The following is a 115,343-nucleotide window of genomic DNA, read 5'->3' as shown; positions in this document are numbered from 1 at the left end:
GCTGCGCTGACTTCTTGGGCAAACTGCGCCCATTTTTCTTGCCGATATTGTGCTTCCTCTTGAAAAGAACGATCAAAAATATCTTCTCCTCGTGAAGCACTAGCCAATTTTTGAAAACGAATTCGAATTTCTTTGTCCAATTCTATCAAAACAACTTGTGGTATACGTTTTATCTCTGCTTGTTGATTGGAAAGTCTTGCGATAGATCCAGGATTAATTATATATTTATTATTTTTATGCTGCATACGAAAACCAGCATGATAGTGTCCTGTCAATAAAATATCTGCATCGCTTTCCATTTCGAGAAGAGAGGAAACCATTGTATGGGGCACTCCTTCTGGCAAAGCTTTTTCCACCAACATACCATGTACCATATGTATACAATAATCTGCTTTTGTCTGATTGGTAACGGCATAATCATCTGCGATATTTCGTTTGTCTAAATCATAATGGAATGGTTGACCAGTTAATTGAACTCGATACGTACCATCTGTTAACACCGTACAGTCATTCCGCTTTATCAGTGTTAATATCCCAAAAGCCTCTAATAGACCTAACATCGTTCGATCTACGGTAGCAGGGTTGTGCCCATAAATATCATGATTACCAGCAATAGCAAAGACCGGAACGGAAAATTCACGAAAAAGCTGGGCAAATTCACGAACAACAGATGGTGATAGATTGGGTCTATCAAAAACATCTCCACCATGTAAGACATAGTGAACTTTATTTTCTTCAGCAATCTGTATGATTTCTGTTAATTTTTGTTTCATAGAGTCAAAGAAATCATCTATCCGACCTCGTGGAGATGTTCCACGAATATGCGTATCGGTAAAATAAAGCAAACGCATCATGATTCCTCCTGATTTCGTTTGTTTCTAATATGTTGCAATGCTTGTCTCACCAAATGGGAAGGAAAACCTCTACGTAATAGATAGGAACCTAAGCGCCGCTCTATCGTTTGCCAATCTTCTTTGCAAATACGAGAATAGCGCCTCTCGGCGACCTCTGTCACCAACTGGCGCTCTTCTTCGATGTTTTCTTCTTCAATAGCTTCATCGATATATTCAGATGGTACTCCCTTACGTTTTAACTCTTGTTTTAAACGATTTATACCAAGTTTTTTTCCAGTTTGTCGTTCTCTAATCCAGTTTCTTGCATATTGACGATCATCAAGGTAACCTTGTTGGTTCATAGATTTCAAAACCGATTGTATCAGTGTACTATCAAACCCTTTTTGAGACAGATGTTGTTCTGATTCTCTCACTGTCCTAGGGCGGTAACTAACATAACGAAAAAAGGCTTGGATTACATAATGACGCTCCTGAGCCTCTATAATTTCCGTTAAGTCTGTTGGTTCTACTTCCATTCCTTTATGTAGGCCATACTTTACTAGAACATCCTCATGGACAGAGAGTATAGACTCTCCATCCACTTGGATTTCGTAACGCTTATGTTTTTGCCCAACAATAGCTGAAATTATCACTTGAGATCAAATAGCGGGGTTGCATCGTCCTCCGCTTTCTCCTTTGCTTTGCGTCCTTTTTTTGATTTTTCTGTATCTGTTTCTGAAGTTGCTGCCACTTCTGCTTGGTCCACTTTTGAAATTGGCAATTCATAGTGTGTACGAATTTGCTTATCAATTTTCGCAAAGGTTTCCAAGTTTTCCTTAAGGAATTGTTTCGCATTTTCACGACCTTGTCCCATTCGATCACCATCATAAGAATACCAAGCACCGCTTTTGTTCACAATTTCCAACTCTGTAGCGATGTCGAGGGCACTACCCTCTCTGGAGATACCTTCCCCAAACATGATATCTACTTCTGCTACTTTAAAAGGAGGAGCTACTTTGTTTTTAACCACTTTGATTTTGGTTCGATTTCCTACTACATCTGTACCTTGTTTGATGGCTTCAGCACGACGAACTTCTAAACGTACACTGGAGTAGAATTTTAGTGCACGACCACCTGGTGTGACTTCCGGGTTACCGAACATAACACCTACTTTTTCGCGAATCTGATTGATAAAGATCGCAATCGTTTTTGATTTGTTGATAGCACCAGATAGTTTTCGAAGCGCTTGAGACATCAATCGTGCTTGGAGACCTACATGAGAATCTCCCATCTCCCCTTCAATCTCTGCTTTTGGTACCAATGCCGCTACAGAGTCAATCACGATAATATCAATTGCTCCACTACGTACCAATGCTTCAGAAATTTCTAATGCTTGCTCACCTGTATCTGGTTGAGATAACAACAAATCAGAAATATCTACTCCCAATTTTTGCGCATAGACAGGATCGAGCGCATGCTCTGCATCGATAAATGCAGCTTGTCCACCATTCCTTTGAATTTCAGCAATAGCATGTAAAGCAACCGTTGTTTTACCAGATGACTCTGGTCCGTATACTTCAATAATTCGCCCACGAGGATATCCACCAACTCCAAGTGCGATATCAAGAGCGAGAGCCCCGCTGGAAATCGTCTCCACTTGATGAGAAGTTTCTTCTCCCATCTTCATGATAGAACCTTTACCAAATTGCTTTTCGATTTGTCTTAGAGCCATTTCCAAGGCTTGCTTGCGATCTGACATATGTATAAACTCTCCCTCTTAGTACAAAGTTAGAATGATTGCACTATTCTTACTTATTTTTTGGTTGTCTCCGTAACAGTTAGACAGTAAGAACTTCTTTATCGCTTTCTTCTCTTCTATCATATCGTGTTTTTCAGATGATAACAAGCCTTTTCACGAACATTTATTCTATAAAATAAATCACAGATAGAACTTGCTCCTATGTGGTACCCTAAGCTTATAGGAGGTTATGTAAAATGGATAAAGAACAAATGAAAAGTAAAATAATGGAACAACTCGAAGAAGTGAACGATCCAGAACTAAATATTGATATCGTCAATTTGGGTCTGGTTTATGATATCGATATAAATGAGGAAAACAACGTCAAAATCACGATGACTTTAACAGCAATGGGCTGTCCTTTAGCAGGAATGATCAATGGATTGGTGGAAGACGCTGTCCGTAGAGTAGATGGGGTCAATGAGATTGAAGTAGACATCGTGTGGAATCCTCCATGGGACAAAAATCGAATGTCCCGCTATGCGAAAATTGCGCTTGGAGTTCCAGATTGATTCTCGATCTGAACAATTATTACTATTGTGATAGAAAAAACGAAAGGAATCCATGTCCTACGTATTCCATTGGATTCCTTTTATCTATGCGCTCCGTTTTTAGACATCAGTATACATCCCTCTTATTTTTCTAATTCAGCATCATTTCATAGGCGTAAATTAGTTATATAATTAGTTAATTTCTCCTTGTACACTTCAATTATTAAAGCAAACCACCCTAACAAAATTAGTTAGGGTGATTTACTATATAGATTATCCTCTTGCATTTACCTCTGGTCTGCGACTTCTATTCCCAGAATCCGAACGAGATTCTCTTAGAGTAGGCCTTGGTGAATTGGTTCTTGGTCTTGCAGGCTCCATATTTACACGCATTCCATTAATACGAGATTGTTGTAAAGCTTCGTAAACAAATGGTGCAATCTCTTCCTGTACTTCCACAAACGAGAAGCGATCATAAATATTGATTCGCCCAACTTGACGCAAACCAATACCTGCATGATCTGCAATTGCTTTTGCAAGTTCTTGTGGACGAAGGTTGCTATTGCGACCAACATTGATGAAAAAGCGAACCATTCCAGGAGAAGCTCCCGTCTCGCCAAAGTTATAGGTTGCATCACTTGCTTTATTAAATCTTTCAAAGAAAGTAAGGTAAAGAGAAGCAGCTGCCACTTTTTCTGGAGAAAATTTATCCGATAACTGTTCAATCATATCTTCAAACAAAGAAAGATCTGCTTCTGATCGTATAGCATCTTCGATTTGTGATACCCAACTTTGCTGTTGCTTAGCTGCAACTTCTTCCAAAGTAGGTAGCTCGCGAGATACAAGTTTTGCACCTGTTTCTTGTTCAATTAAGCGAAGTTGTTTCATCTCACGTGGTGTAATAAGTGTAAGTGCAATCCCCGTACGTCCAGCACGACCAGTACGACCTATACGATGAACATAACTCTCTACATCTTGAGGGATATCATAGTTGATTACATGTGTCACACTGCCAACATCAATCCCTCTTGCAGCTACGTCTGTCGCAACAAGCAATTCAATCTCACCTTGACGGAATTGCCCCATCACACGGTCACGTTGCTGCTGTTGGAGATCACCATGTAGACCACCTGCTAGATAACCTCTCACTTGAAGAGCTTCTGTTAAATCATCTACTCCTTTTTTGGTACGACAGAAAACAATGGCTAACTCAATTTCTTCACTATCTAAGATTCTACAAAGAGCTTCCACTTTCATGTTTTCCAAAACGCGGAAATAAACCTGTTGAATCATAGGTACAGTGACTTCACCTCGGTTAATGGTGATATATTTCGGTTTTCTCATATATTTATGGGACAACTGACGAATAGCAGGAGGCATTGTGGCAGAAAAAAGCAACAATTGACGTTGACCTGGTAAAAATCGCAACACAGTCTCAATATCATCAATAAAGCCCATATCTAACATTTCATCTGCTTCATCTAGAACAATAACCTCTACACCATCGGTTTTTAATGTACCCCGGCGCAAATGATCCAACAATCTACCTGGGGTACCAATTACAACATGTACTCCTTGTTGTAATGCTTTAATTTGTCTCACAATGGATTGACCACCATAAATAGGCAAGGTCTTTACTTTTTTCGGACGGCCAAGACGTTGTAACTCTTCGGAAACTTGGATGGCGAGTTCTCTTGTAGGAGTTAAAATAATACTTTGAACACGGTTATCTGTTGGATCAATTCTCTCTAGTACAGGTATACCAAATGCTGCAGTTTTACCTGTACCTGTTTGCGCTTGACCAATCACATCTTCTCCACGAATAACAGCTGGGATACATTCAGCTTGAATAGGAGATGGCTCTTCATAACCAATATCTTGTATCCCCTTCATAATGTCTTCACTTAGATCAAAATCTTCAAAACGTTTCATATCGTAGTTTCACCTTTCTTTAGTCGTTCAAGTAGAAAGAACAATGCATGTTTTGCTGCAGATTGTTGGATACGTTCTCTATCACCTGATAACGCTAACTCATAAACGTCTGTAGACATACCTTCTTGGGCAATACCAATATAAACAAGTCCTACAGGTTTCCCTTCTGATGAAGTAGGACCTGCAACCCCAGTAACACTTATGGAAAAATCAGATCGGAATTTCTGTAATGTTTGTTCTGCTAATTGTTGAGCCGTTTCTTTACTCACTGCACCGTATTCGTCTAGTGTTTTAAGTGATACACCAACAATATTTTCTTTCATCTCATTTGTATATGGGATAAATCCACCTTTTACATATTCACTAGCTCCAGACACAGTCGTTAATAAATGTACGACTAGCCCACCAGTACAACTTTCCGCAGTAGAAATACTCTTTTTGTTAAGACCTAAATAGCGAATAACAACTTTTTCTAACGAATCGCCTTTCTCGCTATAACAATATTTACCAACCCGAGAAAGAATTTCACGTCGAACTGGTTCTATCAATTCCCGTGCCAGTTCATTTGACGGCGCCTTAACTGTAATACGAAGGGTAACGCCAATATCCATCGCATAAGTTGCCAAAATAAGTTTATCATTAGAAGTGATTAAATCCTTTATTTGTTCTTCAAGTGCAGACTCACCAATTCCAAAAAAGGACATGGGATGCGAATAAATAACATCTTTTGATTGAATTACATGGTTTAAAAACGGAAGAACTTGCGTTTCAAACATTGGTTTTAATTCACTGGGAGGACCAGGTAAAAGAATGTACGTCACACCATCTTTCGTGACAGATAAACCTGGAGCAGTACCTTTTTCATTGGGGAAAACAATTCCAGAGGAAAATACCAATGCCTGCTTGTAATTATTAGTGGGAATAGAAGTTTTTCGTTTGGAAAAATGAGCTTCCAAGCGTAATCTCCATTTTTTGTCTTCTATTAATGTCTCTCCTAATACTTCTGCCAATGTCTCTTTCGTTAAATCATCTAGAGTAGGTCCGAGGCCTCCACATAAAAAAACAAATTGTGATCTACTATGTGCGGTCCGAATTACTTCAGCTAGACGATCTGGATGATCTCCTACCGAAGTATGGTAAGTAACTTCTACTCCAAAAGGAACACATGCACGTGAAATAAGTTGAGAATGAGTATTGAGTGTAAAACCTAGCATGAGTTCAGATCCAACTGTGATCACTTCCGCTTGCATGAAGCAACTCCTCATCCATTTTTAGTAAAGGATACGATTTTCCTATTCTTATAAAAATAGTCAAGTCCTGATAAGATGGTGATTATAACAGCCAACCATGTAACAATAATGGAAAAGGGGAAAGCAAAGTTTGAAAACGGAAAATTATTCAACATAAGTGATACAATTGCCACAATCTGTACAATGGTTTTAATTTTACCAAGTGTACTTGCTGCAATGACATGACCTTCTGCAACTGCGATTAATCTAAGACCTGTAACTGCAAATTCTCGACTTATAATTACAATTGCAATCCACGCCGGGAGCCGCTGCATGTCTACCAGTGAGATTAGCGCAGCGGTTATTAATAACTTGTCAGCAAGTGGGTCTAAGAACTTGCCCAAATTTGTAATCGTTTTGCTTCTTCTTGCTATGTAGCCATCTAGTCCATCTGTAACCGCAGCGATAATAAAAACAAAAGTAGCAATCAGCTCACTAACCCGAAGTGTCACCATACCAAGTCGCACAGATCCAAACTCAAAGCGAATCAGCAAAAAAATCATCACTACAGGCACAAGAAAAATACGTACTAATGTTATTTTATTGGCCAAGTTCACCAACAACTACCTCCCTGGTCTACTTCTCTTGGCTGGGAAGGGAGATGAAGATAAGCCGATATCCCGATGCCATTGGTTTAATTGTACGGATATATCGCGCACATGTTTTATTTATCGAACATTCTCAGTCTTCACCACTATTATCCACTATTTCCGATTAAAATTGAATATCTAAAAAAGAAGAAAGCAAATCCTTTCGTAAGTATAAACTACAGCAGAGAGTGATGTCAAAAAACAGACATGACAGATTTTTAATAGGATACTACCTTAAATTCATATGTAGTTTCTTTTTTTTGACTCATTGTATCAATCACAACACCGTTTACTTTCAAATTCGTTTTGCTTGGATCATCTAAATGAATAAAAAGCCACTTCTTGCCATTCAAATCAAAAGATTGGCTCTTTACTAATTCTTTATTAGCAACAGTTTTTCCTTTGAGATTATCTTCGGAGATCCGCACATTCACATTTCCTAAGGATTCAATCTCTAAACGAATTTCATTTGCCTGTGAAATATACCATGTTTCTCCTACTGCTGAATCTTCTGTAGTTTTTTGCAGAGAAAAAACAGGCCTTTCTTTATTCTGAGATACAGTTGCCGTCGTATTTTGAATCGGGATATTTGGTGAATTTGATTCTACTGATGATGAACTCGAAATAACAAACCATGCAATAAATATTAAAATAAAACAAACGATAGATGCTAATAAGTAATAGCGATATGTAAGAAAAAAAGATTTCCAATCCATTCTTTTATGTGCGGATGTATTTTTTCTCCGTCTAGGCGAAAGCATGGGATCTGAAATTTGAGATTGACGATAGGCAAGTATAATTGGATACGCATCCACTTCTAAAAATTCAGAATAAGAAATAATATAGCTTTCTATTATTTCTTTTTCCTGCGGTAAATGAGCAAAATTTCCTTCTTCTATGGCATTTAAATATAAAATTGGAATGGAAAGGTGATCCGAAATTTCATTCAGATCGAGAAAAGACGTTTCACGTATTTCTTTTAGCTGATTCAATAAGTCTCTCCCCTATCTACATATAAAAAAGAATAGCCCAGAAGTGGGCCATTATTCTTATTTTTTCACAATGTGTATAACTTTTGTAGATGCAACAGGTATACCATTCACAGTAACTTTCACATTATCTGGAGAACCTAAAACAATGTAGAGATCTGGAACATCTTTAAAGGTATGATCATATTCCAAAGATGCATCTTTACTTGTTAAGGTTACATCTTTAATATATTTTGTTGGATCTGCTGTGTAAGCTCGACCTGTTTTAATTTGCACCCAAGATGTTCCTGATGGATCAAGAACTACTTTGGCTTTATTTGTTCCAGTTAAATGATATAAACCTGGAGATTGCTTGTCCAAACTCCCTTGACTGGTAGTCTCTGATGTTTTGGAAGATGGTCCAGCAGGTTGCTGTTTTTGTTCTGATTTTGTCTCAGAAGTTATGTTATTTTTATTTTGAACAGTTGGTGTTCCTTCTTCACTATCGGACAACAAATACCAACCAATTCCTCCAAGAAGTAAAACAGCTACAATACTTGCTATGATTACCCTACTACTAAAAAATTCATTTACTTTTGGAGTTGGTCTGCTACGAATAGAACTTCTTCTCAAAGTAGGTACTTCTGTAGCTTCTTGAGAAACACTTTCCTTAAACACGCCTGTAGTTCTAGAAGCTACACGTGATTCTCTAGAACCAAAGTTATTGTTCAAATCGCCTGTTTCTTCATTCTCCACAGAAACTTTCTCATCGGAGCCTGTTTTCAACTTTGCAAACTTGTCAGTGATGGTAGGCAGAGTGGTTGAATTACGAAAGCGCGATGAGCGAGATAATGGATTATTTTCTTGAACTTGATTTGTTTTCTGTTCTTCTACTGGTAGTTTCGTATATTGACTCACAACCTGTTCCGGCTGTGTTGGTCTTTTTTGAGCTTGTGTTCGAGATAAAGTAGAGGATTCTGGATTCTTACTTAATCTCGATGGCACAAACTGAGCAGAATTGCTTAAAGTAGATTGTGGTGATGTAACTTGTTTTTGCAGCCTTGAAGTCTGCTTTTGCTGAGGTGATGTGTTTTGTTCAGTAGAAGTACTCCCATCTTTGTTGCTAGACTGGACAGTAGAATTCTCATCTGTCGAGAAACGACTTTCCTTCACTGTAGGATTCCCACCGCGTGTAGTCAAAGCCTGTGAAGGCAACAAAGATGGAAATTTTTGCTCTTTTTTAGTCTTATTAGAAGATAGAACTTGAGGTTTCAAGGTCTTCTCTATCTCTTCTCTTCTTTGCATCATTGGAAGTTTACCTGTATTAGAAACTGGCTTCGCAATGGTTAGAGCAGTCTTCGCACTTGTCCGATTGACGGCAGTTGAAGGTTTTGTATTAGGTGATACTTTCGGTATTGCGCCCGTTAACCCAAATTTATGCATACCTGTTTGACCCAGTTTATTTAGCTGCTCTGTTAATTGAGAAGCATCAAATTGGCCAGTTTGGTAGCGTTCTGCTTGTTCCTTTTTTCGATATTCCCGCAAAATATAGTGTGGTTCCACTTTAACACAATTTGCATAGGATCGAAGATAGGTTCTCACATAAAATGGGCTTGGTAATTTATCGAAATCTCCCTTTTCAATTGCTTCTAAAAACGATTTTTGTATTCTCGTTTTTTCTTGTACTTCGTCGAGGGACAGTCCTACCGACTCTCGGGCTTGTCGAAGAAAATTACCGATTTCGACAGACACCCCAGCCACCTCCTGATTGGTTGTACGACCATATTGATTCCAATTCTAGTACAACCGTCATGAAATTGTCATAAATTTTATCCAAGCATAACATTGGATGCAAAAGCTGTCAAAGGAATAACCTTGTCAGATATTTCTGCAACCTCTGTGGTAGATAGACGGAGATAAAGAACGATCCCCGTTCCAACCAATAATAGCAGAAAACCGGCAATAAGCAATCCATTATAAAACTTGGCAAATCCTGAAACTTTTTTCTTGTTCTTTTTTGTTTTCGTTTTTTTCGTTTTGGTTTGATTTTTGGCGGCTGCACGTGACATGGTTACCATCTTTTCCGAAGACCGTCCAAATTCCTGCTTTTTACTTCTGGAAAGAGATGTATTTTCATCTGAACGCTGTAATTCCATCTCTCTTTGAACCCTTGTAGTGCGAGATAATTGCTCTCCACTTGCCTCTTTTTTCATTTGATACATTTTTATCATTTTTCTTGGGTCCAAATTCACATAGATGGAATAGGTACGCAGATAAGACCGAATATATACTGGGCCTGGTAAAGAATCAAAATCTCCTTGTTCCATTGCCTTTAAATATTCTAAATCTATCCTTGTGGCGTTTGACAGTTCCTCAATGGAAATACCTAACTGTTCACGTGATGACCGCAAATGGTATCCCAACTGTTCCAAATTTAATCCTCCCTCTATTGGAAAAGCATGTAAACCATACCCAGAATGAGGATAATAGCTACAATCAACCAGAGAGAAGAAACTTTCTTTTTTTGCGATGGTGACCGCTTAGGTAATTCAATTGCTTCTGTCTGTGGTTTTATTGGCGCGGGTGACTGTTTAATATTCTGTGCCGACTCATATAATTGAATAACAGAGTTTACATTGAGATTTAAATACTTTGCATAAGTTTTTAGAAACACACGCGCGTAAAAAGGGCTAGGAAGTAAATCATACTCTTCTGTTTCCAACGCCTGCAAATATTTGGTCTCTATATTTGTGAGTTCAGTCATATCTTCAAGCGTATAACTTTTTTTCTCACGCGCTTGTTTCAAATACTTACCCACGCCAGCCAAGTGCATTATCCCCCTTAAAAATCCTGTTCCAAATCATCTAGAGTGATCGTTTCTGTTGCATCTTGTTTCAATTCAATTATGTAATCAAAATCATCCATTGAGTATTCGGTTTGTTGTACAAAAACATCTGGATGCTCAATTACTTTCGTTGCATTTAAACTCATTATTTCCCTTAATAACATCTGGTGTTCTTCGTCACCTCTTCGAGTGGACATTACACCATCAATGATGAAAACCCTTTCCTCAGAGAATTCATCTCTAGTGAGTTGATTTCGTAGTGTTTGTTTTAACAAGGTAGAGGAAAGAAAAATCCATCTTTTGTTGGCACAAACACTGGATGCAACAATCGATTCTGTTTTTCCAATTCGAGGCATGCCCCGAATCCCGATTAACTGATGACCTTTACGTTGAAATAGCTCTGCCATAAAATCAACCAAAATACCTAACTCTTCTCGCGTAAAAAAATAAGTACGCATATCTTCAGACGAACGCTCCAAGTATCGGCCATGTCGAATGGCAATTCGATCAACCAACTTAGGCGGACGAAGTGCAGTTAGTGTAATGTCTTCTACTTGCAACAATATATGACGAAGCGATTCAATCTTATCATGGTTACTCGTTTCTAATAGCAATCCACGTCTTCGATTTTCTACACCATTAATCGTAATGATATTGATAGCAAGCATCCCTAAAATAGAGGCAACATCACCTAATAAACCTGGTCTATTTTTATGTATTTGGTACTCCATGTACCATTCTTGACTTGCCATGATACCACCTCTCAAAGGAATGACAGGCCTCATGAGCTATACGGATTAGTATAGCACATGTTCTCATCTCTCGGAAGAGAATCGATCTATAAAACTCTAGTCTAAATAAAGAAAACCAAATGTCAGCCTAGGCAAATCCCCTGCTATTTCACAAGTCTAACCGATTTATGATAATATTGTGTAGGCTTTTTTTACCCAATAGGAATGGAAAACGTCTGGAACTCTTCAGCAGAGAACCAGACGTTTTTGCTTACTTACGATCGACTAATTTTACCATCAAATCAGCCATGACACGCTGTTGGTTTTCATCTGCAACATCCCACAGTTCTTTCAACAGACGTTCTTGTTCATTTTTAGGATCTACGTCTTTTGCTAGGTAATCTCCAATTTCATATGCGAGATCATGTATGGACTCATTATCCATTCCAAGATTAGAAGCTTGTTCTACCCGACCTTGAAGAAACTTTTTCCATTCATCAAAGTTTTGTAATACAGACATCAGTTTCCCTCCTAATGTGAGTAACATTCTAAAGATAATATCACCACACATCGAAGAAATTATTCGTCGATATTTATATGTGAAATTAGATATTGCAGCGAAGTACGGCGATCGACTGAAGTACATCGGGACCACAGGCAACATGTTCAATCTGTTCCCATGAATGGACATAAAACAGGCAGGTACTCTCTGCCACGCCTCCTGCTCGATATCTCTGATCTTCTCCTAGATGTCCTCGCACTCTCTTGATGCCACATCTTGAATAGGCTGTTATGTTCCTGCTTCAACAGATCGGTGATTACCGAGATACTGCTTTCCAAAGAGAAACAGAACATGGTTGCAGTTTCATTGGTCATATTACAAGAGTAGTATATTGCAGTCAACACCATGTTATTGGAGACATAGTTCAGCGTCTTCACAGAAAACATGATAACTCATCTGATGGCTGGTACTTAAATGAAGTATACTGAAAACTCTCCTCAATACCAACCACCATTTACATGTAACACTTGTCCAGTCACATAGGACGACGTTTCCCCACATAGATGCGTTACCATTGAAGCAATCTCTCCTGCTGTTCCCAGTCTACCCACAGGTATCTCTTCACTAAGGATCTGACTTTCTTCCTGTGATAGCTGTTTTCTCAAAAGTTCTGTATCAATAGCACCAGGAGCAACAACATTCACCGTAATACCAGATGGCGCCACTTCCTTAGCAAGTGATTTTGCCATCCCATGTAGTGCAGATTTTGCTGTCGAATAGAGCACTTCCGTTGCCCCTCCAACAGATCCCCAAATAGAGGAAAGGAGGATAATCCTTCCCCATTGTTCTTGTAACATGTAAGGTAAAATTGTCTTAGAGAGGAGAAATGCTCCTTTTACATGAACATCCATCAAACGATTGTATTGGTCTATAGTGGCATCTTGAAATAATCCCACTTCCGTGTGCCCTGCGGCATGTATCAAAATAGTTGGCTTTCCTAGAGAAAAGGAAATTGCTTGATAAACCTGACTGACTTCTTCCTCTTTGCTCACATCGAGTGCAAAAGAAATAGCTTTTCCACCAGCCTCACGACATTGAGATACTACTTCATCCGCCTTTTGTTTGTTATGGTAATAACAAACCGCCACATGTACTCCTACTAAAGCCAACTCGATAGCAATAGCTGAACCAATACCACCACTAGCACCAGTAACCCACGCCACTCGATCTTGTATTAACATCTTATTTGGGCATTACCAAAGAAACAGCAAATTGTTCGGGTTGGAAATGAGTTTTCAGTCTTTGGTTTACATCTTCTAATGTCAGCTTTTCTAGGGTAGGGATAATGTCGAACAAATCAGCCTCTTGAAAACGATAACTGGTGAATTGATTGGCAATCCACTCTAAGGAATTCAAAGAACGCAAACTTGCACCAATTCGTTTCTTTTGAATGCGGTCAAACTCTGCTTGAGTTACACCAGTGGACAACCGACGAGGTACTTCTTCTTGGATTCGTTTGATCAATTCTTCAGGATGATGGGTATCGCCTCCAAACAGGGTAAATCCATATCCTGGTTCCAAAGAATACTCAAAACCAAAAGTTTCATCGATAATCCCATCATCATATAGAGATTGATAAAAATCAGAGGAAGGACTAAACATAACATCCAAGCAAATTTGTGTAGCTAACTCTTGTTTCAAACGATCTGTACCTGTTCGATTTACTTCTGTGTTTTTCTCTTTGTAACCCATTAAACATTTTGGAGTTTGTACACTCAATTTCATAATTTTTTTCGCTTCTGAAACAGCATTGGACTCTTCTGGATAAAATCTGTCGATTTTTGCAGGCGGTTCAAACTTTTTACCGGCTTGGTTATCTCGAATCAATGTCATTATTTGATCTGCATCGATTCCACCCACCACAAATAACAACATATTACTAGGATGATAAAAAGTGTGATAACAATTATATAATGTTTCTTTTGTGATTTTGCTTATGGAATCCACGGTTCCAGCTATATCAATCTTCACTGGATGATTTTGATAAAACGCTTCAATTAAACCAAAGTAAGATCGCCAATCTGGATTATCATCATACATTTTGATTTCCTGTCCAATAATACCCTTTTCTTTTTCGACATTTTGGTCAGTAAAATAAGGTTCTTGGACAAAATTCAATAGAGTTAGAAGGTTTTCCGTAGTATTGTTCGTACAAGAAAATAAATATGCGGTGCGAGTAAAACTGGTAAATGCGTTTGCTGCAGCTCCCTGTCTAGCAAATTGTTGGAATACATCTTCTCCCGACTCCTGTTCAAACATTTTATGTTCGAGAAAATGCGCAATTCCATCAGGGACTTGATGTTTTTCTTGTCCTACTCGCTGGAATGTATTGTCAATAGAACCGTATTTGGTGGTGAATGTAGCATATGTCTTTTGAAATCCCGGCTTAGGCAATAGATACACTTGTAACCCATTTGGTAACTGCTCATAATACAACGTTTCTTTTAATTGAGGATGATCTAGTTTTTCCATTATTTTTCCCCCTCCTGACCACGCAAACAATAGATTGTATCCAATTCGACCTTCTCGGCAACCTTTTGAATATCTTCTTTGGTTACTGCATTTACTTTTTCCAATAGATCTTCGAGTGTTCTGGCTTTTCCACTAAGAACGGATTGGAAATGAAAACCAATTAATTCAAATGCTCGATCTTGCCCTTCCCGGAATTGATTGGATAAAGTAGCTTTTGTTTGTTCTAACTCTTGATCGGTAATCTCGCCTCTTTGCATTGCAACTAACTGTTCTTTAATAATGTCAATGGCACGTTCTAGGTTTTGCTCTTCGATACCGCTTTGGATAAATAAAAGTCCTTTGTGACTTTCAACAGCAGAAGAACAGTAATATGCTAAGCTCTCTTTTTCTCTTACGTTCATAAATAATTTGGAATGGGCAAACCCGCCAAGTATCCCATTATACATAAGCAGTGCAGGGTAATCTTCATCGCGAATAGAGATTTGAGTACGACATCCCATATTTAATTTGCCTTGATTAACATCCAAACGATCTACTGCCATTTTGACTTTATCTACATGATGAGCTACAGTCGCGAATGGAACATCCTCTCTTGTTGCTTGTTGCATCTTATCATCGAAGTATTTTGCAAATAACGTTTTTATTTCTTCTACCTTTACATCTCCTACACAATACAAATCAATTGGGGCCTTCTCTAGTACTTGTTGGTAGTAATCAAACAAAGATTTCGCATCAATTGCTCCTATATCTTCTGCATTTCCATATGTATAGAGTGAGTAGGCTTCTCCTTCGCACATGGTCTGCACACAACGTTCTGCAGCATATCGAATTTTATCATCTTGTAAGCTATCTATTCTCTGTTTTAAATTTTTCTTCTCTGCTTCGACAAAAGAAGGACTAAACTGATTATTTTCCGCAAATGGATCTAAAATCATTTCGCAAAATAAACGAATACCATCTTCTATTAAAGAAGGAGCCTCTTGAAGATATGTTTCATTTGCTAAATCCATACCAAACTGCAATACTTGTCGTTCGCCTCGTTTAAACACATCTCCAAATGATCCAGCACCATATAGTTCATTTAGCTTTTGTCGTAGGGCTACAGTTGTTGGATAACTTTTTGTACCTCTTCCTAGTACATTGGGTAACAATGCATTTTTTGTTGAAGTTTCAACTTGCAATGGATTGGTTATAAATGCAGATAGTGTCGTTGTTTTGAATTTATCACTCGGACAAATATGGAGTCGAATATTTCCTAATGAAATTGTTTTAAATGTTGCAAAAGACATGCATACACCTCTTTCTGCTGATTCACCTAATTAAATTTTACCATCTTTTAAAACCTTAGTGGTTTTTAGCCACTAAGGTTTTGTGGATTATAAAGAAGAAGGTACCTTTATCTTACCGCTAATAATCTGTTGTTTGTAGTCCTCTAATTGCTTAATTACATTCTCATCGACAAAATTCTTCGTAGATTCTGGATATCCAACACCATTTTCTTTTAATCCGAACTCCACTTGTTTCCCCATAGGAGCCTTATTTTCCTTTGTTTGTTTGGAAATATCATAAACCGCTTTATCTACTCGCTTGATCATGGAACTAAGTGTATGTTTCGGCGCTAAGAAAGATTGATCCATATCGACGCCAATCGCCCAGTACTTCCCTGCTTCACGGGTTTTCACTTCATCAAAAAGCCCTTTCCCTGTTCCTCCTGAGGCCTGAAAAATAATATCTGCCCCACTGTTAAACATATTTTTGGATAAGGAACGCCCTTTTGTCGCATCACCAAAACTTTCAGCATAAGCAGTGATTACTTCCGCATTTGGATTTGCAGCTTTCACTCCTGCTTTATAGCCTGCTTCAAATTTTTGGATCAATGGGGATGTAACTCCACCAAGAAAGCCCACTTTATTCGTTTTCGTTTTCAATCCAGCTAATGCTCCCATGATAAAAGAACCTTCATGCTCCTTGAATGTAACAGCTACGACATTTTTAGGTATTTTCCCACCCAAATTGCTATCGACAATCCCGAATTTTTGATTGGCAAACGAATTGGAAACATCCGTTAAGGCTTTATCTAATTTGAAACCAATAGCCCAAGTAATACTACGACCTTCTCTCGCAAAACGAGTCAGATTCGGAATATAGTCCTCGTCTCTTTTGGATTCCAATGCCTTAATATCTGCTTTTTGTTCGTTTTTAACCTTCGTAATTCCAGCCCAGGCAGATTGGTTAAACGATTGGTCATTGAGTCCCCCAACATCTGTAACCATACCAATCGTAAATTTTCCTGTCGTTGTTTGGCCACCGCCTCCACAACCTGTTGTACCAACGACTAAACATAAAAAAAGAAATACAGATAAAACACGACGCATCCTTTTTTCCTCCTTCAAATGAATTAGATGGAGATAGTATGCGTCGAAATACAGCTTCCTATTATTAACGACTACCTTTTTCATAAGGTTTACCAAGTGATGCAGGTGACTCGGCACGACCTACAAATCCAGCGAGGGCAAGTATGGTAAATACATATGGAATCATGCTTAATACTTCACTTGGTACATAATTGGTTAATTTGATAATCTGGCCAATGAGTGATAGTCCAACGGAAAAGCCAAAAAAGGTAGCTGCAAGTAACAAACCTCCAGGTCTCCATTTGCCAAAAATAAGGGCTGCTAAAGCAATAAAACCTTGACCAGCAACTGTTGTCTGGTTAAATTCACTGCCTACAGCAATCGACAATCCAGCTCCACCCAATGCTGCGAGGGCTCCACTGATCATCACTGCAATATACCGAACTCTGTATATACTAACACCTGCTGTTTCTAGAGCAGCGGGATGGATACCAGCTGCACGAACATGAATTCCAAAAGGGGTTTTATATAAAATGACAGCACCAATGATTACAATCGCGATAGCAAGATAAGTCGTTGGATAAGCTTCAAACAAGGATGGGCCTAAAACTGGAATCCTATTGAGTATGGGAATAGAGATTTGCTCCAGCTTAACGGGCACAACAGGAGTTTGAGCGGATCCATTGTACATACGTTTTACTAGATATACAGCAATCCCTAAGGCAAGAAAATTAATGGCCACCCCACTTACCACCTGATCTGCTCTCCAATTGATGGAAGCTATAGCATGTGGCAAAGAGAATAAGATTCCTACTACAACAGCAGAAAGTAAACCTATCCATGCACTTCCAGTGAAAATCGTAAATATAGCGGCAGAAAATGCACCTATGGTCATAAAGCCTTCTAATGCAATGTTAACTACACCAGCGCGTTCTGAAAATAATCCTCCCATTGCCGCCAAGATTAGAGGAGTTGCATAAAGTACAGTAACATCTACAAGATTAGTCAACAAATTAAGCATAAGCTTTTCCTTTCTTTCGATTGCCCCATCGGAAAGAAATCTTAGCAGCAACGAAAAATATAATAGCAGCGAATACAACTCGTATGATTTCAAAAGGTACACCAGCTACAAACTGCATGTTTCCACCACCATATGTAAGAACACCAAATAATAGGGCAGACAACACAACTCCGACAGGGGCATTTGCACCTAACAATGCTACTGCAATCCCATCGAAACCAATACCGATAAATGCATCTTGTATGGCAATATATTCGGATGTACCAAGTAATTCTGTCGCTCCTGCTAAGCCTGCTAAAAATCCACTGAGGAGAAAAGAAAGGACGATATTTCGACGGACACTAATACCGGCATATTCTGCAGCATGACGATTATAACCAACAGCACGTAACTGGTATCCAAGTTTTGTTTTCCATAATAAATAGTAAAAAACAAATACAGCCAACAAAGCGAGAATGATCCCCATATGAATTCTGGCTCCAGCAAATAATTGTGAGAGGCTCCCTATTCTTAAGGAAGCAGTAGGCGGAATCTTATCGGTTGAATCTTTTCCTACCGCTAGCCATGTTCGAACTAAAACATTGGAAAAATAAAGTGCAATAAAATTCATCATGATACTTATAATCACTTCGTGAACACCGCGAAATGCCTTTAACAACCCAGGTAGTGCTGCCCAGGCTGCCCCTGCCAAACCACCCGCAACTACTGCAACTAACGCATGAATTCCTGTTGGCAGTGAAACTTTAGCTGCGACCAAATATGCGGTTAAAGAGCCTACGATATACTGACCTTCTACTCCAATATTAAATAGACCTGTTCGAAAAGCTAATGCTACTGCTAGACCAATAAAAATAAGTGGTGATGTGGTACGTATGGTTTCACCTAAATCAAATGGCTGTAAAATTGCACTTCCCAACAAAGCTTGATAAGCAACCAATGGATTGTATCCTGCTAGTAGCATTAAAATCGCACCAACAATGATCCCTAATAAAATAGAAAGGATAGAAGTCAACAGAGCTGAATTACGATTTTGTTTCAATGTTGTATTTTTCATATGGCATCGCCTCCTGCTTGCTTACTTCCGGTCATCAATAACCCTAGTTCTTCTTCAGAGACGATTTTCGGATCAACCCAACCTTGAATTTTCCCTTCATAAATAATCGCTACTCTGTCACTTAGTTTTAAAATCTCATTGAGTTCAAGAGATACTAGAAGTACTGCTTTTCCTTTATCTCTTTGCTCCATGATTCGGCGATGAATGAATTCAATAGCTCCAACATCCAATCCACGAGTAGGTTGAGCGGCAATTAATAAATCAGGATCTCGATCTACTTCTCTGGCAATAATTGCTTTTTGTTGATTTCCACCAGATAGTGCTCGAATGGGAGTATCTATACTTGGTGTTCTTACATCAAATTCTGAAATGAGTCGATCGGTATATTTCTCCACTTCGGTATAATTGATCCCCCAAGTAGTTGCAAATGGGGTTTTATAGTAAGTAGAAAGAATCATGTTTTCACTAACGGTAAAATCAAGAATCAAACCTCTTTTGTGACGATCTTCTGGTATATGCCCAACACCCGTTTCAATAATTTTTCTTGTTTTAAACTTTGTTATATCTACCTCATTTAAAAAAATACTACCTTGTTCTATCTTTTTTAATCCTGTAATCGCTTCAATTAGTTCTGATTGACCATTTCCATCTACACCCGCCAGTCCTACTATTTCTCCTTTGTGAATATCCAAACTTAAATGGTCCACTGCCATCTTCCCGTGAAATCCTTTCACCAAAAGGTCTTTTACTTCCAAAGCAATGGAGCCTTTCTTTTGTTCCTTTTTTTCCATTTCAAACGAAACTTCACGTCCTACCATTAAGGCAGCCAATTTCTTTTCATCCGTTTCGCTAACTTCGACCGTTTTGGCAATTTTCCCACGACGTATGACTGTAACTCGGTTACAAGCAGCCATAATTTCTTTTAATTTATGGGAAATAAAAATAATTGTTTTGCCTTCTCGAATTAGGTTTCGCATGATTACAATTAGTTCATCTATTTCTTGAGGAGTCAGTACAGCAGTCGGTTCATCAAAGATGAGAATTTCTGCACCACGATAAAGCGTTTTTAATATCTCCACCCTCTGTTGCATTCCTACAGAAATATCTTCTATTACTGCATCTGCATCTATTTTCAGCCCATATTGTTCAGATAGTTTTTGTACTTTATTTCGGGCCTTTTCATATTGAACAAAACCACTAGATTTCTCTTCCACACCAAGAATGATGTTTTCTGTTACGGTGAACGGTTGTACCAGCATAAAATGTTGATGAACCATACCTATCCCTAATTCGTTGGCCATCGTAGGCCCTGAAATTTGCACCTTCTTTTCATGAATATAAATCTCACCCTCATCTGGCTGATAAAGACCAAATAAGATATTCATCAAAGTAGATTTTCCCGCACCATTCTCGCCTAGCAATGCATGTATTTCTCCTTTTTTTACTACGAGATGAATATCTTCATTGGCGGTAAATGATCCAAATCGTTTAGTAATCCCTCTCATTTCTACAACATTCATAACACTCTCTCCTACACAAGACATATATCGTGTAGTTTGTGTAGAACATTTTTTTTAATCCATTTTTTTCACATTTGTAAATAATTAAAAAAGCCACAATCGCAATAGATTGTGGCTTTCGATCATATTTCGTTTACATGCTTCGAATTACTTCCTTCGCTTGATTGTTGTTGCTTCCATTCTTCCAGCGATAAGCGTACTTCTCTTGGTTTACTTCCTTCATAAGGTCCGACAATTCCGTTTTGCTCCATACTATCAATCAGCCTAGCAGCTCTAGAATAACCTACTCTCAGTCTTCTTTGTAACAAGGAGACTGATGCTGTTTTCGCCTCTACTACCAATTGGATCGCATCTATATAGAGTTCATCCTGTGGATCGTCTATGTTTTTTCCTTCTGCACTTGTCGGAATCATTTCCTGTACATATTTGGCTTCTTGCTGCTCCTTTACAAAAGACACGACCTGTTCGACTTCTTCATCCGACAAATATGTTCCCTGTAAACGCACAGGCTTGGAAGCACCTACTGGTAAATAAAGCATATCTCCTCTGCCGAGTAATTTTTCAGCTCCACCCATATCAAGAATGGTTCGTGAGTCGGTTTGTGCCGATACTGCAAATGCGATCCTGGATGGAATATTCGCTTTGATAACACCCGTAATCACATCGACAGAAGGCCGTTGTGTGGCAATGATTAAATGAATACCTGCCGCTCTTGCCATCTGAGCCAAACGACAAATCGCATCCTCCACGTCTCCTGGTGCAACCATCATCAAATCTGCTAGCTCGTCTACAATTACAACAATATAAGGAAGTTTTGCTTGTCCTGTATCTCCTTGGGACACCAAAGTATTGTATCGTTCAATGTCACGTGCTCCCATATTTGCGAACAACTCATATCTTTTTTCCATCTCTTTTACTACTTTCTTCAGAGCGATAGCCGCACGACGTGGATCTGTAACAACAGGTGCTAGTAAATGAGGAATGCCATTGTATACATTTAATTCAACCATTTTCGGGTCAATCATCATCAGTTTTACTTCATCTGGTTTTGCTTTGTATAACAAACTCACAATAATCCCATTGATACACACACTTTTTCCTGAACCTGTGGCACCTGCTACAAGTAAGTGTGGCATTTTAGATAAAACAGCTACATTTGGATCTCCTGAAATATCTCTACCCAAAGAAATCGTTAGTTTTGAATCTGAATTTTGATAGTCATCACTTTCGATGATATCTCTCAGCCCTACCATGGCTACTTCCGAATTCGGTACTTCAATTCCAATTGCAGATTTCCCTGGGATTGGAGCTTCAATACGTATATCTTTTGCTGCAAGTACAAGGGCTAAATCATCTGCGAGATTTACGATTCTACTTACTTTCACTCCCACCTGAGGTTGAATCTCATAACGTGTAACAGCAGGACCTCGATGGATATGTATGACTCTTGCTGAAACTCCAAAACTTTCTAAGGTTTGAACCAACTTCTCAGCATTATTATTTAAATCTTGTTTATCTGCAACTGGTGATTTCTTTTGCTCTTCTAAGATAGAAATCGGAGGCAATAAATAATTTTCATTGGCTACTTCCATGTTGAAAGGAACAACAGGTTCTTCTTCTTTAACAACTTGCTCCACACGAGAAATTTCTTTCTTTTTCTCCATTTTTAACGAAAGTTGTTCTGGTGGTTCTGTATTTTTTTTCTTCAAAGGTACTTCCTCAAAATCAAATATCGTCGGAGGTGCTATTTCTTCCTCTTCGATAATCGGATTTTTCGACACACTGCCAATCGTGGTAACTTTTCGGCGTTTTTTATTTGGTACATTTTTACCATTCTTATTATAAGAAGCCAATATAGTGGATAATTTTTCTTTCCATATTATTTTTTTGTTATCCCAAAACTCACTAAAATGGTGGAAAAATTTCACATAAGAAAAACCTGTCACCAGTAAAAAACCACACAAAAACAATGCACAAAGGGCAACGATCGTCCCAATACTTTCAAATAGGAAGTAAAAAAGAGCAAATATAAGTCCCCCAACCATTCCACCGCCCACATCCAACGGCAGACGGGATTCTCGTTCTTCTAAGAGAATACTCCAAGTCTTATCCAGAATGGATCCTTGAAAACCTTGAGTCATCAGTATTTGAAACGTAAAATAATGTGCAAAAGCCAAAAGCGAAAGCAGGACAATTACGATTCCAGTCATACGAGGGGACCAATCGTTTGGCCATCTTCTCTTCAGCATTACAAAAAAACCCAACCCAACACCGATCAATGGGATGAGAAAATCATACGACCCTACAAAAAAACGAGCCAAATATGTTAAATTTCGACCAATCGCACCTAAACTGGCCATTGCAATTATAGAGAGTGCTAAAATGGTTATCCCATATATTTCAAATAATAATTCTCTCTTAAATTTATCCGTACGAGGTGTACTGATTGGTTTGGTTGCTTTTTTCGCCATTTCATCCCACTCCCTGTAACACTTTCACCAGCATTATAACATGGATCAACATGTCAAGTGAGGTTTTTTGGGAATTTATTGGTTAGATTTGGAAAATAACCACGGGTTGTTCTTGTTTCATCTCAAAACAGCGGAAAACGATATTGACAACGCTTTCATCGGCTGCTTTCTAACCGTGTAGTGAACATTATCATCCAAGATTATTAACCCTTGGATTTTATTGAACATCAGTTTATTCCATTTGATTTTCCCGCTTTCCGATTTGTCTTAGATACGCTGTCTCATGATGGACCAGGTGATCCTATACGAGCTTTAAAATAATAATAAGACACCAAACCAAAAACTCCTTGAATATAGATAAGGAGTTTTTATCTGCTATATAAAATTAGAAGTTTTCATTATTACTTTGACGACATAATAACATTTCCTGGTTGAAAACGTGGATCAAGGAAATGAGCTGGATCAGTGCTGAGCAAACGAACCACCCGAAACGCATCTCCATCTTGTTGAACCAATAAAGAAACACCATCCACTATTGTTTCATGAATAGCTGGCAAAGAATCGTCCTGTTGACTAAAAATCAGTTCTTCAGGTAGTGGCGTCCAGTGTATCAACCTCATTCGCCTCCTTTTGTTCACGAATCAAGCGATACAGTTCTTTTAACGCATCCGCTATTCCACCAACACGATCAATAAGACCAATCTCCACAGCATCTTTCCCAACCACGTTTGTACCGATATCCCGAGCTAAATCGCCTGTCCGAAACATCAACTCACGCAGTTTTTCATCTGTTACATTGGAGTGGCTGGATATAAAACGAATTACTCGATCTTGCATTTTTTCCAAGTACTCAAATGTTTGCGGTACACCTATGACTAATCCTGTAAGACGGATTGGATGGATGATCATGGTTGCAGTTTCTGCAATAAAAGAATATAACGCATATTTTATACAGCAAAAAACATTATAGAATTCTCTTAAATTAATCCCAAATATTTGTTTGGTTTCCTTGTAAACCTTTCATGTCTTCATCTACTGCTTTCATATTCAGTTCATTAAACATAATATATTGTAAATGATGAGAGAAAAGTCGAAAGTCATTGAGGTAATTAGTTGAAGTAACTATTTCTGTTCTAGATTTAAAAACTTTACCCATAAATCTATATAATATAAGTTTATCCTTGTCATGTTCATCCTTTGTGTCCAAATCTAAATTTTCTTTTACCCATTCATGAGTTAACAATCTAAATATTTCATTAAACTCAAAAAAATCGAATCTCATTTCGTTTATTATTTCATCGTTTAACTTAGGGAATTCGGTTTTTACTTTATTAATATGATCTTTATCCGCTAAAAGATTATCTATTTTCTCATAAACTTCTTTGAATCTCAAAATATCTTTCTCTTCATTTGTTTTATTTTTCAAACCTCTACTAATCAAAAAGTAACTAATAAGAAAATTTACCTTCTGACTTAAGTAAAAACTATTATAAACATAAAAGTTATCTATCCATTGTATGTATTGCTGATAAGATTGTCTGTATTCATCTGTTGTTCTATCTAAAAACATTTCCAAATCAGTTACAGCATTCATGGTGTTTCTAAATAATTCTTGATATTTCTCTAATCGATATTCTAACAACTTATCTCGCGCTGTCGTTCTTTGTTGCTGAATAGAAAGCTCAATCGTTTTTTGATTATACTTCATTGTTGTATCTAACATCTTTTGATTAAAGTAGTATGTGACACCGACAGTTCCCACTAGTGTTAGGAAAGTAATAGGTACTGTTACAAAAGCTGTAATGATAGCAGCATCTACTTCAGGACTATAGTTTGAAGAATTCCATTTCCAAAGCACAAAAAAAAGTACAACCAATAACATCGTAATCACAAAAGCAATTGATGTAAGTAGAACTCTTTTATTCTTCATTAAAACACTCCCACTATTCTTCATTGCAATTATTATAAATTATCCGACTATAATATGCAGAATAAATAGTTTTGTTGTATATATTTTTCATCCACTTTTCCACTCGTTAAGCACCCCCATCCCCCTGTTAGGGGTTACTTAACTTTTTATATGACCAGCAGTATAAATCCTCTTTAAATCAAACAATAATTTTAGGTTACAAAACCCTCCTTTTGTTACCCTGCTTTATAAAACCCTTTAAATACAATATCCCTTTAATTAAACAAACCTTAAGTAAAAGAATGCTTTAAATTAAAAAACTAGGGTTTTGTATTAGTCCCTAGCTTTTTCCTAACTGCTCTTTTAATTGTTTAATTTCCTCTTTAATCGCCTGCTCACTACGATCATCTGTCAATTCTACTTTATTCTCCTGTATATCCTTCAATTTACTACGATTCTTTAACGTTAATTCAATCGCTTTTAACCTTGCGTTATCAGGCATACTACCTCTAACTAATTCCCGTAATTCATTATAAGTCTCTGTAAGAAAATCCTGCATCACTAGCTCACTTATTTCATTCTGATATTCGATAAAAGCAGATTCCTGTTTCCATCAGTAGATAGTTCTTTCACTCACCTTACATTCTTCCGCTATTTCAGCCATTGTCTTTTGGTGGATATCATTGGTAGCGAGAATTTCAGCAGTTTGTCTCTGAGAGGCACTTAGCGCATTTTTAACTGACATGATATGACATTTACCTCCTATAAATCCCCAGTTTCTTCCTATTAAAATGTTATCTCTAATTCTCATGTCATATGAGAGCTAATGAAAAAGCAATTCTAGAGGTAAGAATCAAGAAATGTAATCCTAATTCATTGATGATATTGGTGTTACCCTGACGATCTATGTTTAACATAGATCGTTCATCTTCATATTACTGAATGACCACCTGACTTATATCTTGGATCTACTGGTTTGAGATTCTTTAACACCTCTGTTTTGATTAACTTTCTCTCCCGTTCCAAATTGAAACTCAAATAGAGCATGATAATGCTATTGATATAAGTCTTGGAACAAATATAAAGCTAGATTAATCATTAAAGAGCCTGTTGCATTATCCGCATCAAAAGCGCAAGTGTAAGTGATTGGAGCGTCCTTTGTTCTTTTCAACAACAGACACGGAAAACATACATCAAGCGACTTTACTTAGGATTTATTTATGCAACAACCTCATTAAAGAAAAGTTAATCTAGAATTTAAACTCCCATCTTTAACATTTGTTAAATCTTCATCTTTAAGCTGAGTTAAGTTTCTATCTTTAACCTTGCTTAAACTTCTATCTTTAAAGGAGGCTATTTTGCTATATTTCTCCCATTCACCATGGGAATATGAATGAATAAAGTAAAAGGATGTATCCCTTGTTTCCTGATGATTTTTCGCTAATTAAAATAGGTTGATCCTTACCTTTAAGTTCAACAATCGATTGATATACTCTTATTCGCTATGACCATCGAGATACCTAACTCGTGGTATTCTTTCTCTGCTAAAGGAAATTGTTTTTTTAAATGAATTTTAAAATACACTAACTCAAATTCAGTCACTTCTTATTGGTATTCTTTGTGGTTGGACTCTTCTAAAATCCATTTGACCTTGTAGTCTTCTAGCTGCTAACCTTGCATTCATATATCCTGATCCATTCATTTGTGTAGTAACAACTTGCGATTCTAGAACCAGGTGGATGATATTTCGTCTCTAGTTCTCATATATATTGTTTTGCAGTTGTTACTGTTACTTCACCTAATTGTGTATATTTTCGAGACAGTCATTTTAGTGAAAATACCATTTGCAAATAAGAAAAGCCATTTACATTGGCTTTTTTAAAAAGTACACCATATACTATAAATGTCTTAGAAGAAGGTTTAAGGTGTCAATGCCTCACTTGGGATGATTGTTTACTTCTTCTAGAATCAAAACCAACATAGGTCTTAAAAGTACAAATATGAAGAGAGGCATGTTGTAGATGGCAATTTTTTTGTTTTTACTCGCTGGGTTAACTGAAATTGGCGGAGGTTATTTAGTTTGAATTTGTGATAAGAGAAGGTAAACCTTGGTATTTCGGAGCAATCGGCGGGTTATCTTTATTTCTTTATGGGATCATCGCTGCTTTTCAAATCTTCCTTCTTTCGGTCGAGTATACGCAGCATATGGGAGTATATTTATAGTCCTATCTATACTCTGGGGTTGGAGGGATTGATAAAAAAACTCCAGATTATACGACTGGGTTGGTGCTGGAATTTGCCTCATTGGAGTAGTTGTTATATTAATGCCAAGAAATTAAAAGAAGCTTCCTCTGAATACACAGTTAATAGTATAAACCTAGAACACAAGTTAACCCCTCTCCCCCACTCTCGGATGTACCGAAATACCGAAACATTTCGGTATTTCGGTTTTTCGGTAAAAGGTGGGATTAGGTGTTATATTAAAACTAGATAGATTGGAAACCTCTCAATATACATGATTTGATTTCATCACTCAATTGTAGGTGTTCCAATTGATCTAGTCCAATCCATTTGAAATCTTTGTGATCTTCACTAAGTTTTATATAAGGTTCAGTGGTTGTATCTGCTAGACTGACCTTATACAAGATTTCCACTGTGTGACGGTTTCCATTTTCAGAAATATAAGAGAAAGTGTGATATGGATTACCCACTTCTACATCTAAATTAACTTCTTCTTTGAATTCTCTAGCTAATGCCTCAGCTGGATCTTCACCAAAATCCACCTTTCCTCCAGGTAACTCAAAGTATCCTGGTAAAAATTTTTCTCTTTGACTACGCTGAATGACTAAAACCTTATCGTCTCTCATAAGTAGACCTGTACTAACAACTTTTTGAATCAATACAATCCCCTCCTATGTACATTCTAGTAAAGAAAAGAACGCTAAATTGCGTTCTTTTCTTTTTTCTCATAGTCCAGAAGTTCATATCTGTAATGATAAACTTTTTGAAAGGCTTCTGCATACTGAACAATGATATCATTATCGTCTGGTTCAGTGAAAGTTGGAAGACTCAATGTTTTTTGATAATAGGACTCAGCATTTGGTAAATCCCCTTTTCTATATGGACGTGTTTCGGATCTTACTGGATTTCTTCTTGGCCATCCATTTTTGTACATTCCATCATCCAATGTCTGAAACAGTGGTAGCAAATGTAAAGGCTTAGATCCAGGCTTTTTCACCTCCACTCCTTCTGCTTGCAATGCTTTAACATAAGTCAGAACACTTAAACCATCAAATACTTCTTTATTGTAAAAAGGTTTGTAACCATAAAATGCACCTCTTGTCACATAATCTTTGGTGATTGGTGGAGTGATACCTAGTATCCTGTCTAGCAATTGGCTCAGATAATTAAGATTTTTAAGTCTAGTACTGATATTGTTATCCAACTTATACAAGCTTACTTGTGCCAGTGCAGCAGCCAGGACATGCATACGATATTTTAATCCATACCCCGTTTTCACAAATTGCCTATAAAATGGAGTTTCGACACATTGCTCTGATCGATCTCTATAATGACCTAATAGTGTTGCTCGTTCGTATATCTCCTTTGAATTAGATAATAGGATGCCTCCCTCACCTGCGGAAACAATTTTATTTGCTTGAAGGCTAAAACAAGATACATCTCCAAATGTACCAACTAATTGCCCTTTGTAAGTTGCACCATGAGCATGACTACAGTCTTCAATTAGATATAATCCATGTTCTTTAGCAAATGCTACTATTTCGTCCATTTCACAGGGGTGTCCCCACATATGAGTTACAACAATTGCTTTCGTTCGATTGGTTAATTTCCTTTCCATATCTTCTATATCTATATTACCCGTTTCAGGATCTGCATCCACAAGAACAGGTATGGCATTCACATGAAGAATTGGAGTAACTGTTGCTAGGAAGGTATAAGTTGGGGATAACACTTCATCTCCAAGTCCTAACTTACAAGCAAAAAAAGCAGAATGAAGAGCAGTAGTACCAGCGTTAGTAGCAATTGCGTATTTCATTTTATGATAACCTGAAAATTGATCCTCAAATTCTTTCACAATTCCTGATCTACCATAAACAGAAAGCTCCCCTGATTCTAGTTGTTTGAATACAGCTTGGAAATCTTGGTTCGTAACAGGTGGCCAAACAAAATGAGGATGCTCTTTAGTTATAACTGGTTTCCCACCGAATAGAGCTAATTTTGACATTTATATCACCTTCAAATTATTTTTATTTGAAATCACGGGTTCAGACATTCCGGTTTTTTGGGATCTATAAATAGACTCTAATAAAATCAAATGATCCATTTGATCTGAGCTATCAACAAATCCACCTGCCATAACTGTAATAATAAACTCGTCTAATTGATTAATAATTGAGTTAGACCAATCTTTATCAAATTTTTGGGAATTAACTACTTCCCCATTCAAGGCAATAACCTTTACACTTTGACGATCTACAATTAATGTGCCTTTTGTTCCATGAATGTAGATTTTTTCTTCTTTCGGATGAGACGCACGAGTTAATACTATACTTCCCATTGATTTAGGTAATCGAAAAGTAATAAGAGCCGAATCTTCAGTCTCATAACTTACATCTGGGCGAGCAAAGTTAGTTAACTGTGCATAAACAAAATTGGGTAAACCTAAATACCATATCACCAGATCTAGAATGTGATAACCCATGTCAATAACTGTCCCACCACCAGAAATGCGATTAATTCCTCTCCAGCCATAATCATACGGATCGCCATTGAAAGTATAGAAACCTCTAAATAAGAAAACTTTTCCGACTTGGTCTAATACATTCTTACCCTCTTGGTAGGATGAATGCCCCCTTCTTTGCATCATCGTTAAAATAGATCGTTTCATTCTTTTCGAAGTCGAAACCAGCTCCATACCATCTTTAACACTAAGAGCAAATGGCTTTTCTTTTATGACATGTAAGTTGTTTTGCAATGCATACATACTCAAAGAGAAATGGTCATTATGTGGAACGCAAATAAAAACTCCATCAAGATGCTCTTGACTAATCATCTCTTTATAATCCTGATAATAGGGAATTTTGTAGCTAGCTGCTAAACTTTTGGCTGCTTTTAAGTCAACATCACAAACTGCTGATACTTCACCAAAATTAGACTGTACTACTAAGGCCATCTCTTCTATTGCTTGTCTTCCTGCTCCAATAAAACCAATACGAAAAGACTGAGACATAAATAAATCCTCCCTTATCTTTAGATTAGGTGAGCTAAGACACTCTGAACTCAACTAATATGTTTCAAAATGAGTACCTCTAATGGTTGTTTTTCCGGTTGAATATTCGACACTACTAAGTTCAGTAAAACGTATGGAAATATCCTCATTATTTGAAGTGTGGAAATTTACAAGCGTTTTCATTTTTCTAGATTTAAATTTTACACAGTAAGCAAAAGTAGTTTCTCTCTTTCCTTCTTTAGGTGTTAATTTAATACAACTGATACAATCTAAACGCTTAAATAGTTGATCAAGGTTTTCGATATTACTTTTAGTTTGTAGTCCATTCATTTGATATAGCCTCACCTTCAATAGAATCTACCAAATAAACCACCAATCACTGATTTATTGGCCTCAGAAAAAATTAAATATTCTGCTAATTATCCTCCCATGTTCATTTGCTTCATTTACTAAATAACCAATGTTAAAATATTTGTAATTAGGAAATAGCAGATCATTTAGAATTTATTCTCAATATAATGATAATCCAATTTTTGTATCTTCACCCGTCAGAAACCCATCACTTATCCTTCAGTTGTGATGGTATTTTTAATGTTTTTGCAAAAGGAAAGGAGTACGATGGTGAAAAATACCTTGTTACGAACAGCTAGACGCCAAAAAGGTTGGAACCAGCAACAACTGGCAGACTTCGCTCAGTTATCTCTCTCGACCATTGAACGAGCAGAAAATGGAAAGCAGATCAGGATGGACAGTGTTCAGCAATTGTGTGAATGCTTGGGGCGTACACCAGAAGAACTCGGCTTAATAATGGATGAAAGTAAAGAACAAGAAAATGACATTCAGCCTCCTATTAACGACATCACTTCGGTACTCAATATCGGCACAATGAATACAATGGAACTGTGGCATCATGATCTACTTTCGCAAGGAATAGCTGCTTGCCAAGATTTATATTTCAATGGTCAACCTCATCAGGTTGAAGCTATTTTGCCTCTTTATTGTCGTCAAACGGCATCACTTTCTCGTCAATCGTCATCGATTCAGCAGGAAGCTGCCAAACTTGCCTCACTAGCACATCTATTAGCCTGTGAATTATTTGCTGATCGAGAAAATTTTGGGGCAGCAGAACAAGCTGGGAAAGAAGCTTTTATGTATGGACAAATCGCTGGAGATGTAAACTTACAGGTTGCAGCTCTCATTGGTTTAGGGACTATAGCTTTTCATCGGAAATGGAGCAGTACTGCATTACATGTATTTCAAAAAGCGATATCATTGATGAATCATGCGACATCACTGTTGAAAGGAAGAACATATGCTGGTATTGCGGAAGTATATGCTATGCGTGGACAAATTCAAGAAACTATGCAAGCATTGGGACTGGCCTATAAATATTTCCCGATGGAACCTGAGAAAGATCCTGCATATCCATACTTGCGTGCATCGCGTTATTCTCTTTACGTCTTTGGAGATGCTCAATCTCGTCTCTTTCTTAATCAACCAAAAGAAGCTAATGATGCATTGATAACCATGCAAAAAGAAACAAACGATCCAGAAATAGAGCCTATCACGAAATTAGATTTACTCTACTATCAAGCTGAAATTCAAATTCAAAAAGGGGAAATAGATCAGAGTATCTTCATTTTGACCGAGGCAGCATCACTTGCAAAAAATCTTGGGTCACGCTTGTATTTTGATAAACTTGTTCATAGCTATAACGAATTAAATGTGAAGTGGCCAAAAGAAAAACAGATAACCCAAGTAGAAGAATTGTTTCTGCCGTGGGATATCGAATTGTAAAAGTCGGAAAATCAAATCTCCGACTTTTTTTATTATATACTCTCCAGAAAGTATTTCATTCAATGTCTTCCGTAACACTTCCTGATCGGCTCCACGCTTCGAAATGATAATAAAGTTTGCCTCTGCCTCCATCTGGTTTCTGTTGTAGTTGTTAATTAACCAGATTACTTCTATTAATAACAGAATCGTTAAAACTTTAATACCTTGAGTATCTGTCATTACTATGAAGAAGACATTGACAATGCATTGAAATATGTAAATAAAGGTTTGAAATATTTTAATGAAAGCACATCAAACAAAGAAATTTATTAATCGTAAATAAAATCCTTTATCTGATTGCTCTTGGTCAACGTGAACTTGCCCTAGAATTAATCAATAGTATTTGGGATCATATTCATGAGATGGAGCCAATTAAAGTACGACTTAATCTTTATAAATTCAAATCTCAGCTATTAAAAACTGCTAAAAAATACAAGGAAGCAATCGAATGTGCGAAAGAAGGCATTTCTATAGCTAGAAAAGATAAAGATAGAAATCGAATTTTTGGGCTACTCATTGTATTAGGTACAATTTATTTCGAAATAGGCAATGATAACACATGCTTTAATACAGTTGCTCTATTTGAGGATTTTAAATATCCACGTCGTTTTGTGGATGCTCATGTTTACTTAGGGGCATTAAAAACGAAACAAGAGGAATGGAAAAAAGCAGAATATCATTTATCTATAGCAAAAAATATCGCAGAGAAACACAATGTTGATATACGACGATTGATAAAACTAATGGTTGTATATGGAGTAATCACGAAAAAACAACATAAATTCCTTGAGTCCATTGAATATCTTGAAAAAGCTAACGAATTAGCTAAAGATAGAGACCTTCCTGTATTGCAACATGACGCATTATATCAATTACTTTTATGCTATAGCCAAATTGAAGATAAAGAGAAATTTACCAAGATGAATATCGAATTTTTTGAGGTACACCAAAAAATAGAGAAAAGTAATGAGTTACAGATCTACGAAGTTGCAGGTCCATCTTTCACTGCCTATTAAAACATTCTACAAACCAAATCATAAAAAATGACCTTAACCATTATTTATGATCAGATCATATTGTGAGTCAATGTTACAAAGGGGAGATCTCCTCTCCTTCAAAAAATATTTTCGTTTTATCTTCTTCAAAACAAACCTGATGCAGACTTGCCCAATGAATATCTGGTCCATCCCATAAATACTTTAAATCTCCTCCTCGAAGATAATTAATCAGTACCTTAATCGTAATGGAATGAGATACAAGTAAAATGTTCTGTCCCGCATGTTGCTTTAAAACTTTATTAATAAAAGATGCTAATCTTCCCTGCATATCATGAAAAGTTTCTCCTTTTGTTTCCTTTGCTTCAAAGTTTTCGGGGTGCTCATTCATGAGAAGTAATTCTTCAGGGAATAAATCTTGAATTTCACTACATTTTCTCCCTTCCCATGTTGCAAAATCCATCTCCATGAGACTATCGGATTTAACCACATCAACCTCCCGGTCTCCTTTCAAAAAGAGAGCAGTAGAAAATGCACGATTACTTGAACGAATCAAAGGAGATGTTTTGTAGTCTTTGCGCTAATTGCTGAGCCTGCTCCTCACCAGCATCTGTCAATGGAAAGTCTAGTCTTCCTTGTAAACGTCCTTCTAAATTCCATTTTGTTTGTCCATGTCTTACTATATAAATAGTGGTATTCAACAAAATCAAACCTTTCGTGAATGGACAATCCATTTTTAGGGATATTGAAATTGATAGTTATAAGTACCCATTATATCAGCAAAAGGAAAATCTTCAGCTGATCCGATACCCATTTTAAAAATTTACAACACATGCTCTCTTTTCTAAGACAATAAGAATTATTTCCGCAAACCATACACCACTTGTTGAATCGGAAACATGTTTGATAGATACGCACTTTTTGCATGACCCCGCGGAACACTCCAACAAATACGTTTAGTAGGTTCTACATTTGAAACAAGATGAAGATATTTGCACAATACCGTATGAAAATCTGGAGCATCATCTAACTCTATTCCTACTGGGATCAAATTTCCTCGGTATCTGGATTACGATCCTCCAGAAAAGTATTCATACATAAAAAAGAGTTGATCACTTAAGCCTCTGCTAATTCGCTTATGTTTGACCAACTCTTTTTAAATCATTTATATATGAATATATGATTCTTGTTGTTCATTATTTAAGTTACGTTTATTTTCTAGTTGTTCATACAGGAAGATACGTTCTTCTAACAGGCGAATCCGAACATTAAGGTTGGTTAAATCAATCAAAGTTACATCACACCTAGCCCTTATATATGTGTTTTCTCATATATGTACGGCTGTGACAGGACTTTACAAGTAATAGCTAAAAAAGTCAGCACCTAAAACAGTACTAACCCAGAGTTCCCATTATAAATGTCTGCGGATCAACTCGCAGGGGTTAGCTCTCTGTTGATCCGCTAGGACACTACTCCGACACATCAATCCACTGAGAAATCTCTCTCAGTGAAAAGGCATTGAAAAGAAAGAACAGAGGTCCGTTATCACCTCGGTCAAAAACACCGTAGGCTTCGCGCTGTCCTCCCGTTCCCTTGATGTAGAACAGGGAACCGGATTGTCCATGATAGGCAGGACCATTCATCCTCAGGAATCCGTGGTAGTTCCCATTCACAGTCAGCGGGTATTCCCACATTTCGAGATGATACTTGCTAGGGGCAGCAGCATCAAATACCTCCCCCTGATATTGTCCTGGGAATCCTGCGGTATATACCTTATCCCCCTTCTTCCCCGGAAAAGTAGCAACCTTAAAGGGCTCCCTCTCAACAGGGCTATTGAGGAAAACGGCTGCGTAGTCGTACATACCAGAGTCTGGATTGTACCGGGAGCTTTTAGCGAATCGAGAAACGCTCAACTCCTGATATCCTCCTTTCTCCTTCGGCATGAGAACCCACGTCTTTACGGCATCATTGTCAAAACAATGGGCTGCCGTGAGAACGACCCGCTTGTCGACCAGAAACCCGGAACATCCCTCTCCAGACCCATCGGAGTGGAGCACCTCTACGAAGACAATAGACCCGTAGATCCCATCCCCGTTGGTGACACGACTCCCTGAATCTGTTGGCTGACAAGCAACCAAGAGAGTTGTTACGATTCCGATGATGAACATCGACAACTTAGAACGAAAAGTAAGCACCTCTTATCCAATCTACCAAGAATAGTATCCCTTTTCTTAATTTATATATTAAGATTACTAACAACAAAAAAACAGATCCATTTCAGAATTATTTTTTCCATTGTCACAAACACACTTACTCCTTGATATAAAACATTAGACGAATATCATTACTTCGTTTTACAAACTCTAATGTTAACAGAGGGGGTTATTTAAATTGAAGGATAGTGTTATAGCTGTAATTGAAAAAAATGATTGTATTTATGAATTAGTGCAAGGTCATACCCATAAAAAATATGAATTTGAATTATATGATGCTCTAGCCAATGCAGTGTATAAAAACTTAAACCTCTCACCATCAACAGATGAAACAATTAGTCGCTAAATAGCGGCTTTTATTATGCTATCGCACCTTTCTATCGCTGTTTAATTAATATATAATACATATGATACAGCAATATAAAAAAAGAAACAGCAATAAATTAAAGGTGCGATGAATGTATGAGAAGTAAGCCAAAAACATCAAAAGAAGAATACAAAATAACAAACATTATTAACTATGTTCGTAAATCTCGACGAGATGAAGAAAGAGAAAAGAGAACTGGCGAAGATACATTAGAAGAACAAAAAATGCTCATGTGTCGTGTTCTAGATGATCTTGGAATTCCGTATGATCAATTTTTAGAAATTGGTTCTGGTGACAGCATTGCCAATCGACCAGTCTTTCAACAAGTACTCCAACTCCTTAAAGAAGGACGTTACGATACGATAGCAGTAAAAGAAATTAGTCGTCTTGGTCGTGGGAGCTACGAAGACACAGGTCTTATTATGGATTTGCTACAAGAAAAAAGGATTTATATTATTACTCCCTATCGGACTTATGACCCTAATAATTCAAGCGATGCGAGACAGATTCGTTTTGAGCTTTTTATGGCAAGAGAAGAATATGAACAAATTAAAGAACGGATGGTAGGAGCTCGTTATAGCTACGCTATGCAAGGCAAATGGATGACTGGTTCTGTCCCATTCGGTTATTATTTAAATAGCAGAACACAACGATTAGAGATAGATGAAGACCAAGCCAAAGTGGTTCGTTTAATTTTTGATCTATATGTCAATGGGATTGAAGGTAGAAAAGTTGGTTTCAAAGCGATATCCAACTATTTGAGCAAATTAGGCATTAAAACCCCCAAAGGATATGATAATTGGGATACACATCAGTTAAAAAGGATGGTTACAAATCCGGTATACATCGGGCATGTTCGTTTTAGTCAAACGGAACGTAGAAAAGGAAGGATTATTGTCCGTCCAAAGGATGAGCATATCTATGTAGAAGAAGCTCATGAACCTATCATTGACATAGAAGTGTTTTATGAAGCACAGGAAAGAGTAAATAATCCTCATACTACACCATCACATAACGGAAAAGGTTTTGCAGTCTCTGAACTCACCGCTCTTATGGTATGTAATGTTTGCGAAAAGAAACTAGTGATTAATCGATCAAAACGTCGTCATAAGAAAAAAGATGGAGAAGTATCGGTTTACTTTGATTATTATCTAAGATGCCGCAACGGCTGCCTTACTACAAGATATGAGCCAATTGAAGAAAAAGTTGTTGGTTTGCTTGAGTATTTTCATGAAATAGATAATAATACCTTAGAAAAATCACTGCATGGTATAATCGAAAAAAAATCAAAAGAAAATTTCACACATGCTCAAAGAAAAGAAGATATACTAAATCAAATCAAGTCTAAAATTAAGGAACTCGAAAAAAGAAGAGATTTTATTTTTACAAAATATGAAAATGGTGTCTACGATGATCAAACTTTTGTAGAAAGAAGATCAGCTATTGAAGCGGAACTACAAGAATTAAAAACGATGGAAGAAAGTTGGTATAGTAACGTGGAAGAGACTGCTATTACCAGTGAATCCCCATTAGACGTAGAGGTTGTAAAAGATAATTTCACCAAGATATTAACCATCTACAAAAACACTAAAAGTCCTCAGATTAAAAATGAAATTCTCCATTCCTTATTCCATGATATTACATTAACGATATTGGAGAAAGGAACTGTGAGTAAGCATGCTAAAGTAAAACTATCTCCTCGTTTTAAACATGTGATCACGGAAAAATTAAATATAAAGAACACGCTAGAAAAAGCCTGATTTTAGAGGCTTTTTCTTTGATGTTTACATTAGGCAATAAAAGAAACATCTGCTGAAACGGCAATTGGGGCTCCTATGCTATGTCCACCTCCTAATACAATAGAAACTGTAGGTTTACTCATCGTTGCGATCATTTCGGAAATTGCTAAACCAGCTTCTACGTCTCCTCCGACAGTATTTAAGATCAAAACAACTCCCTCAATCTTTGGATTTTGCTCAGCGGCTACGATTTGAGGAATAACATGTTCATATTTGGTTGTTTTATTTTGTGGAGGCATTACCAAGTGTCCTTCAATTTGACCAATAATGGGCAAACAAATAATATTTGATTCTAACTGCGGTACATTGGTCTGACCCAGTTGTTGAATAGCCTGCATGACATTTTTCTTTTTTGTTTCTTCTTGTACTTCTGGCTCTTCGTTCATCTTGCATCCACCTTTCTTTCCATTTCTTTAGTATGATCCAAAGTAAAAAAAAAACATCCTTGACGGATGGTCTTTTCTCCTTACATTTTTTCTAAAAAGCAAAAAAATCAAGTCTATAGAAAATAATTATCTAGTTTCACAAAATGAAAAATGTCATATTCTAGAATGTTCTTTACAATTTGCAAATCACGATTTTCAAACGGATTGAAGAACAAAAACAGGAGAATACATTAGTGTGATTCTTCCCTATTGCTTTCACTGCTACTTTATGTTTGGACCAAGAAGTATCGTATGAGACCAGAGATTGCAAAACAAAGGAGTACGAATCCAGCTCCAGCTCCCGTAAGTGCACTGTTGGAGATAGAAGTACGTTTGGAGAAGTAAATAGAAAGCAAAGATATTCCAATCATCAAGATAGCAAGGAGATAAAGGCTGGCATCAAGAAACACTGCTTTTAGCCAGATAAAATGCACACCAACAACAAAACAGATCCAAGGAGCAATAAAAGATTGTTTCTTATATCGAGTTAGAAGAATTCCTCCTATTGCTGCAAGAATGACTTCTATTATGACAAAGGTGAGATAAGAGGAATATGCTCCATCACGTGATAGGGCACTACTCTCATCCCAGTTTTGAATACTTAAATAGATACCAATTAGTCCAATAATGAAGGATATTCCCGAACCAATCCCAAGTGGAATACGCCATTTCTTAGGTGGATTCTCTTGTGCCCAGCCAAACCAACTAAATCCAAAAACTCCAAAAACAGATGCATACATCACATAATCCCTTATATACTCCACAAACCTCACCTGACTTCAAATTTTTATAATCTAATAAATTGTGTTTCCTCTGTGTTTACATTCTACATTAAATTAAAAATATAGGGAATATAAATAAACGAGGTACTATTGGACTCTCTTTGTTGGTTAATAATCCTTGGCCTTGCCTTCTAGGAAACAAATGTTTAACACAAAAGCGTTTTCCTAAATGTTAACCACACCTGCACCTTCATCAGATTTATAAATTCAAATGCTTTTTCATAACAAAAAAACGATTCCAGATATCAGAATCGTTTTTCGGAATACAACCTGAGTTTACTCAGTTTGGGATTCTTTTTTTGCTAACAAATATGCGATGCTAAAACATACAATGACCAAACTTGCTACTGCATGATTTAAATCATCTCCAGCAGTATCTGGTAAAGTTCCAGACTTCGTCTTAGGTTCAGATGTTTCAGTAACAGCTACATGGTCTGAAGGAATACTTTTCGAGTTTGTTTGAGTACTCGTATCACTTTCATTTGCTATGGAACCTGGCACTGACTTGGATGTAACTGTTTGTTTCTCATCTGACTTCTGCACAACTGGATCTGTAGATTTTTGATTCCCATCCGATGAGCTAGATTTTGGGATATCTTTTTCTTTTGTTGCTTTAGGGGATGAAGAAGTTGGTTCTTTTGATGTAGATGATTTTTTCTCTGATGCTTGGTCTTTTGATGCCTTTCCATCCGATTTACCTTGGGTTTCAGAGGAAGAATGGTTGTTCGTTTGATTGTTTACTGATTTTTCTTCCTTCGGTTTGTCTTGTTTATTTGTTTCTTTTGATGTGGTTTCTTTATTTTGAATGGCGGAAGAATAATCGTCTGGTTTTTCTCCTTCTATAATCGGCTCATCAATTGGTAATTTCTTTGCTGTTGGTTCATCGATTGGAGGTTTTAAAGGTGAAAGTTCAGCCGTTCGTTTGTCGGATTTTGTTTCTTCTGAAGGTTCGTTCTGTTCGATATGTGATTTGGCTGTTGGTTCATCTAGTGGTAATGAACTTGGCTGCATCTCCTTAACTCCAAAAGCAAACGCACTTCCAATTCCAGTAGTTAAACCAATCAGGCTGGCACATAAAATTATTAAGATAGCATTACCCTTTTTGTGAGTTTGTTTTGATTTTTTTGGTAAAGAAAGGTTTCGTTGTTTTTCTTTTGGTTTCAAAGCATCGACACGAAATCCCTCTAGCGCTTTTTTGGGATCCATTATCATCCCTCCTTTCGGAGCTATTCTAATATTATGACAAATAATTTGAAATAGCAACATGTTTCACGATATTTAGGAATATATTGCCTTATTGAAATTGTCTTTCTTTCCACTTCAAAGGAACGTTCCTAAAACAAAAAAGTCACGCCCTCTCAACTCTTTAAGAGATATTCATTCCCTTCGTTATCATAAAATTGCGCAAAAGTTCCCCACTGCATTTTTTGTGGTTTACTTGAAAAAACAACACCATTAGCGAGAAGTTGTTGATAACTTTGTTCCACATCTTCGCATAAAAATACAAGAGAAGGCTGATGATCTGAAGCATTTTTCATCATCGATTTAGGGTAAATAACAAGATTCGTTTGTGCATTTGCAGGTGCAACTTCAATCCAATAAGCATCTGACCCCATTTGCTTTTTTTCCTTTTGAACAAACCCTAATTTATGCATCCAAAATTTCTCTGCCGCGACTTGATCGTCTACATAGACCGCAATAGTAGCAATAGTAGTAATCATTTTAGAACCTCTTTCACTATATTTCCCTCCAGTTTCCCTCCCCTTTTAAAGGATTATTCAAAAAAAAGACCCCTTTTATGGAGGGGACTTCCATTAAGAAGCTTTTTTCTCTTCTGGCGATTCCTTATCTTCGGTAGAAAGTTTGATATTTTTCACAAAAGGAGTAAAAGCCAATCCTGCAATGATAAAGGCTAATCCAACAAGAAAAACGATCTGAAGCGTATCAACCAATGTACCCTTTAAAATAGGAACAAGCATGTTTTGCATTGTAGCAGGAATCTTACTCATGGATTCTGGACTCAACAACATAGAGTAGAGACCCTGAGGATTATTCGCAACTAAGTCTTCCATTTTGACAACCATCTCATGTGCTTGAGGCGGTAATTTTTCCAGAGTTGGAACCAATTGTTCTGTGAGTAAAGTAGATGATTTTTGATTCATTACCGTACCTAAAATCGTCATTCCAAAGGTACCACCAATTTGACGAAAAAATTGACTGGAAGAAGTAACTACACCCAGTTCAGATTTTGGAAATGATTCTTGTAACGCGAGTGTAAGCAGTGGCATAACTAAGCCCATACCCAACCCTAAAATCACCATATCTGTACTTGCTTGCAACTTTGTTGTTTCTATTGTCATCGTTGATAGCAAGTAAAATCCAAAAGATGCAATAGCCATACCAACAATCATTTGTATACGAATCCCGATTTTACGAACAAGCTGACCTGATAAGATACTTGTGAGAATCATCGCAAACATCATCGGCGTCATGACCATTCCAGAATCGGTTGCACTGATTCCGACAATACCTTGCATAAACAAAGGAACAAACATAATTGCCCCAAACATGCCGAGTGACAAGAAAAAACCAATTCCATTTAATAAAGTAAAGGTTCGATTCTTAAATAAATGCATTGGTAAGATAGGTTCTTCTGCTCTGTTTTCGACAAATATAAACGCAACTAATCCAATGATTGCCAAGACAAATAAAGATATAATTTGCCAAGATCCCCAAGCATACTCTGTCCCACCAAATGTGAGAGCCAATAATAGACTCACCACACCAACTAACATGGTAAACATACCAAGAACATCAAATTTAATGGGGCCAGTAACTTTATGACTTTTCAAGCCCAGTGCAATAAAAACAAATGCTAAAGCACCAACTGGCATATTTATATAAAAGACCCAACTCCAGTTTAATGAATCAACAATCCATCCTCCAACTTGCGGACCTACTACAGATGCAAATGCAAAAATACCACCGAATACTCCTTGCCACTTAGCACGTTGAGCACCAGTAAAAATATCCCCAATAATAATCATTGCCATCGGCATCATAATTCCGCCACCAAGACCTTGAAGAGCACGGAAATAGATGAGTTGATCCATTGTTGTGGCTATCCCACATAATGCAGATCCTACGATAAATATAATAATCCCTGATAAGTAAACCATTCTTCGACCTAATAAATCGGCGAGTTTCCCTGCAATCGGTACAATGGCAGTAGATGTAAGCATATAGGCTGTTGTCAACCATGTCATCATTTCTAATCCGCCAAGAGCACCTACTATTTTTGGCATCGCTGTACCAACAATTGTATTTTCCAATGCAGCAAATAGCATGGCTACAATCAAACCTGTAATTAGTAAGCCATTTCCAGATTTATTCTTTTCCATCTCTGTAAGTGGCAAACTTGCTGTATCCTGATTCAATTCGTTCACTCCTTGATGTCTAAACGTGAAAGTTTTTCATATATGGATATAAGCGACTCTATTTCTTCTCGTTCGAGATGAGATAAATACTTCACCAATATACTTTTCCTTTTTTGCAATGTTTCTTCCAAAACCTTTTTACCTTCTTCAGCTATTTGGATAAACACTACTCTTCTATCTTGTTCATCACGTTCTCTGGACACATATTCTTGTTTTAATAGTCTATCGATCATTGCTGTGATTGCACTTGGTTTTACAGACATGTCTTCGGCTAAACTCGAAACGGTACTACGACCCTCATTCCGCAAAAGCTGTAATATATAAAATTGGGGCCCGGTCAATTTGGGCTCGCAATCTGTTGTCTGTTTGCTGATTCGTCGCATAGTAAGCAAAAAGATTTGCTGTAATCGCTCTGTATATTCCTCCAATTCTGCTTCCTTCATCATATTCCCCACCTTCCCTCATATGTATCGTGATACAAACAATTGACCTCTTGAATATTTCACCTGTTTAACTATACGATAAGTATATTATCTAGTCAACTAAATAAATGAAATAATTTTTATAATAAATAATTAACAGAAAATTAATATTAATATCATGTAGTTGATTTATAATTAATAAAATAATATCTTTACTATTGAACAATATAAACAATAGACATGGAAATATTGCCATCCATAAAGCGATTTACAAAGGTCTTGATAAAGATTATAGTGATAATATGAAATTAAAACGCTTTCATTTGGCGTGTTACTGGTGATGCAGGCATAAGCCAAAAAAGATCTTATTCCATAAAGGTCTTTTTTGGCTTTTTATATGTATTTTTAGATGTAATCCCCTTCTAATCATTTATGAAAAGTAAGGTGTTGATGATGAACAAAGATCACACATATATTGTAAATCATGTATTCAATAACAATGTTGTACTGGTTAAGGACACATCATCTACGAAAGAAACTATCTTACTCGGCAAAGGGTTAGGATTCCAACAAAAAAAAGGAGCAGTTATCCCTCATTCTGACTCTCGTGTAGAAAAGAAGTTCTATTTAGAAGACGAAAAATATCTGGAACAATACCGAGATTTACTCACTCAAGTGGATAAAAATGTTTTTGGGATATCAGAAGAAATAATTGGTCTTATCTCTAAAGAATTTACAGACGACATAAACGAGTATGTCCACCTTGCATTACCTGATCATATACAATTCGCCTTGTACCGGATTCGAAATGGACTCAAAATCGTTAATCCTTTTTTATTTGAAATCAAAACCTTATACAGCAAAGAGTTTTCATTAGCTGTTCAAGCCGCTGATCTGATTTCCGATAGATTTGAAATCGAGATTCCAGAAGGCGAAATTGGTTTTTTGGCTCTACACATTCATTCTGCACTTAACTATATACCGGTTCATAGAACCGTTTCATTCGCTAGTCTTTTAGCAGATTTTGTCGAGATGATAGAAAAAGATAGAAATCAATCAATTGATCGAGACAGTCCAGAGTATCTACAATTTGTTACTAATTTTCGGTTTGCAATCGAACGTTCCAAATTAACTACAAATACACACACTTCATTAGTCGAAACCATAGAAGCAACCTTCCCTGTTTCCTATGAATACTCAAAGAGACTATTTTGGTTAATAGAAACACGATTGGAGATAATTCCAAATAAAGAAGAAATCGCATTGCTTTCCATTGATATTGATCGTCTGATACAAAAAGGAGAAGATAGCTGATGTTTTCAAAATGGTTTTCATCCAATAAACTCTCACTTGCCTCTCCTATGACAGGAACGCTTGTGACTTTGGACCAAGTTCCCGATCCTGTATTTTCACAAAAAATGACAGGAGACGGGCTTGCTATCGAACCAAAGATCGGAAGAGTAGTAGCACCGTTTGACGGAAAGATCATCCATCTATTTGAAACAAAACATGCCATCATTTTAGAAAATCAGAATCAAATACAAGTCCTTATTCACATAGGATTAGACACCGTAAAATTAAATGGTGAAGGATTTACATCTCATGTGAAAATCGGAGATGAAGTGAAAACAAACGATATGTTAATCGAATTTGATATGGAAAAAATTCAACACGCAGGCTATTCCACTATTTCTCCTGTTGTTATTACCAATGGAGAAATAGTGAAAGAACAAAAGATTTTAGAAACAGGATTAGTGGAAGCTGGCAAAACTCAAATTTTATCGATTGTATTAAAGTAGGGATAAATCGTCAATGACTCACCATTGAAATGATGAGCTTGTAACTATCCAGTCATGCGAACGCCTTTCGACTCTGACCTTGAATTGATGTTACATCAGGGAAGATTGACAGCTACCCGTTCTGTATCAGGCATGCTGATACAGACACTGTATTAGGTACTAAATTTCCCAAGGTAACAGAACCATTTCGATAGCTTGTATCTTTTACGTTAGTAGAGCACTTCCTACTACAACCCCATAGATACAGTTGTCAAAGAACAAGGAGTGCCTAAGTCTATAGACGAACAGTTTTCTCCCGTTATATGCATTCCACACATATCATTGGAATCCTTCTGAAAGGTGGTGAAAAGACAGGAGAAAAAGAGTGTTGTTCTAAAACATCTCGCAAGGAGAACAACGCCAACATTTCTCTATGCCAATGAATTGGCAAGTCTCCTGTCGGCAATTCTCATGAAAAAAACAGCTTTATTGGGAAAAGTTATTACCAAACACCACTGCATTGATGATGGAATAGTCGTTGTGGAAGACAACAAAATCATATTTGTAGGCAATCAGACAGATTACGATACAAATGAAAATTCTTTGCTTACCCAACTAAACTATCCGGATGGATGGATTATCCCAGGTTTAATCGATATTCATGTCCATGGCAATGCTAACCTCGATGTAATGGATGCAGAAATTTCATCCCTTCGAGGGATCGCGAAAAGTCTATGTAGCTATGGAGTAACTAGTTTTTTGGCAACTACCATGACAATGCCAATGGATCAAATTTTAAAAGCGTTGTATGTAGTTTTGGAATATCAAAAGGACCCTGGACCATACGCACAACTCATAGGTGTTCATTTAGAAGGACCATTTATTAGTCCTAAACAAAAAGGCGCTCAAAAAGAAGAAGACATTTTATTACCTACTAAAGCAAATATAGAAAAGATACAACATGCATTAAAGGATCAGCTTCGAGTAGTTACACTAGCACCTGAGATACCCCATGCAGAAGAAGCCATCCACCAGCTTTCCAAAGAAGGCACCATCTGTTCAATCGGACACACAGACGCAACCATGGAAGATGTAAATACAGCACTAGAAGCAGGAGCCACTCACTTTACTCATCTTTACAATGCAATGAAAGGACTTCATCATAGAGAACCTGGTGTAGTAGGGTGTGCACTTCTGAATCATGACGCTTCTTGCGATATTATCGCAGATATGGTTCATGTACATTCAGGAGCTGTCCGTCTGGCATATGAACAAAAAACACGAGAAAGACTACTGCTTATCAGTGACGGAATGCGTGCAGTAGGCATGGGAGACGGTACTTTTGATCTTGGAGGTCAAAAAGTAAATGTTCACCACTGTATTGCTCGACTTGACGATGGAACCCTAGCTGGAAGTACACTCACTCTTAACCGTGCAATAAAAAACATGGTACAAACAGTAGGTACATCCATTGTAGATGCTATTTATATGGGATCTACTGCTCCTGCAAAAAAATTAGGAATGGATCATATTAAAGGAAGTTTAGAAATTGGAAAAGATGCTGATGTAGTAGTTTTATCTGATGAATTTGAAGTTCAACTGACCATGATTCAAGGTAAGGTCGTCTATCAGGAGGATCGTTTACATTGATACAATTAGCCATATTCGAAGATTATCAAACATTAAGCAGACAAGCCGCCATTTATATTGCTGATCGAATCAAACAGAAACCGAATACGATATTAGGACTTGCTACAGGCAGTACACCTCTCGGACTGTATGAAGAATTAGTGAGCTTGCACAAAGCAAAAAAAGTTAATTTTTCAGAGGTTGTCACATTCAATCTCGACGAATATGCCAGTCTACCAAAGGAGCACCCTCAAAGTTACTATTACTTTATGCAACAACATTTGTTTTCCAAAGTGAACATCCAACTCCATAATATACATTTCCCAGAAGGCATGTTTCACGATGCCAACCATGCTTGCCAGTTATATGAACAACAACTGCTTGAAAATGGCCCTATTGATCTACAAATTCTCGGCATAGGTTCCAATGGACATATCGGTTTTAATGAGCCTGCTGATCGCATGACATTGCAAACACACATAACGGATTTGGCTGATCGAACCATCGTGGACAATGCTCGTTTTTTTAATGATGAGACAGAAGTTCCACGCAAAGCAATCACGATGGGAATTGGCAGTATTATGAAAGCAAAGACTATTCTGCTGCTTGCTAACAATGAAACAAAGACAGCGGCACTCAATGCGCTGTTCTCAGGTGTAATCGATCCAAATATACCAGCGTCTATACTTCAATTGCATGAAAATGTATTGGTATTTGTTAATAGCGATGTAGCCAAACACTTAAAGTATCGTCCTACAGCATTAATGAACAAATAAAAGATGAGGGGTAAATGAACATGCTAAAAGGAATCCCTGTTTCATCGGGTGTTGCCATAAGTGAAGCTTTACTACTAGAAAACAATACCGTCTCAGCTGAAAAGAAAAATATCACACAGGAAGATATAGCTACGGAGCAACACAAATTAGAAGTCGGAATGACGAAAACAGAAGAACAACTGGTGGAACTCCATCAACAATTACTTGATTCAGTTGGAGAAGAGCAAGCTTCTATTATGTCCGCTCATCTCGTCTTACTCAAAGATCCTGCATTTATTGATGAAATCAACAATCTCATTAAAAATGAATTAATTGATGTTTCCTCTGCTGTTCAAGTGGCAGCAAATCAATTCGTTCAAATCTTTGAATCCATGGACGATGAATATATGCGTGAAAGAGCAACGGACATCAAAGACATCGCTAACAGACTGATTGCTAATATTTTAGGAAAAAACAATCAAACTTCGATCGATATAGAAGGTTCTTTTATTTTGGTGTCTGATGATCTAACTCCTTCAGAGACAGTAACCCTACCAAGAGAACGCGTGAAAGCAATCGTAGTTGCAAAAGGCGGAAAAACTTCTCATGCTGCTATTTTGGCACGTTCTCTCGGCATCCCAGCTATCATGGGAGTTGGAGAGCCACTCACCAATGCAATACAAACAGGAGACAGTCTTATAATCGATGGATCTACTGGTGAAATATTTATAAATCCACATCCCGAACAAATCTCCAAATACCAGAAAAAAATACAAAGCGAACAAGAGGAAAAAGCACAATTAGCAAAATTAAAAGATACTAAGGCAGTTACTCGAGATGGAAAAGAAGTAGAACTTGTAGCGAATGTAAAAGGCCCTCAAGATGCAGAAGAAGTATTGGAACAAGGCGGCGAAGGAATTGGTTTATTTCGCAGTGAATTTCTCTTTATGGATCGAAATGCACTCCCTACTGAAGAAGAACAATATGAAGCTTATTCTCAAGTAGTGAAAAAATTAAGTAACAAACCCGTGATTATTCGCACTTTGGATATTGGAGGGGACAAACATCTTCCTTATTTGGATCTTCCAGAAGAGATGAATCCTTTTTTAGGGTGGCGAGCTATTCGTATCTCACTGAGCAGACCAGAGTTATTTCAAACACAGCTACGTGCGTTACTACGTGCAAGTGCTCATGGAAAAGTTAGAATTATGTTTCCTATGATCTCGCATTTAGAACAGATTCAAGAAGTGAAAAAAATACTAGAAGCAACGAAAGAACAACTGAAAGCAGAAAATATCGACTTTGATCCAAACATCGAAATTGGTGTCATGATCGAAATACCAAGCGCCTGTCTCCTTGCAGATGAATTGGCTGAAGAGGTAGATTTCTTCAGTATTGGAACAAATGATTTGGTACAATACACCCTTGCAGTCGACCGAATGAATGAACATATCAGTGATCTCTACGATCATTTTCATCCTGCGGTTCTTCGCTTGATCAAGATGGTTATCGATGCATCTCATCGTCACAACATCTGGACAGGCATGTGCGGGGAGATGGCTGGAGATTTACATGCTACTGAGATTTTACTTGGTTTAGGCCTTGATGAATTCAGTGTCTCCCCTACCCTGCTCCCAAGGGTTAAACATCAACTACTACAACTCTCTACAGAAAAAGCAAAACAAGTAGCAGACAAAGCATTGAGCTTGGGTACTCCAAAAGAAGTTTTGGATCATGCAATCGCTTCTAACCCTGTCAGTTAAAGTACAAATCCATCTCTTGATGGATTTGTACTTTCTGAAAATAAATCACTCGAATAGACTGAGGAGGTATTACCTGTGTTAGCATTTTTACAAAAAATCGGTAAATCATTGATGCTTCCTGTGGCAAGTTTACCAGCAGCAGCTATTTTGCTTCGCTTTGGTGCTATTGACTACATCAAAGATTTTCATTTTGGACCCGCTGTTGGTGGATTTATCAATCAATACATTGCCCCATTTCTTCTAGCTGGTGGATCCGCTATTTTTGACAATCTTGCACTTATTTTTGCTGTTGGGATTGCACTTGGGTTAGCTGGAGATGGAGTAGCTGCATTAGCTGCTGTAATGGCTTATCAAATTTTGGTCAATGTACTTTCTAAAGTACCTGCAGCTTTTGGGTTTATCGCAAATGATGTCAAACTGGATATGGGTGTCCTTGGCGGTATTTTAGCTGGGGGTCTAGCGGCTTATTTCTATAATAAATATCATGACATCAAACTTCCTGACTGGCTTGGATTTTTTGGTGGAAAGAGATTTGTCCCTATTATAACGTCCTTAACCATGGTTATCGTTGCACTTCTTTTTGGTTTAATTTGGGGTCCAGTTCAAAATGCACTAGATATATTTGGTAACTGGGTCGTTAGTCTGGGAGCAATTGGTGCAGGAATATATCAATTCTTTAATCGCTTACTTATTCCATCTGGGCTACATCATGTTATTAATTCCATTGCATGGTTCCAAATTGGTAGTTTTACCAACCCTGTCACAAACAAAGTCATTCATGGAGACTTGCATCGTTACTTTGCAGGCGATCCTACAGCAGGTATGTTTATGTCAGGTTTCTATCCAATCTTAATGTTCGCTTTGCCCGCAGCAGCATTTGCCATTATCCATACTGCTAAACCAGAGAATAGAAAATTCATTTCCTCGATCTTTATCGGCTCTGCATTAGCTGCATTTTTGACTGGTATTACCGAACCAATTGAATTCGCTTTCATGTTTGCAGCACCTTTACTGTACATCGTACATGCTATTTTATCTGGTATTGCAGGATTTATCGTTACTTCAATGGGAATCAAAGTTGGATTTGGTTTTTCGGCAGGGCTTATTGATTACTTTCTCGCTTTTGGAAAAGCGACCAAACCTTTGCTGCTGATTCCAATCGGACTAGTCTTTGCTCTCATTTATTACCTTCTCTTCCGCTTCTTGATCATCAAGTTTAATTTAAAAACACCTGGTAGGGAGGACGAAGTTATGGAAACTGGGGATCAAATTGCAAGCGCTTCCACAACAGATGGGAAAGCCGCTCAGGTTTTATCCTATGTAGGTGGAAAAGAAAATATTGTGGATGTTGATGCATGTATTACACGACTTCGGTTAGTTGTAAAAGATGATACATTAACAAATGATGCTGGACTAAAAAGCTTGGGAGCTGCAGGCATCATGAAATTAGGAAAAGGTGCAGTTCAAATTGTTTTCGGAACCCAATCTGAAAAAATTAAAGATGAAATGAAAAAAATGTTATAACAAACAACGTAAAAAGCCCTTTTTCCGGGCTTTTTACGTTCATTTCAGCATATTGCGTCTCTCTTAATCGGTCTTTCTATAAGCTTTAAATGCAATGTTACTCATTCATTTCATCTTGATTCCAATAACTGTAACTATCGACCTAGGAATGCTCCAAAAAAAGAAGCCCTTGTAACTTGGACTACTCCTATCATTAGTAGTTATTTTGTTTCTGGAAAATCTATTTTTAGTACTATACTAGGCCCAGAACCAGCATCCGAACGACGAACCCAGATTTGACCAATAAATGAAAAATAGACCGATATTTATTTCAAATCGGTCTATTTTTCACACAGGAAAGGAAGCGATCACAAGGTTATATTCTTCTTGAGCTTCGGTAATAGCAAATTTCGAATACACTTCAAGCGATTGTCTTTGTCTACTTGCATGTCCGGAATAAGGCTGAATGAGGGCATCGTCAATTCCCTGTTTTTTCAACCAAGTGAGCCTTAGTTTATGGGGAGAGATAGATGGTAGTCCAGCCTGATCCGAATACTTTTTGAGTATCTTCCGTATCCCTCGATCCGTGTATTTCTTTTTCCAGCTTGATTCAATAGATAGGTAGCATTCTTTTTCCTCATGCTTTCCGTGTGCATGGCTAATGTTTCTTTAAAGGAAAAGAGAAGAAGAAAAAAACAGATTGTTAACTGAATATAGGGACGATTAGTACCGAATCAGATGACTAGCCCTTGGTATCACCGGAATGCAGCAAATCATCAGTCACGCCGTAGTCACAACAGTGTAAGGAATATATCGCCTTTTCAAAGTACTATTTTGAGACTTTTTTATTCCTTTGTTTTGATCACTATTCTTCTCACAGCAACTCTCTTTCGCCATGCCACCAATTTAATTAATGATTTGTAGTCATTTCGTTTGAGATGCTAAAGCAAGAATTGTATCTGTTGCTGCTATCCGGATTTCGATTTTATACTTCACCCCAAATCCTGACTATTCGCGGGATTCAAGCATAGAAGAAAACAAGATTTCACCTTAGAAGAAATCAAATCTTTCAAAGAGAATATCACTACCTAGTCTGGAGTTATGGTAAACAGAGTAAAGCGGAATAGTAGGGGTTTTTCAAAGGATACTCAGTCCGTTATAATCCAATCATTTGACTGATCCTAAGTTCTCGCACTTTATTATTCACGAAAAAAGCCAAGTGTACCATGCGTTAAAGCACTTTTTGTAGTGTAAGTAAAATCGCCTTCTCAAAATTTGAGGAGTCGTTTTTTATAGCATCATGAGTCACTATTAGCACAGTTTATAGACCTTCTATGTGTTCATGACACTTGCACTTGCACTTTCATCGATTTGGTTATATGTATATTCGTGAGGTTTGGGCTGAATCTTAACCTTCGCTTAACTGAGCTTGTCTTATCATGGGACTAACGGAATGAGGGGAGAGATGATATTGAAAATATTAGTAGTCGAGGATGATTTGTCAATACAGCGATCAATCAGCATGGGCTTACGAAAATTCGGCTATGCGGTTGATGCAGCATCAGATGGCGAGGAAGCGTTACAAATGGTCGAAATCTATGAATATGATGCGGTCGTACTGGACTTGAATCTGCCTAAAATTGATGGAATCGATGTCTTACGAGAAATTCGGAATGATAAACCTGACATCAAGGTTCTGATTTTATCGGCACGTTTCGAGATTGAGGATAAAATTTTTGGTCTTGACACTGGAGCGAATGATTATATGGTGAAACCCTTTCACTTTCGGGAATTGGAGGCCAGACTTCGCGCTCTGCTCCGTCGGAGATTCATCCAGACAGATACGAGGCTGTCATATGGAGAGATTCTAATTGATACGGCGTTAAAGGCTGTTTACATTAAGGACAATCCAATGGAATTAACGAAAAAAGAATACGGCATTTTGGAGTATTTGATGTTCAACAAAGATAAAGTCGTCAGCACAGAAGAGATCGTGGAGCATTTATGGGATAACAGCTTCGATGGGTTCTCGAACTCTCTCAAGGTTCATATCAATTCGCTTAAAAAGAAGTTGGCCGTTTTTCTAGGAGATCAAGAGGTGATCAAGAACAAAAGAGGATTTGGATACTACATTGCAGAGGTACCGCAAGATGCAAATTAATTCACTTCCACTCCGTCTTCGTCTGACCTTATTAATGGCGATAATACTTTCAATCGGATGTATCTCGCTTATGGTAGCTTTCATTTATGCCGCTCGTGTTATTTATGTTCAACCGCAGCTTGTTCCTAAAGTCGATGCTTTTGATGGAATGAAGGAAGAGTCATTGACCGTGCCATCTGAGCTGCCCGTGCCACCTGAACCGCCCGTGCCACCTGAACCGCCCGTGCCACCTGAACCGCCCGTGCCACCTGAACGGCCTGTGCCATCTGAACGGCCTGTGCCATCTGAGTCACCTAAATCACCTGAACTATCTGTCTCCTCTGCGCCTGTTTTGGTCGAGCAGCAGATTGACTTCGCCTCCGCCGGTTTCCTGTGCGTCATCTTGATCATCGCAAGTGGGACTGGCATCACCTACATGGTAACTGGGAGAACATTGAAACCTGTCACAGACTTAAGCAAGGAGATCGAAGAGATCGACGAGAATAATCTGTATAGACAGGTTCAAGTCCCTCCGTCCAAGGATGAGGTTGCGAGCCTGTCTGTATCCTTTAATCGGATGATCCATAAATTACAAAAATCATTCTTGGCCTATAAACATTTTTCAGCCAATGCCGCCCACGAACTCAAAACACCGCTCGCCGCGATGCTTGCCAGGATTGAAGTGGTACAACTAAGTGACCCTCCTATACTTGAAGAATGTACGGAAGCGCTGGAAGATATACGGAGCAATGTGAAGCGCCTTAATTCCATCGTTCACGATCTGCTCCAAATGAATGCGGATATGAATGAGTTTAGACGTGAAACATTCAGATCCGAGGAACTATTCCAGGCGATCATAAGTGAGCTTTGCTTGGAGATCCAGCGTAAACATATTCAGATCAAGGTTCACCTTGAGGATGTGTTGCTATATGGTGAAAGGAATCTGTTGCACCAGGCCTTCTTTAACATTCTTCACAATGCTATCAAATATAACAAGGCGAATGGAAGCGTCAAAATCACTGCCATTCACCATTCAGATACAACACGTATTACCATTACTGATACAGGTATCGGGATACCAGAAGATCAAATAGACAAGATCTTCGATCCATTTTACTGTGTGGACAAGTCGCGTTCGAGAGAGCTAGGGGGTAACGGACTAGGACTATCCATTGTAAAGGCAGTCATCGATAAGCATGACGGCTCGATACAAGTCCAGAGCGAAACAGGCATTGCTACCACATTCGTGATTCAACTGCCTAACACTCAAAGTGTTCTTTGAACGTGGTTTACTGTCTTTCTATGAGCTGTCTTCTTAACCGAGAATTAACCTTTTCTCCTTTATAGTATTGGAATAGCCATGCTAAGGGAGGACGAATATGTCGAGAATTATTTCAATTATTCTATTAATCATTGTGCTTGTGACAGGAATTGGACTGGGGGCTCATCTGTTTCAGCCACCGATGCCGCCGTCCAAATCCGATGCCAATTATCCAGCATATAAGCAGATGATGAGTAATTTAAAGGCGATGACCTTCGCAGCACATCCATCCGGCTCGAAAGAGCTAGAATCGGTACGGGCTCACTTACTGGAACAAATTCATACAATGGGTTTGAAAGCGAAGGTTGAGAAAGTAACCTACACTGTTGATGACGTGAAGGCTGACCTATTTGAGCGCAAGGGAAAGCCGGATTTCAAGAATATGCCATCAACAATTAATGGAGTTTCTCCAGAGGAGGATATCAGGAATAGTATTCGGGAAAAGAACCATTTTGACAAGAACGATAAAGTGGCCTTGCAAAATATATTGGTGAAGCTAGATGCTCCCGGAACGGATCGCGGTATTCTGATATCGGCCCATTATGATTCCGAACCGGAAACTCCAGGCGCAGCCGACGATATGCTCTCTGTAGTTGCCATGCTGGAAGCCATGCGTAAGCATACAGGGGACATGAATTTGAAATCTGACCTTTATTTTCTGTTTACCGATGGTGAGGAAGTAGGAATGCTGGGAGCGAAGTCATTCGTGCGCTCCCAGCCAGAGTTGCGACATAAAATCGATCTAGTATTCAACTTTGAAGCCCGAGGGAATCGAGGGTCACTGCTGATGTTTGAAACTTCCGATGATAACCTGGATGCTGTGAACTACCTCCGAGCTGCAAGCTCGCGTCTGTTGTCCTTCTCGTTTCTGACTGCATTGTTCCACCAGATGCCAAATGACACCGACTTAACCCGTTTTTTGAAGGCAGGCTACTCAGGTCTAAATTTTGCAGCAGCGGAGGGAGCTGAAAATTACGGCAGAGAGACGGATACGTTTGCAAATTTAGATCGTGGAACAGCATACCATTATCTATTAACAACTTTGGAAATAGCAGATCATGCTGCACAAGTACCATTTGAAGAAGGGGGAAAACAGGATAGCCTTTTCTTCCCTTTGTCGCCTAGTTATTTGCTGATCATGAGCAGTTTTACGTCTTATATTCTGTCGGCAGTAGCTGTTGTATTGGCCATATGGTGGATGATCTTGCAGATTCGAAAAGGCAACTTTCAACTTCGTGCAATCATGACAGGAACAGGCTGGCTGCTAGGAGTGATGATTGGGGCGGCATTATTGAGCTGGGGAATCATAGCTGGAGTAACACAAGTGATGCATTTAGGTGAGTCTACGAACAATGACAAGGTATTTTTTAGTATCTTTTTCCTTATGAGCATATGCACTTTAATCGCTGGAATTATCCAAACTCGTAAGTTGTCACTACGGGAAGCGCTTGCTGTTTTCATACCTCTTCACTTGCTGTTGATTGTAGGCGGTGCCGTTCTGTTCCAAGAAATAAGTTATTTGTTCTCTCTTACCACGCTGGGGATTCTGATTGTCGCCCTACTGGATAAGTACCGTGTCGGGAGATGGATAGCATCAATCGTGGTCGGCGCAGGAATAGTGTTTCTATATACGCCTGTATGTTGGTTAATCTATGTATTATTTATGTTGCCGTTCACCCCGGTGGCAGTCGCGATAAGCGTTATTCCGATCTCGATAGTTTCTGCTCTGTTCGTAACGAAAGACACATTGGTTTTAAAGTCTTGTGAGTAGGTATTGAGAAAGATTATTTTTTGAAGAAATTAGCTATAACAGAAGCTCAAGAAGAATATAACCGTGTGATTTCTTCCTTTCCTGTGTAAAAAATAGACCGATTTGAAATAAATATCGGTCTATTTTCCATTTGTTGGTCAAATTAGGGTTCGTCATTCGGATGCTGGTTCTGCATTATAAATGATTCTATTTCATCGCTGTTCTCATCTGTCTACATTTATCAGAGTAACGTAAAAACGGTTGAAAACAAATAGAAAACAAAAGACCTGAGCTATCCCATCAAGCTCAGGTCTTTCTTATCATTAAACTGTTTTCGTTGCCAAATAATATGCACCTTTTGTAGCTGGTACTTCATTTTGTACCAATGTTATTGGCACCTGAATTTTTTCGGATAGATACTGTTTGTAACTATCCATCACTTGAGGAATATGTTCAAATATACTTCCACTTAAGCCAATCACTACTTCATCATTCAGCCCTAATTTTTTACAACAATTCCATGTCATACGACCCAATTGCTGACCTGCATCATATAATATACGACTTGCGATTTCATCACCTGCATCAGCCAAACGCGTTACTACTCTACTCAATTTTGCTATTTCCGCCTTGGGTCTACTATATGCATATAGTTTAATATCTTGAGGGTCTGTATAGCCCATCTCATATAATATCGCATCACTTAGTTTGCATAATGGAAGAGATTCATCTGTTTCAACGATTATTTGGCGGAAAGCTTCCATCACGATCCAGTAACCACTACCTTCATCGCCCAACAAATGCCCCCATCCTCCAGAGAAAACACACTTATCACCTTTGATTCCTACTGCAATCGCACCTGTACCAGATATAGCTAAAATCCCGTCTTTACCCTTCAAAGTAGCAGCATGTGCAATGATAGAATCATTTACTACACTAATCTCTGATTGAAATTCATCTGCTAAAATTTGTATGAGTTCGTCTTTGTTTTCTATTCCTTCACTACCTGCAATACCTAAATAAATATATTTACAATCCTCATTTTCTAGGTGTTGTTGTGCCTGCTTGATAGCAGCTAATATATGTTTGGTTGCCTCATGAAAATCAACCATCACATTGCTAAATCCACTTCTTCCTTCTCCTAATACATTCCCCTCTAAATCATAAGCGACTGCTACTGTTTTCGTACCGCCGCCATCCACACCAATTACATACTGCACTTCTAACACCCTTCCTTTTCTTGAAAGCATATTTCTCCCAAGGTTTCGCATTTAATAGGAATGTTTCATTTCTGAATTTTTTACCTACTACAATTGTTTACCATGGTTCTCCATATCCCGCAATGAAATTTGTAAATCTTCTTTATAGTTCCGCGAGTGAGAAAACCCACGATTAGAATCGTGGGATGATAGCGAGTGTCACTACAATGGGAGCACAAGTTTCGCTAAGCCATTAAAGTGGCAAGTCTCATTTTGCAGACGAGGGAAGTTTCTACCTCTCATAAGTTCTGATAAATTTTTCCAAAACCACTTTACAAACATATATTCTGTTGTTAAATTATCCACAGTTGCTCTCTTATATAAAAATTACAAAAGGATATCACTAGATTTAGCATATCGAATCCGGTACCAAAATACAAAATATATTTTTTTCTGTTAATTATTTATAAATCTTCCCATAACTTGATAGAAATGAATCAAATGAATGTGATATACTTTTATTTGCAATAAATTGCAAAAGAATTTAGCGAACTCAAATCTGAATACGAAAGGCTTGGTTTCATGTTTGGAAAAGTAGCAGCTGATGTTCTTGGATTGAGTAATGTAGGAGTAGTAATCAAACCTGCTGACTATGATAAGGTAGATTCTGATGATTATGTAATGCATGAAGACGGAGAAAAGATTTTCTTCCTAATAAAATCCAAATCCGACGAATATTGCTTTACGAATAAAGCACTTATCCATCTAGATGGAACAAGCGCAATAAGTAAAAAACGGACTTTATATCGCTATGATTACTATCAAAATCATATATCGAATGTATTGTTGGAAACTGCTGGAACCGTTGATTTAGATGTGGAACTAAAATTTAAATTGGGATCAGAGATATTCAGCATTGATGTGCAGAAAAAGCAATTGGAAGATGTAAAAGATTTATACAAGGCTCTCATTAAAATTGCAGAGATCACCAAAGAGAATGCAACCTATCTACAATTCTCCGAACAAAGCTTAAACTTAGCTGCTACTACGCTAAGCCGTATTACAAGCGAAGAGAGCAGTGTAGTCAATCAATTTAAAGAAGTCAATGCTTATGCTTATACATGGCTTACGGAAAAGAAACAAACCTACTATGTGAAAGATTTTGGATTTGTATTCGAAAGATATATAAACAACTAGAAACTCAGCTAAAAAACCTAACCTCCACTGAAGTTAGGTTTTTGTCTTATCACTTTGATTCATTTACTTCTTACCATCAAATTCATCGCTTCTTCAAGCAGCTTTTTCGTACTGGCATTGTCACCTTTTGCTAACTCTTCTCGTAAACACGCCTCTAAATTGTGAGTCACAATATAGGTGATAGATCTGTCTACTGCGGATCGAATCGCGGATAATTGTGAAACAACCTCTTTACAGTCTTTCTCTTCATCCATCATGCGAAGTACACCGCGAGCCTGTCCTTCGATTCGTCTAAGTCGTTTTTTTACATCATCATCGTAAATCATCTATCAATCCCTCCTTCTTACAGATTACAACATCCCCTCACTTTATACCTTACTATCATACGATAGAAAAATTGAAATGACGAATTATGACCACATTAAGTCCATCCAAATTTTCGCAGCTGTTGCAATGATTAAGATAGCTAATATAACTTGTAACCATTTGGGATTCACTTTTTTCCCTATCATCGCTCCTAATGGAGAAGCGATGATACTAGCTACGACCATCACCACTGAAGGGAGCAAAAGTACTTGTCCAGTCATTACTTTCCCTACAGTAGAGCCAATAGATGAAATAAAAGTGATTGCCAAAGATGTAGCAATGGTCATACGAGTAGGGATTTTTAAAATGACAAGCATGATAGGAACCAATATAAATGCTCCTGCTGCACCTACAATTCCAGATGCAGTCCCAACTAGTAAAGCTGCAACACTGGCTACGATGGCATTGAATTTCACTTCATCTAGCGGTACATCATCTAAGTTTTTCTTTGGAATGAACATCATAAATGCTGCGATCGTCGCTAAAATTGCATAGATGATGTTGATCTGATTTTCACCCATAAACTTTGATCCAAATCCGCCAAGAAAACTACCAAATAAAATACTAATTCCCATGTAAAGAATGAGACTCTTGTTCAGATACCCACCTTTTCGATAAACAAAGACTCCGCTAATGGTGGCAAAAAATACTTGAACCGCACTAATACCGGAAACCTCATGAGCTGTAAAAGCCGCAAAACCTAGCAATGGAGGAATATACAATAACATGGGATATTTAATGATCGAGCCACCAATACCGACCATCCCTGATACAAAAGAACCAATAAATCCGATGAAAAACAGAAGAATAATAAATCCGATATCCATTTGAATTACCTTCTTCCTTAAACAAACAGATTGATCTTAGACTCTTGTGCATCTGCAAGATAAGAAGCTACACCTGCATATTCTAGCCCGTCAATCAATTCTTCTTTTTTGATTCCTAGAACATCCATCGACATCGTACAAGCCACCATTTTAATATCCAATTCTTGTGCTAACTCGATTAGCTCTTGCAGAGTGGAAATATTTTTCTTTTTCATTGTGTATTTCATTAACTTCGCGCCCAACCCACCAAAATTCATTTTGGAAATACCTAGTTTTTCTGGTCCTCTTGGTAACATTTTTCCAAACATTTTATCTAAAAAAGTCTTGTCAACAGATATTCCTTGGTCTTTTCGAAGAATGTTTAATCCCCAAAAGGTAAAAAACATGGTCACTTGATTCCCCATTGCTGCCGAACCTGTCGCAATAATAAAACTAGCAATCGCTTTATCTAAATCCCCACTAAATACAACCAAAGTTGATTTGTTGTTTTCCATTTTTCTCTCCCTCTCTATAAATAGATCTCCTTTCTAGATTAAAAGGGAGATCACATGTTAACTTATCCTTTCTGTATCCAAAACTTATAAACACCATTTTCTTCTTGATGATCTAATACTTGGTGATTGGCTGATCTAGCCCAAGCTGGTATATCATTTAATGCTCCTGAATCAGTTGTATGAAGCTCTAATACTTGTCCAGTTTTTATTTCATCCATTGCTTTCTTGGAGCGGACCACAGGCATTGGACAGGATAACCCTTTTGCATCTAATACTTTATCTGTATTCATCATTAAATATCTCCTTCAATACACGATTTTATTGGTGAACAGCACAACGATTTGGACCAATCTCCATTTCACGTTGCTCCTCTTCATTCGGAACGATTTTACCCATATTCGTCTGTCTAATTTCTTGATAAGAATTTGGTTGAGGCGGTAGATTTTCCGTAACCATTTTACGAAAATCCTGTTCATCTTCTACTTGCAATCCCTCATTTTCAGCAAATAAATCACCCAGTCTAGCTGATACTTTACCATCTTCCTCTATCTCATTCATTTTCCCAAAATGCGCAGGAAGAACTACTAGATCAGAAGACAGACCTTTATATAAATCATAAAGAGAATACCGGAGATCTGATACCCAATCCTCTGCTTTTCCTGCTAAGTCTGGTCTACCGATGGAATCTACAAACAAAATATCACCAGAAAGAAGATATTGATCATCAAGAAGGAAAGAAGTACTTCCAATCGTATGACCTGGTGAATAGATAGGATGAATAGCAATCTCGGTATTCCCTATTCTAATCGTTCCGCCTTCTACGAGTGGATGGTACGTAAAAGTTACTTCTTGTGCATCTTTAGGAGGCAAATAGTATTTCCCTCCCGTTATTTCTGCTAATTTTCGACCACCTGAAATATGATCTGCATGAAGATGAGTATCCATTACATAGGTGAGCCGAAGATTATTCTCTTCAAGAAAGGATATATAAGGTTCAACCATCCTTGCCGCATCAATGATAGCTGCCTCTCCATTTGACTCCACTAAATAAGACAGACAACCTTTTCCAATCCGATTAAATTGATAGATACTTCCTCCATCAGATAAATCACCTATTTTGACGGGATGAAGATATTCACTCCAAGCCTTCATTCCGCCTTCGAGGTAATAAACTTCATCTAGACCTGCTTCATCCAACTGTTCTGCTACAAAACGGGATGAACCTTCCTTTGCACAAACTACCAATACATCCTTTGCGTCTTGTGGTATTTCTTCTAATGCTGTTTCTACACCATCTATCAGATCAAAATATGGGATATTGATAGATTCCACTTGTTTTCCTTCTATTTTCCAATCTGCAAAATCTACTTCATTTCGAACATCTAAAATAAACAGTTCACCATGTATTATTCTTTCAGCTGCTTCCTTAGGCTTCATTGCATGTATCACGTTAAAAAGACCTCCTCATTAAAATGTAAGGGTAACATCTGCATCTTGAGCAAAATGTAAAAATGTAGCTGCTCCCCCAATTTCCACGTTTTCTACAAATTCTTCTTTTTGAAGATTCATCACATCCATCGTCATTTGACATGCTATCAGTCTCACATTCATGTCCTGTGCAACTTCCACTAACTCTACGATGGAGGGGATATTCGCCTGTTTAAATCCCTCTTGAAAATGTTCCTTGCCAGAAGGGATAGGCAATTGTTGATAAGCCTGTTTATGAATCAAATTTAGGCCTTCAAAAGTAAAGAAAATGGCAACTTTTGAATCAGCTGCTGCTGCTGCTGTTGCGATATTGAATACTTTATAAGCATCAAATAAACCACCATTACTTGCTATAATTGCTACTTTTTTACTCATCGGTATTCTCTCCTTATTGGTCCTGAACCGTTTCACTCGTCCACTGTGACATTCCTGGAACGATATTGATCGCTTTCAAACCATGTTTAGATAACTGCTGTGCAGCTAAATCACTTCGTGTACCCGTTCGACAAATAACAAAAATGGTTTTGTCTTTGGGGATCTCATCTATGCGATCTTCCAATTGACCAAAGGGAATAGAAATGGCACTTGGAATATGACCAAAAGCATATTCTGCTGGCTCACGAACATCTATAAGATAAAGTTGTTCTCCTTCTTGTTCTAAGGCGTGAACGAATTCTTCATTATCTACAACATGTGGATGTTTCGTCTCTTCACGAGCTTCATCCTCATTTGCTTTTCGCAAATAATGGATAAAAGTTTCCCCTTCTTGCTTCGTACCAAGGTATTGGTTACCAGTGCTTTGTGCCCAACCTTTCATATCAGCCAAAGAACCCACATCCGTTGCCTGTACTTCGATTACTTGACCAGGTTTTAGTTGATCCATCGCTTTTTTGGTACGGACAATCGGCATCGGACAAGCTAAACCTTTGCAATCCAATTGAAAATCTGCATGTATCGACATCCTCATTTCACTCCTTTTATTTGCTTATTTTTCCATTCCATTGAAGCATTCCACCAACCATGTTTGTCACCTTAAAACCATTTTTTTGCATAACCTTACATGCACGTTCACTTCTCCCACCTGACCGACAAACCATGATATATTCCTGTTCTCTATTTAAGTCTTGCAATCGATTTTCCAATGTTCCTAGTGGGATAGAACGAGCCTGTTTGATCTTTCCTTCAGCTATTTCATCTATTTCTCGAACATCAATAATATTTAACCTTTCACCACTCTGAAGTCGTTGTTCTACTTCCACTGGTGTTATGGTCGAAATTTTTGATTTCCATATACTCATGTGAAATTCTCCTTTTCTATTTTTCCTAAAACTGTTGATTTATCATTACTGATACTGGTATAGGTATATTAAAAAGCAAAAAAATTTTTCATCGCTCCATCCTGTCTTGTAACTCGAATACCAATACCTCTATGGGTATATTAAACGCGATTGATCTAATTGTCAATCCTGATAAAAAAGAAAAAACTTCCTTAAGCGTAAACCCAAGGAAGTTAATATCGTTTTCAAGCAATTAAATCCAACGATTAATCGTTTTTTCATAATCTACTTGTTCTGCTTCTGGAAACCAAAGTGCAAGTTCACGCTCTGCACTCTCTACAGAATCCGAACCATGGATAATATTCATCCCAACACTAATACCAAAATCACCACGAATAGTACCTGGAAGAGCATCAGATGGATTGGTTTTTCCCATCATTTGGCGTGCTGTTGCAATAACATTGTCACCAGCTAGCACAAAAGCAAACACTGGACTGGAAGTAATAAAATCCACTAACTCTCCAAAAAAAGGACGCTCATTATGCTCTGCATAATGTTTTTCTGCCAAATCTGTGGATACACTCATCAATTTAGCCCCTAATAATTGAAACCCTTTCTTTTCGAAGCGCGATACGATTTCACCTATAAGTCCGCGTTGTACTCCATCTGGTTTGATCATAATAAATGTTTTTTCCATGGTAAATCCTCCAATGATATGTATAGATAACGCTCCACATTGTATCAGGCAAAGCGTGAAAACGCAATATTCTTGCTCAATAATTTCGTCCAACAATAAACTCAGCTAACATTTTTAATAGTTCTTGCTCATTTACAGACGGTAGCTTTTCCAATTCTTGTAATGCTTTTTCTAAGTATCGCTTAGATAAATTTAACGCAAATTCATTTCCACCTGCTTTTTTGACCAAGTCGAGAATCTCAGGGGTCAGTGGCTTTTGTCCTCGAATAGATAAAAAAGACTCAATTTCTTGGCGTTCTTGCAAAGGTAGCTGGTGTAATGCATAGATGACAGGCAGGGTAATATTCCCTTGTTTTAAGTCGCTTCCTGCTGGTTTCCCTAACGTTTTTTCATCACCAGTAAAATCAAGTACATCATCTGTTAATTGAAAGGCCATTCCAACATAATAACCATACATTTTTAAGTGTCTGGCAATTTTCGGTGAAGCCTCACTTACTAATGCACCTAAGTGGCAGCTGATTGACATTAAAAGTGCTGTTTTCCGTTTGATTCGTGATAAATACTGCTTGATAGACTGTTCTGAATGATACAAATCTCGAATTTGATCAATTTCACCTTGGCACATGAGAAAAATTGATTTGGACAATTCAAGGTGTACGGATGGAATCGATATTTCGGAAATAATATGAAGTGCTCTTGTAATAATATAATCTCCAGTATACATAGCAACTCGATTATCCCATTTTGCTTTCACTGTGGGTTGTCCTCTACGTAAGGAAGCATTATCGATCACATCATCATGAACCAAAGTCGCCATATGTATCAGTTCCAAAGCTACGGCTACATCGATGACTTGTTTTTTATTTGTACTCTTTCCAAATCTCCCTGATAACAGTACAAAAACCGGGCGCATTCTTTTTCCACCAGCCCGGAGCAAATGTGTAGAGGATTCACTTAACTCCTTTTGATCTGTATCCATTGATCTTGTTAGTAAATCTTCTACTGTTTCTAGATCTTTTTTTATATGTCTATAAATGCTTGCAAGTCGCAAATTCCTCACCCTGTTAACTTAGATGTGTACAGGTAGTTCCATAACCTCAATCTTCACATCATCTTTGATCAATCCAGAAAGCGCTGCATAGTGATAAAATGTAGCCAAACCACGCTGCTCTTCTGGACCAAAGTTATAGTTTAATCCTGCATAGTACTTTTCCCAATCTACTACTTTTCCGCCAAGTTGACTTATTGCCTCTTGGATAACAGGCATTGGTTGTTGCTCCCCAAGTCTTTTAGCATGTAAAAATCGATGATAAACGAGTGAAAGCGTCTCCTGTCTTTCTTTTACCACACTTCGATTTACTGCCCAAACTGCAAATGTCATCGGTAAACCTGTCTCTTTATACCATTCCAAACCTAAATCAAAAACATAATATTTTCGGTTTGACCAGTTGGCACGCAGAGCATCATCTCCAATTAATAAAGCTGCATCAGCATGTTCCATCATCTGATCCAAATTGGGCTCCTCTGTCTTATAACTTGGTGTGCCACCTGCAAAATGTTCCAATAAAATCTTAAGTAAATTGACAGAAGATGCAGAAGTATTTGTCAGGGCAATTTTCCCGTTTTTCACATCTGCAAAACTTTTCCGCTTACTAAACAGGAAAATCGAACCAACTCGACCTTTTGCACTAACAGACAGGTCAGGCATGATCACATACTTTGGAAAATCATCTGCATAGGCAAAGGAAGATATAGGACCCATATCAATTCTTCCTTCTGCCATTGATTTATTTAATTGGGATGGCACCTGTGGAATAAGCTCTACAGGTAAATCCGTATAATGAAAATAGTGATACAGTGGCAAAATATTGGTAAATGCGATTTTCCCTATTCGCACTGGTTTCATGTCTATTCCTCCGTTATCGGGATAACACATCTATCATCATAAAACAAAATACAATAACGCTCAAAACCCCGTTCATCGTAAAAAATGCTGTATTTAAACGAGAAAGATCGTCATGCGAAACGATAGAATGTTCATAGATAAGAATGAGCAACGCGACAATGACACCTAGTCCAAAGAAAATCCCCAAATCGGTCAGCCAAAGTAAACCAAATAAACCAAGTGCAGTTCCCAAATGCATAAACGCAGAGATTTGCAAACCTCTTTTCACACCAAATCTTACTGGTATCGAATGAAGACCTTCTTTTTGGTCAAATTCTACATCTTGACATGCATAAATAACATCAAATCCACCAATCCATAATGCTACTGTCAAAAAGAGTAGTATTCCTTCGATATCGATCTGCCCAGTAGTTGCAATCCAACCTCCCAAAGGACCTAATCCGGTAGCTACTCCTAATATCAAATGACATGCCCATGTAAATCGTTTGGTGTAGGAATAAAAAACAAGAAAAAATACAGCAATTGGTAGTAATTGAACAGAAAGTATATTCAACTGAAAGGCTGATACGAATAGAACAACAAAAGATACAATCACAAACCCCCATGCAAAAGAAACAGGGATTAACCCTTTGGGAATATGTCTTTCTGCTGTTCGAGGATTTTTAGCATCAATTTTCCGATCAATAATGCGATTTAACGCCATCGCTGCACTTCTTGCACCTACCATGGCAATAGTGATCCAAAATATTTGCATCCATGTTGGAAAATGACCTTTTACTTCTAAACTTCCTAATATAGCTCCTAGATAGGCAAATGGAAGTGCAAAAATGGAGTGTTCAAATTTAATCATGTCGAGAACGAGTTTTAGTTTTTTTAACATGATGAATACCTTCTTCTATTTGTAGCCTATATGTAGAGCAGTGATGCCCCCTGATAAAGGATACACCTCTACGCGAGAAAATCCAACCTCTTCCTTCATCATTTGTTCCAATTCTTTATAATCTGGAAACGATTGGAGGGAAGTAGGAAGCCATTTGTACTGTTCATAACGATTTACAAATAGCTTACCCAAAAGTGGTAGAATCCGACCAAAATAAAAAAAGTAGAGTGAGCGGAATGGCTTCCATGTTGGTTTGGAAAGCTCTAATGATACGACTTTTCCACCTGGTTTGACCACGCGTTTCATCTCTTGTAGTACTTTGGTAACATCTGGAACATTCCGAAGTGCAAATCCAATTGTAGCAAAATCAAAAGTATTATCTGGATATGGCAATTCCATCGCATTTCCCTCAATGAGATTTACATTATCTTCCAATTTCTCTTTTTGCAACTTAGTCATACCAACCGTCAACATCTTTGGGCTAAAATCAAGTCCGATTACACTCCCAGTTTTTGAAGCTTTGGCCAAAGAAATAGTCCAATCACATGTACCACAACAAACATCTATTGCGGAATCTCCTTGTCCAACTTGCATTTTTTTCATTGCAAATTTTCTCCAAGCCTGATGCCTACGAAAGCTGAGAATGCTGTTCATTTGATCATAATTTTCAGCGATATCTTCAAAAACTTGCTGAACAAACTTTTCTTTTTCCGTACCTTGAAGTGTCTCAGCCTTTTGATTGTTCAATTGGATGCCTCCTTTTCCAACAGCATTTGATATAGTGTGGATCGAACATCCTCATGTTTGATAGACTCCACACATTCTATTAATGCATCCCGTTTCATCATCGGAGTTTTACGATGATCCAAGTGAAGAAAGTAGGAGAGGAGAGAACACCAAGTAATATGCTCATGGACATGAAAAAAATCGGCTAAAGCCGTAACCAAGTGACGTCCCGTCCAGTCTTCTTGTGTAAAAGAATCAAAGGTACCCTCTATATGATGTTTCATACTTTTTTCGCATATTTCGCTAGCTGTTTTTGCTAAAACTTCCATACCCTCAATCTCATTATGTTGAGCTAATGTCTTATAAAATAAGCTACTATAATAATCTCCAGCTAAAATAGATAATTGTCTTTTTTGAAATTCTTCTACATCCTTTTCTTCTTCTAGAGTCACTTGTTCATGTACCACTAAACCCATGCGTAATAACGCAGTAGAAACACCATAAGCAAATATTCGCATTGGCTTTTCATGGACAGACGTTAGCATTAGTTGGAGTATCTTTAAAAATAATTCCGGTATTTTTGGTTTTCCACATCTCTCCAGTAAATATGGATGTCCAGTTAATTGATAGAGATGAAGAACAATCTCCTCATGATTTTTATGTATGGACGTCATTTAAGCGTCCTCCTATATTTGCTATATCCTCGATAGTATACCATAAGTCGAAACGAAAAAGTATTTGTAACAATACTCGTAAATTTAACAGGAAAAGGCTAGCAAAGAATTTTTTGCATAACAAAAGCCAGAGTATTTACCCTAGCTGCTTTGTTTTTATTCATCTGTCTCTACTGTTCCAAATGATGTAATAATCTCCGCTTTGCCTCTGATCTTAACAGCAGAAGTGTGTTCCGTGAATTGGGCGATCATCACTTCCCCTTTATCTAACTTCTCGGAGTGATGAAACCGAGTATCTTTCCCGCGTGTAAGACCAATGACATTGACACCATTTTCTTTCGCCTTTATTACAAAATAATCAACTTGATTTCCCATTTTCATAAAACCCTCCTAGCATAGGGTAAAAAAAACCTCCCTGGTCAAAGGAAGGAATTTTTGGTCGGGCTAGCCAGATTTGAACTGACGACCTCTTGCACCCCATGCAAGCACGCTACCAAGCTGCGCTATAGCCCGTTATACATGATCCGAAGTGAACAGGTATAATTTTATAACGAGCCTATCTCAATGTCAATAAAAATGTGAAATATAGCAGCATAAAAATGCTTTTTGCTCTCTTAACTTTTCAACATTTAATGATCTCGACACACTTAAAAATCCGATTTATTGTTGACCAGCTAAATATGGAAATAGCTGGTCAATCCCTTCTTCATACAACATTTTTATACTTATGCTCTTATCAACGATAAAATCTCCGCTCGCTTGTCTGCATACTCAGCAAACACTCCACGAACAGCAGTTGTAATCGTTTTGGCTCCAGGTTTTTTTACTCCCCGCATCGTCATACACATGTGCTCTGCTTCGATCACAATCATTACACCATGGGGATCTAATTTAGACATGATCGCATCTGCTACAGTCGATGTAATCCTTTCCTGTAACTGTGGTCGTTTGGATAAAATTTCGACTGCTCGTGCCAATTTACTCAAACCTGTTACACGACCGCTTTTAGGGATGTATGCCACATGTGCATGTCCGAAAAATGGGATCAAGTGATGTTCACAGATAGAATGAAATGGAATATCTTTGACCAATACAAGTTCTTCGTGTTCTTCGCTAAAAACAACAGAAAATAACTCTTCTGGGTCTTCGGTTAATCCTGCAAACACTTCTTCATACATACTTGCAACCCGACTCGGTGTCTCTAATAAACCTTCTCTATGAGGATCCTCTCCGATTGCTTCTAAGATTAATTGAATAGCATGTTCCAATTTTGGTTTATCCATCTATAATATCCCTTCTTTTATACACAAAAAGACCCATGTAAAGGGTCCTCTTGTGTTTATATGTAGTCCCATCCGATGGATAGAAAGAAGAATCTACTTGTTCACTTCTTCTTTCAATTGTTTCCCTGGTTTGAAAGCAGGAACTTTCATTGCAGGAATATCAATTTCTTCACCGGTTTGCGGATTGCGTCCTTTACGAGCAGCACGCTCACGGACTTCGAAGTTTCCAAACCCGATCAATTGGACTTTTTCCCCAGCACCTAGTGCATCAGAGATTACAGATAGTACTGCTTCTACTGATTGTGTAGCTTCTTTTTTAGTTGTTTCTGTAGCTTCTGCTACTTTGTTAATTAGATCGGTTTTGTTCATAACCGCACCTCCTGTACAAATCACCTATTGCCTCAGTAAGAGACGATAAGTGGGACACATCTATACTAATACAAGCAACGACCGTAGTTCAAGTACTATAAACGATTTTTCTCATAAAAAAATAAGGTCGATGTATGAAAACGATCGACCTCAGTCTTTTTCCATTCCATACTACTAAAGTTGTTGGATTCTTGAGACGGTAATCTTTTGACCACTTCATCACCAAGCTAACCCCATGTGTCCCGCGGTTGGATCGTGTTTTTATTGCAACAAATCGTACAGGAAAACAACAGAATTATCATCTATTCATCTGTACGAACAACTAGGAAAAGCTCGCGAAAAGAACTTATGTTTGTAAAGGGATTTTCGAAAAATATTGTCGGACTTAGGAAAGGATAAACATTCTCTCGTTCAACATTCGCTATCCTTTCACGATTTAAACCGTGGATTTTCCCTTTTTGCATTCTATAATATAATGGCAATCAGTCCACCAGAGCCTTCATTGATGATTCTTTCCAATGTCTCTTGTAACTTATAACGAGCGTTTTCAGGCATCATGGATAACTTCGCTTGAATTCCTTCTCGCACGATAGAATTGAGTGATCGACCAAAAATATCAGACTCCCAAATACGTAAAGGATCTTGTTCAAAATCTCTCATAAGGTAATTGACAAGTTCTTCTGATTGACGCTCTGAACCAATTATCGGTGCAAATTCAGAGTTGACATTTACTCGAATCATGTGAATAGAAGGAGCTGTTGCTTTTAGCCGTACACCAAAACGAGCTCCTTGTTTGATCAGTTCAGGCTCATCTAGGCTCATTTCTTCCAATGTTGGTGCTGCTACACCATACCCTGTTGTTTTTACCATCTGCAATGCGTCTGAGACTTTGTCATATTCTCGTTTTGCTATGGAGAAATCTTGCATCAACTGTAACAAGTGGTCACGACCACGAATTTCTTCCCCTACTACTTCTGTTAATACACGATCATATAGTTCATCTGGTGCATAAAGATCAATCTCAGCTACTCCCTGCCCCATATGCATTCCTGAAAGTGCAGCTTTATCAATAAATTCGTATTCATAAAATCTTCCCACTACACGATCTACATCACGAAGTCGTCGAATGTCTTTCACTGTCTCTCTGACAGAAACTTCGAATTCTTGGCGTAACCAGTGCTTATCTTCTAATACCATTACCCAACTAGGCAGATTGACATTTACTTCATGTACAGGGAATTCAAACAATACTTCTCGAAGTACTCCTAAAATCTCAGTTTCCCCCATTGTTGCTACGCTTACAGCTACAACTGGGATATCATATTTTTCCGCAAGAGATAACCGTAGTTGCTCTGTTTCTTCACTTTCAGGTTGTGTCGAATTGAGAATCATAATAAAAGGTTTTCCAACCTCTTTGAGTTCTTCTACTACACGTTCTTCCATTTGTTCATAGGAACTCCTAGGAATATCAGTAATACTCCCATCCGTTGTTACTACAATCCCGAGTGTCGAATGCTCCTGTATCACTTTTCTGGTCCCTACTTCAGCAGCTTCTTGGAAAGCAATAGGCTCTTCAAACCAGGGTGTATTGATCATTCTTGGACCGTTTTCATCTTCGTAACCTTTTGCTCCTTCAATCGCATAACCAACACAATCCACTAAGCGAATATTTACATCCAAACCTTCATCTACTAATACATTTATTGCTTGATTTGGTACAAATTTAGGTTCAATAGTAGTAATGGTTTTACCTGCTCCACTGTGAGGCAGCTCATCAATGGCTCTTGTTTTTTCGGAAGCATCCGCAATATTTGGTATGACTACTTGTTCCATAAAACGTTTAATAAAAGTTGACTTTCCGGTGCGTACTGCACCGACTACACCCAAGTAGATGTCGCCACCTGTTCGTTCTGCAATATCTTTTAAGATATCTACTTTTTCCATCCATTACCCTCCTCAAAGGTCCATGCTTTGCTGGGTTTATTGCCGGTTCGAAGGCTATCCCTCCTTCCGGTTTTCGCTATACGCTACTAATATATGAGCCCATTCTCTTAATATGACAAGGTACTTTTCCTTTAATTTACATGAAGTCCATTAAGCGCATTATATGCAGAGGGTTGGAGGATTACGTCTACTTATGGAATTTTAATGTGATCTATTGTTGCACAGTGTGTGATCGATGTGTGTTCTATAAACATTGGTTACTCTATAATTAATCACTTTTGTCTGTTCCCACCTTTTTCAACTACGATGAACTTACTATCATACTAGCAACGGTTCATTTTTCTTTCCCTCGTGTGGCTAATATAATACCGTTAAGCGGTATAATAAGAGAAATAAGTCAACTCTGCTAGCTAATTACTATATGCGTCCTGAATTTCTGGAATACAAGGAGATAAAAAAGTATCTTCAGCCTCGATAAATTTTCCTCTGAGGATTTCCTTTAAATAAAAAAAGAGCTACCTCATTCGTAGCCCTTCTCTCTCTTTTTTTGGGAAGTATGAAATGTAACAACTCTTATGCTGGCAAAAAGATAACCTAGTAAAAAAACACCTGGAACGAGGATGAGATGAAACAATATCGAATTCATCCAACCACCCTGCCTCTCAATTGGTTATCTCTCATCTTATGATTCTTGTAACAAATTATGAAGAAAAAAGTATTTCGCCCTGTTTCCCTAATTCCATCGGGGGAGAAAACGCTGACACAAAAATGGAGTTTTTCGCCAAAAACGGACGGAGATCTTCCTGCCCATTTGGTTTTTGCTTTGCAGTTTGAATCAAACGTGTAACGTCACCACGATAATCTAAATAGATTCGGCCGTCTTTATCCATAAGTATCGGCAAACGCGCGTCAGAAAAGTAAGGAGAAGGAATATGTATATCTGAAAGCTGCAACTTCTCTAGATCCACATCGAAATATCCATCCTGGGTCTGTGTCTTTTCCTTTGTCGGAAGGCTTTTATGTTTTGACTTATAATGATTAACTGCCAATTGTACTTTCTCGACTTCATTGTTAACACGCAGATCAAATAAGCGGACTAACGGCTGCTTTCCTTCCGCACCTACATATACATAAAGAAAATTTCCGCCTTTTTCATAAGCAGTCATTGGAATTTCTGGTAATAATTTAAAATCTACGAGGTAACGAGAAGTGAATTTTCGATCATCGGCAGTGTATTTATATGGCAATGTTTTATTTTGTTGCAAATATTGTTCCGATTGAGCTTGTACCCTTGCAACATGGGTAGGAACTTCTGAAAGTTGTTGCCTTTTTTCATTTGGATACATACAAGCAGTAAGAATAAAAAATCCAAATACAATGAGGGTCAGTCGAAAAAAACCTTTCATCTTAACAATCCTCCTATGTGGATAAGGCTCGGATACCAAATAAAATCGCTATAAATAACGTCAAAAAAGCAATAATGAACAAAAGAACACGAAGCCAACTCTTCTTTTGTTGCCTCGCAAAAGCAACAAAGAAATTAACCAAAATAAGTAAAAAAATAGTGGCCATCAAATCCATTTTTTAGACATTCCTTTCTATTTATTAGCAAATCCGCACATGCCTATCCTCGCTTACAAGATAGTAGTCTAGACTCACGGCTTACGCCCTGCATATGATAGATGGACTAACGCCTGAATGGAGGAGTAACAGTGAAAGAATCTCCTGTACGATCTAAATCATATGCACGTCGTCAAGGTGCACCGCTTGATCGTATGAGTCGCAGACCCATCCCAACAACTTCAGCAATACCTAACATTAACATTTTAAAGATCATGAATGGATTTGTCTCGTTTCGTTCCACCATTCATGATTTAAGTCAATCTCTACAAAGATTAGAATCGATGATGGATCATACGACCAAACTTTTTTCGGTGGGTAGAAATTTACGATCAGGTAAAAGACCATTTGTTCCACAATTGCCAAAACCGCCTATAAGTAAAGATGCATTCAAAGATGAAGAGATTCCTATTATTAAACTCCCAAAAATGCCACCCTCTCGTTCCCCTTTTTTACGTTTATTGGAATATGTAGACATGGGAAAAGTAATAAATATTTTGCAATCCCCTATTTTACAGAACGTCTTTACGCAGATGTTTACAACCAAACAGCAACCAACAACTCGTTCCAGTCCACGAACTAGACAACGAACAAGAATAACAAGACAACAAGCTGCACGCAGAAACAACATAAGAAGAAAAAGGGTAAGGCCTTAAGGCTCTACCCTTTTTTCTATCCTCATTATCCTAAATTCCGCCTACATCAGTGAACTGATCCCTGTCCCAGATACACTTCTGCTCAAGTGTTTTTATAGGATAATGTTTCAAGCTACTCTTAGAGTATGTTCCTTACACCCAAAGCGATATTAGATAGCGAAAATTTTTTTCACCAACCTTGAGCCATTTCTTGCAATTCTCTTGTTTTTCCCCTACTCATCAAATCTTCGACAGCTAATTTCGGATTTTTTCCTTTAAACAAAACTGCATAAAGTTGCTCTGTGATAGGCATCTCAATTTGATATCTTTCTCTTAAGGCATGTCCTGCACGTGTTGTCTTGACACCTTCTACGACCATTTTCATTTCAGATAATACTTCAGCTAAGCTTTTACCTTGACTAATTGCATAGCCAGCTCTCCAGTTCCGACTATGCTTGCTTGTACATGTACCAATTAAATCTCCTACACCAGCCAAACCAACAAATGTGATTGGTTCCGCTCCCATAGCCGAGCCAACACGTGCGATTTCTGCTAAACCTCTCGTCATCAAGGCTGCCCTTGCATTATCTCCATAACCTAGTCCATCTGCCAAGCCTGTAGCCAAAGCAATAATATTTTTCAATGCTCCACCGATCTCGACACCAACCACATCGGGATTGGTGTAAACCCGAAAATAAGAATTAATAAAAAGGGTTTGAGCAAGTTCCGCACTATGCTGACAAGAAGAAGCTACCACTACTGTAGTAGGAGAACGTTTGATCACTTCTTCTGCATGACTTGGTCCCGATAAAACAACAATTCGATCATGCCAGTTTGGGAGCTCTTCTGCAATTACTTCCGACATCCGCTTCCATGATTCTTGTTCAAAACCTTTTGTTGCATGTACAATTAATGCATCTGCATGAACATATGGTTTTACTTGAACTAACATATCTCTCATCGCATGAGAAGGTACAGCAAGTAAGATAACATCTTTTCCACTCACTGCTTCTTCTAATGAAGCATTTGCCTTTAAATTCGGATGCAGTGCTGCATCACCCAAGTATGCATAATTCCGATGTTGTTGATTGATTTCCGATATTGCTTCTTTTTTTCTAGCCCATATCGTGACTTCATGTCCATTATCTGCTAAAACATTGGCAAGCACAGTTCCCCAGCTACCAGCTCCAAGAACTACAATACGCTTCATTGTTTCTCCCCTTCCGTTTGACCAATCTTCCGTTCCGTACCCTGAAATAAACTTTTGATATTTCGTTTATGTCTGACAATAGCGAGTACAGCTATGACGATGCTTAGCCAGAGATATGGTTCGGGATAATGGTCTTGCAGGGCCAAGACAGTGAATGGTAGCCCAACGGTAAACACCAAGGAACCCAAGGAAACAAATCGAGTGATAATGATAAGAAGAATAGCGATGATTCCAGAAATAAGGCCTGCATAGAAAACCAAAGATACTACTACACCTATCGTAGTTGCAACTCCTTTACCTCCCCGAAATCGAAGAAAAACAGGCCAATTGTGTCCAAAAATAGCAAACATACCACAAAGAGCTAATACATAAGGCGTATTTCCAACTAACAGATAGCCCAAATAAACAGCGAACACACCTTTTAACGCATCAAGGGTAAGCACAGTTATTGCTGGAATTTTCCCCAATACCCTTAATGTATTTGTTGCACCTGCATTTCCACTTCCATGTTCACGAATGTCCACGCCTTTTACCCATCTGGCCATCAAATAACTAAAACTAATTGATCCTATAATATAGGCAAAAACAACACTTATTATAGCTAAGACGTTCATAAATCCTCCTCATCATTTGTTCTTTTTACGTAACAGTATACGAAGTGGTGTACCTTCAAATGCAAAAGCTTCACGTAATTGATTCTCTAAGTATCGCAAGTAACTAAAGTGTGCAAGTTCCGGATCATTAACAAATAGCACCATCGTTGGTGGCTTTACTGCCACTTGAGTAGCATACTGGACTTTGAATCGTCTCCCTTTGTCAGATGGTGGAGGGGTCATCGTAATCGCATCTTGCATCACTTGATTAATAACAGAAGTGGATATTCGCATTGCATGTTGCTCAGCCACCTCTTTTACTTTTGGTAATACCTTTCCAATTCTTTGTTTCGTTTTTGCAGATGTAAACAGGATAGGAGCATAGGACATAAACTGAAACTGGAACCGAATCTCTTTTCGGAAACGATCCATTGTTTTCTCATCTTTTTCAACAGCATCCCATTTATTTACTACAAAAATAGCAGCACGACCTGCTTCATGGGCATATCCGGCAATTTTTTTATCTTGTTCCGCAATTCCACGCTCTCCATCCAATACAATGAGACAAACATCAGAACGTTCAATTGCCTGCATAGCACGAAGAACACTAAATTTCTCAATAGACTCGTATACTTTTCCACGTTTCCTAAGACCTGCTGTATCAATCAATACAAATTTTTCATCATCCAACGTAAACGGAGTATCAATGGCATCTCTGGTAGTACCTGCAACTGGGCTGACGATAACCCGTTCTTCCCCTAATATAGCATTAACCAAAGAAGACTTCCCAACATTCGGACGACCGATTAAAGATACTTTAATTGTTTCTTCATCATATGTTTCTTCTACTTTCTCAGGAAATAATGACACTGCTAGGTCTAACATATCTCCTGTACCTGTACCGTGAAGGGAAGAAACTGCTACCACATGTTCAAATCCGAGTTGATAAAACTCATATGCTAAATCCATATGTTTTAGATGATCGATTTTGTTCGCTACAATGATTACTGGTTTATTGGTCTTATGTAATAACCGTGCCACCTCTTCATCTCCAGCAGTAATACCTTCTCTGCCATCCACAACAAATAAGATTACATCTGATTCACCTAAAGCTAACTCTGCTTGATTACGAATATGATCTAAAATCTCATCTTGCTCTCCAAACTCCAGACCACCTGTATCAATTACATGAAATTGTTCTCCATTCCATTCACTCTGGGAATAGATACGATCTCGAGTAATTCCTGGTTGATCCTCTACAATTGCGATTCTTTCTCCTGCTAACCGATTAAAAATAGTTGATTTTCCTACATTAGGCCTTCCTACAATAGCGACTACTGGTAAACTCATATAAACTTCCTCACTTCATTTATCACTTTGATCATCAAAGTCTCCCTCATACAGTTTACCTATCGAGGGATCGGACTTCAACCGTTTAATGTTTTACGATGATATAAGTAGAATCATTTAGTTTATGTACCATAGCATCGAGTATCTTTTCTAATAGAAAAGCTCTTGCTATTAATTCGTCCACATTTTTTGTCACAAAAATCGGGGAAGCACCACCTACAAGCTCTGGTGTTGTAGTTATAATGGCTAAAATTTTCTCATCCAATCCTTTACACCTGCTTTTTGGCATCAAATTGATTTGGTTTTCGAATTGCACTCTCTAATACAGGAACATTTTTTATAATCTGTATTAACTTAGATATGTTTTTCTCTTGGGGTAATACAACAAGACCTAATCGACCATCATTTAAATCTAATTTGGCAAGAGGTGTTAGTGCAGGTTCACCAGAATCTCTGGTTACGCCAAGAATAGAAGAAACATCATGTAAAATCGCTTGACGTTGTCCAAGGTTGGAAATGGTTATCCTACTGCTAGCATCCAAAGGTTCAATAACAATTCCTACTCCATTTTGTAAAATTCGTTCCCTATTCTCGGGTAAACCAACATTCATCAAATAAATATCAGCTGCATACAGATTAGGTCCTTCTACACGCAATGGTACTTCATAGACAGCACCAATTTCCCCTATACTTTTTCCCGATTTCAAGAAGGTAGATAAAATAATAACGATAACACCTACCACGAGACCAGCTATCCAACCAGCCACCATAACCGAGGCACTCGTAAAGAGTGCTGCAAGAATAACAATATAATTTCGACCTTCAAATACCATGGCAATTCCTTCTATATAACTAAATCCTCTTGGTACCAATTCGGATTCGTCTAACTTTTGCAATGTTTGTCTTTCCATATTGCGAACATCCCGAAACTGTTGGGCTGCAAGGGTTAAAAAAGTAACGGCTGTATAATCTGGTTTTAATAATGCCGGAATAGCAACAGCTCCTAAAGCGGAAGCAATTAAGCCTAGTGCTAAATGAATTACTTGACCATGTGGATAGGTAGGATATTGACGATAGTCACTTTGTAACAAGCGTAATCTTGCTATAAATCCAAATGCGATACCGAATGTTATTGCTAACGTTTCTTTGTCCAATATGCTATCCTCCATGTTTTTTGGATCGTTGGAACCCAAAGCTGTAATCTTTTTACTATGATTAAAATAGTAATGATTATCCAAAAAGTATCCATTGCTCCCAATCCTGGAAAAGCGATAGGGCTGAGTCGTTCATGATAAAGATAATAGAGCCCAAATTGTGTTATCAACAAGCCACCAAACACGAGACAAAACTGTTCTAATATGAAACTACAGGAAATGATCGCTTCACTCATGGAAAACAAAATGGTGAACCATTGAAAGCTAACCGATCTCCACAATAATGGTGTACGGGTAATTTCGTGATATAAAAAAAGAATACTTCCCAACATGATCATGAGACTAAGCAAAGTCACTAGACGATGAATTGGAATTTGACTCAGGGTATAAAGAAAAAGCAAAAATAGAAAGAAATAATCCAATTTGATATCCAGAACGGATGAAATAGATATAGGCGGCAATAAAGAAATGCAACTAATAATAGACAAAAATAGTTGTAAATGTTGTTTTGATATGCCAAATTGAGTTGGTAGATAGGTCAACCAACCTGTCGCTAATAAAATCAAAACTGCTAATGGAATAAAAGTAGACATTTTGTACACCTCTTGCTTAGTATGGATAAAACCACTATAGAACAAACAAAAAACTTCCTTAAAACGGGAAGTTTTTTGAAAATCCGAGCTTATGATCCATATGAAATAAGCAAACGATAGAAACAAAAAACACTTATTTGTATAAGTTAAAACTGTGAAACGATAGCATATGACACTTCCTTAATATAATATAAAAATGAACACTGGTTCCTGACGAAGGGATTCACCAAAATGAGCAACCCCTACAACACTCCGGTAACGCCTCTGCCCCCGTCTCTCATCTGGCACACGATGATGATGTGCATCGACGGCATCCTGAAGTCTGGTGAGGATGCAATGGCAGACGTCAACCAGAGGGCGAACAAGGCTGAGGCACTCTAGTCGTTCACCATCGACGGACTACCCCCTCCACAATAAATTTGTGTGGAGAGGGTGGTCCGTCGCCCGTTTTACGTATCCATATCACATTTCAAAATGCAGCTATAATCAACATCTGTTCCTTTTCTTTCTAATGTATGCTCAAAAACAGAACCTTGTGGTTTACCTGATAGCTAGAGTATTGGTTCCTCTTGTTAAAGCCACCTCTGAACTGATCGGAAGTGGTTTCTCGGTTTCAAAATGATACAGGGATATTGCCATCTTGTTATTACTCATAATGAATAAAAATCAATTAAAATCTAAAATTTTGTAGTAGATTGACTTAAACAAAAATCTATGTTAAATTTCATTCTGTTATTGTAAACCAAATTAAATTGATACGTTTACAATAAACATAAAGAGATACAAGGGGGGGAACAAAAGTTTGTTTATACATCAAAACTACCCTGATTTATTAGAAAAAGATCGAAAATACGTTTGGCATCCTTTTACACAAATGAAAGATTATGAATCTCGTGATTTACTTTTTATCGACAAGGCAGAAGGAGTTTATTTATATGATGTTGATGGAAATTGTTATTACGACACCAATTCGTCCTGGTGGGTAAACATCCACGGACACTGTCATCCCAGAATCAATCAAGCGATATCTCGACAAGTAAAAGAGATTGATCATGTTATGTTCAGTGGTATTACGCATCGAACTGGAATTTTATTGGCAGAAAAACTGGTCCAAATCAGTCCTGAAGGGTTAAATAAAGTTTTTTATTCTGATAACGGTTCCACTGCTGTAGAAGTGGCAATAAAAATGTCATTCCAGTACTGGTTACAGAACGGAAAACAAAAAAAACAAAAATTTGTTTACTTAGAAAATAGCTACCATGGTGATACCATTGGTGCCATGAGTTTGGGAGGCATAGAAAGCTATCATGCTCTTTTTCATCCTCTGCGTTTCGCTAGTTTCTCTGTTCCTTCACCACAATTTTTTATGGAAGAAGACGCTTCCTCTGAAATTGTAAAACAAAGAATTAATCATTGTCTCCATGAAGTTGAACAGCATTTTATCTCCTGTGCTGATGAAATTGCAGCATTAATTGTGGAACCGTTGATTCAAATGGCTGGTGGGGTTCATATTTATCCTGTTGATTATCTTATCGGTTTACGAAATTTATGCACCAAATACCACATTCACTTCATTGCTGATGAAGTAGCTGTAGGATTTGGACGTACTGGGCAAATGTTTGCTTGTGATCATGCACGCATCACACCTGATTTTATGTGTGTATCAAAAGGGATTACAGCAGGTGTTTTACCACTGGCAGCTACCTTGTGTACAGATGAAATTTATGATGCTTTTTATGATGACTTTGCACGCAGAAAAACATTCACACATGGTCATAGTTTTACTGGAAATCCTATTGCTACGGCAGTCGCACTAGAGTCTTTGCAAATTTTTGAAGATGAGCAAGTACTTTATCATGTTCAAAAAAATGCTGTTCACTTACAAGAACAAGTAAAGAGCTTTGAAGATTTTTCACATGTCTCAAATGTACGTCAACTAGGTTTTGTTGCCGCATTTGATGTAATGAAGGATAAAGAAAAGAAGTTAGCCTTTCCCTCAAATGAACGAATAGGTTTTCAAATATATGAAACAGGATTGCAAGAAGGTTTGCTTCTCAGGCCACTTGGAGATACGATTTATTATGTTCTTCCCTTATGTACAACAAAAAAGCAGATTGAAGATATTGTGCATCGAACAAAACGAGTACTTCGTAAATTGGGTTTATAGCAATAGCTTTTTTTTAAATCAATTGTAAACTTATTTTTTTATACAGTTTACAATATGAGATTGATAGGTGGTGAACAGGTTTTGGCAATTGGCTTATTTATTACCGCAACGGATACAGAAGTTGGGAAAACAGTGATTACAGCAGGGTTAGCTCTTGCTCTAAAGAAAAAGGGGTTTCAAGTCAAAATTATGAAACCTATTCAAAGTGGTCATAGCAGAGATGATCCGGATGGAGATGGCATGAAACTGAAAACATGGTCTCACTTATCTGATCCAATTGACGAGATCATACTATACAGCTTTTCGCAGCCAGTAGCCCCTAGTCTGGCAGCTGATTTAGAAGGTGAGACAATTGACCTTACTCATATTTCAACCATTTATCAGCAAATTCAAAAGACGGCGGATTTCGTGTTGATCGAAGGAGCTGGGGGACTCTTAACCCCAGTTACAAGAAATGAAATGATCGTAGATTTGATTAAGAGATTAAAAACTCCCATTTTGATTGTAGCACGTACTTCATTAGGAACTGTGAATCATACTCTATTAACCAAAAAAGTGGCTGAGCAGTATGATTTACCTATATGTGGTGTGATATTAAATGAAATGGAACAGGTTAGGCAAGATCCAAGTATCCCTTACAATCAATCCTTAATTGAACATTTCGGCCAAATGGAGATACTTGGAAACATACCTCATCTCCCTTCGTTAACTTCTGAAAAATTAGAGAAATCATTTCTAGAACATGTAGACATAGAAAAAGTAATCCAAAACATAGGAAAAATGCCAAATGCTTGACGACTGGAACAAGTGGATCACTCGCCAACTATTCACACTAAAGTCAAATGGGTTGCAAAGAAATCTAATACAAACAAGTCAAGCCACCCAACCTATCCTTGTTCGACATCAAGCAAAATTGATTAATTTTTCTTCTAATAATTACCTTGGATTAGCCAATCATCCTAAAATCATTCAAGCAATGAAAGATGGAATGAATGAAGGAGCAAGTCAAGCATCCTCCCGCTCCTTAGTGGGAACGTCTAAAGCCATGAAACAATTAGAAACCGAACTAGCAAAATATCATAATCATGAAGCTGCTTTGCTTTTCTCTAATGGTTATATGGCTAATGTAGGGGTGCTATCCTCGTTTTTAAGTCATCATGATGTGGTACTAAGTGATCGATTAAATCATGCAAGTATTGTGGATGGTATTCGTTTATCACAAGCACAGCATATTCGTTATCGACATAATGACATCGATCATTTACAAGAACAATTACAAAAAATAGATTGTGGCAAAAAGCGAATTTGGGTAGTAACAGATACCGTTTTTAGCATGGACGGTGATATCGCAAAACTACAAGAACTAGTTTTACTGAAACAACGATATGGATTTGCATTGATGGTAGACGAGGCACATGGTGGAGGTGTTTTCGGCTCTCAAGGTCAAGGAGTTGTTGAGCAAGAAGGTTTATCTCCACATGTAGATATCCACATAGGTACTTTGAGTAAAGGTTTCGGAGTCTATGGGGCATATGTAATAGCGCAAAGCAATTGGATAGATTTTTTGATCAATCGTTGTAGGAGCTTCATCTATACTACCTCCCTACCCCCTGTAGTCATAAGTGGAATCAAAGCCTCACTTCAATTAGTAAAACAAGGAGATCACTTGCGGAAAGATTTACGCAAAAAAAGTGTTTATTTCCGTAACCATTTGAGAGATTTTGGTTTTCATACTTTCGATTCCAAATCTCAAATTATCCCCATTTTGATCGGTGACGAAACGAAAACGGTTTTATTTAGCCACAAACTTGAGCAGAGAGGAATATTATCTTTACCCATTCGTCCTCCTTCTGTGCCGGTAAATACATCTCGGCTACGATTTTCTATCTTAGCCAGTCATCAATGGAATCACTTAGACCAAGCACTAGAAACCATACAGCAAATTGGTAAAGAGATGGGAGTGATCTAAATAGTAAAAGAAACAATCTTTTGGATTTCAGGTTGGTCCGCTCCTGGCCAAATCTTTGAACAGCAGATCAAACATTTGCCACAGTATGATCACAAAACGATTGATTTTTTACAATGCCACACAACGGAGCAAATGCGGGAACATATTATTCATCAAATTAACCAGAGCCATGCTTCTTCCATTATTATTGTCGCTTGGTCCATGGGAGCCATGTTGAGCTTTGAGTTAGTCCCGTTGATTCAAGATCAACTTAAAAAATTATTTCTTGTAGGAATGACAGGCAAATTTACAACGAAAAGGAAAACAGATCCAGATGGGTGGCATCCTCTCATCTTAGAAAAAATGAAAAAGCAATTGAGACAAAACGGAAGAGAAGTAATTTCTCAATTCGATCGACAAATGTTCTCCCCTGAAGAAATAAAGCAAGGGTATTGGCGAAAATGGCAGTATCAATTCCGACAAAAACTCCCTAACTCGGATGCGTTACAAGCTGGTTTGTGCTATTTACAGCAATACGATGCACTAGATTCCATAAGGAATATCCAAGTCCCAACCTATTTATTAACTGGTGAAGAAGACATTATTTGTCCTATAGGTGGCGCTCTATCCCTATCAAATCAACTACCGAAAAATACCCTTTTTGCGGTAAAAGGAGCAGGACATATACCATTCTGGACGAATCCTGAAATATTTTTTAATTGGATGAGTGAGCGCTTATGATGATCAGTAAAGTTCGACGACAATTTAGTAACGCAGCCAAATCCTATGATCAATTTGCAGTTATTCAAAACCAGATGGCAACGAAATTGGTAAAAGATGCGACCGAAAAAGGCGATTTTAAGCGAATTTTAGAAGTAGGTTGTGGTACAGGCAATGTGACACAAAAACTGTTACACGCTTTCCCTGAAGCGATGATAGATGCAGTGGATTTATCATCAGAAATGATAAAAATAGCTCAAAAAAAATGCAGAGCAGATAAACGACTTCGTTTTTTCGTCTGCGATATAGAAAAAAGAAATGATTCCATACAAAACGAGAGATATGATTGTATTATTTCAAATGCTACATTCCAATGGCTGAAACAGCCTCAATCGACTATTTCCAAACTAGTTCATTTATTACAACCAAACGGTTCATTGTTAGTAGCTACTTTTGGTCCAAAAACCTTTATAGAATTAAAAAAGACCTTTGTGCAAGTTGAAAAAGAATTGCAATTACCACGTCAAAAACACCAATTACCTATGTATTCTCTAGGTGAATTGCGCCAAATGTTTTGTGAAAATGGACTGCACATGCAACATATGGAAGAGAAAACGGATCCAATATGGTATGAAAGCAGCAGAGAATTTCTTTACTCTGTGAAATCTGTTGGAGCAAGCTACAGTAAAAATAAACTTTCTTTAGGCAAAACAAATCAGCTTATGAAACGTGTATTAATTCGTTATGATGAAATGTTTAGCAATGAAACAGGACAGGTTTGTACAACCTATCATACTTTATACCTTTATGGAAAAAAGGTATACGAAAAAGGAGTTACTAATAATGAATAGTAAGACAGTCGAAAATATAAATTGGAATTCATTCGCAGAAAAAGCATTGGCCGGAGAAAGAATAACAAAGAATGAAGCATTACTTCTTTTAGAATCGGATGACCGCGAACTTTTAGCAATTTTACATGCTGCGTATCGTGTTCGTCATCATTATTATGGAAATAAAGTAAAATTAAATATGATTCAAAATGTGAAAAGTGGCTATTGTCCCGAGGATTGTAAATATTGCTCTCAATCCATCCAGTCCACTGCTTCTATCGAAAAATATACAATGATGGATAGAGATGCGATAGTGGAAGGTGCTCAAGAAGCATTAAGAAGGAAAGCAGGAACGTATTGTATTGTAGCAAGTGGCAGAGGACCTACAAATCGAGAATTGGAAGAAGTAATCGCTGCTGTATCGGAAATCAAACAAAACTACTCTTTAAAAATATGTACCTGTCTGGGAATTTTATCAACAGAACAAGCCCAACGATTACAACAAGCAGGCGTTGATCGCTATAATCATAATTTGAATACGCATCAGAAACATTATCAAGAAATTGTAACTACTCATACCTATGAGGATCGTCTTCAAACAATAGAAAACGTTACAAAGTCAGGAATTTCTCCCTGTTCTGGTTGTATTATCGGTATGGGTGAAAGCAAAGAACAAGTGATTGATATCGCATATGAATTGAGAGAACTTGATGCAGATTCGATCCCTATCAATTTCTTAATTAACATTGCTGGAACACCGCTTGAGTACCTCGAAGAATTAAACCCTCGATATTGTTTAAAAGTACTAGCACTATTTCGGTTTATTTGTCCATCAAAAGAAATTCGTGTTTCTGGTGGAAGAGAAACCAATATTGGTCACCTTCAGTGTCTATCTCTCTATCCCGCAAATGCTTTATTTGTAGGGGATTATCTTACAACGAAGGGCATGACAACCAATTCAGACCATCAAATGATCCAAGATTTAGGCTTTGAAATTGAATTAACTTGTATCTAACCATATTAAAAAAACTGCTGATTTGTTAAACAAACAAATCAGCAGTTTTGCTTTTTATCTTACTTCAAGTTACGAAGCTCTGGATACATATCACCTAATGTAACACCAAACGAACCTGATTCTTCTTTGACAGATTCAGTTGTTTCTTTCTTTACTGGAGCTGGTTGTTCGGTTGCTTCTTTGATACTAAGGCTAATTCTTTTTTGATCAGGTTGGATATCCAATACTTTCACCTGTACTTCTTCGCCTTCTTTTAATACTTCAGATGGCGTTCCAATATGACGGTGAGAAATTTGAGAGATGTGAACAAGCCCCTCCACTCCTGGGAAAACCTCTATAAATGCACCAAAAGATACAAGTCGTTTTACTTCACCTTTGACCACATCATCTGCTTGAATTTCACGTGCTACTTGTTGCCAAGGTCCTTCTTGTGTTTCTTTGATACTGAGACTAATACGTTCATTGTCACGATCCAATTTGATAACTTTCACTTGGACTTTGTCACCAACTTGGAGTGCTTCTGATGGGTGGCCAACACGATGCCAAGCAATCTCGGAAACGTGAACCAAACCATCAACCCCACCGATATCGATAAACGCACCAAAATCGGTTAATCGTTGAACAGTACCATCTAATACTGTTCCAACTTCTAAATTGTTCAATGTTTCTTCTTTACTCTGGTTTGCTTGATCTTCTAAAACAGCTTTGCGAGATAAAATACATTTATTTTTTTCTCTGTCTAATTCTACAACTTTTAACTCTAACTCTTTATCTTTGTATTCAGAGAAATCTTCAACAAAACGAAGTTCTACTAAAGATGCTGGTATGAATCCTCTTACTCCGACATTCACAACCAATCCGCCTTTTACTACATCTGCTACAGGAGCAACAATAGACTCACCAGATTCAAATTTAGCCTGTAGATCATCCCATGCAGCTTCCGCATCTACTGCTTTTTTGGATACAACAAATTGATCATCTTCTTGATTATAACGAATGACTTTTACTTGTACCTCTTGCTCTTCTTGCAACTCATCCGCTACTTGTTCTACATGTAAACTAGATACTTCCGAAATTGGCAAAATCGCTTCTGATTTATACCCTATATCAACTAATGCTTGATTTTGTTCCACTTTCACTACTTTACCTGTAACAACGTCTCCAACTTGCACAAATTCCGCTTTCATTTCTTCTGACATGCAAACAGACCTCCCTCATAAGTTAACCACATATGCCAAACTATTTATTGTAATGATCACTGAGCATACTTCTATACTCACTACTGATCCACTTACCGATGTTGCTGGACGATAGCTTGAATTCTATCCATCATAATCTTCGTAACTTCAGACACCACTTCTTTATTAATTTTTCCTGAAGTGTATGGAGTTGTATCGATTGGCTCACCAAAAACAACACGTACTGGTCGAAAAATTCGATATGGACCGATCAGAGCAACAGGTATAATAGGTGACTTTGCCTTCAAAGCTATAAAAACGGCACCTTCTTCAGCATCCTCTGATTCGTTTCCTTTTTTACGTGTACCTTCTGGGAAAATCCCAAACAACTCCTCATTCTTTAAAATTTTGATAGCTGTCTTAACCGCTTTCATATCACTTTGGCCACGTTTGACCGGAAAAGCTAATATTTTTGGTAAAAAATATGATAATACCGGAATATGGAATAATTCTTCTTTAGCCATAAAATGAATATGTCTCTTTAGTGAACTTCCAACTAAGGGAGGGTCTAATAAACTGATATGATTGGAGCATATTACTGCAGGTCCTTCTGTGGGGACATGTTCATGACCTTCTATTTTCCATCGGAAAATAGTAGTAAATAGGACGCGAAAACACCCTCTAAAAAATACAAACCAGCCTCTACTCTCACTCATACTACTCTCCACCGCCTAATTTGGTGCGACATATCTGGATAATTTGATCTACTACTTGTTTCGTTGTCAGATCAGTTGTATCGAGAAGTACAGCATCGGAAGCACGGGTTAATGGAGCAAAGCGGCGATTCTTATCATTGTAATCACGCTGTATGATCTCTTCTCGTAACGTATTCAATGATGGATTATGCCCTTTCTTTTTTAGCTCTTTAAACCGTCGTTCCACTCGTTTCTCCACAGAAGCCGTAAGAAATATTTTTATATTCGCATTTGGCAAGATATGTGTACCTACATCTCTACCATCCATCACAACGGATTGTTCGCCTGCAAGTTGACGTTGTTTATCAACTAATACTTCCCTCACACCACCTAATCTGGCAATAGAGGAAGCAAGCGCAGAAATTTGCTCTGTACGAATTTCGTTTTTCAAATGGAATCCATTAACTTCTATCCCTGAATCTGTAAGCCTAAAGCGCGAAGATTCCGCCAAACGAAGTACTTCTTCTTCGTTCTTCGCGTCCATATTCTTAGTCAATACTAACCATCCAACTGCCCGATACATTGCACCTGTATCGATATACTTCACACCAAGTTGTTTTGCAACTAACTTAGCTACTGTACTTTTTCCAGCTCCTGCTGGTCCATCAATTGCTACCTGAATGGCCAACGTATTCAGATCCTTTCCCCAGTCAAAAAAATAGAAAGAGCAGGTCTCTTTAGCCTGCTCAAAGCGATGAACTTATTCTCATCTTGCTAATGCAATCCATCGAAGACTTCGACCCGACAAAACATCATATTTATGTAAACATTCGTGCTCGTTCTACAGGTATTATACTACACTTTGTCGAACTTGCAAGGGGTCAAACACGTAATGAAAGGTTGCAAAAGCAGTTTTAAATATATTTTATTAAGCTTCCGACAGATCTGCTTTGGTTATTTTCTCTACTAATTCTTCGTTCCCATTTTGTGAATTGATAAAGACCCGATACTGTTCTTTATTCAGGATGCCAAGAAATTCATAACACAGTGCTTCTTTTCCATCTTCCCCATAAATATAAGCAAGATTTGTTTTTTGTACTTTTAATCTTGGACTCACATATCCTTTGGCTTGTGCTTCTGTTAGCTTAGGATGACCTTTTACTGTTTCATGAAAATTAAACACATATTCTGCTGCATGTATACCTACAATGTTTCCATTATCCATCGCTATTTTTACGGTTAACGCTTGAGGATAAACCAATACATTATCTTCGCGATGTACATAGTTTAATGATAATAAATCATCTGTTTGATTATAGGATATAACCGACATATCGGGGAAACCAATTCTCTTTAAAAATCTTTGTGCTCCTGCTTCTGCTTGTTCATAATTCAACTTTGCTTTTCCTACTGGTCTTTCATCAATCATCCAAACTACTTTCCCACCGACTTTTGTAATATCTGTATACACATCTCCAGATTTCAAAGGGTATCGTACACTATAAGTTTGATAGTCCCCTTTTTTATTTAAGACAGCAGTCATATTTTTGGTAGTTGGGCGATTCATCAGCTTGGCAACTCTTTGCTTTGCTTCTTCTGCGGTGATGCTTTTGCCTTTCAAACTATTATACTTTTCTTTTTGTCGTACCTTTAAATTGTTAACGGTAGGACCCCAGTCGGCTTCTGGATATTGTTCTACCATTTTGTTTACTTTGTGAAAACCATCAATAATGGTATTATCCATCGTTTTATCTTCTGAAGCTAATGCTAATTCAACATCCATCCATCGGAGGTTTTTATCCAATACTTTGGATTGCAGTTGATGAAGATTGGAGCGTATTTCTCTTTGATGGTTATAAAGAGATTGTAGCGATTTCCATTCGGTGTTATTCATTGGTTCCACATGAAGATCACGAACACCAATCTTGTAGGAAAAAGTACCTAAGTCACTTAAAAATTCCTCTGCTTTATGAAATGGCATCAACGTCATGGGCAATTGAGCAATATCATTTTGAGCCGCATACGTAAGCCTCCAAACATTTGTCATCGATGTTGTGGTTTGTTTTGCGGAATTAATAGCCAAAGATTTTCCTATTTCTGCATCCAACTGATCCATGTGATCATTCAATTCGTGAAAAGCACGTTGATATTGATTTTCAGCTTTGATTAAAATGGAATCTTTATCTTGACTCTCATAATAACCCCATACCCCTGTAGCTACTAAAGCGATCAGAGACACTGGAAATAAAATAGCTGCAATTTTTCTATACAAAACAATCACTCCCTATCGACAGAAAATGTGTTTTCCAATCTTTTTCACTTGTGGTCTTGACCATATCCATTTCGATGTTGCAGTTACCGGATTAAAATAATAATTACAACCTCCCGTAGGATCGGTACCATTAATGGCATCGACTACTGCTTTTCTAGCTTTTTCATTTGGAGTTAAATATATTTGCCCATCTGCAACTGCTGTAAATGCGCCTGGTTGAAAGATAACTCCTGAAACTGTATTAGGAAATCGCTTATCTTCTAATCTATTTAAAATCACTGCTGCAACTGCTATTTGTCCAATATATGGTTCTCCCCTTGATTCGCCATAAACTGCATTGGAAATAAGACGGATATCATTTTCCGAAAAACCTCCGCTACTTTTGCCTGCATTGCTAGCAAAAGAGGAAGAAGAACTTGCTAAAATAGCAAAACAAAACAGAAACAAAGGTAGGAAAATAAATTTCTTCACTTTTCTCAACCTCCTTACTTACTAATTTCGTTTCTTTGTTTTCTAAACAAATTCAACATCTATTGTATTTTGAGCTGTTATTCGTTTCCTTATACAAAAAAAGAGGAGCTAAAATAGCTCCTCTTGCGATATATCAAATTCATCTTGGTTGTCACACAAACATTTTTTAAAACCTGTCTCCACTTTCCCTTTTTTCATTCTACCTTTTAATACAAAACGTTCTCCACATTGATTGCATTCAATATTTACAATGTATTTATTTGTCCCATTCATCTTCATCACCTCTGCATTTTCAGTATGGACAGGCTCATGAAAAAAAATAAGTTATTTATGTGAAAAGTATCCGTTAGAATATACACATTATATAAAAAATGCTTTATACTTTAATATAATAAAGCAACGGGAGCTGCTGAAAAATGATCTTATATCAAACGGTCATGAACGGTCCCCAAAATCAAGAAAGATTAAGAGAGCTATTGAATAATCGAAGTTATTATGATAATGACACATTTGAAAAACAACTCCTATCCATCTTGATAGATAAAACGAAAGTTCATACCTTGATCCCATTCCCTTACAAACAGACAGCTGGCTAGTGCTGTCTGTTTTTTGTGAAAAACTTACGACATAAATAGAAACAGCTTGAAAATCCGGGATAAATTATTGTTTAATTGGAAGTAATCGCATTTATTTTTAGGAGGAATTTAGCTTGACGGAATCCGATCATGAAAAAAAGGAATTAAAAAGAAAAAGACCCAAAACACATTGGATATGGTACATCGGAACAATATCTGCATCATTAGTCGTGGGTTTAGGCATTGCTTATGCTATTCAGGTAACAGACAAAGCTGCCGTACCAATACCAAATGAAAAATCTGATATTTTACTATCTTCTACTCATACAAAACTTCAAACCACTATTCCTGTCCATCAAAAACCTACTTTACCAGTAGAGGCTAATGAACAAGTAAATACAGTGACTGTAGAAAAGTCAGAATCTCCCAAATATGCATCTATCCCAAATAAACAAGATTCTACAAATCCACAGCCAAAACAGAAAACACGAATTGAAACTACCCATACAAATAAACCAATTAACAAACCATCTAATCCATCAAAACCTAATCCTAATAACGGATCAAAACCACAACCTCCGAAAGAAACACCACCGCCAAAAAATCCAAATCCTCCTGAAGAACATCCACCTTCCCCACCAAGTGTTCCAGATAATCATAAAGGACCGATCGTTCGTATTGTGGACCACGTTACCAATACGGTACATTATTTACTAACAGGTAAGACTAATAAATAAACTGCAAAAACCTCCACTTTCCATCGAGTGAAGGTTTTTTCTTAATCCATTATTTTTTCTCTCTGTTTAATAGCTTTTGCGATTTTTTTACCATGCAGACGACCGTTTTCAATAAATACTTTACTCGTTTCATCTCCACATATTACAACCCCTGCAACATACAGATTGGGAACTGTTGTCTCCATCGATTCAGAAAAGATAGGAACAGTAGATTGTGGATGAAATTGTACACCTGCTCTTTGCAAGAGGGTTACATCAGGGCGATATCCGGTCATCGCAAAAACAAACTCTGCAGGTATTTGAAATTTTTCCCCCTGTTGATGAACCAAAACCTCATCTTCTGTTATTTCATCGACCTCTGTTTGCCAAAACATCTTCACTTTACCACTTGCAATAGCGGACTCAATTAATGGTTTCACCCAAGCTTTTACACTGGACTGAAAAGTAGACTTTCGATAAACCATTGTTACTTTTGCTCTCACATAAGATAATTCCAATGCTATATCAACAGCAGAATTTTTCCCGCCAATTACCACAACATTTCTCCCTGCATAAGGGTGAGCCTCACGAAAATAATGATTTACATGAGGTAATCCTTCTCCTGGGATGTTCAATAAATTGGCTTTTCCATAGTAGCCAGTAGAAACTACTAAGTTCTTTGAATGAAAAATTTGCTTTTTTCCTCGATAAGTAGTCCAAACTTCAAAATGTTGAGGACTTACTTTAATACAATCCACTGGTTGATATGGATGAATACGAAGCTGGAAATGCTCTGATAATCTTCGATAATAAGTCAAACCTTCTTGCCTTGTTGGTTTTTCGTGAACGGTAGGGAATGGAACATCACCAATTTCTATTTTATCTGGTGAACTAAAAAAGGTCATTCCGAGTGGAAAATGATAAATCGAATTAGCAATACAACCTTTTTCCAAGATGAGAGGATTGTATCCAGTTTTTTTTAATTCGATAGCAGTAGATAATCCACATGGCCCTGCTCCAATAATAATAACGTCTTCCATCATCTTGCCATCCTTTTAAGCGAAAAACACCCTAATGGGTGCTTTTCATTTTCTTCTATTATATGTTTAAACCCATCCACGGAACCTAGACGCTTCAGCCATTTTTCTAACTCCTACAATATAGGCAGCTAGACGCATGTCAATTCCACGAGATTCTGCTGCTTGGAAAACATTTTCAAATGCTTGCACCATAATTTGTTGCAATCTGGTTTGAACTTCTTCTTCTGACCAATAGTATCCTTGGTTGTTTTGTACCCATTCAAAGTAAGAAACTGTAACTCCGCCTGCGCTTGCGAGTACATCTGGTACCAATAACACACCTTTTTCCGTTAAAATACGAGTACCTTCAAGCGTAGTTGGTCCATTTGCTGCTTCTACTACAATACTAGCTTTAATATTGGCAGCATTTTTTGCAGTGATTTGATTTTCTACAGCAGCAGGAACCAAAATATCACAATCCAGTTCTAATAAATCTTGATTGGAAATAGTTTCTTTAAATAGTTTGGTAACTGTACCAAATGAATCTCTTCGCTCTAACAAATAATCAATATCTAAACCATCTGGATCATGCAATGCACCATAGGCATCAGAAATTCCTACCACTTTTGCGCCTGCATCGTGCATAAACTTAGCAAGGAAACTACCAGCATTACCAAAACCTTGGATGACTACTCGAGCTCCTTTGATGTCAATATTACGCTTTTTTGCAGCTTCGTTAATCATAATGGTCACACCTGCAGCAGTAGCAGTTTCACGTCCACGTGATCCACCAAGTACAAGAGGTTTACCAGTAATAAATCCAGGGGAATCAAACTCCCGAATTCGACTATACTCGTCAACCATCCATGCCATAATTTGTGAGTTGGTGAATACATCTGGTGCAGGGATATCTTTTGTAGGCCCTACAATCTGACTAATCGCACGTACATAGCCACGAGATAATCGCTCTAATTCTCCAAATGACATGTTACGAGGATCACAGATGATACCGCCTTTCCCCCCACCATATGGCAAGTCTACAATACCTGCTTTTAGACTCATCCAAATAGACAAAGCTTTTACTTCGGATTCTGTAACGTCTGGATGAAAACGAACCCCACCTTTTGTTGGTCCAACAGCATCATTATGTTGGGCTCTATAACCTGTAAATACTGTCACTTTGCCATCATCCATACGAACAGGAATTCGGACAGTCAATATTCGCATTGGTTCTTTTAGTAAATCATAAACCGCCTCAGGATAACCAAGTTTGTCCAATGCATTTTTTACAACTGTTTGTGTAGAAACTAGTACATCTAGATTTTCTTCTTGACCTTTCGCTATTGTTTGTCCCATCCTAACCACCTCGAAATGTTATCGAACTTATTCCATCACGTGAACAGTATACACCACTTCTTTAGCAGGAAAAAGCCTGTTAAAAAAGAAGAATTAATATATGTAGGATTACGTTTGAAAATACCTTTTCACATTACTACAACTGCAATGTAAAAATCAATCTGAATCCATAAAAAAACGCGCCTAAGCGCGCTATGCATTTCTATAACATTAACCGAAATAGTGGATAATCTCTTTTATTGCATTATTTTCCCAGATAACTTTGCCGTATTCCATTAAAAAAACATCTGTTACAGTTGAAGGTTCACCAAATTCAAGCAGAATTGCAATTACACCCTCTAAACGAGATGCGGGTATTTCATCTCCAAATAAGAGATAGTAGGAATTTTTATAGCTGTACACTTGACCTGCTTGTTTGACCAATGGCTCTAGACGGAGAGCGGCTTGAACCAAGTATTCGAAGTCGCTAAACCGAAAAGCGATACGATCACTCTCTTCCATCGTAACCTCTAGCTCATAAACATCGCTGCTATCAAAGTCATCATTTTCTGATTTAGGTACACGTCCTCGTGTTACGACAACAACCATCCCTTGCGCTGGTAAGGCAAATACCTCTACGGCTAAAGGCCCAGCTATCTCAAAGCCTAATTCTTGGTATGCATGCTCCATCATATCATTAAATAGTTCATGCACTTTGGGGATATCCCGCCACATATCCTCTTTCTCAATTCCTCGATCCATTAAATCATCCAAGGTCAAAAAGAATCGGACCTTATCCCCACCTAGACGTTCGACACGCATGGCTCTTACCCTCCCTCGCTGGAGACCTTTACTTGATAATATATGTGGTCGGAGAATGATTGGTTCCTTCTCCTAGTCTCCATTTCTTTCTACTATTATGATACATGAACGTCGATAAAAATGCTAGGAATGATAGCTTACTTCTCTTTATTTGATTGCTCTTTTTGGAGAAAAAGTATGCCTTTATACTCACTCCATTCCCTCCATCGATAACAAGCAAACAAACAAAAAAATATTGTCGTGTGAACAGGTAAAAAAAGGAAGAGTATCGCCAGAATACTTGTATAAAATAGGAGCGGAAAGACTTTTTTTTTGTAGCAATCCATGAGTGCCATATAATTTATCAATTGATGTACATTTTGGACGGAAAGAAAAATCGCTACCAACAAACTGCAAACCGCTAAATAATAGGATACACTTGCATAGGCCCAAAAATTATCTTGATTAGGGAAATGATACAGTGTAAAACATGTTGCTATACCAACAATCCAAATTGCTTTTGTATTCATCACCATCCCTCCATTTTTACTATATGATAGAAGTATGAATTCGATGTTTGTACGAAAACAGGGGAAATCATTTCATTCCTGCGATTACAGATTTGTTTCTGTTCTCTTGTATATTCCTTGTTGCAATATGAACTAAATCATTCTACAATGGGTTATGAATTAGTCTGAGCACATGGTGATTTAATTACCGTTTGTTCGTTTGTCGTTCTCCATTCATCCACATATGTGGGCTGATAAAGCAATGAGTAAACATTATAATATGTTGTCTATTTCCATTCATGCTTAACTGAGACGCAAAAAGGACTTGCGAATCAGAGTGTCAAATTAAAAAACAAATGATGAACTCTTGTATCCATTATGAATTCGAGGCACAGAAAAATTTTCTCGCTTTGTGTTAAAAGGTTTCAAGAAGTTCTTAGGCTACATAACGCCGGGAGGAGTTTTAATCATGCGTACTTGGGTAGATAAGGACACATGTATTGCGTGTGGTGCTTGTGGAGCAACCGCACCAGATGTCTATGATTATGATGAAGATGGAATTGCTTTTGTTATACTAGATGATAATACTGGTACTGCTGACGTGCCAGCAGATCTGCATGATGATGTACGTGATGCACAAGAAGGATGTCCTACAGATTCCATTAAAGTAGAAGATTAAAAGAGGCTATATGCCTCTTTTTTATTTTGTGGAAATTTATCTCTGTAACGTTTACAATGTTGCTTGTACATATTAAGGAGGTTTCATGATGTCCAAAGAACTCATAGTAGATGCTTTTGTAGAAATTCCCACAGGTAGCCAAAACAAGTATGAATACGATAAAGAAAATGGTGTATTTCGTCTTGACCGCGTGTTGTTCTCTCCTATGCATTATCCAACAGAATATGGATATTTAGAGGGGACATTAGCAAAAGATGGAGATCCGTTGGATATTCTTGTACTCACCAGCTTCCCTACTTTCCCTGGATGTGTTATTTCCAGCCGTGTCATTGGTGTATTAGTCATGTCAGATGACAAAGGGCAAGACGAAAAATTACTTTCGGTTCCAACCGATGATCCACGCTTTGCTAATGTAAAAAGCTTGGATGATGTTGCTCCTCATATCTTGGAAGAGATTTCACATTTTTTCCGTGTTTATAAAGACCTCGAGAAGAAAGAAACACATATTGAAGGCTGGAAAGATGCAGAATTTGCAGCGAATCTTTACCAAGAATGCCTCACTCGTTTTCAAGAATCAAAATAAACAACTATCTCTTAAAACTTACCCCTGTCAAGTAGACAGGGGTAAGTTTTTATTAAAAGACATTTTCATTTGTTCGTATTCCAGTTATAATAATAATGTTATTCTGAAAAATACATCGAATTCAAACAAAGAAATGAGATGTTTTCATGTCGTCGAGAAATATAAATCATAAGATTGGTATAACGTATGCCGTTGCTGCATATATTGGTTGGGGAATTCTACCAATCTATTGGAAATCTGTAGAACAAGTTTCCGCACTTCAACTCATGCACCACAGAATCGTGTGGTCATTTCTTTTTGCAGCCTTACTTATTACATTAAAAAAACAATGGCCGGAAATAAAACAAGTAGTTACAAATTGGAAAACCATCCTCTTGATTTTAGGATGCTCTTTAATTATTTCTGCCAATTGGTTAATCTATATCTGGTCGATCAATAACAATCATGTGATTGAATCTAGTTTAGGCTATTATATTAATCCACTTATTAATATTGCTATAGGAACAATCATTTTTCGCGATCGGTTAGATAAATGGCAATGGATCGCAATATTTCTAGCTATTACCGGTGTTGTAATTCAAACAGTCGAATTTGGGAAAATTCCTTGGATCGCACTCTCGCTTGCTTTTACTTTTGCCATTTATGGATTATTAAAAAAACTACTTAAAGTAGATGCTTTGGTTGCAATTACATTGGAAACGATGATGGTTTTTCCCATTGCCTTAGGCTACTTACTTTTTGTTGAAATAAGTGGTACCGGTATCATTGGAAATACTTCCATATCTGTTATTTTCTTAGTCATATGCTCTGGTGTGATCACGTTCCTTCCACTTCTGTGGTTTGGACAAGCCGCTAGACGCATCCCCTTATCCACATTAGGCTTTTTACAATATATCGAACCTACCATTAACCTCTTGTTAGGAATATTTTTCTTTCATGAAAATTTTTCCAGAACAGACTTGGTTAGTTTTGGATTTATCTGGTTAGCACTTGCAATCTATATAATTACACAAATAAACATTAGAAATAATATTAAGAAAATTAACTTGGTTGACGAGGAAACGGAAACTAGTCTGAGTTAATCTATTTATTCGTGTTTGCATTAATGGATTCCACTTTCGAAGAATGAAAGTTAGACAAAAATCTTGGTAAACATTTTGACACTCCACACGGCTAGAGCCGTGGAATTCTTGGGTAATCCTTAGTACCCCAAGGAAGTTTCACCAAGCTTAGATCGCAAGTCCTGCGGCAATTAATCGTAAACCTTCTTGCACAATATTTTTTGCTGCGTTGATGTCTCGATCATGATGTTCGTGACACGAAGGACATGTCCATTCAAGCAAGTTTAGATCTTTTACTTCTTTGTTTTTGTATTGACAGTCTGAGTTGGAACAACGTTGGCTGGAGTGAAATGTTTTCCCTAGCTTTTGTTCCATTTTCTAAGAAAATGATTGAAAACAAAACGACTACATCCGATCGATTTATGAATGAGAACAGGTTGTTTTGTTGTGGGACAAATCCGAAATCGGAAGGCTTTGTTCACCTCCCTAAATGGGATTTTCCAGAAATAACAGAACATAAGTTTGTATATGTCGAAAATTTCAAAAAATATTCAGACGAAAGATGACAGAAACCATTTCTCATCTGACTCTCGTTTTCATCCCTCGATTGAAAACGTGGGTTTTCTCGCTCGCGAATTTATATACTCTTGAAAACAACCCAATTGTGAACAGAAAGCGTAGAATTAGGCTATTTGCCCCTAATCGATTGATTTAATTCCCTTTTATTTTGACATCTTCCATACCCATCGTATCCATTCATAATATCCTACTTTGCTTCCAACGATGAAAGTGTTAACCACAATATTTTGTACTTCAATGACCAGTGTCGATAATTATTTTTTTCCTTCCAATTTGAATTGTGAAAACTCCATTCCTACTTTCAAACTCGGCCTTTGTACCTTCAAAGTAGTGCCCATCTCTATTGAGTTTCGCGATGTCATTCGTTTTGCAAAGTTCTATTGGGATAATTCCTATAACACCTGCGTCCACGCCATATACGTGGCCGTAGTTATCTTTATATGACCCGTCACCATAGACGGTTTGACTAACTTGCGAATTTATAGCCTCTTAATTCAAATGCACCACTCATAGCGCCATATTGTTCTACCCAAACGTCGTCATAATCTTCACCAGACAATTGATAGCAAATACTCCGATATAAAATCCTTTGTTACTTTTCAAAATTGCTTCTACTTTTATGTAGTCACCCTTTGGAAAAAAGCCCTTTCCGGGCTTTTTTTGTTGGTTAAATTTAAATTTTTATGTGTAATATAAAATAAATCCCAATACTACCACAAACTCCTATAAAGAATCACGACTTTTCTTTCTACTAGCTACATAATGATCATGTGCCAATCATCTTGCTTACTTTTTCTCATTTCTTGTGTAGCGATAACCATTTGTTCCCACACAGCTTGATTAGAAATTTCCATTTTATGAAGAAGACGACTTGCGATCAGGGCATTATCTATTGCTAACATAACATTTTCTTCCTTTACCCTCATTCGTAACGATCGATGCTCTGTAAAAATAGCAATTTCCTTTTTCATCCATTCTTTTAACCATATGAGCAGTATCTCGATCAGACTGTGTATCCGACCTTGTTCCAATTCATTTGCTATCCAACCTACTTGTACATCAAGGAGTGCAGATTCATCTCCAGTGAGCAGTGCTTTGCTCCAAGTTATCAAATTCTGAAAAATTTGCTCTATCTCTTGTGATTCTAATTGCAACAACTCATCTCGATATTGCATTTGGGACAACAGATGGGCAGTTGTTTGGTCAAAACCGTCATCTATAAACTTTTGCTGTTGTATATGAGCTGGTAAAGACGAAAAACGAACCCATTGGCATCTCGATTGAATCGTCGGCAATATCCGTTCCTTTTTATCCGTAAGCAAAATGGCTACCATTGGAGAAATAGGCTCTTCCAAAAACTTAAGTAATGAATTTGCCGTTTCCACTCTCATTCTGTCTGCTGATTCAATGATAAGGACTCTGGTAATATGATCGGGAGCTCGATATCGAAAAGTTTCTTGCATATTTCTTACCTGATCAATCTTTATATATGCACCATCAGGTTGTATCGTAAGCACATCTGGATGATTTCCATGTTCTATTTGTACACAGGTAGTACAAGTATCACATGCATCTGTGTCACCTTGTTCACAATTAATTGTTTTTGCTAACTGAATAGCCAACTGCTTGGTTTTTACTTGATTGTTGTCAGTGAATAAATAAGCATGTGCCAAACGCTTTTGTTTCATAGCTGCCTGTAACCAATTTATTTCTCGTTCATGACCTATCATTTCATTCATACCCAAATGAAAACCGCCTCCATCTTACACCTTATTCTTATCATCCAGTAAAACAAAAAAACTTGCAAGTTGACCGTACATTTTAATGACAAAAAAAATTTTTAAACATGCCATTTTCTGATTGATCAGAAGGTTTGACTATCATATAATGAATTTGGAATGAGTTACCCGTGCTTTTGGCAAATTTTTGGAGTAAGTGTGATCTTTGGATGCTCTACAAGGGAAGGAAACGGATGATGTTTTGAAAATCAACACTTCCCCGTTACGGTTACGGATACGTCCTCTTAGCTAATACTTTACTTGCGTTAGCTAAGAAAACGTATTCGCATCGGTAACAGGATGTGAGGAAGCTTACCAGTAGACGCGACCAGTAATCACTAAAACAATGATTTGCTATGTATGGTTGTTTAGACCATTCCTTTGAATGAAATAGTTTGCTTTGGCCGGATGGGATAACCATTCGGTTCTTTTTTTAACATCATTGATCATTTTTCTTTTAAATTTTTAAACCGTCATAAAAAGCGAACATTAAGGACAAAATACCATTCAATGTTCCCCATTATCCTCATATTTTTAAAAAAAGCTCATTGACATGAATTTCTTATTCGTGTTAAAGTAAGCTCAACTTCATAACATAAACGATGAAGGAGCCAAGTGAGGTAAAAGAATTAAAGAGAGCCGATGGTTGGTGCAAATCGGTATTCTAAACCTTGCGGAGCACTCTTGAGTGATTTGCTGAAATATAGTAGGCAAATACGGTAGATCCGTTACCTCTAAAGTCATTGACTTATCAAGGTTGTTTGTGTGAACAAGCAACAATTGAGGGTGGCACCACGAGCATCTCGTCCCTCACCTACCTATAGTAGGTGAACGGAACGGGTTTTTTTATTTTAAGGAGGAATTTTGTCTATGTTTATTGCAAACAAAATCAATCTTCGTATTCCAGGTCCAACTCCGATTCCACCAGCAGTTCAAGCTGCTATGAATAAACCAATGATTGGGCACCGTAGCAAGGAAGCAAGCACACTCATATCAGAAGTTAGCGAGCGTTTGAAACCTTTCTTTGGTACAAACGAATCTCCACTTTTATTCTCAGGAAGCGGGACTTCCGTTTTAGAAGCAGCTGTGGTTAATACCGTTCAACCTGAGGAAGAAGTACTTGTGGTAGTGACAGGAGTATTCGGTGATCGATTTGCTAAAATATTAACAGAATATGGAGCTACCGTCAGAAGATATGATGTGGATTGGGGAAAAACTCCTGATCCTGATGCTTTGAAGAAAATATTGCAACAACACCCAAATATAAAGGCTGTCTTTTTTACACAATGCGAAACATCAACTGGCGTATTAAATCCAATTGATAAATTAAGTCCGATCGTTAAAGAATTTTCGAATGCATTAATTATTGTGGATGCAGTAAGCTCTTTAGGTGCTGTACCTTTTGAAATGAATGATTGGAATGTTGATATAACTGTTGCAGGATCACAAAAAGCATTGATGATCCCTGCTGGACTTGCTTTTGCAGCGGTCAGCCAAAATGCATGGAATGTAATTGAACAAAACAAAAATCCAAAGTTTTATCTCGATTTTAAACGTTACCGCGATAATTTGTTAAAAGGTACTACTCCATTTACCCCTGCGGTTTCCCTTCTTTTCGGACTTCAAGCGGCACTTGAATTACTAGAAGAAGAAGGATTAGCCCAAGTATTTAACCGTCATGAAATAATGAAACAAATGACACGTAGTGCGCTTCGCGCTCTTTCCTTACCACTTATGACAAATGACACGGATGCTTCTCCAACAGTAACCTCTGTCTATCAAGCAGATGGATGGGATAGTGAAGCAGTACGTAGTGATCTCAAAAAAATGGGTATTGTCATCGCTGGAGGGCAGCAGCATCTGAAAGGAAAGATTTTCCGAATTGGACACATGGGATACTGTGATCCACTTGATATATTACCTGTATTATCTGCTATTGAAATATCATTAAAGAAACAAAATGTTTCTTTATCTTTAGGAACTGCGCTTCAAGCTGCTGAGGAGGTATTATCTAACCATGTTTAAAGTATTAGTAACCGATAATATAAGTGATTTAGGATTATCTACTCTTGTTGAGGCACCTGATGTTCGAGTAGAAAAGAAAACCAGCTTGACAAACGAGCAACTTTTGCTGGAAATCGAAGATGCTGATGCATTATTAGTTCGGAGCCAGACACAAGTAACCGCAGAAATTCTCGAAAAAGCTCATCGATTAAAAGTGATTGGTAGGGCTGGTGTAGGAGTGGATAATATCGATGTAGAAGCTGCTACCAAACGTGGAATCATTGTAATGAATGCTCCTGATGGAAATACCATTTCTACTGCAGAGCATACTTTCGCAATGTTAATCTCCCTATCTCGCAACATACCTCAAGCATTTCGCTCCACTGTAAGAGGAGAATGGAAACGAAAAGAGTATGTGGGAGTAGAGCTAAAGGGAAAAACATTAAGTATCATCGGTTTAGGACGGATCGGAGCAGAATTAGCCCTAAAAGCAAAAGCATTTCGAATGAATGTCGTTGCATTTGACCCTTATTTAACGGTAGCTCGAGCGGAAGAATTAGGAGTAAAAAAAGCATCTTTTGATGAAGCAATACGCCTAGGCGATTTTATCTCTGTCCATACCCCACTCACCAAAGAAACACGCCATCTCGTCAATAGTGAGGTTTTCCACCAAATGAAAGATGGTGTTCGAATTTTAAATTGTGCTCGTGGTGGGATTATTGACGAACATGCATTGGTTGCAGCTATCCAATCTGGAAAAGTTGCGGGAGCTGCGTTGGATGTTTTTGAAGTAGAACCTCCTCAACCTGATCATCCGCTCTTTCTTTTGCCACAAGTGATCGTTACTCCACATCTTGGCGCATCTACAGTGGAAGCTCAGGAGAATGTAGCTATTGATGTAGCAGAAGAAGTATTACATGTACTAAGGGAAGAACCTTTCAAAAATGCTGTAAACCTCCCTTCTTTGTCTGCTGAACTACAAAAGAAAATAGGACCATATTTGCCACTCGTAGAAAAATTAGGTAAATTCTCTTCTCAATTAGCAACAGGTGCTGTTCAAAAAATGATAATCACTTATGGAGGAGTAGTAGCTGATTTAGAAGTATCCGCTCTCACTCGTGCTTTGCTCAGTGGTGTATTGTCTCAACACTTGGACGGAATCAACCAAGTAAACGCTCCACATGTTGCCAAAAATCGAGGCATTGATGTGATGGAACAAAAAGCTTCTGCTAGTCATGGCTTTACCCAGTTGATCACAGTAGATATCACAACGAGCAGAGGAAAAACAACGGTATCTGGAACACTTCTCAATGGCTTTGGAGCTAGAATAACCAAAGTAAATGGATATGCTGTCGATGTAGTACCAGAGGGACATATTTTGCATATTACACACCAAGACCAACCTGGTGTCGTTGGGAAAGTAGGTACTATTCTAGGTAATGATAAAGTAAACATCGCAACCATGCAGGTGGGACGTGAAACCATCGGAGGACAAGCCATCATGCTGTTAGGAATTGATAAAGGAATCGACATAATTGCTCTAAATCACCTTCGTGAAAGCGGTGTGGTGAACGAAGTAAAATTGATTGAGCTTTAATACACGTTATAATAGATATCGAACACGATTAACTGTCAGGAGGGGATATCGTGAATAAAGTAGCTATTGTAACTGGAGCAAGCCGTGGAGTAGGATACGAAATCGTCAAACAATTTATTCAAGCAGATTATAAGGTTGTAGCAACTGCACGGAATGAACAAGCTTTGAACCATCTGGCTGAAATTGCACCAGATCAAATCTTTCCCATTGTTTGTGATATTACCAAACAAAATGAAGTAGAAGAAATGGTAAACCAAACAATTGCCAAGTGGGATCGACTAGATATCCTAATAAACAATGCAGGAGTTGGACATTTTGCACCTGTTGATGAACTAACAGTAGAACAGTGGGATGAGATGTTAGACGTAAATAGCAAAGGACCATTTTTAACGAGTAAATTTTCCATCCCCCATCTCAAAGAGACAAAAGGTCATATTGTAAATATTTCGAGTGTTGCTGGAACCGAAGCATTTGCTCGTGGCGGTGGATATTGTGCATCCAAATTCGCCTTAATGGCATTATCTGATGCTCTAACTCAAGAATTAAAGTCTCATCATGTGAGAGTAACGACAATATGTCCAGGTTCGATTAAAACTAATTTTGGGACTACCAAAGACTGGGCTCTGCCTCCAGACAAAGTTGCGGAAACAGTTCATATGGTTGTTACTTCCCCAAAGGAAGTCATTTACGGCCAGATTGTTATGCGTCCTCAGGTACCATAAAATAAAATATTGTTAAATGTCAAAATGTCTAGTGATCAATTTGAACACTAGACATTTTTTACGTATAACATGAAATCAGCAGAGTAATAGACCTATGTTATCGTTGGACTGCAAAATTCGTGAATAATTTGAGCTTTTATATCTTCGATAGGAAACTGATCAGGATAAGTAGAAATCATCAACATGATGCCCTGAAGAGTGGATGAAAAATATAAAGAGCGTTTTATTGGTTCGTTTACTCCGAGTCTTTCAAACATTTTACATTGTAATTGGAACTGCCTTGCATTTTCTTCGATTAGTTGTTTACTGTATTTCATTAATACTTGATCCGATTTTGGTTGGGTTTGCAAATGTAAATAGAACCGAAATACTTCAGGTTTTTGTTGGACATTGTCAATCGCCCCTTCCACAATGTATTTCAGTTGATCAGCAGGCATTTTTAACGCATTCGCTGCATCCATCACCTGAATCAATTCACTTATCCTTACCTCAACCATCGTGGCCAAAAGCTCCTCTTTCCCCTTGTAATAATTGTAAAGCAAACCTTTGGAAATATTTGCGTTCTTGGCGATTTCACCTATAGAAGTAGCATGATATCCCTGTTTAATAAAAAGTTCCATCGCAGCATTGCGAATCTTCTCAATGGAAATTTGTCGAATACGTTTATTGGATTCTTGCGTTCGTGGCATTTCTATTCCTCCATAAATCGACTAATCAAACGATATAGCTCATTTGGATGAGTGAGGGTAACCATATGATCAGCGCCAATGATATGGTCAAAACGAATATCGGGAACCTCTCGGAAACAATCTTCAACACGTTTATTATCTAGTGATTCTACCTCGCCAATAATAAATAGCGTTTTGATAACCAATTCCCCTAATTTCTCAATCGCTCGAGGCTGTGGCCAAATAGAATCGAAAGTACCCCATTCCGATGTCTTTTGTATATGATGCTCTAACATTTGAATCAATAAATTCCGATGCGGCCCAGCCATTGTTATCGAATATAGAGGAGCACTTAAAGCAAGTTCAATCATCTTATCCATATCTGGGGCGGCATCCTGAATCTGTTGCATGTATGATACAAACTCATCAGAATAAGGGAATCCAGACAAGGAAGGAGAAATAAGCACAAGCTCTGAAAATCGGTCTGGATAAAGTAAAGCAAATTCAGTTGCGATCTGCCCACCAATGGAATGACCTACTAATGTAGCTTTATCTATTTCAAGGTGATCAAAAAGTTCTAGTAAATCATTCACATAATTAGGAGGTTCAATAGGTGATGGTGACTTCCCAGCACCACGACCGTCCCATGTTACCACCTTATATTTTTTTGCTAAGAGAGGAACGAGAAACTTCCAATCTCGCAAATCCGCTCCTCCACTATGAAGCAAAACAATAGGCTTACCGGTTCCGTGAATCTCATAATATAAATCCATCCAGATCGCTCCTTGTTGTTTTTTTTATTTTATCAACGAACGAACGGTCAGTCAATATAAAATGATAATCGCTTTTTATTAATTGTAAATAAAACCCAATCGTATTAGTTCCAGAAATCTTGAAGGGATAATGTCAAATGACATTATCCCTTTCGATACCACATATCGGTTATTTTTTAAGTGGGGTGACCAACCGTATCGGGAGATAACAGTTGGTCATTGCCTCTAGCCGAAACCTAGTACTTGACCGGATCAATGTCCCTGTCTAGAGGCACCCCTTGTCAGATCAGGATCACGAGTAGTCGATTCCTGTACAGGCAGATCCGCCTCCACTTGTTGTTGCATCACCGGTACGCTCGACTTGAAGCGAAGACACTCCGCTCAGGTCTCCCTCGTATCCCATTCACCGCCGTTCCACCATCGACGCTCGTCTCGTTTCTGGTGTCACGGATAACGACGCGATTACCGCGACGGAAAAAACGCTGGAAGATTCCCATGCTCCTACCTTCCAATAGTTCTGTATATTCATATTTAACTTATTTTTTTCATTCCTATTTTTCTGATAATCACTCAAACAGCAACACCATCTCGATCGAAGCCATCTTTGTAGGAAAATTCGTTTGCTTTTTGATTCATAATGTACTTAAAAACAGACGACCGACCTGATCCACCATTAGGTAGATTAGGTCGGTCCTTTCCTATAGCCGTGAACTAGCAGAGTGGTGTGATCCCCGAATCGTCAAACACTACTGCTGATATGTTCTGGGGAAGACCATCCGTCTCGCTGGTCGTCTTCTTCGGAACGCAGGGACACTGGTCGGACATTGCCCTGAAGAGCAGCAAACGCGTCATGTGTACAGATTACGATTTTGGGTTTTGTTGTTGACCCAACAACCGCAATTGCAGACATCCGAGTCCGAAACCTATGCAGAAAACTCATCTTTCACCCTTCATAAATGGATAGGAACAACTCCATGATATCAACATAGTATAATAAGTTCAAATTTTAATATAACTCCATTTTGACAAATAAAAAAGGATGCTAGCTATTGGTGCTAACATCCTTCTTCTGTTATCCTATTAATTCCTCACCGTTTTCCAACTGCACTTCTACTGGAAGCTTTACTGAGAAAGTAGTTCCAACACCTACTTTACTCCTCACCATAACTTCACCATCGTGTGCTTTCACCAAATGTTTGACAATAGACAATCCTAGACCTGTACCAGAAGCATTATTTCGTTTTCGGGCTTTGTCCGCTTTATAAAAACGCTCAAATACAAAGGGTAAATCTTCTTCTGGTATACCAGTTCCTGTATCTACAACATCCAAATGGATATATCTGTTTTCCCAATATACTTTCAATGTAACCATACCATCTTCAGGTGTGTGACGAATAGCATTCCCTATTAAATTGGTCAAAATTTGTTCTACTTTATCCGAATCCCAGAATACTTCTGGTAATGGTTCATGAAAATCACTACTTAGCACTACTTTTTGCTCTTCTGCTAAGTTTGCAAATTTTCGGCATACACGTTGGATGAAAGGATGTAATGATAAAAAGGTAGGCTCAATATCGATAAATCCAGCTTCCATCCTAGCTAAATCAAGTAATTGACTAACCAATCTGCCCATTCGCTGTGACTCATCATTGATTACTTGGGCGATTTCTTGTCTGACTTCAGGTGTTTCTGCAATATCGTCGAGTAATGCTTCACTATACCCTTGCAACATGGCTAGTGGTGTTCTGAGTTCATGTGAGACATTTGCTACAAAATCTTTGCGGAACTTATCGAGTAACCTTTCATCTGTTACATCTCGAAGTACAGCAACTGCACCTCTTACCTGATCTCTCGCATAGAGTGGAGTCATTACTAGAGCCCATGTTCGACCTTGTTCTGTAATGTCTCCTTGATATTCTTTTTCTTCCTCCAATACTTGACGAAATGCAGATTCAAGCGGTGGTGGCAAAAGACGAGAGTGAGGAAATTCATATAGAGATAATAACTTTTCGGCTGGCGGATTGGTAACAACTACTTTTCCTGAAGCACTTATGGTCAATACACCATCAACCATACTGCGCAAAATACTCGTCAACTGCTCTTTTTCATGCGATAACAAGTTGATGGACTCTTCTAATTGACGAGCCATCCGGTTAAAGGTAATCGCTAGATCTGCGATCTCATCTCGTTCATGCGGACGTACACGAACACGGGTAGAAAACTGGCCCATTGCCATTTTTTCCGCAGCCTTCTGCATTTGAATCAAAGGTTGCGTAATCCGTGTTGATAAAAAGAAAGCAAAAACAGTAGTCAGAGCAATCCCGATCAATGCAGAGTAAAAAATCCAATGTTTAATATCAGAAACACTCAGTTGATCCTTTGTTTGGTAGAGTAGGATCGCACCGATTGTTTTGTTATCTTTTTTATATGGAACCCCAACTAAAAAAACATCATTTTTTTGAAACGGACTTGTTAGAAATGATTTTGTAGACGAGATACGCCCAACTGCAACCATCTTATTTCCTGCAAGTATGTATGGTAAATTCGCTTTTTGAATTAGCTCTTTTGGAACAGACTCTTCAAATGTAGCAAGAGTAGGTAAAACTTCCCCATTCCGATCTACGACGACTACATGTGTGTTGAATTGTTTTGCAATGGTTATCGTATTGGCGACATAATTAGGAATGTCTACCATGGAACTGTTCAATTTGCGTTGTACGACATCTGCTAGCTTACTTAGACTAATTTGTTGGTCTTGCACATATGTCTTTTCTACTTGTTGATTTAAGAACAAACTGAGAAGAATTAGCACCAGTGAAACCAAGACAATAATCGTAAGCCACAGTTTTCCGACAACACTTCTTAAAATCACTCTTTGGGCACCTCTAGTTTATAACCTACACCCCAGACGGTAGTTATCATCGACGCTGCACGATTGGATGCACGATTTAATTTTTCACGTAGTCGTTTTACATGGGTATCAACAGTTCGTAGATCTCCGAAAAATTCGTAGTTCCATACATCTCTGAGCAATGTTTCACGCGTAAAAACTTTATCTGGTGACTGGGCTAGGTAATACAATAACTCATACTCTTTTGGAGTGAGCGAAATAGATTTTCCGCCAGCTTTCACTTCATGAGCATCATTGTCTATTGTAAGTTCTGGAAAGACAATAACATTATGTGTTTCGGTATTAGTGGATAAGTATGCGGTTGCAGATGCTCGTCGAAGTACAGCTTTTACGCGGTGTACTAACTCTCTTGGACTAAATGGTTTCACTACATAATCATCGGTACCAGCTTCGAATCCTTCTACTCGATTTGTCTCTTCTCCTCTTGCTGTTAACATAATAATGGGTGTAGCCTTATGTTTTCTTATTTCAGCGCAAACTTCCAAACCATCCATACCTGGCAACATTAGATCCAATAATATGAGATCATAGTTCTGGGAGGATGCTTTTTGTACTGCTATTTCCCCATCTTCTGCTTCTTCAATTACATAACCTTCTCGTTCCAAATACATCCTAAGCAATCTCCGGATGCGATCTTCGTCATCTACGACTAAGATAGAATAAGCTTTTCCTTCATTAGATGCCAATACATTCACCTCTTACGAACTCTTCATGTTTCACTTCTAAGCATAGGAGTGAAGACCAGAAATGACAAGATTTATAACAATCAGATTCACCATAATGATAACAAACCCACCAACTGCAAGCCAAGCAGATTTCATTCCTACCCAACCACGAGATAATCGCAAATGCAAATAAGCGCTATAGAACATCCAAGTGATAAAAGCCCAAGTCTCTTTTGGATCCCATCCCCACGGACGCCCCCATGCTTCATTTGCCCAAATCATTGCAAAAATAAGCGCTCCTAAAGTAAACAACGGATAGCCAATGGCAATTCCACGATAACTAATCTCATCTAATAACTCTGGGTCTAATTTTTTCACGAGTGGGTAGAGCAACTGGTAGAGATTTTTTCTTATGATGAGTCGATAGATTGCGTATAAGATTAATCCTACCACAATTCCCCAAATTACAGAATTAAATTTACTCGCTGCATGTTCTCCCTTCATCCAAGAAGGCGTTTCAAATAATGGGCCTTTAAAACCAAGAAAAGAGCTTACTTCTACAGCTTTACTGTCATTTGGAGCAACAATGGGCGGCAGATGATATTCTTCTACAATCTGATTATCTTCTATTTGATGCGTAAAACTTGCTTGATATCCAAAAGTTTGGAAGAGCAAAGATGCGATGGAAAAACCTAAAAACATGACCATAACAACCAAGGTCATTTCTAGATATTTGGCGTGTTTTTGCTTCGCTCCACTTCCTACTTGGTAAATAAGGTAAATGAGCCCTGCTACAAATGCCACAGCAAAAGCACCTTGTCCTAATGCCGCAGTTGTTACATGAATATATAACCAATGACTCTGAAGTGCAGGAATCAAAGGTTGAATATCACGTGGAAAAACGGCCGCATATGCAAGTAATACGACTGCCAATGGCATGACAAAGGCACCCAAAACATAGCTGCGATAGATAGCAAAGATGACAATAAACGCCACAACTAAGGCAAAACATAAGAATGCAATAAACTCAAACATGTTACTAGTAGGAAAATGCCCTCCAATAACTATTCTTGTAATCATAAAACCAATATGAATAACGACACCCGCAATACCAAGGGTAACTGCTATCTTCCCCCATCTTTGGGAACGCTTTTTGGTATTTGTCGCCACAACAATAAACACAATCGCAGAAACAAAATAGAAAATAAATGTTCCATATAAGAGATTATTCATTATGGTAGTCATTTTTCCGTCTCCTTGACTAGATGGCTAAAGCCAATCTGTGATAATTCTCTTCGCAGGGCAAACCAGTTTTTGTTTGTATGAGCTCCCATATACAATTTTCCATCTACTATTCTTACCCAGACTCGTCGATGTTGCCAATAAAAACCCATTACAAGTCCAAACATAGAAACAATCCCGCCAAATAAATAGATATAGAGACTTTTTTCGATTCGGACCATTAAGCCCGCCGTATTCACCATATCAAATCCTGCTAACTGGATATTATATTTATTTGTTTCTGGATTTGGAAAATCCATTCCAGAGATTACAAGTGAATTTTCACCTTTGGGTTGATTTTTTTCCATTGTTTCAAATAGAAAAGCAGGTCGATTTGGATCTTGCGATTTTGTTACAGGCACATTGTTTTCAATTGCAAAATCAGGGTAGTAGTCTTTGATTTTAACTTGTAAATTACCTACTTTATAAATTTGGGAAGACGTAATATTAGAAAGATCAACAGAGAAAACTCCGAGATTTTGATTTGTTTTCCGATCCATAATAGATAGATTTAAACCAGTTAGATCTCCTGCACGAAAATCAGATTGATATAATTTTAATCCTTGATAATCAAGTGGATCATTGACTAAGATTGATTTTTGTGTCACTGGAATCAGTTTGCCGCTACCGTTTTTTTCATAGAGGACAGCCTTTGTTCGATACTTACGAACAACTGGCCCCTTCTGGGATTTTTCCGTTTCTTTATAGTACTCTACTGTGGACCCTTCATTTTTCACATAATATTGAGTTTGAGGGACACGAACCGTTTGTCCTTCTTGAACCCACACATAATCGTCCAAGTTCCATCCAGGAAGATAACGAAGTAAGATTCCTACTAAAAATATGATTAGCCCAATATGGTTAATATAAGGACCCCATCGACTAAAACGACCTTTTTCAGCCAGCAAAGCATCTTTTTCTTTTCGCACATGGTATCTCTTGGAAGAAAGTTTTTCTGCTAATTCATCTATTTGATTCGTATTTTCCCCTTCGCTGACGGCTTGTTGGACTGAAATGCGTTGACGTTCAATAAAAACAGTGCTTTTTGTTACTTTTTGATTTTTTAATGCACGATATAAGGGGATTACCCGATCGAGACTACATACTACCAACGAAATTCCAATCATCGACATCATGGTTGCAAACCACCATGTAGAATACATATCAGAAAAACCCAGTTGATAAAACCATTTCCCTAGTGTCCCATAGGTTTGTTCATAATACGTATTCGGTGAAGATGAAGGGATGAACTGTTCTTGTGGGAAGATAGTCCCAATTCCGGACATGATTAGGGTTATAACGATGAGGACAATAGCAATTTTAACGGACGAAAAAAAATTCCAAACTTGATCAATAATAGAGGATTGATAAGTTAAGGAACGACGCGCCTTCCCTTCATAACGCATCTCTTTATCCAGTTTCTCATTACTATACCCTTCATCTAATGGCCTACCGCAATGCTCACATAATACAGTACCTATTGGATTGTTGTGACCACATTCACATTTTGTATTTTCAATCATCTTGTACACCTAGTTTCTACCATATTACATCCTGATTGTTTCCATTGTGGTGTTCTACACAATGTAGTGAAATTACCTTTGTATTTCCAAATCAGATCTAGTTTTTTAATAGATTCTATGTTTTCATTATACAAGCTCAACTGACTTATTTTTGCCTTTTTTGCTTTCGTTCACCACTTAGTAACTTTTTTAAACCTGCTACTTCACTAGCAGACAACTCTCTGAATTCTCCACGTTTTAATCCTTTAACCGTAAGGTTAGCTAATCTTGTTCGAACCAAATGCATAACAGGATGTCCAATTGCTTTGCACATACGTCTTACTTGGCGATTTCTACCTTCATGAATGGTCAATTTTATTTTGCAATCTTCTTCTCGTTTATGAATCATTTTGACTTGGGCTGGTGCTGTTAAACCATCATCCAAGTAAACACCTTGTCGCAATTGTTCCATACTAGCTTCATCCGGAACGCCTTTTACTGTGGCAACATACTGTTTTTCCACTTCAAATCGAGGATGCAGCAAATGATTAGCCAACTCACCATCATTCGTTACGAGTAATAAACCCTCTGTATCAAAATCCAAGCGCCCTACCGGATATACTCGTTCTTGAATAGCACGAAAGAAATCAGGAATCACTTTTCGCCCTTGTGGATCGTGCATACTTGAAATCACATATAGCGGTTTATAAAAAAGGAAAGTTCTTTTTCTTTCTTTTTGGATAGACTTACCTTTGACCAATATATGATCTTTCTCTGGATCTACTTTTGTCCCAAGCTCCGTTACAACTTGTCCATTTACTTGTACTTTTCCTTCTTGAATCCACACTTCAGCTTGCCGGCGCGAAGCAATTCCTGCTTGCGCTAAAACTTTTTGTAAACGTTCCACTTCATTCACCTCGTTCCCTATGTTACTTTTTTCACAAAAAAAAAGCTAGCTTTTGGCTAGTTAAACAAGGATAATAAGTATTCTGATCAACTACAAAAACATAAGAGAACATACCATAACAGATGCAATGAAACCAATCAGATCAGCCCACAGACCAACTTTCAAGGCATAGAGAGATCTCTTAATCCCAACCGCACCAAAATATACAGTAAGAACGTATAGGGTAGTATCCGAACTAGCTTGAATTGTTGATGCAACCTTTCCTAAAAATGAATCCGGGCCAAACTCCCGATAAATACTCTCCACAAAAGCAAGCGCTCCAACCCCAGATATAGGTCTTAAAAGCCCAATAGGTATCACTTCACTCGGTATATGAAACCAGTTGGAAATAGGAGACAGCAATTGCAAGTAAAATTGCATTGCACCTGTGTCCCGAAAAACGGCAACTGCAACCATCATTGCTACTAAATGAGGAATAATAGAAATAACAGTAGGAAAACCTTCTTTTGCACCTTCGATGAAACTTTCATAGATGGGTACTTTTTTAAATAGAGCATACAAAGGGATAAACACTACAAGTGCGGGTAGCATCCATTTGGATATGAGTGAAATGATCTCAAACATAGCTTTATCCCTTTCTTTTATGTTTTCGTTGATAATATCGATCGATAAGTATTGCCATAGAAGTAGCAATAAAAGTTGCGATCATCGTTGGCCCTATAATCTCAGTAGGATTAATGGAGTCATATTTCAAACGAAGACCAATGACAGTTGTAGGGATTAAAGTTAAACCCGAAGTGTTAATAGCCAGAAGGGTACACATAGCAGGAGTAGCAGTTTGTTTATCAGGATTTAATTTTTGCAGCTCTTCCATCGCTTTTAAGCCCATTGGAGTTGCAGCACTACCTAGACCAAATAAATTGGCACTCATATTCGATAAAATATAGCCCATAGCTGGATGATTAGCGGGGACAGAAGGAAAAAGAAAACGAGCAATAGGGCCTAACAATTTAGCCAATTTCTTTAGCAATCCTGCATCTTGAGCAATCTGCATCATTCCCAGCCAGAATACAAGAATACTGATCAATCCAAAACATACTGTTATTGCATCTTTTGCACCAGAGAGTGTCGCTGCGGTAACAAGATCAATCTGACCTTTTGAAGCAGCAGCTATAATACCACTGAGCAACAAAAACATCCAAATGTAATGAATCATCTTTTTACCACCCCTGTAACCACAGAGGAAAGTACTTGTTCTAGTTGTTGAAGATATGTTGGTTTGTCTCTGAATGCTGATAAAATAGGAATAGAACCGATTAATTCTTCTTCCAAATATATTTTTGCTATCCCTACCGCTTGATTATCTGATTGAATGGATCCTGTCGGTGTACTTTGAACAGTTTGAATTTTGATTTTCGCTTTTTCGCTCTTTGTTAAGGGATATACAAAAGATTTTCCTGCCATCATATACAATTCTTTGTTCTGTTTGTTTTTTGCACCCATCCATGCTAATAACTGCCCTTGATGTAAGACCACTTCCCGATGATAGTTTGCAAAACCAAAGTTGTACATATCAATGGCATCGTTCCAGTCATTCCCATCGTTTAATGTAACCGCTACTAACTGAGATCCATTTTTTGTTGCAGATGTGACAAGTGTCCTTCTTGCCTGCTTGGTAAAACCTGTTTTAACTCCATCTGCCCAAGGATAGAGACGAAGTAACTTGTTTTTGTTATAAAACTTTTGATCCCATTCAAGATTAGGCCAATCTATCGTTTTTATTTGTGTTTTTACAATTTGCCGAAACGTTGGATTCTTTAATGCATAGCTCGTCAAGATAGCTAGATCCTTTGCTGAGGAGTAGTGATCGGGTTGGTCCAATCCATGTGGATTCATAAAATGGGTATGTTCCAAACCTAGAAAACTCGCCTTTTGGTTCATCAAATAAACAAAACCTTCTACCGAACCTCCTACGTGTTCGGCTATTGCTGTAGCTGCATCATTTCCAGATCTTAGCATCAATCCATACAACAAGGGCTCGAGTGGAATCTGCTCCCCTTTTTTTAAATAAATGGATGAGCCTTCAACCCCAACTGCATTGGGACCTACTGTAACAATACTATTTAGTTTGGATTGTTCAATCGCAACTAAGGCTGTCATAATTTTCGTTAAGCTCGCTATTTTCAACTCTCTATCTGCATTTTTTGCAAATAATATTCGACCTGAATCGCGATCCATCAAAATCGCTGCTTGAGCAGAGCCTGCCAGAGGAGGATTTGCGTAAACATATAAAGGAGCTATCAATAGGACAGGGATTAAAAATAATAAATACCATCGTTTCACTTGTTTCACCTCGCCCGGTTCAGGGTTTGTACCAGTTTATGCGGACAAGGTAAAAAATTAGAACACAGCTAATCAGGAAACCACAAAACGGTATGTTATTTTCGATCTGAAAATAATGGAATAACCTTTAGCAAAATTTCTCTAAAATCAAAGTATATTGAAGTTAAATAACCGCAAATATAGATGAAAAAACCCATCAATATTTGCGGTCGGTATCATTTTTCTCACCTTAAAATTCATCAATAGGTGTTTGGGGAGCAGAATCACCAGTACCACTTACTTCCGCTTTTCGCCTTCCACCAAACTTACTAAACATATTTGGGGCAAGGTCAAAAATCCGATCGATAAGATGGGCATTTCCATCCATACTGAGTAAACGAATACCTTGATCTCCTACAACAATAAAGGCAACAGGAGTAATCGATACACCTCCACCACTACCTCCACCGAATGGATAATGTTTACCATCGGCTTTTGTAGAATCATGCCCGTTCCCATTATTTGATTTATTTTGCTTCGTACCAGCCGAAAATTCACTTCCACCAGCTGCAAAACCAAATCCTACTTTGCTAACTGGAATGATTACTTGTCCATCAGGTGTCTCTACTGGTGCACCTATAATAGTATTGACATCAACCATATCTCGCAAGTTTTCCATTGCAGTTTGCATTAAACCTTGAATCGGATGTTCGTTCGCCACGTTATATCCTCCTTCATTTGTTCAGAGATATTACAGATGATGATAGCTTCTCCCAAAAAAGTCGATGATATTCGGTTACAAATTAGTCATGATTTTCCGAAAAAAACGATAGAAAGATTAAATTCAAATGATTATAATTTATATAATATATACTAGGAGGAAAAAGGACATTGATTAAATTCAGCATGCTATTCAAAGACAATGAAGAGACACAAAATACCGATGATTTTATGACATGGTTAAAAGTAACTGCATCAAAGCTAGCTAATATTCCCGGTGTCGATTACGTCGAGATTTCTCAAAATAATCCTTTTACATTTTTAGTTGAAAAAGATACCAACTATTACCCATTCCAACTAGATATACGTTATCGCTCTGAAGAAGATTTCAACAAAGCAAATGAAAACTTCGCGAATTTGAGTAACACTGATAATTACTTGATGGAAGAGTTAATTCGAGTAGAACCTTTTTGCGATATTCATGTTTGCTATGTTGAAAAAATCAGTAAGATGAATAGAATTTCAAGAAAATTTTTCAGCTGGAAGTAAATCGATAAAATCTTTACTAGCAATCTTACATATTTTTCTTTCCACAAAAAAATGACTCTTCGTTAGAGAGTCATTTTTTTGTGGAAACTGCCTGCCAATTTTTACTGTTATAATTTTTGATGTTTGTGCTATGCTGCCAAATACAAACTCCATGTAAGTAAATAATACCACGCCTTATGTATCTATTGACAAAAGTGTCCATTATTTTTCAGCAATAGACTCCGTAAATATATTAAATTGAACATTCCTGACAAAATATGAGTGGGTTCACATATTTGAATTCATAATATATTCATAAGTCTT

The 115,343-nt window shown here is 37.8% G+C and carries 116 protein-coding genes, 1 tRNA gene, 6 pseudogenes and 1 other annotated feature (2 of these 124 running past the window's edge); of the genes and pseudogenes, 32 read left to right on the top strand and 91 right to left on the bottom strand.

Translation table 11 applies throughout. The features are described 5' to 3' along the window. The 3 genes in view from A3GQ_RS0103215 to recA are tightly spaced (each overlapping or abutting the next) and all read right to left on the bottom strand, a layout consistent with a single transcriptional unit that may run on beyond the window. Positions 1-854, bottom strand: the 5' portion of a protein-coding gene (locus A3GQ_RS0103215) for a metallophosphoesterase family protein (protein ID WP_028775829.1). The gene continues 139 nt to the left of window position 1, outside the view; only the first 854 of its 993 coding nucleotides appear in the window; it begins with the start codon at positions 852-854; the stop codon falls past the left edge of the window. Next, positions 851-1,486 (bottom strand): RecX family transcriptional regulator, encoded by a 636-nt coding sequence (locus A3GQ_RS0103210; protein WP_028775828.1) that lies wholly within the window; start codon positions 1,484-1,486, stop codon positions 851-853. The genes A3GQ_RS0103215 and A3GQ_RS0103210 overlap by 4 nt, the downstream gene beginning before the upstream one ends. Continuing rightward, on the bottom strand, positions 1,483-2,592 hold the full coding sequence (gene recA, locus A3GQ_RS0103205; RefSeq protein WP_028775827.1) for a recombinase RecA: 1,110 nt from the start codon (positions 2,590-2,592) through the stop codon (positions 1,483-1,485). Before recA ends, A3GQ_RS0103210 begins: the two co-directional genes overlap by 4 nt. Positions 2,593-2,828: 236 nt before the next feature. Between recA and A3GQ_RS0103200 the strand changes: the two genes are divergently transcribed. After that, entirely contained in the window at positions 2,829-3,143 is a 315-nt protein-coding gene (locus A3GQ_RS0103200) for a metal-sulfur cluster assembly factor (protein ID WP_028775826.1), read from the top strand. Between the two features lie 252 nt (positions 3,144-3,395). On the opposite strand, the gene A3GQ_RS23235 is transcribed toward A3GQ_RS0103200, so the two are convergent. The 21 genes and pseudogenes from A3GQ_RS23235 to A3GQ_RS27935 form a co-directional block, all read right to left on the bottom strand. Further along, positions 3,396-5,054, bottom strand: a complete 1,659-nt coding sequence (locus A3GQ_RS23235) for a DEAD/DEAH box helicase (protein WP_083964073.1) — start codon at positions 5,052-5,054, stop codon at positions 3,396-3,398. Further along, a complete protein-coding gene (locus A3GQ_RS0103190; RefSeq protein WP_028775825.1) occupies positions 5,051-6,304 on the bottom strand; it encodes a competence/damage-inducible protein A in 1,254 nt (417 codons plus the stop codon). Before A3GQ_RS0103190 ends, A3GQ_RS23235 begins: the two co-directional genes overlap by 4 nt. An 11-nt stretch (positions 6,305-6,315) precedes the next feature. Further along, positions 6,316-6,900 carry a CDP-diacylglycerol--glycerol-3-phosphate 3-phosphatidyltransferase gene (gene pgsA, locus A3GQ_RS0103185; RefSeq protein WP_028775824.1) on the bottom strand — a complete coding sequence of 195 codons (585 nt, stop codon included), beginning with the start codon at positions 6,898-6,900 and terminating at the stop codon, positions 6,316-6,318. A 251-nt stretch (positions 6,901-7,151) separates the two neighbouring features. Next, positions 7,152-7,925, bottom strand: a complete 774-nt coding sequence (locus A3GQ_RS0103180) for a helix-turn-helix domain-containing protein (RefSeq protein WP_028775823.1) — start codon at positions 7,923-7,925, stop codon at positions 7,152-7,154. A gap of 57 nt (positions 7,926-7,982) precedes the next feature. Further along, positions 7,983-9,653 (bottom strand): helix-turn-helix domain-containing protein, encoded by a 1,671-nt coding sequence (locus A3GQ_RS25500; RefSeq protein WP_028775822.1) that lies wholly within the window; start codon positions 9,651-9,653, stop codon positions 7,983-7,985. 77 nt (positions 9,654-9,730) lie between these two features. Then, on the bottom strand, positions 9,731-10,333 hold the full coding sequence (locus A3GQ_RS0103170) for a helix-turn-helix domain-containing protein (RefSeq protein ID WP_028775821.1): 603 nt from the start codon (positions 10,331-10,333) through the stop codon (positions 9,731-9,733). Between the two features lie 14 nt (positions 10,334-10,347). Next, positions 10,348-10,719, bottom strand: coding sequence for a helix-turn-helix domain-containing protein (locus A3GQ_RS23225; protein WP_245596729.1), 372 nt, complete (start codon positions 10,717-10,719; stop codon positions 10,348-10,350). A gap of 23 nt (positions 10,720-10,742) precedes the next feature. After that, positions 10,743-11,498, bottom strand: a complete 756-nt coding sequence (locus tag A3GQ_RS0103160) for a DUF3388 domain-containing protein (protein WP_028775820.1) — start codon at positions 11,496-11,498, stop codon at positions 10,743-10,745. Positions 11,499-11,748: 250 nt separating this feature from the next. After that, positions 11,749-11,997 carry a DUF3243 domain-containing protein gene (locus A3GQ_RS0103155; RefSeq protein ID WP_028775819.1) on the bottom strand — a complete coding sequence of 83 codons (249 nt, stop codon included), beginning with the start codon at positions 11,995-11,997 and terminating at the stop codon, positions 11,749-11,751. A gap of 479 nt (positions 11,998-12,476) precedes the next feature. Then, the gene (gene ymfI / locus A3GQ_RS0103150; protein WP_028775818.1) at positions 12,477-13,220 is read right to left on the bottom strand and encodes an elongation factor P 5-aminopentanone reductase; all 744 of its coding nucleotides are present in this window, start codon (positions 13,218-13,220) and stop codon (positions 12,477-12,479) included. Position 13,221: 1 nt separating this feature from the next. Further along, a complete protein-coding gene (yfmH, locus tag A3GQ_RS0103145; RefSeq protein ID WP_028775817.1) occupies positions 13,222-14,511 on the bottom strand; it encodes an EF-P 5-aminopentanol modification-associated protein YfmH in 1,290 nt (429 codons plus the stop codon). Next, positions 14,511-15,800: an EF-P 5-aminopentanol modification-associated protein YfmF gene (gene yfmF / locus A3GQ_RS0103140; RefSeq protein ID WP_028775816.1), complete on the bottom strand. Its 1,290-nt coding sequence runs from the start codon at positions 15,798-15,800 to the stop codon at positions 14,511-14,513. The genes yfmH and yfmF overlap by 1 nt, the downstream gene beginning before the upstream one ends. 87 nt (positions 15,801-15,887) lie before the next feature. Then, entirely contained in the window at positions 15,888-16,886 is a 999-nt protein-coding gene (locus A3GQ_RS0103135; protein ID WP_028775815.1) for a BMP family lipoprotein, read from the bottom strand. 64 nt (positions 16,887-16,950) lie between these two features. Next, positions 16,951-17,886: an ABC transporter permease gene (locus A3GQ_RS0103130; RefSeq protein WP_028775814.1), complete on the bottom strand. Its 936-nt coding sequence runs from the start codon at positions 17,884-17,886 to the stop codon at positions 16,951-16,953. Then, positions 17,879-18,940: an ABC transporter permease gene (locus A3GQ_RS0103125; protein WP_051271132.1), complete on the bottom strand. Its 1,062-nt coding sequence runs from the start codon at positions 18,938-18,940 to the stop codon at positions 17,879-17,881. Before A3GQ_RS0103125 ends, A3GQ_RS0103130 begins: the two co-directional genes overlap by 8 nt. After that, positions 18,937-20,460: an ABC transporter ATP-binding protein gene (locus A3GQ_RS0103120; RefSeq protein ID WP_028775812.1), complete on the bottom strand. Its 1,524-nt coding sequence runs from the start codon at positions 20,458-20,460 to the stop codon at positions 18,937-18,939. The genes A3GQ_RS0103125 and A3GQ_RS0103120 overlap by 4 nt, the downstream gene beginning before the upstream one ends. Before the next feature lie 122 nt (positions 20,461-20,582). Beyond that, complete coding sequence (locus A3GQ_RS23220) at positions 20,583-22,931, bottom strand: FtsK/SpoIIIE family DNA translocase (RefSeq protein WP_051271131.1); 2,349 nt, start codon at positions 22,929-22,931, stop codon at positions 20,583-20,585. Positions 22,932-23,332: 401 nt separating this feature from the next. Next, positions 23,333-23,545, bottom strand: a complete 213-nt coding sequence (locus A3GQ_RS0103110; protein ID WP_028775811.1) for a YlzJ-like family protein — start codon at positions 23,543-23,545, stop codon at positions 23,333-23,335. Continuing rightward, positions 23,520-23,867: pseudogene (locus tag A3GQ_RS23215) on the bottom strand (ClpP family protease); the annotation flags it as partial. The gene A3GQ_RS0103110 and the pseudogene A3GQ_RS23215, both read right to left, overlap by 26 nt. Positions 23,868-23,913: 46 nt before the next feature. Beyond that, positions 23,914-24,861, bottom strand: a complete 948-nt coding sequence (locus A3GQ_RS0103100; protein ID WP_028775810.1) for a hypothetical protein — start codon at positions 24,859-24,861, stop codon at positions 23,914-23,916. Positions 24,862-25,180: 319 nt separating this feature from the next. Further along, positions 25,181-25,585, bottom strand: a pseudogene (locus A3GQ_RS27935) (phBC6A51 family helix-turn-helix protein). A 1,363-nt stretch (positions 25,586-26,948) separates the two neighbouring features. On the opposite strand from A3GQ_RS27935, the pseudogene A3GQ_RS26060 reads away from it, so the two are divergent. Further along, positions 26,949-27,179 (top strand): annotated as a pseudogene (locus A3GQ_RS26060) (YnfA family protein). Between the two features lie 147 nt (positions 27,180-27,326). On the opposite strand, the gene A3GQ_RS0103085 reads toward A3GQ_RS26060, so the two are convergent. The 4 genes from A3GQ_RS0103085 to A3GQ_RS0103070 are packed head-to-tail and all read right to left on the bottom strand — an operon-like array spanning position 27,327 to position 30,421. Beyond that, positions 27,327-27,740: an NUDIX domain-containing protein gene (locus A3GQ_RS0103085; RefSeq protein ID WP_028775808.1), complete on the bottom strand. Its 414-nt coding sequence runs from the start codon at positions 27,738-27,740 to the stop codon at positions 27,327-27,329. A gap of 41 nt (positions 27,741-27,781) precedes the next feature. Further along, positions 27,782-29,086: a DegT/DnrJ/EryC1/StrS family aminotransferase gene (locus A3GQ_RS23210; protein WP_037463649.1), complete on the bottom strand. Its 1,305-nt coding sequence runs from the start codon at positions 29,084-29,086 to the stop codon at positions 27,782-27,784. Continuing rightward, positions 29,087-30,091, bottom strand: a complete 1,005-nt coding sequence (locus A3GQ_RS0103075) for a Gfo/Idh/MocA family protein (protein ID WP_028775807.1) — start codon at positions 30,089-30,091, stop codon at positions 29,087-29,089. Between the two features lie 54 nt (positions 30,092-30,145). Further along, on the bottom strand, positions 30,146-30,421 hold the full coding sequence (locus A3GQ_RS0103070; RefSeq protein WP_028775806.1) for a hypothetical protein: 276 nt from the start codon (positions 30,419-30,421) through the stop codon (positions 30,146-30,148). Between the two features lie 291 nt (positions 30,422-30,712). Between A3GQ_RS0103070 and A3GQ_RS23205 the strand changes: the two genes are divergently transcribed. After that, a complete protein-coding gene (locus A3GQ_RS23205; RefSeq protein ID WP_037463646.1) occupies positions 30,713-31,888 on the top strand; it encodes a helix-turn-helix domain-containing protein in 1,176 nt (391 codons plus the stop codon). Positions 31,889-32,289: 401 nt separating this feature from the next. Then, the gene (locus A3GQ_RS0103060; protein ID WP_028775805.1) at positions 32,290-32,943 is read left to right on the top strand and encodes a hypothetical protein; all 654 of its coding nucleotides are present in this window, start codon (positions 32,290-32,292) and stop codon (positions 32,941-32,943) included. 73 nt (positions 32,944-33,016) lie between these two features. On the opposite strand, the gene A3GQ_RS0103055 is transcribed toward A3GQ_RS0103060, so the two are convergent. The 3 genes from A3GQ_RS0103055 to A3GQ_RS0103040 form a co-directional block, all read right to left on the bottom strand. Further along, positions 33,017-33,478, bottom strand: coding sequence for a histidine phosphatase family protein (locus A3GQ_RS0103055; protein WP_083964064.1), 462 nt, complete (start codon positions 33,476-33,478; stop codon positions 33,017-33,019). Beyond that, the gene (locus A3GQ_RS28180) at positions 33,462-33,623 is read right to left on the bottom strand and encodes a histidine phosphatase family protein (protein WP_169818236.1); all 162 of its coding nucleotides are present in this window, start codon (positions 33,621-33,623) and stop codon (positions 33,462-33,464) included. The genes A3GQ_RS0103055 and A3GQ_RS28180 overlap by 17 nt, the downstream gene beginning before the upstream one ends. A gap of 768 nt (positions 33,624-34,391) precedes the next feature. Further along, positions 34,392-35,117 carry a trypsin-like serine peptidase gene (locus A3GQ_RS0103040; protein WP_169818235.1) on the bottom strand — a complete coding sequence of 242 codons (726 nt, stop codon included), beginning with the start codon at positions 35,115-35,117 and terminating at the stop codon, positions 34,392-34,394. A gap of 196 nt (positions 35,118-35,313) precedes the next feature. Between A3GQ_RS0103040 and A3GQ_RS26610 the strand changes: the two genes are divergently transcribed. Continuing rightward, complete coding sequence (locus A3GQ_RS26610) at positions 35,314-35,481, top strand: hypothetical protein (RefSeq protein ID WP_156877520.1); 168 nt, start codon at positions 35,314-35,316, stop codon at positions 35,479-35,481. 116 nt (positions 35,482-35,597) lie between these two features. Further along, positions 35,598-37,262, top strand: a complete 1,665-nt coding sequence (locus A3GQ_RS0103030) for a recombinase family protein (RefSeq protein ID WP_028775800.1) — start codon at positions 35,598-35,600, stop codon at positions 37,260-37,262. Positions 37,263-37,294: 32 nt separating this feature from the next. Here A3GQ_RS0103030 and A3GQ_RS23200 read toward each other — a convergent pair. The 6 genes and pseudogenes from A3GQ_RS23200 to A3GQ_RS0103000 all read right to left on the bottom strand — a co-directional run. After that, positions 37,295-37,687 (bottom strand): annotated as a pseudogene (locus A3GQ_RS23200) (ClpP family protease); the annotation flags it as partial. A gap of 266 nt (positions 37,688-37,953) precedes the next feature. Continuing rightward, positions 37,954-38,490: a hypothetical protein gene (locus A3GQ_RS0103020; protein ID WP_028775799.1), complete on the bottom strand. Its 537-nt coding sequence runs from the start codon at positions 38,488-38,490 to the stop codon at positions 37,954-37,956. A gap of 294 nt (positions 38,491-38,784) precedes the next feature. Then, on the bottom strand, positions 38,785-39,714 hold the full coding sequence (locus tag A3GQ_RS0103015; RefSeq protein WP_028775798.1) for a hypothetical protein: 930 nt from the start codon (positions 39,712-39,714) through the stop codon (positions 38,785-38,787). Between the two features lie 152 nt (positions 39,715-39,866). Next, positions 39,867-40,229, bottom strand: coding sequence for a VOC family protein (locus A3GQ_RS0103010; RefSeq protein WP_028775797.1), 363 nt, complete (start codon positions 40,227-40,229; stop codon positions 39,867-39,869). A gap of 93 nt (positions 40,230-40,322) precedes the next feature. Continuing rightward, positions 40,323-41,909, bottom strand: a complete 1,587-nt coding sequence (locus A3GQ_RS0103005; protein ID WP_028775796.1) for an MDR family MFS transporter — start codon at positions 41,907-41,909, stop codon at positions 40,323-40,325. A 41-nt stretch (positions 41,910-41,950) separates the two neighbouring features. Further along, positions 41,951-42,388 carry a MarR family winged helix-turn-helix transcriptional regulator gene (locus A3GQ_RS0103000; protein WP_028775795.1) on the bottom strand — a complete coding sequence of 146 codons (438 nt, stop codon included), beginning with the start codon at positions 42,386-42,388 and terminating at the stop codon, positions 41,951-41,953. A gap of 432 nt (positions 42,389-42,820) precedes the next feature. On the opposite strand from A3GQ_RS0103000, the gene A3GQ_RS0102995 reads away from it, so the two are divergent. From A3GQ_RS0102995 to nagE, 6 genes are all read left to right on the top strand, one after another. After that, complete coding sequence (locus A3GQ_RS0102995) at positions 42,821-43,681, top strand: PRD domain-containing protein (protein ID WP_028775794.1); 861 nt, start codon at positions 42,821-42,823, stop codon at positions 43,679-43,681. Further along, positions 43,681-44,166, top strand: coding sequence for a PTS sugar transporter subunit IIA (locus A3GQ_RS0102990; RefSeq protein ID WP_028775793.1), 486 nt, complete (start codon positions 43,681-43,683; stop codon positions 44,164-44,166). The genes A3GQ_RS0102995 and A3GQ_RS0102990 overlap by 1 nt, the downstream gene beginning before the upstream one ends. Positions 44,167-44,505: 339 nt before the next feature. Then, positions 44,506-45,795 carry an N-acetylglucosamine-6-phosphate deacetylase gene (nagA, locus tag A3GQ_RS0102985; RefSeq protein ID WP_051271130.1) on the top strand — a complete coding sequence of 430 codons (1,290 nt, stop codon included), beginning with the start codon at positions 44,506-44,508 and terminating at the stop codon, positions 45,793-45,795. Beyond that, entirely contained in the window at positions 45,792-46,550 is a 759-nt protein-coding gene (gene nagB, locus A3GQ_RS0102980) for a glucosamine-6-phosphate deaminase (RefSeq protein ID WP_245596719.1), read from the top strand. The genes nagA and nagB overlap by 4 nt, the downstream gene beginning before the upstream one ends. Before the next feature lie 20 nt (positions 46,551-46,570). Next, entirely contained in the window at positions 46,571-48,292 is a 1,722-nt protein-coding gene (gene ptsP, locus A3GQ_RS0102975; protein ID WP_028775790.1) for a phosphoenolpyruvate--protein phosphotransferase, read from the top strand. A 75-nt stretch (positions 48,293-48,367) separates the two neighbouring features. Then, complete coding sequence (gene nagE / locus A3GQ_RS0102970; protein WP_028775789.1) at positions 48,368-49,816, top strand: N-acetylglucosamine-specific PTS transporter subunit IIBC; 1,449 nt, start codon at positions 48,368-48,370, stop codon at positions 49,814-49,816. A gap of 327 nt (positions 49,817-50,143) precedes the next feature. Here the strand turns inward: nagE and A3GQ_RS26055 are convergent, their stop codons facing one another. Beyond that, on the bottom strand, positions 50,144-50,410 hold the full coding sequence (locus A3GQ_RS26055; RefSeq protein WP_425423359.1) for a tyrosine-type recombinase/integrase: 267 nt from the start codon (positions 50,408-50,410) through the stop codon (positions 50,144-50,146). An 856-nt stretch (positions 50,411-51,266) separates the two neighbouring features. Here A3GQ_RS26055 and A3GQ_RS0102965 point away from each other — a divergent pair. The 3 genes from A3GQ_RS0102965 to A3GQ_RS25495 all read left to right on the top strand — a co-directional run bounded on the left by A3GQ_RS0102965 (position 51,267) and on the right by A3GQ_RS25495 (position 55,027). After that, a complete protein-coding gene (locus A3GQ_RS0102965; protein WP_028775788.1) occupies positions 51,267-51,956 on the top strand; it encodes a response regulator transcription factor in 690 nt (229 codons plus the stop codon). Between the two features lie 70 nt (positions 51,957-52,026). Then, entirely contained in the window at positions 52,027-53,217 is a 1,191-nt protein-coding gene (locus A3GQ_RS23195) for a sensor histidine kinase (protein WP_156877517.1), read from the top strand. Positions 53,218-53,314: 97 nt separating this feature from the next. Then, positions 53,315-55,027: a M28 family metallopeptidase gene (locus A3GQ_RS25495; RefSeq protein ID WP_028775787.1), complete on the top strand. Its 1,713-nt coding sequence runs from the start codon at positions 53,315-53,317 to the stop codon at positions 55,025-55,027. A gap of 302 nt (positions 55,028-55,329) precedes the next feature. Here the strand turns inward: A3GQ_RS25495 and A3GQ_RS0102950 are convergent, their stop codons facing one another. Next, the gene (locus tag A3GQ_RS0102950; protein ID WP_028775786.1) at positions 55,330-56,226 is read right to left on the bottom strand and encodes an N-acetylglucosamine kinase; all 897 of its coding nucleotides are present in this window, start codon (positions 56,224-56,226) and stop codon (positions 55,330-55,332) included. A 561-nt stretch (positions 56,227-56,787) separates the two neighbouring features. Between A3GQ_RS0102950 and A3GQ_RS0102945 the strand changes: the two genes are divergently transcribed. Next, positions 56,788-57,402 carry a PH domain-containing protein gene (locus A3GQ_RS0102945; RefSeq protein ID WP_028775785.1) on the top strand — a complete coding sequence of 205 codons (615 nt, stop codon included), beginning with the start codon at positions 56,788-56,790 and terminating at the stop codon, positions 57,400-57,402. 59 nt (positions 57,403-57,461) lie between these two features. Here A3GQ_RS0102945 and A3GQ_RS0102940 read toward each other — a convergent pair whose 3' ends face one another. The 20 genes from A3GQ_RS0102940 to A3GQ_RS0102840 form a co-directional block, all read right to left on the bottom strand. Beyond that, complete coding sequence (locus A3GQ_RS0102940; RefSeq protein WP_028775784.1) at positions 57,462-57,728, bottom strand: metal-sensitive transcriptional regulator; 267 nt, start codon at positions 57,726-57,728, stop codon at positions 57,462-57,464. An 84-nt stretch (positions 57,729-57,812) separates the two neighbouring features. Further along, a complete protein-coding gene (locus A3GQ_RS0102935; protein ID WP_028775783.1) occupies positions 57,813-58,595 on the bottom strand; it encodes a sulfite exporter TauE/SafE family protein in 783 nt (260 codons plus the stop codon). Between the two features lie 17 nt (positions 58,596-58,612). After that, positions 58,613-59,089 carry a DsrE/DsrF/DrsH-like family protein gene (locus tag A3GQ_RS0102930; protein WP_028775782.1) on the bottom strand — a complete coding sequence of 159 codons (477 nt, stop codon included), beginning with the start codon at positions 59,087-59,089 and terminating at the stop codon, positions 58,613-58,615. 62 nt (positions 59,090-59,151) lie between these two features. Next, entirely contained in the window at positions 59,152-59,379 is a 228-nt protein-coding gene (locus A3GQ_RS0102925; protein WP_028775781.1) for a sulfurtransferase TusA family protein, read from the bottom strand. 28 nt (positions 59,380-59,407) lie between these two features. Next, positions 59,408-60,526, bottom strand: a complete 1,119-nt coding sequence (locus A3GQ_RS0102920; RefSeq protein WP_037463824.1) for an MBL fold metallo-hydrolase — start codon at positions 60,524-60,526, stop codon at positions 59,408-59,410. A gap of 30 nt (positions 60,527-60,556) precedes the next feature. Beyond that, positions 60,557-60,952: a DsrE/DsrF/DrsH-like family protein gene (locus A3GQ_RS0102915; RefSeq protein WP_028775779.1), complete on the bottom strand. Its 396-nt coding sequence runs from the start codon at positions 60,950-60,952 to the stop codon at positions 60,557-60,559. Positions 60,953-60,965: 13 nt separating this feature from the next. Beyond that, positions 60,966-61,538, bottom strand: a complete 573-nt coding sequence (locus A3GQ_RS0102910; protein WP_028775778.1) for a sulfurtransferase TusA family protein — start codon at positions 61,536-61,538, stop codon at positions 60,966-60,968. 16 nt (positions 61,539-61,554) lie between these two features. After that, on the bottom strand, positions 61,555-61,854 hold the full coding sequence (locus A3GQ_RS0102905) for a rhodanese-like domain-containing protein (protein ID WP_028775777.1): 300 nt from the start codon (positions 61,852-61,854) through the stop codon (positions 61,555-61,557). A gap of 253 nt (positions 61,855-62,107) precedes the next feature. Further along, positions 62,108-62,551: a nucleoside-diphosphate kinase gene (gene ndk / locus A3GQ_RS0102900; protein ID WP_028775776.1), complete on the bottom strand. Its 444-nt coding sequence runs from the start codon at positions 62,549-62,551 to the stop codon at positions 62,108-62,110. Positions 62,552-62,627: 76 nt separating this feature from the next. Next, positions 62,628-63,611, bottom strand: coding sequence for a polyprenyl synthetase family protein (locus A3GQ_RS0102895; protein ID WP_342664982.1), 984 nt, complete (start codon positions 63,609-63,611; stop codon positions 62,628-62,630). Positions 63,612-63,620: 9 nt separating this feature from the next. Next, complete coding sequence (locus A3GQ_RS0102890; RefSeq protein ID WP_037463640.1) at positions 63,621-64,457, bottom strand: menaquinone biosynthesis protein; 837 nt, start codon at positions 64,455-64,457, stop codon at positions 63,621-63,623. Positions 64,458-64,470: 13 nt separating this feature from the next. After that, positions 64,471-65,337: a UbiA-like polyprenyltransferase gene (locus A3GQ_RS0102885; RefSeq protein WP_425423357.1), complete on the bottom strand. Its 867-nt coding sequence runs from the start codon at positions 65,335-65,337 to the stop codon at positions 64,471-64,473. A gap of 15 nt (positions 65,338-65,352) precedes the next feature. After that, positions 65,353-66,084 carry a demethylmenaquinone methyltransferase gene (locus tag A3GQ_RS0102880; RefSeq protein ID WP_028775772.1) on the bottom strand — a complete coding sequence of 244 codons (732 nt, stop codon included), beginning with the start codon at positions 66,082-66,084 and terminating at the stop codon, positions 65,353-65,355. Then, positions 66,081-66,737, bottom strand: coding sequence for a heptaprenyl diphosphate synthase component 1 (locus A3GQ_RS0102875; protein ID WP_028775771.1), 657 nt, complete (start codon positions 66,735-66,737; stop codon positions 66,081-66,083). Before A3GQ_RS0102875 ends, A3GQ_RS0102880 begins: the two co-directional genes overlap by 4 nt. Before the next feature lie 156 nt (positions 66,738-66,893). Then, complete coding sequence (gene mtrB / locus A3GQ_RS0102870) at positions 66,894-67,112, bottom strand: trp RNA-binding attenuation protein MtrB (protein ID WP_028775770.1); 219 nt, start codon at positions 67,110-67,112, stop codon at positions 66,894-66,896. A gap of 61 nt (positions 67,113-67,173) precedes the next feature. Beyond that, positions 67,174-67,250 (bottom strand) — tRNA-Pro (locus A3GQ_RS0102865). Positions 67,251-67,462: 212 nt separating this feature from the next. Next, a complete protein-coding gene (gene folE / locus A3GQ_RS0102860; protein WP_028775769.1) occupies positions 67,463-68,020 on the bottom strand; it encodes a GTP cyclohydrolase I FolE in 558 nt (185 codons plus the stop codon). A gap of 93 nt (positions 68,021-68,113) precedes the next feature. After that, positions 68,114-68,389 (bottom strand): HU family DNA-binding protein, encoded by a 276-nt coding sequence (locus tag A3GQ_RS0102855; protein ID WP_028775768.1) that lies wholly within the window; start codon positions 68,387-68,389, stop codon positions 68,114-68,116. Between the two features lie 465 nt (positions 68,390-68,854). After that, a complete protein-coding gene (spoIVA, locus tag A3GQ_RS0102845; RefSeq protein WP_028775766.1) occupies positions 68,855-70,333 on the bottom strand; it encodes a stage IV sporulation protein A in 1,479 nt (492 codons plus the stop codon). Positions 70,334-71,034: 701 nt separating this feature from the next. Beyond that, complete coding sequence (locus A3GQ_RS0102840; RefSeq protein WP_028775765.1) at positions 71,035-71,739, bottom strand: hypothetical protein; 705 nt, start codon at positions 71,737-71,739, stop codon at positions 71,035-71,037. A 306-nt stretch (positions 71,740-72,045) separates the two neighbouring features. Between A3GQ_RS0102840 and A3GQ_RS0102830 the strand changes: the two genes are divergently transcribed. Continuing rightward, positions 72,046-72,609 carry a hypothetical protein gene (locus tag A3GQ_RS0102830; protein WP_028775764.1) on the top strand — a complete coding sequence of 188 codons (564 nt, stop codon included), beginning with the start codon at positions 72,046-72,048 and terminating at the stop codon, positions 72,607-72,609. A gap of 169 nt (positions 72,610-72,778) precedes the next feature. On the opposite strand, the gene A3GQ_RS0102825 is transcribed toward A3GQ_RS0102830, so the two are convergent. From A3GQ_RS0102825 to A3GQ_RS0102800, 6 genes are all read right to left on the bottom strand, one after another. Further along, the gene (locus A3GQ_RS0102825) at positions 72,779-73,798 is read right to left on the bottom strand and encodes an NAD(P)H-dependent glycerol-3-phosphate dehydrogenase (protein ID WP_028775763.1); all 1,020 of its coding nucleotides are present in this window, start codon (positions 73,796-73,798) and stop codon (positions 72,779-72,781) included. Further along, positions 73,795-74,412 (bottom strand): glycerol-3-phosphate 1-O-acyltransferase PlsY, encoded by a 618-nt coding sequence (gene plsY, locus A3GQ_RS0102820; RefSeq protein ID WP_028775762.1) that lies wholly within the window; start codon positions 74,410-74,412, stop codon positions 73,795-73,797. The genes A3GQ_RS0102825 and plsY overlap by 4 nt, the downstream gene beginning before the upstream one ends. 12 nt (positions 74,413-74,424) lie before the next feature. Continuing rightward, positions 74,425-75,741 carry a ribosome biogenesis GTPase Der gene (der, locus tag A3GQ_RS0102815; RefSeq protein ID WP_028775761.1) on the bottom strand — a complete coding sequence of 439 codons (1,317 nt, stop codon included), beginning with the start codon at positions 75,739-75,741 and terminating at the stop codon, positions 74,425-74,427. A gap of 85 nt (positions 75,742-75,826) precedes the next feature. Next, a complete protein-coding gene (locus tag A3GQ_RS0102810) occupies positions 75,827-76,006 on the bottom strand; it encodes a capping complex subunit for YIEGIA (RefSeq protein ID WP_028775760.1) in 180 nt (59 codons plus the stop codon). Positions 76,007-76,010: 4 nt separating this feature from the next. Further along, entirely contained in the window at positions 76,011-76,895 is an 885-nt protein-coding gene (locus A3GQ_RS0102805) for a YIEGIA family protein (protein WP_342664981.1), read from the bottom strand. Continuing rightward, positions 76,877-77,488: a hypothetical protein gene (locus tag A3GQ_RS0102800; protein WP_028775758.1), complete on the bottom strand. Its 612-nt coding sequence runs from the start codon at positions 77,486-77,488 to the stop codon at positions 76,877-76,879. The genes A3GQ_RS0102805 and A3GQ_RS0102800 overlap by 19 nt, the downstream gene beginning before the upstream one ends. 802 nt (positions 77,489-78,290) lie before the next feature. Here A3GQ_RS0102800 and bioA point away from each other — a divergent pair. The 6 genes from bioA to bioB all read left to right on the top strand — a co-directional run bounded on the left by bioA (position 78,291) and on the right by bioB (position 84,168). Continuing rightward, positions 78,291-79,655, top strand: coding sequence for an adenosylmethionine--8-amino-7-oxononanoate transaminase (gene bioA / locus A3GQ_RS0102790; RefSeq protein ID WP_245596718.1), 1,365 nt, complete (start codon positions 78,291-78,293; stop codon positions 79,653-79,655). Between the two features lie 81 nt (positions 79,656-79,736). Beyond that, positions 79,737-80,450 (top strand): dethiobiotin synthase, encoded by a 714-nt coding sequence (gene bioD / locus A3GQ_RS0102785; RefSeq protein ID WP_028775756.1) that lies wholly within the window; start codon positions 79,737-79,739, stop codon positions 80,448-80,450. Further along, on the top strand, positions 80,443-81,624 hold the full coding sequence (bioF, locus tag A3GQ_RS0102780) for an 8-amino-7-oxononanoate synthase (protein ID WP_028775755.1): 1,182 nt from the start codon (positions 80,443-80,445) through the stop codon (positions 81,622-81,624). The genes bioD and bioF overlap by 8 nt, the downstream gene beginning before the upstream one ends. Before the next feature lie 75 nt (positions 81,625-81,699). Further along, positions 81,700-82,344, top strand: coding sequence for an alpha/beta fold hydrolase (locus tag A3GQ_RS0102775; protein ID WP_028775754.1), 645 nt, complete (start codon positions 81,700-81,702; stop codon positions 82,342-82,344). Continuing rightward, positions 82,341-83,174, top strand: coding sequence for a malonyl-ACP O-methyltransferase BioC (gene bioC / locus A3GQ_RS0102770; protein WP_028775753.1), 834 nt, complete (start codon positions 82,341-82,343; stop codon positions 83,172-83,174). The genes A3GQ_RS0102775 and bioC overlap by 4 nt, the downstream gene beginning before the upstream one ends. Next, positions 83,167-84,168 carry a biotin synthase BioB gene (gene bioB / locus A3GQ_RS0102765; RefSeq protein ID WP_028775752.1) on the top strand — a complete coding sequence of 334 codons (1,002 nt, stop codon included), beginning with the start codon at positions 83,167-83,169 and terminating at the stop codon, positions 84,166-84,168. The genes bioC and bioB overlap by 8 nt, the downstream gene beginning before the upstream one ends. A gap of 59 nt (positions 84,169-84,227) precedes the next feature. Here bioB and rpsA read toward each other — a convergent pair whose 3' ends face one another. The 6 genes and pseudogenes from rpsA to A3GQ_RS27625 form a co-directional block, all read right to left on the bottom strand. Beyond that, positions 84,228-85,367, bottom strand: a complete 1,140-nt coding sequence (gene rpsA / locus A3GQ_RS0102760) for a 30S ribosomal protein S1 (protein ID WP_028775751.1) — start codon at positions 85,365-85,367, stop codon at positions 84,228-84,230. Between the two features lie 92 nt (positions 85,368-85,459). After that, complete coding sequence (locus A3GQ_RS0102755; RefSeq protein WP_028775750.1) at positions 85,460-86,062, bottom strand: lysophospholipid acyltransferase family protein; 603 nt, start codon at positions 86,060-86,062, stop codon at positions 85,460-85,462. A 1-nt stretch (position 86,063) separates the two neighbouring features. Continuing rightward, entirely contained in the window at positions 86,064-86,729 is a 666-nt protein-coding gene (gene cmk, locus A3GQ_RS0102750) for a (d)CMP kinase (protein ID WP_037463633.1), read from the bottom strand. A 240-nt stretch (positions 86,730-86,969) separates the two neighbouring features. Then, positions 86,970-88,313 (bottom strand): germination protein YpeB, encoded by a 1,344-nt coding sequence (gene ypeB / locus A3GQ_RS0102745; RefSeq protein WP_028775748.1) that lies wholly within the window; start codon positions 88,311-88,313, stop codon positions 86,970-86,972. A 12-nt stretch (positions 88,314-88,325) separates the two neighbouring features. Beyond that, positions 88,326-88,685 (bottom strand): annotated as a pseudogene (locus A3GQ_RS23185) (cell wall hydrolase); the annotation flags it as partial. Positions 88,686-88,892: 207 nt separating this feature from the next. After that, positions 88,893-89,057, bottom strand: coding sequence for a hypothetical protein (locus A3GQ_RS27625; RefSeq protein WP_169818234.1), 165 nt, complete (start codon positions 89,055-89,057; stop codon positions 88,893-88,895). A gap of 143 nt (positions 89,058-89,200) precedes the next feature. On the opposite strand from A3GQ_RS27625, the gene A3GQ_RS0102730 reads away from it, so the two are divergent. Together A3GQ_RS0102730 and A3GQ_RS0102725 are read left to right on the top strand one after the other, a co-directional pair. Next, on the top strand, positions 89,201-89,380 hold the full coding sequence (locus tag A3GQ_RS0102730) for a hypothetical protein (RefSeq protein WP_028775747.1): 180 nt from the start codon (positions 89,201-89,203) through the stop codon (positions 89,378-89,380). Positions 89,381-89,493: 113 nt separating this feature from the next. After that, a complete protein-coding gene (locus A3GQ_RS0102725) occupies positions 89,494-90,096 on the top strand; it encodes a hypothetical protein (protein WP_028775746.1) in 603 nt (200 codons plus the stop codon). Positions 90,097-90,137: 41 nt separating this feature from the next. Here the strand turns inward: A3GQ_RS0102725 and A3GQ_RS0102720 are convergent, their stop codons facing one another. The 4 genes from A3GQ_RS0102720 to A3GQ_RS0102705 form a co-directional block, all read right to left on the bottom strand. Beyond that, positions 90,138-91,118, bottom strand: a complete 981-nt coding sequence (locus tag A3GQ_RS0102720; protein ID WP_342664980.1) for a YpdA family putative bacillithiol disulfide reductase — start codon at positions 91,116-91,118, stop codon at positions 90,138-90,140. A gap of 63 nt (positions 91,119-91,181) precedes the next feature. Continuing rightward, positions 91,182-92,450 (bottom strand): Glu/Leu/Phe/Val family dehydrogenase, encoded by a 1,269-nt coding sequence (locus tag A3GQ_RS0102715; RefSeq protein WP_037463630.1) that lies wholly within the window; start codon positions 92,448-92,450, stop codon positions 91,182-91,184. A gap of 210 nt (positions 92,451-92,660) precedes the next feature. After that, positions 92,661-93,251, bottom strand: coding sequence for a genetic competence negative regulator (locus tag A3GQ_RS0102710; protein ID WP_028775743.1), 591 nt, complete (start codon positions 93,249-93,251; stop codon positions 92,661-92,663). Positions 93,252-93,388: 137 nt separating this feature from the next. Next, on the bottom strand, positions 93,389-93,760 hold the full coding sequence (locus A3GQ_RS0102705) for a hypothetical protein (RefSeq protein WP_028775742.1): 372 nt from the start codon (positions 93,758-93,760) through the stop codon (positions 93,389-93,391). A gap of 448 nt (positions 93,761-94,208) precedes the next feature. On the opposite strand from A3GQ_RS0102705, the gene A3GQ_RS0102700 reads away from it, so the two are divergent. The 3 genes from A3GQ_RS0102700 (at position 94,209) to rarD (ending at position 96,083) form a co-directional block, all read left to right on the top strand. Continuing rightward, positions 94,209-94,418 carry a ferredoxin gene (locus A3GQ_RS0102700; protein ID WP_028775741.1) on the top strand — a complete coding sequence of 70 codons (210 nt, stop codon included), beginning with the start codon at positions 94,209-94,211 and terminating at the stop codon, positions 94,416-94,418. Between the two features lie 85 nt (positions 94,419-94,503). Next, positions 94,504-95,001 carry an inorganic diphosphatase gene (locus A3GQ_RS0102695; RefSeq protein WP_028775740.1) on the top strand — a complete coding sequence of 166 codons (498 nt, stop codon included), beginning with the start codon at positions 94,504-94,506 and terminating at the stop codon, positions 94,999-95,001. 146 nt (positions 95,002-95,147) lie between these two features. Then, the gene (gene rarD / locus A3GQ_RS0102690; protein ID WP_028775739.1) at positions 95,148-96,083 is read left to right on the top strand and encodes an EamA family transporter RarD; all 936 of its coding nucleotides are present in this window, start codon (positions 95,148-95,150) and stop codon (positions 96,081-96,083) included. Positions 96,084-96,230: 147 nt separating this feature from the next. On the opposite strand, the gene A3GQ_RS26045 is transcribed toward rarD, so the two are convergent. The 3 genes and pseudogenes from A3GQ_RS26045 to A3GQ_RS25490 form a co-directional block, all read right to left on the bottom strand. Beyond that, the gene (locus A3GQ_RS26045) at positions 96,231-96,437 is read right to left on the bottom strand and encodes a zinc ribbon domain-containing protein (RefSeq protein WP_156877514.1); all 207 of its coding nucleotides are present in this window, start codon (positions 96,435-96,437) and stop codon (positions 96,231-96,233) included. Next, positions 96,431-96,580, bottom strand: a pseudogene (locus tag A3GQ_RS28440) (helix-turn-helix domain-containing protein); the annotation flags it as partial. The gene A3GQ_RS26045 and the pseudogene A3GQ_RS28440, both read right to left, overlap by 7 nt. Positions 96,581-97,396: 816 nt before the next feature. Further along, positions 97,397-98,380: a hypothetical protein gene (locus A3GQ_RS25490; protein ID WP_245596727.1), complete on the bottom strand. Its 984-nt coding sequence runs from the start codon at positions 98,378-98,380 to the stop codon at positions 97,397-97,399. Positions 98,381-99,012: 632 nt separating this feature from the next. Continuing rightward, positions 99,013-99,233 (top strand) — a binding site (T-box leader). Positions 99,234-99,289: 56 nt separating this feature from the next. On the opposite strand from A3GQ_RS25490, the gene A3GQ_RS0102675 reads away from it, so the two are divergent. The 3 genes from A3GQ_RS0102675 to A3GQ_RS23175 are packed head-to-tail and all read left to right on the top strand — an operon-like array spanning position 99,290 to position 102,742. Then, positions 99,290-100,444, top strand: a complete 1,155-nt coding sequence (locus A3GQ_RS0102675) for a pyridoxal-phosphate-dependent aminotransferase family protein (RefSeq protein ID WP_037463627.1) — start codon at positions 99,290-99,292, stop codon at positions 100,442-100,444. Continuing rightward, on the top strand, positions 100,437-102,020 hold the full coding sequence (serA, locus tag A3GQ_RS0102670; protein WP_028775736.1) for a phosphoglycerate dehydrogenase: 1,584 nt from the start codon (positions 100,437-100,439) through the stop codon (positions 102,018-102,020). The genes A3GQ_RS0102675 and serA overlap by 8 nt, the downstream gene beginning before the upstream one ends. Before the next feature lie 50 nt (positions 102,021-102,070). Further along, positions 102,071-102,742: an SDR family oxidoreductase gene (locus A3GQ_RS23175; protein WP_211227700.1), complete on the top strand. Its 672-nt coding sequence runs from the start codon at positions 102,071-102,073 to the stop codon at positions 102,740-102,742. Between the two features lie 92 nt (positions 102,743-102,834). Here A3GQ_RS23175 and A3GQ_RS0102660 read toward each other — a convergent pair whose 3' ends face one another. The 12 genes from A3GQ_RS0102660 to ytfJ all read right to left on the bottom strand — a co-directional run bounded on the left by A3GQ_RS0102660 (position 102,835) and on the right by ytfJ (position 114,462). Then, complete coding sequence (locus tag A3GQ_RS0102660) at positions 102,835-103,431, bottom strand: TetR/AcrR family transcriptional regulator (protein ID WP_028775735.1); 597 nt, start codon at positions 103,429-103,431, stop codon at positions 102,835-102,837. Positions 103,432-103,433: 2 nt separating this feature from the next. Then, positions 103,434-104,183 carry an alpha/beta fold hydrolase gene (locus A3GQ_RS0102655; protein ID WP_028775734.1) on the bottom strand — a complete coding sequence of 250 codons (750 nt, stop codon included), beginning with the start codon at positions 104,181-104,183 and terminating at the stop codon, positions 103,434-103,436. A 739-nt stretch (positions 104,184-104,922) separates the two neighbouring features. Next, complete coding sequence (locus A3GQ_RS0102650) at positions 104,923-105,123, bottom strand: hypothetical protein (protein ID WP_028775733.1); 201 nt, start codon at positions 105,121-105,123, stop codon at positions 104,923-104,925. A gap of 132 nt (positions 105,124-105,255) precedes the next feature. Further along, positions 105,256-107,055, bottom strand: a complete 1,800-nt coding sequence (locus tag A3GQ_RS23170) for a sensor histidine kinase (protein WP_037463622.1) — start codon at positions 107,053-107,055, stop codon at positions 105,256-105,258. Then, the gene (locus tag A3GQ_RS0102640) at positions 107,052-107,780 is read right to left on the bottom strand and encodes a response regulator transcription factor (RefSeq protein ID WP_028775732.1); all 729 of its coding nucleotides are present in this window, start codon (positions 107,778-107,780) and stop codon (positions 107,052-107,054) included. Before A3GQ_RS0102640 ends, A3GQ_RS23170 begins: the two co-directional genes overlap by 4 nt. A gap of 36 nt (positions 107,781-107,816) precedes the next feature. Next, positions 107,817-109,004: a c-type cytochrome biogenesis protein CcsB gene (gene ccsB, locus A3GQ_RS0102635; RefSeq protein ID WP_028775731.1), complete on the bottom strand. Its 1,188-nt coding sequence runs from the start codon at positions 109,002-109,004 to the stop codon at positions 107,817-107,819. Continuing rightward, positions 109,001-110,563 carry a cytochrome c biogenesis protein ResB gene (resB, locus tag A3GQ_RS23165; RefSeq protein ID WP_083964054.1) on the bottom strand — a complete coding sequence of 521 codons (1,563 nt, stop codon included), beginning with the start codon at positions 110,561-110,563 and terminating at the stop codon, positions 109,001-109,003. Before resB ends, ccsB begins: the two co-directional genes overlap by 4 nt. A 145-nt stretch (positions 110,564-110,708) precedes the next feature. Then, a complete protein-coding gene (locus A3GQ_RS0102625) occupies positions 110,709-111,449 on the bottom strand; it encodes a pseudouridine synthase (RefSeq protein ID WP_028775730.1) in 741 nt (246 codons plus the stop codon). 90 nt (positions 111,450-111,539) lie between these two features. After that, the gene (locus A3GQ_RS0102620; protein ID WP_028775729.1) at positions 111,540-112,073 is read right to left on the bottom strand and encodes a spore maturation protein; all 534 of its coding nucleotides are present in this window, start codon (positions 112,071-112,073) and stop codon (positions 111,540-111,542) included. A 4-nt stretch (positions 112,074-112,077) separates the two neighbouring features. Further along, the gene (locus tag A3GQ_RS0102615; protein WP_028775728.1) at positions 112,078-112,665 is read right to left on the bottom strand and encodes a nucleoside recognition domain-containing protein; all 588 of its coding nucleotides are present in this window, start codon (positions 112,663-112,665) and stop codon (positions 112,078-112,080) included. Next, the gene (locus tag A3GQ_RS23160; RefSeq protein WP_051271122.1) at positions 112,662-113,792 is read right to left on the bottom strand and encodes a D-alanyl-D-alanine carboxypeptidase family protein; all 1,131 of its coding nucleotides are present in this window, start codon (positions 113,790-113,792) and stop codon (positions 112,662-112,664) included. Before A3GQ_RS23160 ends, A3GQ_RS0102615 begins: the two co-directional genes overlap by 4 nt. 229 nt (positions 113,793-114,021) lie before the next feature. Further along, a complete protein-coding gene (ytfJ, locus tag A3GQ_RS23155; RefSeq protein WP_037463804.1) occupies positions 114,022-114,462 on the bottom strand; it encodes a GerW family sporulation protein in 441 nt (146 codons plus the stop codon). A gap of 200 nt (positions 114,463-114,662) precedes the next feature. On the opposite strand from ytfJ, the gene A3GQ_RS0102600 reads away from it, so the two are divergent. Further along, positions 114,663-115,040: a hypothetical protein gene (locus A3GQ_RS0102600; protein WP_028775727.1), complete on the top strand. Its 378-nt coding sequence runs from the start codon at positions 114,663-114,665 to the stop codon at positions 115,038-115,040. Positions 115,041-115,307: 267 nt separating this feature from the next. On the opposite strand, the gene A3GQ_RS0102595 is transcribed toward A3GQ_RS0102600, so the two are convergent. Next, positions 115,308-115,343, bottom strand: the end of a protein-coding gene (locus tag A3GQ_RS0102595; RefSeq protein ID WP_028775726.1) for a phytoene desaturase family protein. The gene runs 1,416 nt beyond the window's last position; only the last 36 of its 1,452 coding nucleotides appear in the window; its start codon lies beyond the right edge, outside the window; its stop codon occupies positions 115,308-115,310.

Origin of the sequence: Shimazuella kribbensis DSM 45090 (genome assembly GCF_000428065.1) — a bacterium.
Taxonomy (GTDB): domain Bacteria; phylum Bacillota; class Bacilli; order Thermoactinomycetales; family Thermoactinomycetaceae; genus Shimazuella; species Shimazuella kribbensis.
The sequence above is the reverse complement of the archived record's forward strand: the minus strand, read 5'-3'. Positions and strand labels throughout refer to the sequence as shown.

Bases quoted from the DNA above. Each gene is read 5' to 3' on its own strand.
- recA (WP_028775827.1), bottom strand. From the start codon at position 2,592: ATGTCAGATCGCAAGCAAGCCTTGGAAATGGCTCTAAGACAAATCGAA.
- A3GQ_RS0103200 (WP_028775826.1), top strand. From the start codon at position 2,829: ATGGATAAAGAACAAATGAAAAGTAAAATAATGGAACAACTCGAAGAA.
- A3GQ_RS23235 (WP_083964073.1), bottom strand. From the start codon at position 5,054: ATGAAACGTTTTGAAGATTTTGATCTAAGTGAAGACATTATGAAGGGG.
- A3GQ_RS0103190 (WP_028775825.1), bottom strand. From the start codon at position 6,304: ATGCAAGCGGAAGTGATCACAGTTGGATCTGAACTCATGCTAGGTTTT.
- A3GQ_RS0103160 (WP_028775820.1), bottom strand. From the start codon at position 11,498: ATGGCAAGTCAAGAATGGTACATGGAGTACCAAATACATAAAAATAGA.
- A3GQ_RS0103155 (WP_028775819.1), bottom strand. From the start codon at position 11,997: ATGTCTGTATTACAAAACTTTGATGAATGGAAAAAGTTTCTTCAAGGT.
- ymfI (WP_028775818.1), bottom strand. From the start codon at position 13,220: ATGTTAATACAAGATCGAGTGGCGTGGGTTACTGGTGCTAGTGGTGGT.
- yfmH (WP_028775817.1), bottom strand. From the start codon at position 14,511: ATGGAAAAACTAGATCATCCTCAATTAAAAGAAACGTTGTATTATGAG.
- yfmF (WP_028775816.1), bottom strand. From the start codon at position 15,800: ATGTCTTTTGCAACATTTAAAACAATTTCATTAGGAAATATTCGACTC.
- A3GQ_RS0103135 (WP_028775815.1), bottom strand. From the start codon at position 16,886: ATGCGTCGTGTTTTATCTGTATTTCTTTTTTTATGTTTAGTCGTTGGT.
- A3GQ_RS0103130 (WP_028775814.1), bottom strand. From the start codon at position 17,886: ATGCTTAATTTGTTGACTAATCTTGTAGATGTTACTGTACTTTATGCA.
- A3GQ_RS0103125 (WP_051271132.1), bottom strand. From the start codon at position 18,940: ATGAAAAATACAACATTGAAACAAAATCGTAATTCAGCTCTGTTGACT.
- A3GQ_RS0103120 (WP_028775812.1), bottom strand. From the start codon at position 20,460: ATGAATGTTGTAGAAATGAGAGGGATTACTAAACGATTTGGATCATTT.
- A3GQ_RS23220 (WP_051271131.1), bottom strand. From the start codon at position 22,931: ATGGCGAAAAAAGCAACCAAACCAATCAGTACACCTCGTACGGATAAA.
- A3GQ_RS0103100 (WP_028775810.1), bottom strand. From the start codon at position 24,861: ATGAAGAATAAAAGAGTTCTACTTACATCAATTGCTTTTGTGATTACG.
- A3GQ_RS23210 (WP_037463649.1), bottom strand. From the start codon at position 29,086: ATGTCAAAATTAGCTCTATTCGGTGGGAAACCAGTTATAACTAAAGAG.
- A3GQ_RS0103075 (WP_028775807.1), bottom strand. From the start codon at position 30,091: ATGTCTCAGTCTTTTCGTATTGGTTTTATTGGAGCAGGAAGACAAGCA.
- A3GQ_RS0103070 (WP_028775806.1), bottom strand. From the start codon at position 30,421: ATGAATGGACTACAAACTAAAAGTAATATCGAAAACCTTGATCAACTA.
- A3GQ_RS0103060 (WP_028775805.1), top strand. From the start codon at position 32,290: ATGGAGCCAATTAAAGTACGACTTAATCTTTATAAATTCAAATCTCAG.
- A3GQ_RS0103030 (WP_028775800.1), top strand. From the start codon at position 35,598: ATGAGAAGTAAGCCAAAAACATCAAAAGAAGAATACAAAATAACAAAC.
- A3GQ_RS0103015 (WP_028775798.1), bottom strand. From the start codon at position 39,714: ATGGATCCCAAAAAAGCGCTAGAGGGATTTCGTGTCGATGCTTTGAAA.
- A3GQ_RS0103010 (WP_028775797.1), bottom strand. From the start codon at position 40,229: ATGATTACTACTATTGCTACTATTGCGGTCTATGTAGACGATCAAGTC.
- A3GQ_RS0103005 (WP_028775796.1), bottom strand. From the start codon at position 41,909: ATGGAAAAGAATAAATCTGGAAATGGCTTACTAATTACAGGTTTGATT.
- A3GQ_RS0103000 (WP_028775795.1), bottom strand. From the start codon at position 42,388: ATGAAGGAAGCAGAATTGGAGGAATATACAGAGCGATTACAGCAAATC.
- A3GQ_RS0102995 (WP_028775794.1), top strand. From the start codon at position 42,821: ATGAACAAAGATCACACATATATTGTAAATCATGTATTCAATAACAAT.
- A3GQ_RS0102990 (WP_028775793.1), top strand. From the start codon at position 43,681: ATGTTTTCAAAATGGTTTTCATCCAATAAACTCTCACTTGCCTCTCCT.
- ptsP (WP_028775790.1), top strand. From the start codon at position 46,571: ATGCTAAAAGGAATCCCTGTTTCATCGGGTGTTGCCATAAGTGAAGCT.
- A3GQ_RS23195 (WP_156877517.1), top strand. From the start codon at position 52,027: ATGGTAGCTTTCATTTATGCCGCTCGTGTTATTTATGTTCAACCGCAG.
- A3GQ_RS25495 (WP_028775787.1), top strand. From the start codon at position 53,315: ATGTCGAGAATTATTTCAATTATTCTATTAATCATTGTGCTTGTGACA.
- A3GQ_RS0102945 (WP_028775785.1), top strand. From the start codon at position 56,788: ATGTTTGGAAAAGTAGCAGCTGATGTTCTTGGATTGAGTAATGTAGGA.
- A3GQ_RS0102940 (WP_028775784.1), bottom strand. From the start codon at position 57,728: ATGATTTACGATGATGATGTAAAAAAACGACTTAGACGAATCGAAGGA.
- A3GQ_RS0102935 (WP_028775783.1), bottom strand. From the start codon at position 58,595: ATGGATATCGGATTTATTATTCTTCTGTTTTTCATCGGATTTATTGGT.
- A3GQ_RS0102930 (WP_028775782.1), bottom strand. From the start codon at position 59,089: ATGGAAAACAACAAATCAACTTTGGTTGTATTTAGTGGGGATTTAGAT.
- A3GQ_RS0102925 (WP_028775781.1), bottom strand. From the start codon at position 59,379: ATGAATACAGATAAAGTATTAGATGCAAAAGGGTTATCCTGTCCAATG.
- A3GQ_RS0102920 (WP_037463824.1), bottom strand. From the start codon at position 60,526: ATGAAGCCTAAGGAAGCAGCTGAAAGAATAATACATGGTGAACTGTTT.
- A3GQ_RS0102915 (WP_028775779.1), bottom strand. From the start codon at position 60,952: ATGAGTAAAAAAGTAGCAATTATAGCAAGTAATGGTGGTTTATTTGAT.
- A3GQ_RS0102910 (WP_028775778.1), bottom strand. From the start codon at position 61,538: ATGTCGATACATGCAGATTTTCAATTGGATTGCAAAGGTTTAGCTTGT.
- ndk (WP_028775776.1), bottom strand. From the start codon at position 62,551: ATGGAAAAAACATTTATTATGATCAAACCAGATGGAGTACAACGCGGA.
- A3GQ_RS0102890 (WP_037463640.1), bottom strand. From the start codon at position 64,457: ATGAAACCAGTGCGAATAGGGAAAATCGCATTTACCAATATTTTGCCA.
- A3GQ_RS0102885 (WP_425423357.1), bottom strand. From the start codon at position 65,337: ATGTTAAAAAAACTAAAACTCGTTCTCGACATGATTAAATTTGAACAC.
- A3GQ_RS0102875 (WP_028775771.1), bottom strand. From the start codon at position 66,737: ATGACGTCCATACATAAAAATCATGAGGAGATTGTTCTTCATCTCTAT.
- mtrB (WP_028775770.1), bottom strand. From the start codon at position 67,112: ATGGGAAATCAAGTTGATTATTTTGTAATAAAGGCGAAAGAAAATGGT.
- folE (WP_028775769.1), bottom strand. From the start codon at position 68,020: ATGGATAAACCAAAATTGGAACATGCTATTCAATTAATCTTAGAAGCA.
- A3GQ_RS0102855 (WP_028775768.1), bottom strand. From the start codon at position 68,389: ATGAACAAAACCGATCTAATTAACAAAGTAGCAGAAGCTACAGAAACA.
- spoIVA (WP_028775766.1), bottom strand. From the start codon at position 70,333: ATGGAAAAAGTAGATATCTTAAAAGATATTGCAGAACGAACAGGTGGC.
- A3GQ_RS0102840 (WP_028775765.1), bottom strand. From the start codon at position 71,739: ATGAAAGGTTTTTTTCGACTGACCCTCATTGTATTTGGATTTTTTATT.
- A3GQ_RS0102825 (WP_028775763.1), bottom strand. From the start codon at position 73,798: ATGAAGCGTATTGTAGTTCTTGGAGCTGGTAGCTGGGGAACTGTGCTT.
- plsY (WP_028775762.1), bottom strand. From the start codon at position 74,412: ATGAACGTCTTAGCTATAATAAGTGTTGTTTTTGCCTATATTATAGGA.
- der (WP_028775761.1), bottom strand. From the start codon at position 75,741: ATGAGTTTACCAGTAGTCGCTATTGTAGGAAGGCCTAATGTAGGAAAA.
- A3GQ_RS0102800 (WP_028775758.1), bottom strand. From the start codon at position 77,488: ATGTCTACTTTTATTCCATTAGCAGTTTTGATTTTATTAGCGACAGGT.
- bioF (WP_028775755.1), top strand. From the start codon at position 80,443: ATGCTTGACGACTGGAACAAGTGGATCACTCGCCAACTATTCACACTA.
- bioC (WP_028775753.1), top strand. From the start codon at position 82,341: ATGATGATCAGTAAAGTTCGACGACAATTTAGTAACGCAGCCAAATCC.
- bioB (WP_028775752.1), top strand. From the start codon at position 83,167: ATGAATAGTAAGACAGTCGAAAATATAAATTGGAATTCATTCGCAGAA.
- rpsA (WP_028775751.1), bottom strand. From the start codon at position 85,367: ATGTCAGAAGAAATGAAAGCGGAATTTGTGCAAGTTGGAGACGTTGTT.
- A3GQ_RS0102755 (WP_028775750.1), bottom strand. From the start codon at position 86,062: ATGAGTGAGAGTAGAGGCTGGTTTGTATTTTTTAGAGGGTGTTTTCGC.
- A3GQ_RS27625 (WP_169818234.1), bottom strand. From the start codon at position 89,057: ATGAATGGGACAAATAAATACATTGTAAATATTGAATGCAATCAATGT.
- A3GQ_RS0102730 (WP_028775747.1), top strand. From the start codon at position 89,201: ATGATCTTATATCAAACGGTCATGAACGGTCCCCAAAATCAAGAAAGA.
- A3GQ_RS0102720 (WP_342664980.1), bottom strand. From the start codon at position 91,118: ATGATGGAAGACGTTATTATTATTGGAGCAGGGCCATGTGGATTATCT.
- A3GQ_RS0102715 (WP_037463630.1), bottom strand. From the start codon at position 92,450: ATGGGACAAACAATAGCGAAAGGTCAAGAAGAAAATCTAGATGTACTA.
- A3GQ_RS0102710 (WP_028775743.1), bottom strand. From the start codon at position 93,251: ATGCGTGTCGAACGTCTAGGTGGGGATAAGGTCCGATTCTTTTTGACC.
- A3GQ_RS0102705 (WP_028775742.1), bottom strand. From the start codon at position 93,760: ATGAATACAAAAGCAATTTGGATTGTTGGTATAGCAACATGTTTTACA.
- A3GQ_RS0102700 (WP_028775741.1), top strand. From the start codon at position 94,209: ATGCGTACTTGGGTAGATAAGGACACATGTATTGCGTGTGGTGCTTGT.
- A3GQ_RS0102695 (WP_028775740.1), top strand. From the start codon at position 94,504: ATGATGTCCAAAGAACTCATAGTAGATGCTTTTGTAGAAATTCCCACA.
- rarD (WP_028775739.1), top strand. From the start codon at position 95,148: ATGTCGTCGAGAAATATAAATCATAAGATTGGTATAACGTATGCCGTT.
- A3GQ_RS26045 (WP_156877514.1), bottom strand. From the start codon at position 96,437: ATGGAACAAAAGCTAGGGAAAACATTTCACTCCAGCCAACGTTGTTCC.
- A3GQ_RS25490 (WP_245596727.1), bottom strand. From the start codon at position 98,380: ATGAATGAAATGATAGGTCATGAACGAGAAATAAATTGGTTACAGGCA.
- A3GQ_RS0102675 (WP_037463627.1), top strand. From the start codon at position 99,290: ATGTTTATTGCAAACAAAATCAATCTTCGTATTCCAGGTCCAACTCCG.
- serA (WP_028775736.1), top strand. From the start codon at position 100,437: ATGTTTAAAGTATTAGTAACCGATAATATAAGTGATTTAGGATTATCT.
- A3GQ_RS0102660 (WP_028775735.1), bottom strand. From the start codon at position 103,431: ATGCCACGAACGCAAGAATCCAATAAACGTATTCGACAAATTTCCATT.
- A3GQ_RS0102655 (WP_028775734.1), bottom strand. From the start codon at position 104,183: ATGGATTTATATTATGAGATTCACGGAACCGGTAAGCCTATTGTTTTG.
- A3GQ_RS0102650 (WP_028775733.1), bottom strand. From the start codon at position 105,123: ATGAGTTTTCTGCATAGGTTTCGGACTCGGATGTCTGCAATTGCGGTT.
- ccsB (WP_028775731.1), bottom strand. From the start codon at position 109,004: ATGACTACCATAATGAATAATCTCTTATATGGAACATTTATTTTCTAT.
- resB (WP_083964054.1), bottom strand. From the start codon at position 110,563: ATGATTGAAAATACAAAATGTGAATGTGGTCACAACAATCCAATAGGT.
- A3GQ_RS0102620 (WP_028775729.1), bottom strand. From the start codon at position 112,073: ATGTTTGAGATCATTTCACTCATATCCAAATGGATGCTACCCGCACTT.
- A3GQ_RS0102615 (WP_028775728.1), bottom strand. From the start codon at position 112,665: ATGATTCATTACATTTGGATGTTTTTGTTGCTCAGTGGTATTATAGCT.
- ytfJ (WP_037463804.1), bottom strand. From the start codon at position 114,462: ATGCAAACTGCAATGGAAAACTTGCGAGATATGGTTGATGTCAATACT.